The organism is Streptomyces sp. NPDC015139, assembly GCF_043079785.1.
Classification (GTDB): domain Bacteria; phylum Actinomycetota; class Actinomycetes; order Streptomycetales; family Streptomycetaceae; genus Streptomyces; species Streptomyces albidocamelliae.
In genome coordinates this window covers 57,672-167,351 of sequence record NZ_JBIBUW010000014.1, presented here as the reverse complement: position 1 = coordinate 167,351, position 109,680 = coordinate 57,672, and the positions used below count along the sequence as shown (strand labels likewise).

Annotated in this window: 123 protein-coding genes and 4 tRNA genes (2 of these 127 running past the window's edge); 77 read left to right on the top strand and 50 right to left on the bottom strand. The window is 69.8% G+C overall.

Annotated features, from left to right (window positions below; all coding sequences use genetic code 11):
• The 3 genes from ACF08B_RS31855 to ACF08B_RS31845 all read left to right on the top strand — a co-directional run.
• Positions 1–905, top strand: the 3' portion of a protein-coding gene (locus ACF08B_RS31855; protein ID WP_392320567.1) for an NADH-quinone oxidoreductase subunit N. The gene continues 613 nt to the left of window position 1, outside the view; the window shows 905 of its 1,518 coding nt (coding positions 614–1,518); its start codon lies beyond the left edge, outside the window; it ends in the stop codon at positions 903–905.
• Positions 906–1,097: 192 nt separating this feature from the next.
• The gene (htpX, locus tag ACF08B_RS31850) at positions 1,098–1,958 is read left to right on the top strand and encodes a zinc metalloprotease HtpX (RefSeq protein WP_392320566.1); all 861 of its coding nucleotides are present in this window, start codon (positions 1,098–1,100) and stop codon (positions 1,956–1,958) included.
• Positions 1,955–2,347: a YccF domain-containing protein gene (locus ACF08B_RS31845; RefSeq protein ID WP_093476965.1), complete on the top strand. Its 393-nt coding sequence runs from the start codon at positions 1,955–1,957 to the stop codon at positions 2,345–2,347. The genes htpX and ACF08B_RS31845 overlap by 4 nt, the downstream gene beginning before the upstream one ends.
• Before the next feature lie 37 nt (positions 2,348–2,384).
• Here the strand turns inward: ACF08B_RS31845 and ACF08B_RS31840 are convergent, their stop codons facing one another.
• On the bottom strand, positions 2,385–3,638 hold the full coding sequence (locus tag ACF08B_RS31840) for an APC family permease (RefSeq protein ID WP_392320565.1): 1,254 nt from the start codon (positions 3,636–3,638) through the stop codon (positions 2,385–2,387).
• 155 nt (positions 3,639–3,793) lie between these two features.
• On the opposite strand from ACF08B_RS31840, the gene ACF08B_RS31835 reads away from it, so the two are divergent.
• A complete protein-coding gene (locus ACF08B_RS31835; RefSeq protein ID WP_392320564.1) occupies positions 3,794–4,060 on the top strand; it encodes a GlsB/YeaQ/YmgE family stress response membrane protein in 267 nt (88 codons plus the stop codon).
• 91 nt (positions 4,061–4,151) lie between these two features.
• On the opposite strand, the gene ACF08B_RS31830 is transcribed toward ACF08B_RS31835, so the two are convergent.
• Complete coding sequence (locus ACF08B_RS31830) at positions 4,152–4,640, bottom strand: YajQ family cyclic di-GMP-binding protein (RefSeq protein WP_392320563.1); 489 nt, start codon at positions 4,638–4,640, stop codon at positions 4,152–4,154.
• Positions 4,641–4,865: 225 nt separating this feature from the next.
• On the opposite strand from ACF08B_RS31830, the gene ACF08B_RS31825 reads away from it, so the two are divergent.
• Positions 4,866–4,947: transfer RNA gene (locus tag ACF08B_RS31825), tRNA-Tyr, on the top strand.
• Between the two features lie 133 nt (positions 4,948–5,080).
• Here ACF08B_RS31825 and ACF08B_RS31820 read toward each other — a convergent pair.
• From ACF08B_RS31820 to ACF08B_RS31730, 19 genes are all read right to left on the bottom strand, one after another.
• Positions 5,081–6,493 carry a tyrosine-type recombinase/integrase gene (locus ACF08B_RS31820; protein ID WP_392320562.1) on the bottom strand — a complete coding sequence of 471 codons (1,413 nt, stop codon included), beginning with the start codon at positions 6,491–6,493 and terminating at the stop codon, positions 5,081–5,083.
• A gap of 61 nt (positions 6,494–6,554) precedes the next feature.
• Complete coding sequence (locus ACF08B_RS31815) at positions 6,555–6,746, bottom strand: AlpA family transcriptional regulator (RefSeq protein ID WP_093696619.1); 192 nt, start codon at positions 6,744–6,746, stop codon at positions 6,555–6,557.
• Between the two features lie 307 nt (positions 6,747–7,053).
• Positions 7,054–8,595 (bottom strand): YfjI family protein, encoded by a 1,542-nt coding sequence (locus ACF08B_RS31810; RefSeq protein WP_392320561.1) that lies wholly within the window; start codon positions 8,593–8,595, stop codon positions 7,054–7,056.
• The gene (locus ACF08B_RS31805) at positions 8,592–8,846 is read right to left on the bottom strand and encodes a hypothetical protein (RefSeq protein WP_392320560.1); all 255 of its coding nucleotides are present in this window, start codon (positions 8,844–8,846) and stop codon (positions 8,592–8,594) included. The genes ACF08B_RS31810 and ACF08B_RS31805 overlap by 4 nt, the downstream gene beginning before the upstream one ends.
• Before the next feature lie 152 nt (positions 8,847–8,998).
• Entirely contained in the window at positions 8,999–9,904 is a 906-nt protein-coding gene (locus ACF08B_RS31800; protein WP_392320559.1) for a bifunctional DNA primase/polymerase, read from the bottom strand.
• 88 nt (positions 9,905–9,992) lie between these two features.
• Positions 9,993–10,220: a hypothetical protein gene (locus ACF08B_RS31795; RefSeq protein WP_392320558.1), complete on the bottom strand. Its 228-nt coding sequence runs from the start codon at positions 10,218–10,220 to the stop codon at positions 9,993–9,995.
• Between the two features lie 19 nt (positions 10,221–10,239).
• Positions 10,240–10,752, bottom strand: a complete 513-nt coding sequence (locus ACF08B_RS31790; RefSeq protein ID WP_392320557.1) for a hypothetical protein — start codon at positions 10,750–10,752, stop codon at positions 10,240–10,242.
• A 279-nt stretch (positions 10,753–11,031) separates the two neighbouring features.
• A complete protein-coding gene (locus ACF08B_RS31785) occupies positions 11,032–11,187 on the bottom strand; it encodes a hypothetical protein (RefSeq protein WP_392320556.1) in 156 nt (51 codons plus the stop codon).
• A 17-nt stretch (positions 11,188–11,204) separates the two neighbouring features.
• Positions 11,205–11,666: a hypothetical protein gene (locus ACF08B_RS31780; protein WP_392320555.1), complete on the bottom strand. Its 462-nt coding sequence runs from the start codon at positions 11,664–11,666 to the stop codon at positions 11,205–11,207.
• A complete protein-coding gene (locus tag ACF08B_RS31775; RefSeq protein ID WP_392320554.1) occupies positions 11,663–13,825 on the bottom strand; it encodes a hypothetical protein in 2,163 nt (720 codons plus the stop codon). Before ACF08B_RS31775 ends, ACF08B_RS31780 begins: the two co-directional genes overlap by 4 nt.
• A 13-nt stretch (positions 13,826–13,838) precedes the next feature.
• Positions 13,839–14,231 carry a hypothetical protein gene (locus ACF08B_RS31770; RefSeq protein WP_392320553.1) on the bottom strand — a complete coding sequence of 131 codons (393 nt, stop codon included), beginning with the start codon at positions 14,229–14,231 and terminating at the stop codon, positions 13,839–13,841.
• A gap of 17 nt (positions 14,232–14,248) precedes the next feature.
• Positions 14,249–14,719 carry a hypothetical protein gene (locus ACF08B_RS31765; protein WP_392320552.1) on the bottom strand — a complete coding sequence of 157 codons (471 nt, stop codon included), beginning with the start codon at positions 14,717–14,719 and terminating at the stop codon, positions 14,249–14,251.
• Between the two features lie 628 nt (positions 14,720–15,347).
• Entirely contained in the window at positions 15,348–15,563 is a 216-nt protein-coding gene (locus ACF08B_RS31760) for a hypothetical protein (protein ID WP_392320551.1), read from the bottom strand.
• Between the two features lies 1 nt (position 15,564).
• The gene (locus tag ACF08B_RS31755) at positions 15,565–16,173 is read right to left on the bottom strand and encodes a hypothetical protein (RefSeq protein WP_392320550.1); all 609 of its coding nucleotides are present in this window, start codon (positions 16,171–16,173) and stop codon (positions 15,565–15,567) included.
• The gene (locus ACF08B_RS31750; RefSeq protein ID WP_392320549.1) at positions 16,134–16,532 is read right to left on the bottom strand and encodes an RRQRL motif-containing zinc-binding protein; all 399 of its coding nucleotides are present in this window, start codon (positions 16,530–16,532) and stop codon (positions 16,134–16,136) included. Before ACF08B_RS31750 ends, ACF08B_RS31755 begins: the two co-directional genes overlap by 40 nt.
• A complete protein-coding gene (locus tag ACF08B_RS31745) occupies positions 16,532–17,416 on the bottom strand; it encodes a DUF2637 domain-containing protein (RefSeq protein ID WP_392320548.1) in 885 nt (294 codons plus the stop codon). The genes ACF08B_RS31750 and ACF08B_RS31745 overlap by 1 nt, the downstream gene beginning before the upstream one ends.
• A complete protein-coding gene (locus ACF08B_RS31740) occupies positions 17,413–17,703 on the bottom strand; it encodes a hypothetical protein (RefSeq protein WP_392320547.1) in 291 nt (96 codons plus the stop codon). Before ACF08B_RS31740 ends, ACF08B_RS31745 begins: the two co-directional genes overlap by 4 nt.
• Positions 17,700–17,960 carry a DUF6284 family protein gene (locus ACF08B_RS31735; protein ID WP_392320546.1) on the bottom strand — a complete coding sequence of 87 codons (261 nt, stop codon included), beginning with the start codon at positions 17,958–17,960 and terminating at the stop codon, positions 17,700–17,702. The genes ACF08B_RS31740 and ACF08B_RS31735 overlap by 4 nt, the downstream gene beginning before the upstream one ends.
• Before the next feature lie 89 nt (positions 17,961–18,049).
• On the bottom strand, positions 18,050–18,205 hold the full coding sequence (locus ACF08B_RS31730) for a hypothetical protein (RefSeq protein ID WP_392320545.1): 156 nt from the start codon (positions 18,203–18,205) through the stop codon (positions 18,050–18,052).
• A 954-nt stretch (positions 18,206–19,159) separates the two neighbouring features.
• On the opposite strand from ACF08B_RS31730, the gene ACF08B_RS31725 reads away from it, so the two are divergent.
• Positions 19,160–20,509: a hypothetical protein gene (locus tag ACF08B_RS31725; protein ID WP_392320544.1), complete on the top strand. Its 1,350-nt coding sequence runs from the start codon at positions 19,160–19,162 to the stop codon at positions 20,507–20,509.
• Here ACF08B_RS31725 and ACF08B_RS31720 read toward each other — a convergent pair.
• From ACF08B_RS31720 to ACF08B_RS31700, 5 genes are all read right to left on the bottom strand, one after another.
• Positions 20,506–21,408, bottom strand: a complete 903-nt coding sequence (locus ACF08B_RS31720; protein WP_392320543.1) for a phosphotransferase enzyme family protein — start codon at positions 21,406–21,408, stop codon at positions 20,506–20,508. The genes ACF08B_RS31725 and ACF08B_RS31720 overlap by 4 nt on opposite strands.
• Positions 21,405–21,857: a GntR family transcriptional regulator gene (locus tag ACF08B_RS31715; RefSeq protein WP_093696605.1), complete on the bottom strand. Its 453-nt coding sequence runs from the start codon at positions 21,855–21,857 to the stop codon at positions 21,405–21,407. The genes ACF08B_RS31720 and ACF08B_RS31715 overlap by 4 nt, the downstream gene beginning before the upstream one ends.
• A 459-nt stretch (positions 21,858–22,316) precedes the next feature.
• Positions 22,317–23,639, bottom strand: a complete 1,323-nt coding sequence (locus ACF08B_RS31710) for a helicase-associated domain-containing protein (protein WP_392320542.1) — start codon at positions 23,637–23,639, stop codon at positions 22,317–22,319.
• Positions 23,636–24,364 carry a hypothetical protein gene (locus ACF08B_RS31705; RefSeq protein WP_392320541.1) on the bottom strand — a complete coding sequence of 243 codons (729 nt, stop codon included), beginning with the start codon at positions 24,362–24,364 and terminating at the stop codon, positions 23,636–23,638. Before ACF08B_RS31705 ends, ACF08B_RS31710 begins: the two co-directional genes overlap by 4 nt.
• Positions 24,365–24,459: 95 nt before the next feature.
• Entirely contained in the window at positions 24,460–24,768 is a 309-nt protein-coding gene (locus ACF08B_RS31700; RefSeq protein ID WP_093696599.1) for a hypothetical protein, read from the bottom strand.
• A gap of 106 nt (positions 24,769–24,874) precedes the next feature.
• Here ACF08B_RS31700 and ssb point away from each other — a divergent pair, with 106 nt between their 5' ends.
• Complete coding sequence (ssb, locus tag ACF08B_RS31695; RefSeq protein ID WP_392320540.1) at positions 24,875–25,369, top strand: single-stranded DNA-binding protein; 495 nt, start codon at positions 24,875–24,877, stop codon at positions 25,367–25,369.
• Positions 25,370–26,094: 725 nt separating this feature from the next.
• Here the strand turns inward: ssb and ACF08B_RS31690 are convergent.
• Positions 26,095–26,301, bottom strand: a complete 207-nt coding sequence (locus ACF08B_RS31690; protein ID WP_392320583.1) for a hypothetical protein — start codon at positions 26,299–26,301, stop codon at positions 26,095–26,097.
• A 135-nt stretch (positions 26,302–26,436) separates the two neighbouring features.
• Positions 26,437–27,741, bottom strand: coding sequence for a glycoside hydrolase family 3 N-terminal domain-containing protein (locus ACF08B_RS31685; protein ID WP_392320539.1), 1,305 nt, complete (start codon positions 27,739–27,741; stop codon positions 26,437–26,439).
• Between the two features lie 388 nt (positions 27,742–28,129).
• Between ACF08B_RS31685 and ACF08B_RS31680 the strand changes: the two genes are divergently transcribed.
• Positions 28,130–28,354, top strand: a complete 225-nt coding sequence (locus tag ACF08B_RS31680; RefSeq protein ID WP_392320538.1) for a hypothetical protein — start codon at positions 28,130–28,132, stop codon at positions 28,352–28,354.
• 41 nt (positions 28,355–28,395) lie between these two features.
• Entirely contained in the window at positions 28,396–28,608 is a 213-nt protein-coding gene (locus tag ACF08B_RS31675) for a hypothetical protein (RefSeq protein ID WP_392320537.1), read from the top strand.
• 113 nt (positions 28,609–28,721) lie between these two features.
• Here the strand turns inward: ACF08B_RS31675 and ACF08B_RS31670 are convergent, their stop codons facing one another.
• Together ACF08B_RS31670 and ACF08B_RS31665 are read right to left on the bottom strand one after the other, a co-directional pair.
• Positions 28,722–29,378 carry an NAD(P)H-binding protein gene (locus ACF08B_RS31670; RefSeq protein ID WP_392320536.1) on the bottom strand — a complete coding sequence of 219 codons (657 nt, stop codon included), beginning with the start codon at positions 29,376–29,378 and terminating at the stop codon, positions 28,722–28,724.
• Between the two features lie 209 nt (positions 29,379–29,587).
• Positions 29,588–30,853: an amidohydrolase family protein gene (locus ACF08B_RS31665; protein WP_392320535.1), complete on the bottom strand. Its 1,266-nt coding sequence runs from the start codon at positions 30,851–30,853 to the stop codon at positions 29,588–29,590.
• Positions 30,854–31,312: 459 nt separating this feature from the next.
• On the opposite strand from ACF08B_RS31665, the gene ACF08B_RS31660 reads away from it, so the two are divergent.
• The 9 genes from ACF08B_RS31660 to ACF08B_RS31620 all read left to right on the top strand — a co-directional run bounded on the left by ACF08B_RS31660 (position 31,313) and on the right by ACF08B_RS31620 (position 36,750).
• Positions 31,313–31,385 (top strand) — tRNA-Thr (locus ACF08B_RS31660).
• Positions 31,386–31,431: 46 nt separating this feature from the next.
• Positions 31,432–31,504: transfer RNA gene (locus ACF08B_RS31655), tRNA-Met, on the top strand.
• Between the two features lie 90 nt (positions 31,505–31,594).
• Positions 31,595–31,759, top strand: coding sequence for a 50S ribosomal protein L33 (gene rpmG, locus ACF08B_RS31650; RefSeq protein WP_003948671.1), 165 nt, complete (start codon positions 31,595–31,597; stop codon positions 31,757–31,759).
• Positions 31,760–31,986: 227 nt separating this feature from the next.
• Positions 31,987–32,439 (top strand): MaoC family dehydratase N-terminal domain-containing protein, encoded by a 453-nt coding sequence (locus ACF08B_RS31645; protein WP_392320534.1) that lies wholly within the window; start codon positions 31,987–31,989, stop codon positions 32,437–32,439.
• A 7-nt stretch (positions 32,440–32,446) separates the two neighbouring features.
• Entirely contained in the window at positions 32,447–32,875 is a 429-nt protein-coding gene (locus tag ACF08B_RS31640; protein WP_392320533.1) for a MaoC family dehydratase, read from the top strand.
• A gap of 118 nt (positions 32,876–32,993) precedes the next feature.
• The gene (locus ACF08B_RS31635) at positions 32,994–33,563 is read left to right on the top strand and encodes a TetR/AcrR family transcriptional regulator (RefSeq protein ID WP_392320532.1); all 570 of its coding nucleotides are present in this window, start codon (positions 32,994–32,996) and stop codon (positions 33,561–33,563) included.
• An 87-nt stretch (positions 33,564–33,650) separates the two neighbouring features.
• Positions 33,651–35,096: an MFS transporter gene (locus tag ACF08B_RS31630; protein WP_392320531.1), complete on the top strand. Its 1,446-nt coding sequence runs from the start codon at positions 33,651–33,653 to the stop codon at positions 35,094–35,096.
• 29 nt (positions 35,097–35,125) lie between these two features.
• Positions 35,126–35,509 carry a DUF3291 domain-containing protein gene (locus tag ACF08B_RS31625; protein WP_392320530.1) on the top strand — a complete coding sequence of 128 codons (384 nt, stop codon included), beginning with the start codon at positions 35,126–35,128 and terminating at the stop codon, positions 35,507–35,509.
• Positions 35,510–35,694: 185 nt separating this feature from the next.
• A complete protein-coding gene (locus ACF08B_RS31620) occupies positions 35,695–36,750 on the top strand; it encodes a UDP-N-acetylmuramate dehydrogenase (protein WP_392320529.1) in 1,056 nt (351 codons plus the stop codon).
• A gap of 99 nt (positions 36,751–36,849) precedes the next feature.
• Here ACF08B_RS31620 and ACF08B_RS31615 read toward each other — a convergent pair whose 3' ends face one another.
• Together ACF08B_RS31615 and ACF08B_RS31610 are read right to left on the bottom strand one after the other, a co-directional pair.
• On the bottom strand, positions 36,850–37,890 hold the full coding sequence (locus ACF08B_RS31615) for an adenosine deaminase (RefSeq protein ID WP_392320528.1): 1,041 nt from the start codon (positions 37,888–37,890) through the stop codon (positions 36,850–36,852).
• 125 nt (positions 37,891–38,015) lie between these two features.
• The gene (locus tag ACF08B_RS31610) at positions 38,016–39,242 is read right to left on the bottom strand and encodes a pyridoxal phosphate-dependent aminotransferase (RefSeq protein ID WP_392320527.1); all 1,227 of its coding nucleotides are present in this window, start codon (positions 39,240–39,242) and stop codon (positions 38,016–38,018) included.
• Between the two features lie 262 nt (positions 39,243–39,504).
• On the opposite strand from ACF08B_RS31610, the gene ACF08B_RS31605 reads away from it, so the two are divergent.
• The 10 genes from ACF08B_RS31605 to ACF08B_RS31560 all read left to right on the top strand — a co-directional run bounded on the left by ACF08B_RS31605 (position 39,505) and on the right by ACF08B_RS31560 (position 52,841).
• A tRNA-Trp gene (locus tag ACF08B_RS31605) sits at positions 39,505–39,577 on the top strand.
• A 106-nt stretch (positions 39,578–39,683) separates the two neighbouring features.
• Positions 39,684–39,971 (top strand): preprotein translocase subunit SecE, encoded by a 288-nt coding sequence (gene secE, locus ACF08B_RS31600; protein ID WP_073901474.1) that lies wholly within the window; start codon positions 39,684–39,686, stop codon positions 39,969–39,971.
• An 80-nt stretch (positions 39,972–40,051) separates the two neighbouring features.
• Positions 40,052–40,924, top strand: coding sequence for a transcription termination/antitermination protein NusG (nusG, locus tag ACF08B_RS31595; protein ID WP_392320526.1), 873 nt, complete (start codon positions 40,052–40,054; stop codon positions 40,922–40,924).
• Between the two features lie 168 nt (positions 40,925–41,092).
• Positions 41,093–41,527, top strand: coding sequence for a 50S ribosomal protein L11 (rplK, locus tag ACF08B_RS31590; protein ID WP_018543896.1), 435 nt, complete (start codon positions 41,093–41,095; stop codon positions 41,525–41,527).
• A gap of 96 nt (positions 41,528–41,623) precedes the next feature.
• Complete coding sequence (gene rplA / locus ACF08B_RS31585) at positions 41,624–42,349, top strand: 50S ribosomal protein L1 (RefSeq protein WP_392320525.1); 726 nt, start codon at positions 41,624–41,626, stop codon at positions 42,347–42,349.
• A 170-nt stretch (positions 42,350–42,519) separates the two neighbouring features.
• A complete protein-coding gene (locus ACF08B_RS31580) occupies positions 42,520–43,431 on the top strand; it encodes a hypothetical protein (protein WP_392320524.1) in 912 nt (303 codons plus the stop codon).
• Positions 43,432–43,756: 325 nt separating this feature from the next.
• Positions 43,757–44,287: a 50S ribosomal protein L10 gene (gene rplJ / locus ACF08B_RS31575; RefSeq protein WP_093477007.1), complete on the top strand. Its 531-nt coding sequence runs from the start codon at positions 43,757–43,759 to the stop codon at positions 44,285–44,287.
• A 116-nt stretch (positions 44,288–44,403) separates the two neighbouring features.
• The gene (gene rplL, locus ACF08B_RS31570) at positions 44,404–44,787 is read left to right on the top strand and encodes a 50S ribosomal protein L7/L12 (RefSeq protein WP_073901465.1); all 384 of its coding nucleotides are present in this window, start codon (positions 44,404–44,406) and stop codon (positions 44,785–44,787) included.
• Between the two features lie 568 nt (positions 44,788–45,355).
• The gene (gene rpoB / locus ACF08B_RS31565) at positions 45,356–48,841 is read left to right on the top strand and encodes a DNA-directed RNA polymerase subunit beta (protein WP_093477008.1); all 3,486 of its coding nucleotides are present in this window, start codon (positions 45,356–45,358) and stop codon (positions 48,839–48,841) included.
• Between the two features lie 100 nt (positions 48,842–48,941).
• The gene (locus ACF08B_RS31560) at positions 48,942–52,841 is read left to right on the top strand and encodes a DNA-directed RNA polymerase subunit beta' (protein ID WP_073901461.1); all 3,900 of its coding nucleotides are present in this window, start codon (positions 48,942–48,944) and stop codon (positions 52,839–52,841) included.
• A gap of 67 nt (positions 52,842–52,908) precedes the next feature.
• On the opposite strand, the gene ACF08B_RS31555 is transcribed toward ACF08B_RS31560, so the two are convergent.
• The 6 genes from ACF08B_RS31555 to ACF08B_RS31530 form a co-directional block, all read right to left on the bottom strand.
• Positions 52,909–54,402 carry a M48 family metalloprotease gene (locus ACF08B_RS31555; protein WP_392320523.1) on the bottom strand — a complete coding sequence of 498 codons (1,494 nt, stop codon included), beginning with the start codon at positions 54,400–54,402 and terminating at the stop codon, positions 52,909–52,911.
• A gap of 28 nt (positions 54,403–54,430) precedes the next feature.
• A complete protein-coding gene (locus ACF08B_RS31550) occupies positions 54,431–54,964 on the bottom strand; it encodes a Pycsar system effector family protein (protein ID WP_392320522.1) in 534 nt (177 codons plus the stop codon).
• Positions 54,961–56,352: a PE-PGRS family protein gene (locus tag ACF08B_RS31545; RefSeq protein WP_392320521.1), complete on the bottom strand. Its 1,392-nt coding sequence runs from the start codon at positions 56,350–56,352 to the stop codon at positions 54,961–54,963. The genes ACF08B_RS31550 and ACF08B_RS31545 overlap by 4 nt, the downstream gene beginning before the upstream one ends.
• A 30-nt stretch (positions 56,353–56,382) precedes the next feature.
• Positions 56,383–58,512, bottom strand: a complete 2,130-nt coding sequence (locus ACF08B_RS31540) for a hypothetical protein (protein ID WP_392320520.1) — start codon at positions 58,510–58,512, stop codon at positions 56,383–56,385.
• Positions 58,509–59,381, bottom strand: coding sequence for a hypothetical protein (locus tag ACF08B_RS31535; RefSeq protein WP_392320519.1), 873 nt, complete (start codon positions 59,379–59,381; stop codon positions 58,509–58,511). The genes ACF08B_RS31540 and ACF08B_RS31535 overlap by 4 nt, the downstream gene beginning before the upstream one ends.
• 154 nt (positions 59,382–59,535) lie before the next feature.
• On the bottom strand, positions 59,536–60,294 hold the full coding sequence (locus ACF08B_RS31530; RefSeq protein ID WP_392320518.1) for a Crp/Fnr family transcriptional regulator: 759 nt from the start codon (positions 60,292–60,294) through the stop codon (positions 59,536–59,538).
• A gap of 382 nt (positions 60,295–60,676) precedes the next feature.
• On the opposite strand from ACF08B_RS31530, the gene rpsL reads away from it, so the two are divergent.
• The 38 genes from rpsL (at position 60,677) to truA (ending at position 85,966) form a co-directional block, all read left to right on the top strand.
• Positions 60,677–61,048 carry a 30S ribosomal protein S12 gene (rpsL, locus tag ACF08B_RS31525; protein WP_003948652.1) on the top strand — a complete coding sequence of 124 codons (372 nt, stop codon included), beginning with the start codon at positions 60,677–60,679 and terminating at the stop codon, positions 61,046–61,048.
• 2 nt (positions 61,049–61,050) lie between these two features.
• On the top strand, positions 61,051–61,521 hold the full coding sequence (gene rpsG / locus ACF08B_RS31520) for a 30S ribosomal protein S7 (protein ID WP_003992340.1): 471 nt from the start codon (positions 61,051–61,053) through the stop codon (positions 61,519–61,521).
• Between the two features lie 39 nt (positions 61,522–61,560).
• Positions 61,561–63,687: an elongation factor G gene (gene fusA, locus ACF08B_RS31515; protein ID WP_093477026.1), complete on the top strand. Its 2,127-nt coding sequence runs from the start codon at positions 61,561–61,563 to the stop codon at positions 63,685–63,687.
• 156 nt (positions 63,688–63,843) lie between these two features.
• Entirely contained in the window at positions 63,844–65,037 is a 1,194-nt protein-coding gene (gene tuf, locus ACF08B_RS31510; protein WP_073901448.1) for an elongation factor Tu, read from the top strand.
• A gap of 240 nt (positions 65,038–65,277) precedes the next feature.
• Positions 65,278–65,637 carry a hypothetical protein gene (locus tag ACF08B_RS31505; RefSeq protein ID WP_392320517.1) on the top strand — a complete coding sequence of 120 codons (360 nt, stop codon included), beginning with the start codon at positions 65,278–65,280 and terminating at the stop codon, positions 65,635–65,637.
• Positions 65,638–65,673: 36 nt separating this feature from the next.
• Positions 65,674–67,713: a hypothetical protein gene (locus ACF08B_RS31500; protein ID WP_392320516.1), complete on the top strand. Its 2,040-nt coding sequence runs from the start codon at positions 65,674–65,676 to the stop codon at positions 67,711–67,713.
• Positions 67,710–68,240 carry a hypothetical protein gene (locus ACF08B_RS31495; protein WP_392320515.1) on the top strand — a complete coding sequence of 177 codons (531 nt, stop codon included), beginning with the start codon at positions 67,710–67,712 and terminating at the stop codon, positions 68,238–68,240. The genes ACF08B_RS31500 and ACF08B_RS31495 overlap by 4 nt, the downstream gene beginning before the upstream one ends.
• Positions 68,241–68,673: 433 nt before the next feature.
• Positions 68,674–68,982 (top strand): 30S ribosomal protein S10, encoded by a 309-nt coding sequence (gene rpsJ / locus ACF08B_RS31490; RefSeq protein WP_003948644.1) that lies wholly within the window; start codon positions 68,674–68,676, stop codon positions 68,980–68,982.
• Between the two features lie 17 nt (positions 68,983–68,999).
• Positions 69,000–69,644 carry a 50S ribosomal protein L3 gene (gene rplC, locus ACF08B_RS31485; protein WP_020135811.1) on the top strand — a complete coding sequence of 215 codons (645 nt, stop codon included), beginning with the start codon at positions 69,000–69,002 and terminating at the stop codon, positions 69,642–69,644.
• Between the two features lie 8 nt (positions 69,645–69,652).
• Complete coding sequence (gene rplD, locus ACF08B_RS31480) at positions 69,653–70,309, top strand: 50S ribosomal protein L4 (protein ID WP_031167072.1); 657 nt, start codon at positions 69,653–69,655, stop codon at positions 70,307–70,309.
• A complete protein-coding gene (gene rplW / locus ACF08B_RS31475) occupies positions 70,309–70,728 on the top strand; it encodes a 50S ribosomal protein L23 (protein WP_073901440.1) in 420 nt (139 codons plus the stop codon). The genes rplD and rplW overlap by 1 nt, the downstream gene beginning before the upstream one ends.
• A gap of 38 nt (positions 70,729–70,766) precedes the next feature.
• The gene (rplB, locus tag ACF08B_RS31470) at positions 70,767–71,603 is read left to right on the top strand and encodes a 50S ribosomal protein L2 (RefSeq protein ID WP_031167077.1); all 837 of its coding nucleotides are present in this window, start codon (positions 70,767–70,769) and stop codon (positions 71,601–71,603) included.
• A gap of 12 nt (positions 71,604–71,615) precedes the next feature.
• On the top strand, positions 71,616–71,897 hold the full coding sequence (gene rpsS / locus ACF08B_RS31465; protein ID WP_003992359.1) for a 30S ribosomal protein S19: 282 nt from the start codon (positions 71,616–71,618) through the stop codon (positions 71,895–71,897).
• Between the two features lie 44 nt (positions 71,898–71,941).
• On the top strand, positions 71,942–72,289 hold the full coding sequence (gene rplV / locus ACF08B_RS31460) for a 50S ribosomal protein L22 (RefSeq protein ID WP_003974262.1): 348 nt from the start codon (positions 71,942–71,944) through the stop codon (positions 72,287–72,289).
• On the top strand, positions 72,289–73,110 hold the full coding sequence (gene rpsC / locus ACF08B_RS31455; RefSeq protein WP_003998826.1) for a 30S ribosomal protein S3: 822 nt from the start codon (positions 72,289–72,291) through the stop codon (positions 73,108–73,110). The genes rplV and rpsC overlap by 1 nt, the downstream gene beginning before the upstream one ends.
• 5 nt (positions 73,111–73,115) lie before the next feature.
• Positions 73,116–73,535 carry a 50S ribosomal protein L16 gene (gene rplP / locus ACF08B_RS31450; RefSeq protein ID WP_073901439.1) on the top strand — a complete coding sequence of 140 codons (420 nt, stop codon included), beginning with the start codon at positions 73,116–73,118 and terminating at the stop codon, positions 73,533–73,535.
• Positions 73,535–73,759, top strand: coding sequence for a 50S ribosomal protein L29 (rpmC, locus tag ACF08B_RS31445; protein ID WP_030174543.1), 225 nt, complete (start codon positions 73,535–73,537; stop codon positions 73,757–73,759). Before rplP ends, rpmC begins: the two co-directional genes overlap by 1 nt.
• On the top strand, positions 73,759–74,043 hold the full coding sequence (gene rpsQ, locus ACF08B_RS31440) for a 30S ribosomal protein S17 (protein ID WP_014674375.1): 285 nt from the start codon (positions 73,759–73,761) through the stop codon (positions 74,041–74,043). Before rpmC ends, rpsQ begins: the two co-directional genes overlap by 1 nt.
• A gap of 98 nt (positions 74,044–74,141) precedes the next feature.
• Entirely contained in the window at positions 74,142–74,510 is a 369-nt protein-coding gene (gene rplN / locus ACF08B_RS31435; protein WP_003998823.1) for a 50S ribosomal protein L14, read from the top strand.
• 2 nt (positions 74,511–74,512) lie between these two features.
• Positions 74,513–74,836 carry a 50S ribosomal protein L24 gene (rplX, locus tag ACF08B_RS31430; RefSeq protein WP_030671805.1) on the top strand — a complete coding sequence of 108 codons (324 nt, stop codon included), beginning with the start codon at positions 74,513–74,515 and terminating at the stop codon, positions 74,834–74,836.
• The gene (gene rplE / locus ACF08B_RS31425; RefSeq protein WP_066995712.1) at positions 74,836–75,393 is read left to right on the top strand and encodes a 50S ribosomal protein L5; all 558 of its coding nucleotides are present in this window, start codon (positions 74,836–74,838) and stop codon (positions 75,391–75,393) included. Before rplX ends, rplE begins: the two co-directional genes overlap by 1 nt.
• Before the next feature lie 5 nt (positions 75,394–75,398).
• A complete protein-coding gene (locus ACF08B_RS31420) occupies positions 75,399–75,584 on the top strand; it encodes a type Z 30S ribosomal protein S14 (protein ID WP_003948630.1) in 186 nt (61 codons plus the stop codon).
• Positions 75,585–75,796: 212 nt separating this feature from the next.
• Positions 75,797–76,195, top strand: a complete 399-nt coding sequence (rpsH, locus tag ACF08B_RS31415) for a 30S ribosomal protein S8 (RefSeq protein WP_007384075.1) — start codon at positions 75,797–75,799, stop codon at positions 76,193–76,195.
• A 24-nt stretch (positions 76,196–76,219) separates the two neighbouring features.
• On the top strand, positions 76,220–76,759 hold the full coding sequence (gene rplF / locus ACF08B_RS31410; protein ID WP_071373346.1) for a 50S ribosomal protein L6: 540 nt from the start codon (positions 76,220–76,222) through the stop codon (positions 76,757–76,759).
• Between the two features lie 3 nt (positions 76,760–76,762).
• The gene (gene rplR, locus ACF08B_RS31405; protein ID WP_073901437.1) at positions 76,763–77,146 is read left to right on the top strand and encodes a 50S ribosomal protein L18; all 384 of its coding nucleotides are present in this window, start codon (positions 76,763–76,765) and stop codon (positions 77,144–77,146) included.
• A gap of 39 nt (positions 77,147–77,185) precedes the next feature.
• Entirely contained in the window at positions 77,186–77,794 is a 609-nt protein-coding gene (rpsE, locus tag ACF08B_RS31400; protein WP_030671799.1) for a 30S ribosomal protein S5, read from the top strand.
• Entirely contained in the window at positions 77,794–77,976 is a 183-nt protein-coding gene (gene rpmD / locus ACF08B_RS31395) for a 50S ribosomal protein L30 (RefSeq protein WP_055418359.1), read from the top strand. Before rpsE ends, rpmD begins: the two co-directional genes overlap by 1 nt.
• A 2-nt stretch (positions 77,977–77,978) precedes the next feature.
• On the top strand, positions 77,979–78,434 hold the full coding sequence (gene rplO, locus ACF08B_RS31390) for a 50S ribosomal protein L15 (protein ID WP_023547373.1): 456 nt from the start codon (positions 77,979–77,981) through the stop codon (positions 78,432–78,434).
• A 234-nt stretch (positions 78,435–78,668) separates the two neighbouring features.
• Positions 78,669–79,982, top strand: a complete 1,314-nt coding sequence (gene secY, locus ACF08B_RS31385) for a preprotein translocase subunit SecY (protein WP_093477037.1) — start codon at positions 78,669–78,671, stop codon at positions 79,980–79,982.
• The gene (locus ACF08B_RS31380) at positions 79,982–80,647 is read left to right on the top strand and encodes an adenylate kinase (protein WP_392320514.1); all 666 of its coding nucleotides are present in this window, start codon (positions 79,982–79,984) and stop codon (positions 80,645–80,647) included. The genes secY and ACF08B_RS31380 overlap by 1 nt, the downstream gene beginning before the upstream one ends.
• A gap of 99 nt (positions 80,648–80,746) precedes the next feature.
• Positions 80,747–81,583: a type I methionyl aminopeptidase gene (gene map, locus ACF08B_RS31375; RefSeq protein WP_392320513.1), complete on the top strand. Its 837-nt coding sequence runs from the start codon at positions 80,747–80,749 to the stop codon at positions 81,581–81,583.
• Positions 81,584–81,781: 198 nt separating this feature from the next.
• The gene (gene infA / locus ACF08B_RS31370; protein WP_003948620.1) at positions 81,782–82,003 is read left to right on the top strand and encodes a translation initiation factor IF-1; all 222 of its coding nucleotides are present in this window, start codon (positions 81,782–81,784) and stop codon (positions 82,001–82,003) included.
• A gap of 59 nt (positions 82,004–82,062) precedes the next feature.
• Entirely contained in the window at positions 82,063–82,176 is a 114-nt protein-coding gene (rpmJ, locus tag ACF08B_RS31365; RefSeq protein WP_003998809.1) for a 50S ribosomal protein L36, read from the top strand.
• Between the two features lie 188 nt (positions 82,177–82,364).
• Entirely contained in the window at positions 82,365–82,745 is a 381-nt protein-coding gene (rpsM, locus tag ACF08B_RS31360; protein ID WP_020135802.1) for a 30S ribosomal protein S13, read from the top strand.
• Between the two features lie 65 nt (positions 82,746–82,810).
• Entirely contained in the window at positions 82,811–83,215 is a 405-nt protein-coding gene (gene rpsK, locus ACF08B_RS31355; protein WP_003956432.1) for a 30S ribosomal protein S11, read from the top strand.
• 146 nt (positions 83,216–83,361) lie between these two features.
• Complete coding sequence (locus ACF08B_RS31350) at positions 83,362–84,384, top strand: DNA-directed RNA polymerase subunit alpha (RefSeq protein ID WP_024755423.1); 1,023 nt, start codon at positions 83,362–83,364, stop codon at positions 84,382–84,384.
• Positions 84,385–84,509: 125 nt separating this feature from the next.
• Entirely contained in the window at positions 84,510–85,004 is a 495-nt protein-coding gene (rplQ, locus tag ACF08B_RS31345; protein ID WP_392320512.1) for a 50S ribosomal protein L17, read from the top strand.
• A gap of 107 nt (positions 85,005–85,111) precedes the next feature.
• Positions 85,112–85,966: a tRNA pseudouridine(38-40) synthase TruA gene (truA, locus tag ACF08B_RS31340; RefSeq protein WP_392320511.1), complete on the top strand. Its 855-nt coding sequence runs from the start codon at positions 85,112–85,114 to the stop codon at positions 85,964–85,966.
• A gap of 1 nt (position 85,967) precedes the next feature.
• Here truA and ACF08B_RS31335 read toward each other — a convergent pair whose 3' ends face one another.
• The gene (locus tag ACF08B_RS31335; RefSeq protein WP_392320510.1) at positions 85,968–86,849 is read right to left on the bottom strand and encodes a hypothetical protein; all 882 of its coding nucleotides are present in this window, start codon (positions 86,847–86,849) and stop codon (positions 85,968–85,970) included.
• A 297-nt stretch (positions 86,850–87,146) separates the two neighbouring features.
• Between ACF08B_RS31335 and rplM the strand changes: the two genes are divergently transcribed.
• The 3 genes from rplM to glmM all read left to right on the top strand — a co-directional run bounded on the left by rplM (position 87,147) and on the right by glmM (position 89,693).
• Complete coding sequence (rplM, locus tag ACF08B_RS31330; protein WP_033308956.1) at positions 87,147–87,590, top strand: 50S ribosomal protein L13; 444 nt, start codon at positions 87,147–87,149, stop codon at positions 87,588–87,590.
• A 44-nt stretch (positions 87,591–87,634) separates the two neighbouring features.
• The gene (rpsI, locus tag ACF08B_RS31325) at positions 87,635–88,156 is read left to right on the top strand and encodes a 30S ribosomal protein S9 (protein WP_123437604.1); all 522 of its coding nucleotides are present in this window, start codon (positions 87,635–87,637) and stop codon (positions 88,154–88,156) included.
• Positions 88,157–88,334: 178 nt separating this feature from the next.
• Positions 88,335–89,693, top strand: a complete 1,359-nt coding sequence (glmM, locus tag ACF08B_RS31320) for a phosphoglucosamine mutase (protein WP_392320509.1) — start codon at positions 88,335–88,337, stop codon at positions 89,691–89,693.
• A gap of 16 nt (positions 89,694–89,709) precedes the next feature.
• Here glmM and ACF08B_RS31315 read toward each other — a convergent pair whose 3' ends face one another.
• Both ACF08B_RS31315 and coaA read right to left on the bottom strand, forming a co-directional pair.
• The gene (locus ACF08B_RS31315) at positions 89,710–90,645 is read right to left on the bottom strand and encodes a DUF389 domain-containing protein (protein ID WP_392320508.1); all 936 of its coding nucleotides are present in this window, start codon (positions 90,643–90,645) and stop codon (positions 89,710–89,712) included.
• A gap of 31 nt (positions 90,646–90,676) precedes the next feature.
• Complete coding sequence (gene coaA / locus ACF08B_RS31310; RefSeq protein ID WP_073901420.1) at positions 90,677–91,645, bottom strand: type I pantothenate kinase; 969 nt, start codon at positions 91,643–91,645, stop codon at positions 90,677–90,679.
• Between the two features lie 173 nt (positions 91,646–91,818).
• On the opposite strand from coaA, the gene glmS reads away from it, so the two are divergent.
• Positions 91,819–93,666: a glutamine--fructose-6-phosphate transaminase (isomerizing) gene (gene glmS, locus ACF08B_RS31305; protein ID WP_392320507.1), complete on the top strand. Its 1,848-nt coding sequence runs from the start codon at positions 91,819–91,821 to the stop codon at positions 93,664–93,666.
• A gap of 25 nt (positions 93,667–93,691) precedes the next feature.
• On the opposite strand, the gene ACF08B_RS31300 is transcribed toward glmS, so the two are convergent.
• Positions 93,692–94,540 carry a helix-turn-helix transcriptional regulator gene (locus tag ACF08B_RS31300; RefSeq protein WP_392320506.1) on the bottom strand — a complete coding sequence of 283 codons (849 nt, stop codon included), beginning with the start codon at positions 94,538–94,540 and terminating at the stop codon, positions 93,692–93,694.
• 148 nt (positions 94,541–94,688) lie between these two features.
• Here ACF08B_RS31300 and ACF08B_RS31295 point away from each other — a divergent pair, with 148 nt between their 5' ends.
• Complete coding sequence (locus tag ACF08B_RS31295; protein ID WP_392320505.1) at positions 94,689–95,450, top strand: SDR family oxidoreductase; 762 nt, start codon at positions 94,689–94,691, stop codon at positions 95,448–95,450.
• A 23-nt stretch (positions 95,451–95,473) separates the two neighbouring features.
• Here the strand turns inward: ACF08B_RS31295 and ACF08B_RS31290 are convergent, their stop codons facing one another.
• On the bottom strand, positions 95,474–95,920 hold the full coding sequence (locus ACF08B_RS31290) for a hypothetical protein (protein WP_392320504.1): 447 nt from the start codon (positions 95,918–95,920) through the stop codon (positions 95,474–95,476).
• A gap of 343 nt (positions 95,921–96,263) precedes the next feature.
• On the opposite strand from ACF08B_RS31290, the gene ACF08B_RS31285 reads away from it, so the two are divergent.
• Both ACF08B_RS31285 and ACF08B_RS31280 read left to right on the top strand, forming a co-directional pair.
• Positions 96,264–97,148, top strand: coding sequence for a MurR/RpiR family transcriptional regulator (locus tag ACF08B_RS31285; RefSeq protein ID WP_382987486.1), 885 nt, complete (start codon positions 96,264–96,266; stop codon positions 97,146–97,148).
• A gap of 124 nt (positions 97,149–97,272) precedes the next feature.
• Positions 97,273–97,827, top strand: coding sequence for a hypothetical protein (locus ACF08B_RS31280; protein ID WP_392320582.1), 555 nt, complete (start codon positions 97,273–97,275; stop codon positions 97,825–97,827).
• A gap of 70 nt (positions 97,828–97,897) precedes the next feature.
• Here the strand turns inward: ACF08B_RS31280 and ACF08B_RS31275 are convergent, their stop codons facing one another.
• The 5 genes from ACF08B_RS31275 to ACF08B_RS31255 all read right to left on the bottom strand — a co-directional run bounded on the left by ACF08B_RS31275 (position 97,898) and on the right by ACF08B_RS31255 (position 101,575).
• Positions 97,898–98,272 (bottom strand): hypothetical protein, encoded by a 375-nt coding sequence (locus ACF08B_RS31275; protein ID WP_073901413.1) that lies wholly within the window; start codon positions 98,270–98,272, stop codon positions 97,898–97,900.
• A gap of 20 nt (positions 98,273–98,292) precedes the next feature.
• Positions 98,293–98,805, bottom strand: coding sequence for a roadblock/LC7 domain-containing protein (locus ACF08B_RS31270; protein WP_093477069.1), 513 nt, complete (start codon positions 98,803–98,805; stop codon positions 98,293–98,295).
• A 31-nt stretch (positions 98,806–98,836) separates the two neighbouring features.
• Complete coding sequence (locus ACF08B_RS31265) at positions 98,837–99,637, bottom strand: transcriptional regulator (protein ID WP_392320503.1); 801 nt, start codon at positions 99,635–99,637, stop codon at positions 98,837–98,839.
• A complete protein-coding gene (locus tag ACF08B_RS31260; RefSeq protein ID WP_073901407.1) occupies positions 99,634–100,023 on the bottom strand; it encodes a hypothetical protein in 390 nt (129 codons plus the stop codon). Before ACF08B_RS31260 ends, ACF08B_RS31265 begins: the two co-directional genes overlap by 4 nt.
• Before the next feature lie 178 nt (positions 100,024–100,201).
• The gene (locus ACF08B_RS31255) at positions 100,202–101,575 is read right to left on the bottom strand and encodes a diaminopimelate decarboxylase (protein ID WP_392320502.1); all 1,374 of its coding nucleotides are present in this window, start codon (positions 101,573–101,575) and stop codon (positions 100,202–100,204) included.
• A gap of 138 nt (positions 101,576–101,713) precedes the next feature.
• On the opposite strand from ACF08B_RS31255, the gene hutU reads away from it, so the two are divergent.
• The 4 genes from hutU to hutI are packed head-to-tail and all read left to right on the top strand — an operon-like array spanning position 101,714 to position 107,140.
• Positions 101,714–103,378: a urocanate hydratase gene (hutU, locus tag ACF08B_RS31250; protein ID WP_392320501.1), complete on the top strand. Its 1,665-nt coding sequence runs from the start codon at positions 101,714–101,716 to the stop codon at positions 103,376–103,378.
• A complete protein-coding gene (locus ACF08B_RS31245) occupies positions 103,375–104,592 on the top strand; it encodes an allantoate amidohydrolase (protein WP_392320500.1) in 1,218 nt (405 codons plus the stop codon). Before hutU ends, ACF08B_RS31245 begins: the two co-directional genes overlap by 4 nt.
• Entirely contained in the window at positions 104,589–105,926 is a 1,338-nt protein-coding gene (locus tag ACF08B_RS31240; protein ID WP_392320499.1) for a formimidoylglutamate deiminase, read from the top strand. The genes ACF08B_RS31245 and ACF08B_RS31240 overlap by 4 nt, the downstream gene beginning before the upstream one ends.
• A 38-nt stretch (positions 105,927–105,964) precedes the next feature.
• Positions 105,965–107,140 (top strand): imidazolonepropionase, encoded by a 1,176-nt coding sequence (gene hutI / locus ACF08B_RS31235; protein WP_392320498.1) that lies wholly within the window; start codon positions 105,965–105,967, stop codon positions 107,138–107,140.
• A gap of 52 nt (positions 107,141–107,192) precedes the next feature.
• On the opposite strand, the gene ACF08B_RS31230 is transcribed toward hutI, so the two are convergent.
• Complete coding sequence (locus ACF08B_RS31230) at positions 107,193–108,752, bottom strand: ricin-type beta-trefoil lectin domain protein (protein ID WP_392320497.1); 1,560 nt, start codon at positions 108,750–108,752, stop codon at positions 107,193–107,195.
• Between the two features lie 249 nt (positions 108,753–109,001).
• Positions 109,002–109,680: the 3' portion of an RNA polymerase sigma factor SigF gene (locus ACF08B_RS31225; RefSeq protein WP_093477088.1), read on the bottom strand. 218 nt of this gene lie beyond the right edge of the window; 679 of the gene's 897 nt are visible here — the last part of the coding sequence; its start codon lies off the right edge, out of view; its stop codon occupies positions 109,002–109,004.

The following is a 109,680-nucleotide window of genomic DNA, read 5'->3' as shown; positions in this document are numbered from 1 at the left end:
TCACCCAGGTCGCCGAGCGCCTGCCGCACGTCGACGGGCAGCTGCACGTCCTCACCCAGACCGGTGTCGTCCTCACCCTCATCGGCTTCGCCTTCAAGACGGCCGCCGTCCCCTTCCACTTCTGGGTGCCCGACACCTACGTCGGCGCCCCGCTGCCCGTGGCCGCCTACCTGTCGGTCGTCGGCAAGGCCGTCGGCTTCTCCGGCCTGATCCTGGTCACCGTGATCGCGTTCCCGTCGTACGCCGACGTCTGGGGGCCCGCGCTCGCCGTCCTGGCCGCCCTCACCATGACCGTCGGCAACGTCGGCGCCCTGCGGCAGCAGGCCACGCGCGCGTACAGCGCCGTACGGCTGCTCGCCTGGTCCTCCGTCGGCCAGGCCGGCTACCTGCTGGTGCCGATCGCCGCCGCCGGGTACGCCAAGGACCCCCAGCGGGCGATCGGCTCGACGGTGGCGTACGCCCTGATGTACGCGGCCGTGAACCTCGGCGCCTTCGCGGTCGCCGCGCTGGTGGGCCGCAGCCGCGCCCTGAACCGGATCGCGGACTACCGCGGCCTGTACACCGCCAACCCGCTCACCGCGCTGCTGCTGGCCTTCTTCCTGCTGTGCCTGGCCGGGCTGCCGCCGGGTGTCATCGGCCTGTTCGCCAAGGTCACGGTGTTCTCGTCGGTCGTCGACGCGGGCCTCGGCTGGCTCGCCGTCGTCATGGCCGTCAACGTGGTCATCGCGCTCTTCTACTACCTCCAGTGGACCGCCCTGCTGTTCCGGGCCCCCGAGGGGGAGACCGCCCGGCACCGCGTCCCCGCCCCCCTGACGGCCGCTCTCGCCCTCACCGGAGTGCTCGGCGTCGCCCTGTCCGGAGCGCCCCAGCTGGTCCTCCGGTTCGCGGCCACCGGCCTGTTCTGAGGAGTCGCCACGCGCGCGTGGGGCACCCGTGCCACCACGCGCGCGTGAGGCCGAACCCGCACGTCACCCGTACGGCCGAGCCGTGCCGCCGCACACCCCGGGGAACTCGTGCCCGTCGCCTGGCGTTGTCACAGACGGGAGGGTCCACTGGACCCAAAGTGTTCCCCAGCTGCACGACTTGGAGGGCGCACCGTGCACCGCCGGCACAACGGGCTCAGGACCGCCGTACTCCTCGGGGGACTGTCCGCACTCATCATCGTCATCGGCAGCTTCTTCGGCCGTGCCGGACTGATCGTCGCGGTCCTGGTCGCCATCGGTACGAACGCGTACGCGTACTGGAACAGCGACAAGCTGGCGCTGCGCGCCATGCGCGCCCGCCCGGTCAGCGAGTTCGAGGCCCCGGCGCTGTACCGCATGGTGCGCGAGCTCTCCACCCAGGCCCGCCAGCCCATGCCGCGCCTCTACATCTCCCCGACCGAGGCCCCCAACGCCTTCGCGACCGGCCGCAACCCGCGCAACGCGGCCGTGTGCTGCACGGAGGGCATCCTGCGCCTCCTGGACGAGCGTGAGCTGCGCGGGGTCATCGGCCACGAGCTGAGCCACGTCTACAACCGCGACATCCTCATCTCCTCGGTCGCCGGCGCCCTGGCCTCGGTGATCATGTTCCTGGTGAACTTCGCCTGGCTCATCCCGGTGGGCCGCTCGGACGACGACGACGGCCCCGGCCTGCTCGGCACGCTGCTGATCATGATCCTGGGTCCGCTCGCCGCCAGCCTCATCCAGCTGGCCATCAGCCGCTCCCGGGAGTACGAGGCGGACGCCTCGGGCGCCCAGCTCACCGGCGACCCGCTCGCCCTCGCCGGCGCGCTGCGCAAGCTGGAGGTCGGCACCCGGCAGCTCCCGCTGCCGCCCGAGCCCAAGATCGAGACCGCGAGCCACATGATGATCGCGAACCCCTTCCGTCCCGGTCAGGGACTGTCCAAGATGTTCTCCACCCACCCGCCGATGGCGGAGCGCATCGCCCGACTCGAGAAGATGGCAGGTCGCTCGTGAAGATCATCCTGAACGTCATCTGGCTCGTCCTGAGCGGCTTCTGGCTGTTCCTCGGGTACCTGCTGGCCGGCTTGCTGCTGTGCATCACGATCATCGGTATCCCGTTCGGGATCGCCGCCTTCCGCATCGGCGTCTACGCCCTGTGGCCCTTCGGGTACACCACGGTGGAGCGCCACGACGCGGGTGCCCCGTCGTGCGTCGGCAACGTCCTGTGGCTGATCCTGGCCGGCTGGTGGCTGGCGCTCGCCCACATCGTCACCGGCATCGCCCTGTGCGTCACGATCATCGGCATCCCGTTCGGCATCGCCAACTTCAAGCTGATCCCCGTGTCCCTGCTGCCGCTCGGCCGCGAGATCGTCCCCACGGACCAGCCGTTCGCGGCCCGCTGAGACGGGCGGGCGGCGCCCCCGGCACTCTGACGGCGCGTCACGCGGCGGTCCGGCCCGCCCACCACCGCCGTACGCCGTAGGCCGCCGCGCCCACAGCGAGCACACCCGCCCCCACGGCCACCGAGACGAAGGGCAGCGCGAGCGCCAGAGTGGCGCAGCCCAGCAGGCCGACCACCGGCACCGCGCGGGACAGCGGCGCCGGACTCAGCGTCCAGGCGGAGGCGTTGGCGACGGCGTAGTAGGCCAGCACGCCGAAGGAGGAGAAGCCGATCGCGCCGCGCACGTCCACCGTGGCGGCCAGCACGGCGACCACCGCGCCCACGGCGAGTTCCGCCCGGTGGGGCACCCCGAACCGCGGGTGCACGGTGGCCAGCGCGCCCGGCAGATGCCCGTCCCGGGCCATGGCGAGCGTCGTCCGGGACACCCCGAGGATCAGCGCGAGCAGTGAGCCCAGCGCGGCCACCGCCGCCCCCGCCCGCACCACGGGCACGAGGCCGGGCACCCCGGCCGCCCGCACCGCCTCGGCCAGCGGCGCCTCCGCCTGCCCGAGCCGGCCGGCGTCGAGGACCCCGAGCACCGCGACGGCCACGCACGCGTACACGGCGAGGGCGATCCCCAGGGCCAGCGGGATCGCGCGCGGAATGGTGCGCGCCGGATCGCGGACCTCCTCGCCGAGGGTCGCGATCCGCGCGTACCCGGCGAACGCGAAGAACAGCAGCCCGGCCGCCTGGAGGACCCCGCCGACCCCGGACGACAGGCCGACGCCGAGGCGCCCGGCCCCGACCCGCCCGGAGGCCAGACAGGCGACGACCACGGCCGCGAGTACGGCCAGGATGACAGCCACGATCACCCGCGTGAGCCATGCCGACTTCTGGATCCCGCCGTAGTTCACGGCGGTCAGGGCCACCACGGCGGCGACCGCCACCGCGTGCGCCTGCCCCGGCCAGACGTACGCGCCCACCGTGAGCGCCATGGCCGCGCAGGACGCCGTCTTGCCGACCACGAACGCCCAGCCGGCGAGATACCCCCAGAAGGCCCCCAGCCGCTCCCGCCCGTAGACGTAGGTGCCGCCGGAGGCCGGATACAAGGCCGCGAGACGCGCCGAGGACATGGCGTTGCAGTAGGCCACCATCGCGGCCAGGGCCAGTCCCGCGAGCAGTCCGGAACCGGCCGCGCGCGCGGCCGGCCCGAGAGCCGAGAAGACACCGGCCCCGATCATCGAGCCGAGGCCGACGACCACGGCGTCCCGCAGCCCCAGGGTGCGCCGCAGAGCAGTGCCGGAGGGTGTCATGCGCCGCACCCTACTGAGCGGCGCAACCGGTCGGTGACCTCGTGACGTCCTCTACACCGACGCGGCACGAACACACGCGCGACGGACAGCGGGTCCTCATCGGAACTTCAGGCCCCGCACAGTGCGGACACAGCGCGGAAGGGCAGGTTCACGGCATGAGCATCATCGGTTGGATCATTCTGGGACTGCTGGCCGGAGCCATCGCCAAGCTCCTGCTGCCGGGCCGCGACCCCGGCGGCTTCATCGGTACGACCCTCATCGGCGTCGCGGGCGCGTTCACAGGCGGCTGGATCTCGGCCCGCTGGCTGGACCACCCGGTCACGAAGAACTTCTACGACGGCGCCACCTGGGCGGCGGCCATCGGCGGCTCCCTGGTGCTGCTGATCGTCTACCGCATCCTGTTCGGCAACTCACGCGACTGAGCGCACCGCGCAGGCGGCGCTCACAGGGCGCGGCGAGCAGAAGGGTGGGCACCGCCGGGTGCCCACCCTTTCCTGTGCTGTCCGCCGTGGCCTAGCGGTAGTTCACGAACTGCAGCGCGAAGTCGAAGTCCTTGCCCTTGAGGAGGGAGATCACGGTCTGGAGGTCGTCGCGGCTCTTGGAGCTCACCCGCAGCTCCTCGCCCTGGACCTGGGCCTTCACGCCCTTGGGGCCCTCGTCGCGAATGATCTTCGCCACCTTCTTCGCGTTGTCCTGGGAGATGCCCTCCTCGATCGACGCGAAGATCTTGTACTCCTTGCCGGAGAGCTGCGGCTCGCCCGCGTCCAGCGCCTTCAGCGAGATACCGCGCTTGATCAGCTTGGACTGGAAGACGTCGAGGACAGCGTTCACCCGGTCCTCGGAGTTCGCCTCCATGAGGATCTTGTCACCGGACCACGAGATCGAGGCACCCACGCCCTTGAAGTCGTAGCGCTGCGAGATCTCCTTGGCGGCCTGGTTGAGGGCGTTGTCGACCTCCTGCCGCTCGACCTTCGAGACGATGTCGAAACTGGAGTCGGCCATGTCCTGTGGCTCCTTGTATCGGGGTGCTGATGGGTGCGTGCCGGCGTGCGCGGCGGCGACCGCCGGGCCCGGCTCCGTGCCGGGCCGCGTCCGCACCAGCCTAGCCACCCCGCGACCCCGGGGGTGGAGATCAATGGGGTGGCGGAGCACCCCTGGGCATCGGGTATTGTTTACGTCGTTGCCACGGAGCACCGCCGAAAGCGGGTTCGGTCGGCAGCACAACCCGGCGGTGTGCCCGAGCGGCCAAAGGGAGCAGACTGTAAATCTGCCGGCTCAGCCTTCCCAGGTTCGAATCCTGGCGCCGCCACACTGGGGAAGACCCCCTCTCATCTGCGGAGACGCAGTGCAGAGGGGGTCTTTTTTATTCGAACATACCGATTCGAACGGTGATCGAAAAGCGAAGGTTGTCTCATCTGCTCTCGGGGGTGGCCCGGCCCTGATCAGCGTGTGTCCCCCAGGCGTCCCCCGGGGGATGCGCCGTCTCCGTCCCATTCCCGCAGGCCAGCCTCGATCTGGCGGTTCGCTCGGTCCTGAGCCTGCGCCAGAACCTTCGCGTAGACCCGTAGGAGCACGGCCACGGAGTGGCCCGCCCGACGCGCCACCTCCATGGGGTCGACACCGGAGAAGAGCCAGAACGAGACGCCAGCGCATCGGAGGTCGTACGGGCGACGGGCGAGCGGTGACGCCACGTCGGTGGGGGGCAGGGCGGCGCCCCGGGCTTCGGCCCAGACTTCGCCATAGCCCGTGTCCTGAATCACACCGCCGCGGCTCGTACGAAAGAGACGGCCATCCGGGGCCGCGCCGTAGCGCTCGATGTGCCCCCGGAGCATCGCGACGAAGTGCGGCGGGACGGGCACGACCCGCGAGTCCCGGGTCGCTCGCGCCTTCAAGTGGCGGTCCTGGTGGGCCCGGCTGTCGTCCGTCCAGCCGTGGCCGGCATGGACGATGCCGCCGCGAAGTGTGAGGTGGCCCCACCCGAGCTTGGGTAGATGGCACTGCGACGCCTTCAGGCCTACGGCTTCGGCGGGGCGCATGGCGGCGTAGTAGAGGCACCCGAAGAAGGCTTCGAGGTGGGCGCCGCGCTCGCCCTGAGTGCGCACCCCTTCGAGTAGGTCCCGGACTTGGCGAGGGTTGGCGACGCTCGCCGGGTCAACTTCCTCGGTGGACTTCGGGGCTGTCCACTTCACCGTGGACAGCGGGTTCACCGGGATCGTGAAGTACCGCCGCTCGACCGCGAGTCCGAGAACGTCGCTCAGACAGGCTCGTTTGCGGCGGGCAGTGCGTCCTGCGGCGGGGGAGCCGTTGAGCAGCGTCGACAAGGCGTCCAGTGCCATGCGCAGTGTCGCGGGGTCTTCGAGGGCTGATATGGCCAAGGAGTTCTTCTCGACCCAGTGAAGGGCGTCGGCCACTTCTGCGGGAGGCTCCTGGCCCCAACGGCTCTTGTTGTACGCCCATCCGTACAGAGCATTGCGCAGCACACGGGACGCCGGGCGGCCAGCGGTGGTCTTCACGAGCGCGGCCGTGATGGTGGCGAGGGCATCGGCGTCGTTGCGGCGGGACTTGGCTGGGAGGCGGTCCCATCTGCGATCGATGTACGCGCGGGTGTGCTCATACCAGGTCACGGAGCCGTTCAAGGCACGGAGTTCGGAAGCGGGCAGGCCCGTATCCACGTCGAATTGCTCACCCTTACGGAGCGCGGTCATCAGTTCCGAACGGCGGCCATCTGCTTGGGCTTTGACCGTGTAGCTCTTCGAGTGCTTCTGTGTGCCGACGAGCCAGCGGACGCGGTAGGGCTTCGGGCGATCGCGGCGGGTTTCGATGCTGTAGACGCGGACGTCGTACGTGAGGGGCATGGCTCTCCGAGCGGTGAGAGAGCCCGCCCCGAAGGCAGGGCGGGCTCTGTGGAAGTAGGCGTTACGAGGCGGCGCGTTCCTCGCAGCTCTCCCACCAGGCGTCCAGGTCGGAGCGGCTGACGCGGACCTGGCCGTTGGGGAGCTTGCGGAGTCGGGGTGCTTGGCCGCGGGCGCGCATGCGGTAGAAGGCGGCTCGGCTCATGCCGATTTCTTCGAGGACTTCGGGGAGCTTGAGCATCTTGGGGCGGGCCATCGGGCTCCTTCAGCTCGGTCCGGGGCGCGAAAACCCCGGAAAGTACTGACAGAACTGACAGAACCTCGCCATCCGGCCCCTGACCTGTGGTTTTGGCCGGTTCGGCCCGCGTGACAGAACCTCAAAAAACTCTGACAGAACCTCGGAAACCTCGGTTCTGTCAGACCGGCTGGCTCGCCCGCGGCGAGGTTTTTTGAGTTCTGTCAGAGTTTTCGGAGGTTTTGTCAGAGCTCCGAAAGTGCTCGTTTCCGCAGGTCACAGGGCTGCTCGGGAGGTTCTGTCAGTTCTGTCAGTGGGTTGGGGGGTTTCAGGCGGCGGGGGTAATGCGGGGGTGGGTCTCGTAGCGGGGGGAGGGTGGCCGGCCGCCGCGTGTGGTGCGGGGCGGTGGGGGCTGCTGGCGTACCCAGCCGTGTTCCTCCAGGAGGTTCAGGGCGGGGTCGAGGTCGCCCATGGCGGGGAACTCGCTGCGGGGCATCGCACGGAAGAGGTCGCGTTTGGTGAAGGTGGCAGTACGGGTTTCGCTGAGGTGGGTCAGGACCGTGTGGGCGGCTTCCTGGGCGGGGTCGGCTTTCATGGCGTTGAAGACGTCGAGGGCGTGGGCGGTGAAGTAGTCCCCGAGGCGGGTGGCGTCGGCCATGGTCTCGGCGGCGATTGGCCGGGTCCAGGCGTCCTCGGGATGGGTGGCGAGGTGGAGGAGCCCTGCGATGCGGGCGACGGCGCCGTCGCGCTTGCTGGCCCAGTTCACGATGGGCGCGAGGGGCCCGTCCTTGCAGAGGCGGGATTCGGTGACGCGCTGGTAGGCGAGGAGGACGGCGTCCGCCTCGGGGGTGAGGGTGAGCGCGGCGCTCTCGGTCCAGCCCGCCAGGGTCAGGGCCAGGTGCCCGAGCCTCTGTGCGTAGGTGCCGGCTGTGTCGGGGCTGAGGAGTTCGGGGGTGAGGTTGCGGTAGCCGACGAGGGATTCGGGCTTGGAGTAGAGGAAGCGGGCGAGCAGGCCGCGCCCGTCGGCGCCCTTGATCTGGCCGATGGAGTCCAAGACATCGGGCTGGACGGCCAGGCCCATGGTGATGGCGGGGTTCTCGATGTACTGGGCGTCGCGGGCCTGGCGGTTGACGCGGGCCATGTCGCCTGCGTGGCCCTTGAGGAAGATTCCCATGTTCGGGACGCCGGAGTACCGTCCGGCGATGATCTCGAAGATCTCGCCCTCGGGGGACAGGATCGAGATCCGTCCGTCCTGCTGGGCGAGGAGGCTGGTCAGGCTTTCGGCCGTGACGTCGTCGGCGACGAGTTGCGGCTCGGCCGGGACGACGGCCCGCTCGGCGGCCTCGGACAGAGAGATCGCCTGAGCGGTGAGATCGGCCAGCTTGTCGGCCTCCGCGTTGGCCGCGAGCTTCTCGGCCTTCTCGGCCGCGGCCTTCGCGATCCGTGCTGAGGCCGCGGCCTCGGCACGCTGGGGCGCCGTGAGCTCGATGAGGGCCTTCTCAGTAGCGAGGAGGGGCTTTGTCATGAGCCCGAACACGGCACTCTTGCGGTTGCCGGGCGGGAGCGCGACGGCGGTGTAGAGGTTGACCGGCTCGTTCCACTGCCCGCGCACGGTCACGGTGAGACGCCCCCCGGCAGCGGTGCCGATGACGGCGAGAGCGAGACACCCCGCGAGGTCGATGGGCGTCTGCGTCTCCTCCGCGACTCCGGCCGTCATCGCACCGAGCCAGTCAGGCAGGGCGTCCACAGGGAATGCAGGGAGCTGTCCGCGCGGGTTGAGCGGTACCGGCTCGTCCCACACCGGCCCGGCGACGTCCTCGGCGGTCATCTCCTCGAACCCGGCCCACAGCTCGGGGTCGTGCGGACTCATGCGGCGGTCCTCCCTTCGGCGATCGGCGCGGGTGTTCCGGTGCAGCGGGATGTGTGGTCGTCGTACTCGGCGGCGAGCTTGGCCACGGCCCGGGCGCCGGTGGCCTTGCCTGTCTGCCCGCAGGGGCAGGAGTAGGCGGCGGTGGGGGTGTCGCCGTGGCGTGTGGAGTAGCGGGCCCCGTCGGTGGGGTGGCGGTAGACCGGTGGGGCGTAGATGCGGATGCCGGGCCGGGCCGGTGTCGGGTCATCCATGCCGTGGCGGTCTGTGTTGGTCAGGAAACAGTCAGGACGAAGGGCAGATACGACGCCCTGACGGGCGGCGACCTTCGGCGCGCCTACGGCCGGTGTATCCACAGGCTGTGGAGCGACTTGCGGCCCGTCCTGTGCGGTGAGGGGCTGTCGCGTCATACGGCGGCCCCGTGGCGGGTGTTGAGTCCGTTGGTGACGGCGCGGCGCGCGTACGGCTCGGGCACGCCGACGGATACCGCGGCGGCGACGATGTCCTCGGCGAGCACGTCCAGCCCGCACGGGCCGGGGCACTGCGCGTGCTGGCCTGCCAGGAAGCGGGCCACTCCGAATGCCTGGGAGCTGGCGCCGGATTCGGTGTGACTGCGGACCATGCTCAAGCCGCGCTCAAGTCCGGTGCGGACGTAGCGCTCGGTGTGGCGGCATCCGGTGGCCACACTGACCGACCACTTGCCGCGGGCCGGGACGGAAGAGACCACCCCTCCACCGGCCGGGGTGGTCTCTTCCCTGTCCACCAAGGCGCGCACGGCCGCCGGAAGGTCCGTGAGAAGCCCGCTGCCGGGCCCCAGCCAGCGGGTGTAGGCCATACGGGACTTGATGTCCACGCCGGGCCGCACGGCGTTCGCCGACTGCATGACGCCCCGGTAGATCCAGTGCTGCCCGCGCGTGGTCACCAGGATCCGGGTCGCGGGCAGGCTCCCTCGTGCCCAGGCGACGGCAGCCGGAGTGTCGAGGTCCACCACAGTGAGCCCGGCGCCGCCGGGGTGATAGGCCACGGCGACGGCCTGGTGCCAGGCCGTCGCCCACAGCGCCGATGCGAGGACGGTGGGGTGGGTGGTGGCGGCGGCCCAGGCGTGGCAGACGCCGGGGCACTGGCAGGGTCCGGGGGTTTTCATGTTCGGGCGTCCGCCGCAGGCGTTGCCGGTGCAGGCGGGGCAGTTCCCGAAGGGCACCTTGCCCGCCCGCAGGGGCAGGGCCGGGATGCTGTGATCGGCGAGCATGAGTGCAGTGCGCAGGAGATCCGGCGTGGGCCGGGCTCGCCCGATGACGGTGGGTTGAGTCATGCTTGGAGACCTCCAACAGGTCTGTCAGTGGACTGGGAGACAAGGGCGGCCCCGGTTCTTGGCGGAGTGGGGGCCGCCCTTGGCGTAGCTAGTGGGTGGGGTGCAGCTCGTAGCGGCGCTGGTGGCGCGGTCCGTGCTCGGTGAGGAGCCCGAGCCGGGCGAGGGCTTTCAGGTCGCCGCGGGCGGTGGCGCGCTTGGGTGCGATGCCGAGCCGGTGGTAGAGGCCCATCACGTGGCCCGTGGTGAGCTGCGTGGACGGGTGGCTGTGCGCGTCGATCAGCAGGGCGCTCAGACGCCGGGCCTGGTTGGCTGTCACCGTTCGTTCTCCCTTCTGATCAGTCGTCGCAGTCGCAGTCGCAGTGGAGCTGCTGGCAGTAGGGGCAGCGCGGGCAGTCGCAGCCGCAGGGGTGCCCGGTGCCGATGCAGGAGCACTGGCACATGCCTTCACCGCAGGGTTCGTCGTCCGGCCCGTCCTCTGGGCCGGCGTAGGTGAGCGGGCTGACCGCGCTGTGGGAGAGCTCCAAGGTTTCGGTGAGGTGGCGGGCCTGCTCCATGGCCACGATCAGAAACTCCTGAACGTGGGCGACGTGCCTGCTGGGTTCCTGACGGTCGACGGATCCGAGGTGCCCGGACGCAGAGAGCCTGTCCAGTGCGGTGCCGATCTGCTCGATGGCCTGCGGGAGCCTCTGGGCGAGCGTCTTCAGTCCGCTGATCGCGTCATACGCGCTGCTCGGGTACGGCAGGGCGGGGGTCTGGTCGGGGCGGGGGAAGGTGAGGTGGTTGAACTCGCGGACGGCTTGCGCAGCGTCCCGGGCGAGCTGCGTCGGGTCGGTAACGGTGATGGACATGCGGTCCTCTCACGGGCGAAGTTCGTTGCGGTTGCGGGCGATCAGCCCGTATGCGGGCGCGGTGATCGTGTTGGTCTCCTGCCGGACCGGGCGCGCGTAGTGGTGGTGGGTCTCGGTGCGCGTGCCCTGGCCGGTGCGGACGGCGGAGCCGATCGTGACGGCGACGGCCGCGATGGCACCGGACGCCGACGCAGGTGGCGCGGACGCCGGTGCTTGAGGAAGGCGGCCCGGACTAGGGCGGGGCGGGGCCGCCTTCGTGGTGTCTGCGGGTCGGGGCGCTCAGTTGCTGATCTGCCTGCGTACATCGGCGACGAGGCGGAGGATTTCGTGTGCCATATCGGCGATCGCCTGCAGCTGCTCTTCCACGTCTTCGGGTCCGGTGAAGGAGAAGGACGGTTCGTGGTCCGGTCTGGGGTCGGTGAAGTGGAACGACACGGGTGGCTCCGGCCGGGTCAGATGTTCTGGTGGTGTGCGCGCTGGATGGCCGCTTCCCACACGCTGCGGACTTGGGCGCCGGTGTGGGAGTCGTTCCAGGCGGGGATCGACTCCCACTGGTTGCCGTGCTGGTGGCGTGCCTCGTTCAGCAGGAGGTTTCCGGCGTCCCGGTAGGCGGCGTTGCGGGCTCCGGCGGCTGCTCGTAGGGCTCCGATGGAGCAGCGGGCGCCCTCGGGGTGGATGAGGGTGTGCTTGGCCCAGCCGTGAGTGTCGAGGAAGGTCAGGGCGTCGGTGAGGGTCTTCTCGACTGGGCCGGCCCGGTGCACGGGCGGTGCGGCGGCGAGGGTGAAGAGGACCGGTGTGGGAGCGGCGTCGGCCGCGGGGGTGGCGGGTCCCGGGGTGGGGTCGAGGAGCTGGAACGCCTTTGCGTAGAGGTCCTGGTCGATGGGGGTGAAGCGGGTTGGGGTGTGCGTGGTCATGCTGCCCTCCACAGGCCGTTTTCGTTGGTGACCTCGTCCCGCTTCTTCAGCTCGGACAGGCGCGGTTTGATGTTTTTCGCAGAAGTGCCGAGCTTGCGGGCGATGGTCTCGGCGGTCATGGGGATGGACTGGTCCCGTAGGAGTTCGAGGATTCGCGGCTTGATCAGCTCCTGTCCGTCCGAAGGGGTCGCGGGGCCGGCGGGCTCCGCCTGGGCCTTCTGCTGTGCCAGTGCCGACGGTCCCCGCTGTGCGGCGGTGAGGAGGTCGGCGAGGCTGCCGATCAGGTTCTTGCCGCGCTGGTCGACCACCGGCGTCCGCGCGATCGCCTCCCGGTGGTGCCACGCGTCGCAGTCCTCAACGGCCACGGGCGGCAGGTCTCCAGCGAGGGAAGCGGGCGGGACGTCCAGGTGCAGGGAGCGGAACTGGACGGCCTGCGATCCGGGGGTGAGGAGGTAGCCGAGACCGAAGGTGCCGTCCTCCGGGCGGGCAGCGGCCTCGGTGGCCAGACCGGTCATGTCCCGTTCGGCGACCTTGGCGTACTGGCCGGGCCACGAGGAGGGGATCCGCGACAGGTCGATGCCCTCAGCCCCTTCAACGGCGTTCGCTCCGACCAGAGAGCCCTGACCCTTGGCACAGCGCAGGAACACCGCGCCACCGCCGATCAGGAGTTGGGAGCGGATGACCGTGGAGTTGCCGAGGTCTTCGGCCAATGGGGTCTGGGTGGCCAGGACCACGCCGATACCTCGCTTGAGGGACCGGCGGGTCAGCTGCTCCACGATCGCTTTGGCCTCCAGGTGGTAAGGCGAGGAGACCGCCAGCAGCATGTGCGCTTCGTCCAGGACGATCAGGGTCAACGGGTCGGTGAAGGGGAAGGCCGGGGAGCGGTAGCGGGCTTCGCGGTCGAGCATCAGCGCGTAGGCCAGGCGCAGCGCGCCCATTGCTTCGTCCAGGCCGTCTCCGCAGTGGGCGGCCAGGCGGGCTCCGGCGATGGTGCCGGCCTGCGGGGAAGCAAGGATCACCGCGATCCGGGAGCGGTGGGCGGAGAGCAGGACCTGTTCCAGGCATCCGGACTTCCCGGAGCGTGAGCCGCCCACGAGGTACAGGTGGCGGGCGCCGGAACCGGGCTGGGCGAGGGGGACCAGGGCGGCGCGGTTGTCGATGTAGGTGCCCAGGCGGATGTATCCGCGGGAGTCCATGGATAGCTCGTCCGCGACCGAGGAGAGCATCGTGCCGTGCATCAGCGCGTGTTCCTTCATCACGCGCACCCCCATCTGTGAGGGCTTGTCGGTGGGGGCGAGAGCGATCTGGATGGTCTCCAGGTCGAGGTTGCCCGCGAGGTCCTGAATGTTGACGGTCCCGATCGCCTTGCGGTCGCGGGTGGCGATCCCTTCCCAGTCCAGTGGCCCGTCGTAGCGGGTCAGGGCCAGGGTGGTGCCGGGCATCGCTCCCTCCGCAACGCCCACGTAGGCGGCCCACAACTGCTCGGGAGTCGTAGGAGCGCCGGTGGCCGCGATCTCGGGTGCCGCCGACGGCGTCTTGAGGTGGACGGTGACGGGCAGCGCGTTGGGCGCGTAGTGCTTGGGGTCGCCCAGCTCGACCTGGGAGACGGGGATCTGGTAGACGGCGGCGATGTCGGCGGCCTTCACCCTCACCTGCTGGCCCTGGGGCAGCGTGATGATCCCGGTGAACGACACGTGGTCGTCCCCCGCCTCCAGGACCAGGTGGGCGAGGACGGCCCCGGCCTGGATCAGCTTGCGGCCCTCGGTCTGGGTGGGCCCGGAGATGAACTCCTTCCACCACGCGGTGATGAGCTGCTCTTGAGAGCTCTGTCCCCCGGTGGTCGTGGTGGCGAGCGCCGGGAGGTCGCTGGCGGTGTTGCGGTGGTGGGCGAGGGCTGCCGCTCCGGCCGGGACGGCGAGCCCGAGGGCGAACAGCGGGTTCATGCCACTCGCCAAGACCTGGTGAGCGGCGATGCCGCACCCGGTGGCCGTGCTTCCGCAGGCGATCAGGGAGCGCAGAGCGGGGCGGGAGGCGTTGATGGCCCACGCGCCCGCTCCGGCGACTCCGGCGGCGAGAGCGGACCAGGGGCCGACGGTGGCGGATGCCACGGCGAGAGCGGCGGGCGCGTACTGGATGAACTGTGCTCGGGTCGGCCCCATGGCCCTGTCCTCCTTACTGCTGGGTGTAGAAGGCGGCTTCGGCCATCTCGACCGGGGAGGAGTCCACGGCGTCGGCGATGCCTCCGTGGTCGGACTCGACGGTGCTCTTCGCGTCGTCGGCGGCCGCGTGCGCGCTGTCCGCCGCTGTGCCGTAGGCGCTGGCCGCTTCCCTAGCGCCGGTCATGGTCAGCGCGGCGTCCGCGAACTCGGCGGTGGTGGCGTCATCCACCGACAGGGCCTTCATCGTTTCGGAGGCGTCCTGCATCTGTTCGGCCGTCTCCTCCACCGAAGCGGCGAGGGTGGTGACGGTCTCGGCGTGGGCGTGGACCTGGTGGGTGAGCCAGGCGAGCTTGGCGCGCAGAGCCGCATACGTGGCGGCGTCCTTGAGGGATTCGGTGACAGACATGCGGGCCTCTCCTGTTCCTATCGGGCGTTGTAGAAGTCGCGTTCGGCGGGCTTGGTCAGCGGAGAGTCGGCGACCGCCCGGAAGATCGCGCCGTGGCGGACTTCGGCGTTCGCGGATGCGGTGCGGCAGGCTTCCTCGCCGCCCTGGATCTGCTCGTGCAGCTTGGTGGCGGCGGCGGCCTGGAGGTCGAGCTGTTCCTTGAGGTGTTCGCACTTGCCGATGAGGTTCGTACCGACGCCCTTCTCGGTGATCTCGGCGATCAGCACGTCGCAGTCCGCGGCAAGCTGTGCGGACTCGTCCACGAGCTCCAGGCAGGTTTCCGAGCTGGACTGGCACAGGCTGGCTGCGCCTTCGGCGAGGTCGATGACCTGGGTGAGGGTGATGACCTCACCGCCGCTGTAGGTACGGGACTTCCCACTGGCGGTGGTGACGTGGACACCCTGGGCGTCGACGGTCGCGGTGTGCGGGACGGGCGGGTTGGACTGCATTGCAGGGTCCCTCCTGATCTGCTCGGGGAGCGTGACGGTCGGGGGCGCAGGGACGGTGCCGGGCGGCGGGATCGTCGGACCCGGTGCAGGCGCATGAGGCGCGGCGGCAGACGGCTGAGGTGCAGCGGCCGGCGGGGTGGTGGGTTTCGGTGGCACGGTGGCCCCCGGGGCAGGCCCAGACGGCCCCGACGCAGGCTTGCCAGAAGACGAACCGGAAGGCTTCACACCCGGCTTCTTCATGTAGGCAGAACGCCACCCGTCACGCAGTCCCCCGACAAAGTGGGCACCCGCGAGCAGCCCGTAATGCGCTTTCGCGGCCGCGTTGTAAGGAGCGTTCCGGAAGGTGTCCGGCGCCCTGGTCGGCTCCCACGTTGATTTCACTTTCGGCGGGGGTTTGCTGATGCCCGCCTTCTCGTATCTGCCGTGCGTGTTATCGACGCCGACGAGGTAGGTGATGGCGAGGAGAACGAGGAGTTCCACGAGCCTCCTTCGGTGACACTGTGTAGTTGTGAGGTGTTACCGGTTACCGGTTACAGGCCCTGCGGACGCCGGTTCTGGCCGCTCAGGGCGGCGTTGGGGGGCGTCTGGAGCCGGTAACCGGTAACTCGTAACCGGGGTGGATGCTGGCCTAGCGTGACGTTCCGATGCCGTCGACCGTGGCGTTCGCCGTGTGGAAGACCGATTCGAGGGTGCCTCGGATCTGGTCGCTGAACGGCGTGTACGGCAGGAAGACCCCCGAGATGATCAGCATCAGGCAGATCGCCATCTGCTTTCCCTTGGTCTTCTTGAAGGTGAAGAACATCGCCCAGCAAAACAGGGCCAGGGCGAAAAACTGCAGCGACATCTCACGCACCCTTCTCGAAGGTGAAACCCTTGTTGTTCGCCGAGACGACCGCACCAGAAGCGGAGGGTGCGGAGAGCTTCTTGTAGGCGACGAGGCCGCCGCCTCCCACGAGCGCCACCCACAGCCAGGGACTGGACGTGATGGAACCACCGGCCCCGGTGGACTCCGTCTCCCCGCTGGCCCCGTCGCCGAGGGCCGGGGTGTCGCAGGAGGGGACCTTCGCGACGTCATAGGAGGCCGCCTTGGCCACCGCCGCCGCCCGCACCTTCATGCACTCCCGGTAGACGGCCATCTCCCGCTCGTACAGGGCCTTGGCCGCGGCTTGTTCGGTCCGCGCGCGCTGCTTGCCGGCCTCTACCTCGACCATGGCGTTCGCGGCCTTCTCCCTAGCCCGGACACGGTCCTGGGCGGCCTGCTCGCCCTGCATGCTGGTTACGGCCACGACCGTTCCGCACACCGCGAGGACAGCGATGGTGCCGCACACGGCGAGCGCGGCCGTGTTGCGGCGGACTCCACCGAACTTGGCGGCAAACTTGGACGACGTGCTGGGCTTCTCCGGGGCCCCGGAGTTCATGCGGGTGAACTCCTGATCCCAGTCGATTCCGGACATGACGGTTCCTTCTTCCAGTGCTTGGACCTTGCAGGTTCGGGGCGGTCGTGACACGCGTTGCACATGCCGAGCGAGGACGGGATGACGTATCCGGCATCCCGCCGGCAGTCGGGGCAGATGCGCCGGGCGGCGTTCGCCTTCGCCAGGGACGCCCACTTCGCAGGCGTCATCGGGCGCACGGGCTTGGCCAGGTCGATCGCGTACAGGTAGGCGATGAGCGGGCCGCGGCGGCGCCGGGGCCGCTCGACTTGGGCGGCCACGTCCTGACCACCGGGCCGAAGGCCGATCGCGCGGAGTTGTCGGCGGGTGGCCAAGCCGTCAGGTGCCAGCCGCCACCGGTAGACCGGGACGGCGGCCATCACACGGCCGTGGCGTCGACTGCCCGCAGAACCGGGCGAGGGGCTTCGTCGTCATCGCGGGCGGCGAGGATCTGCTTACGGCCCCAGGACTCACTCATGCTGAACGCTTCACCCAGTGCACGCGCGCTGAGCGGGCGGCCCGCCTGTGCGGACTCGGCGTACGCACGGCGTGCGTCCTGCCGCATCCGTTCCAGCTCCGCCTCCTCGAACTGGGCCTGCCGCAACGCCTCACTGCCACTTTCGATGTCGGGTGTGCGGGTGGTGTGCGGGGCGTGCGGATCGGACGCCGGTAGGGCGTCCGCACGGCTCGTGACCAGCGCAGAGGGCCCCGGCACGGACAGGTGCTCTGTGGTGTCGGCCGCCGTTTTGGTGGCGGCCGGCGCAGGGTGTGCGGGGGTGTACGGGGTGCCTGCGGATTCCTGCCCGCCCGGTCCGCACACCAGGTCATCGGCGGGGGCGGGGCGGTGGTGCAGCACCTTGGCCACCAGGTCGGAACCGAAGTAGATGGAGCCGACCGGCAGGGAGGAGGCGAGCAGGACCAGGACCCAGTTCCCTGCGTCCCACTGCGCGAGGCGCACCCGGCCGGCAGCGGCGGCGTGTAGTGCCGGGACCAGACCGTGCACGTAGTTCAGGACCAGCGAGGCCAGCGTGTAGGCAGCCAGCACCCGCAGCGCGAAGCGCCGGTCGTCTCCTCCCAGAACGAGCGTGGCCACCAGTGCCAGCGCCATGAGCCCGTCCACAACGAACGGGTACAGCAGTGCGGCGGTGGCGTCGGCACCGATCGCCTCAGCGACATCCCGCAGGGCGTTCCAGGAGACACGGAAGGCCATCGCGACGACCGCGACCAGCGCAGCAACGAGCAGGACCCTTGCCTTGCGGTTCACCGCTCACCCCCGGCAGCAATCCACGGGGTGTAGGTCACCGGCTCACGGCTCGTCAGGTCACGCAGGACCGCAGCGGAGCGGCCCACCCCGTGTCCGTCCTGCAGGATGCAGGCGAGCGTGACCCGGGCGTGCATCGCCCGGCGGTCCAGCAACCTCGCGTAGGCCCGCTCGTCCGCGTCCGTCACGCCAGGTAGCGGGATGTCGAGCGCGTCATGGATCGCGCGCAGCAACGCCACCACCGGTTCGGGGAGGGTAGCGACCTGCTCAGGGTTGGTTCGCTCGGTCATGCGCTGACCCCCGCGACCGCGGCCTGGTTGGTCAAGGCGCGGCGGGCGGTGAGGACCTTCCGGCGGGCCCGACGCAGGCGCCGGGCGTCCACCTCCGTCACCGGCCGGTCCAGGACGGAGATCTGCGCGTCCAGCAGCTCGACCTCCGCCGTGATCAGCGGGAGCTCCCGCTCGATGGCGTCCAGCTCCGCGGCCGTCGGCCCGCGGTCGTACTCAGCGGCGGTAACAACCGCCTGAACAGCAACGATGTGCCTCATGGGTCGTAGCTCCTTCTGCTCTGGTACGGCCCGACAGCACCCCCGGAGTTGCCGCTCCGGGGGTGCGCCGTTTCTGGGATGCGGTCGGGTCAGTCCTGCTCGGGGCCGAAGCCGTAGGCGGCGTCCAGCTCCGCCCTCACGTCCGTGCACTGGCCGGACTCGATCCGGTCGTAGACCCGCTCGCCCTTCTCGAAGTTCTCCGGGCTGGTCAGGTCGATCGGCTCCTGCGTGCTCTCACTGGGCATGCGGACTCCTGACGTGTCGTAGATGGTGGACCCGGCCGGCCGATGCCGACATCGCGGCTCCCCCCGCCACCGCCCGCACGACCGAAGTGGTCGGGCGGGCGGCGAGAGGCAACCGGCCGCAGCGCTGGCCGCTGCGATGGCAGGTAGGAGGCGGACCGGATTGGTCGCGAGCGCGCTTTCCGCTCACGGACAGGGATGACGCAGTGGCGCCCGCCGGCCGATCCATCACGGCGGCGCCCACAGTCTTCGTCGGTGCACTGGACCTCCCATCAGCCAAGGTCAACAGGGTTGAAGCAGTGCAATACAGCCCTGTGAGCGCTCGAAGCGCAGCGGCCGTGGTCTTCCAATCACATCGCCCGTTTCGGCTCTCACGCGCAACGTGAATGAGTGCCTAGTCCGTTCGTGGCGACACTCGGAAGCTGTGTCGCCGCGGTCCTATCCACCGACCGGTCGTCGCGGGGAGTCGCCCTCGCTCGGGATTCGGTGTCTCAGTGCCAAAGCACCCACGAGCCAGCAGAGTTCGGTTCTGCGCTCGTGGACCGCTGTCCAGGTTGTTCGCACCGGGTCTGACAGCCGACGGGCTGTGTCTGCCGCTCCCCTCCGGCCGGACAGCCAGAGGGTGGTGCTGCCTGCCTGCGGCAGGCGTGTCTCGGTACAGACCTCATACAGCGTGGTGTGTATTACCTACCACTCACGTTGCCAGAAGGATTCCGCGCCGTCAACCCGTGGCTTTCGACTCGGACCCGCCGGCCTGTCCCGTGCGGTGGTGATTCAACTGTCGCCATCCGAAGCCCGGTTCGGGAGCGAGTACTTGGGGGTGCACTCGTGCACTCCTAGGTGCGAACCCTCTACTCCCCAGGCCTGACCTGCGTAGAGTGACGATGAGTCAAGCTGGTACTACGGCCGAACTCTGGGGGCCCCATGGCAGATCGGAACGCCAGACTGCCCGCGCTCATGCAGGAAGGCGACTTCTCGCACAAGTCCCTTGCTCGCGCGGTGGTCGCCGCTGCCGCTCGGTCGGGTGAAGACATCACCTGCGATCACACGTACGTCTCCCGGTGGCTCAAGGGGTCGATCCCGCGCGGCAACATTCCGCAGTTCATCGCGGATGCCGTCGGGCAGAAGGTTGGGCGCCGGCTCACCCTGGACGACATCGGTATGGGCGACGCGGCAGTGTCCTCCATTCAGCCTGACCTCGGACTTGAGTTCGCGGACAGGCCCGAGGCGACGGCCAAGACCGTCGCAGACCTCTGGCGTGCCGACCTTGCTGAGGCTGAGGCACTGGTCAGGGCGCAGCCGGACTCGACCGCCTGGAACACGGCTTCCCTGCGCTGGATCGTCGCCCCACCAGACGCGGCGCTGACGCGTGCGGGTAACCGCGCGATCGGCACGGTGGACGTAGAGATGATCCGCTCCACTGCCGACGCGTTCAGCATGCTCGATGGCAGGTTCGGCGGTGGCCACGCCCGACGCGCGCTGATCCAGTACCTGCACACGGACGTCAGGCCGATGCTGGACGGGAAGTACTCCGACGACATGGGCAAACAGCTCTACTCGGCCGTGGCGGAAGCGCTCTTGCTCGCCGGGTGGATGTCGTACGACAGCGGCCTTCACGGCATCGCTCAGCGGTACTTCATTCAGGCCCTGCGCATGACGCAAGCGGCCGGAGACCGGCTTCTCGGTGGCAGCATCCTGTCGGCGATGAGCCACCAAGCCACATTCCTGGGGCGCTACCGGGACGCTGCGACCCTTGCTCGGGCGGCCTACACGGGACCGGCCGGCGCCTTGGGTCCCACGATGGCCGCGCAGTTCCGTGCCATGGAAGCGCGGGCCTTGGCCCGTCTCGGCGACGAACGAGGATGCGACCTCGCCTTGGTAGAGGCAGAGCGGAAACTCAGTCAGCGGACCCCGGATAGTGATCCGCCGTACATCGCTTATTTCGACGAAGTGGAACTTGCAGCCGAGATCGGCCATTGTTTCCGCGATTTGGGGCGGTCCGCGGAAGCGGCAGAACGGGGCGCCGGTTCAATCTTCGGCGACGGTGTGAACAATCGAAGCGACTTCTTCGCGACGATGGTGCAGGCTGAAGCCTATATCAACCAAGGTGAAATTGCGCGCGGCTGTGAAATCGCCAAGACTGCGCTACAACTCGGCGAGGGGTTGAAGTCGGCGCGTTGCCTTCAGTACGTTCGAGAATTCCGCGAACGCGTTTCACCCATGATGCGAGGTGCTGTGGAATTCCGTACCTTCACTGAAGAGGCGCGCACCTTCCGTCTGTGGCAGCAATGCGGCTTGACGCCCTAGAAGGGCGCCCAGTCTCGACGTGATCCGCCTGACCGAAGAGCCGCTACCCGCTTCTCAACCTCGTCAGCGGCCCGAGGGTTCGACCTCGCGTTCTGTGAGAGCCACGTAACCATTAGAAGTTCTCGGACGCTCCGCAGTACGGCGTATCCGGCCCATTCGCGCACGTCGAAACCGTAGCCAGTCACGAAATCTGCATACTCCGCTTCCGTATGCCATCCAAAGCTGTCATAGTACATGGCTGTTTGCATCAGATCCCACTCGCGAGGGCCTGCGGCGAACCCGTCCAGGTCAATTACGCGCGGATGACCTGTCGCGTCACGCAGGACATTACCCACGTTGAAGTCACCGTGCAGATGGCCCGATGGAAGCGAGAATTCGAGGCGTCCATACTCGACCTCCAAATCCCTCGCCATCGAGCGAAGAAATGCACGGGAACTCTCTGGGATAGCAGCGCACTCCAGGCGGCTCGCGACCCTGTCGAACGGCTGGAGCTGCGGCAGCGAAAAAGGCGGCGGCTCCAGTTCGTGGAGCCGCCGCAGTAGCACGCCCATTTCCGCCGTATTCGCGTACGCGTCCCCGTCTCCGAGCCCTTCCCAGAAGGTGACGGGGTGACCTTCGATTACGATCGGTTGTTCGGCGTCCGTGACGAGACGAGCGGTCGGGTACCCCTGGTCCGCGAGCCATCGAGCCACGGCCACTTCTCGCCGCACCGAGGCAAGCCGGTCGGCTCCCCTCCCCACCCGCGAGATGATCCGGCCGCCGTCGACACGGAACACTGCATGGTCGCCTATCCGAAGGACCTCGACGCCGCCCGGGTCCAGGTTGGCGACCGCGCATGCCCGGCGCAGGATGGCCTCTGCCGCTTCCGCGTCGAACTCCGTGCGTTCCGTCGTCGTCATGCCGTCTGCGTCTCCCGTCCGGTCGGTAGGGTGAGGACTTCTCGCCCTCGCCCTGCCCCCTTGCCGATCAACCCTCGTCCTTCCATCTGAGCGATGGCGGAGCGCACTGCGGTCCGGGACGCGCCGAACTGCTCGCAGAGCTCCCTTTCGGTGGGGAAGCGGTCGCCCACCTTCACCTCCCCGCCGCGCAACAGGTCGGTTATCCGCTCGACCAACGGCCGGCGGTCACCGGTCCCCGCCACGAACCAACCGGCGCCCTGTACCGACTCGATCACACCATCGGCCTTGAGCGCGGCAAGCGCCCGCTCGATGGTGCTGCGGCTCACGCCGTACTCGGTCACGAGTGCCGACTGAGATGGCAGCGCCTCAGCGATCTCCCCGTTTCTGATCTTTTCGCGGAGGGATTCCGAGACCTCCAGGTAAGTACCTCGCGGACTGCCCTGCGGCACGTGGGCTCCCCTTCCTCGACCTCCACTCAATGGCAACAAGTGTTGCACTTCCCGTGCTACCGGCCGTTGGCCTCGCCGGCACTCCGGCACTCGACGGTGCGCCGACGGCCGCCACAGTTCACGGCTGTCCGCCCCCTCCCTACCTGCCCTGGACGAGATGTGGACGGCGAGGGCGTGCGTGCCGGACGTTGCCGCACCTTCACAGGTCACAGCGGCATCAGGGGTGCGAACGTGCGAGGACTGTAGATCTGCCGGCAGTGCCGGGTGGGGCCGTCTCCGGGCCGTCTGAGGGTGGCCAATGACGGCCTTGGGCAGCCAACAACGACCAGGAGGGCCCGGCGTCCTGCCGGGCCGTCCTGGCGTGTCTGCCCAGCTAGACCCAGGTGTCCAGCCACATCCGCGATTTCCACGAGTCGATCGGGATGGCCGTACCGGTGTACAGCGGCCAGAAGTCGGTGATCAGGTGACGGGGTGTCCCAGGGCGAGGGCGGCTTTGCGGAAGCGGTCGAGTTTGTCGGCCGGGACGCCGAGGTGGCGGTCGCTGAGGCGGGTGGCGAGCGCCCGGATGCGCCGGTCGCTGGCCAGTAGCACGCAGGTGGCAGTGTCCGCGCACTCGATCAAGTGGACGGGTCCGAGATCGCGAGCCGCGCCGACGCGCCGCTCGGCGTCGGCCAGGAGCGTGGCGACCGTGTCCGGCAGGGCCGTGGCGGCCTGGTCGAGGTAGGTGCGCAGTTCGGCGAGGTCGCGTCCGGCGTGCACGGCGGCAAGCAGTGAGGCCGGGCTCAGGGCCCAGGTTCGGTCGCCGGTGCGGGTGGCGAAGGCGTCCAGGAGCAGGGCCTGGGCCGGGGGCAGGCCATCGAGGGCGACCAGGTCGTGGTTGGCCAGGACCTTCAGCGCCGCGGCGCCCCCGGCGGTGGCTGGTTCGGGGGGCGGCCCGGTGAGGTAGGCAGATGTCTGGCCGGTGGCGTAGGCGCCGAGCGGGGTCAGGCGGATCGCGTGCAGGCCGTCGTAGCGGCTGAGCCGCTCCAGATAGTCGCCGCCCCAATTGTGCTGGTAATCGTCGCGCGCCCCGACAGGGTCCACGTACTCGATGTCGATGAGCCCCAGCGGTGCGGCGTACTCGAACAGCACGGCCAGGGTGTAGCGGCCCTGGAGCAGCGCCCAGGGGTGGTGGCCGTCGTAGCCGAGGCTGCCGTACTCGGGGTCTTCCAGGTAGAGCTTCCACAGGGCGCGTTCGGAGCGTGCGACCGAGGGGTTGTGCCCCGCTTTGCGCATGGTGGTGAAGAGCTGGTCGACGGTGATCCACTCGCCAGCGGCCAGGGCAGCCAGCGCGGCGCCGACATGACCGCGTCGTGGCTTGAGTGCGCTGAGCACGTTCGCGACGCGCTGGCCTTTGACCGCTTCGATGCGGGAGAACTCGTCCAGGATCGTGCTGGAAAGCCAGCGTTGCCACAGGCCGGCCAACACCCGGTGCGCGGGCTGGGTGAGGGCCTGCCGGCCGCGCGTGGTCAGCGCGAGCTTGCCTGCGGCCAGCTGAGCCAGGCCGCCGGCCTGCAGGAGCAGGGGCCAGGCGAAGGCGGCTATCGGCTCATCGGGGTAGAAGTCGCCTGCGTCCAGTACCTCGGCCACTTGGGCGATGGTCGCGGCGGACGGGCGCAGCGTCTTGGCACTGCACTTCACCCGGCCCGTGGCGCACAGTTGCAGCAGTGTCCGCAGATCGGCCTGGGCGTGGTGTTCGGTGAGGCGGATCTGCCAGGTCTCGGTGTTATGCGGGTGGGTCACATCGGCCCCGAGGCAAGGATGTAGTGGTAGTTGCCCGAGCCGCGGGTGCGCTCCAAGGTGGCCAGAATCGTGCGGGGATCATCACGGGGACCGTTGAGATAGAAAGGCATGCCCTGGTTCCCGAAGCCGATCTGCGGGAGCGCGCCGACTGGTTCCCCCAGCAGGTCGGCGGCTTGTGTGAAGCCGGGGGCCGGCTCGAATCCGAGCTCGCGGGCGTAGGCGACGGCCCCGTAGACGATGGCCTGCGCCTGCTCGATACCGATCGGCAGGGAGGGTTCCTCGAACGCGCTGTAGTAGGAGCGTCGGTGAGCCTCCAGCGAACCCATACCCATGGTGTGGGGTTCGATCACATTCTTGACGCCCAGGCAGTACACGTCCACCAGCACACCGGTCACCGTCACCCGGCTTGCCCGCTCCCGGCGTGCCACCAGCAGTTGTGCGAACCCCGCCCCGATTGCCTCTTCACTCGCCGTAGAGTCCTGCGCCGCCCACTCAGGGCAGGCCGACAGGTCCAGCCCGCTGCTCCAGCCCGGGCTCACCCAGCAGCCCACCACCGGCCGGTCGCCAGGGGCCACCGCCTGGTCGGCCGCAGCGGCCCGCCGCACCAGCACCCCCGCCTGCCCGGGGCGAAGCCCCAACGCCCTCGCCACCTGCTTAGGGCCGCTGCCGGCTGCACGCAACGCCCGTACCTGTTCCAGCAGTTCCGTGTCATCGTCTTCACGCACCGCGCCATTGTGCCCGACCAGCCTGAGCCTCTTCGTCTCAGACTGCGGGCCCCGGCGGCACCTGGTATCTTGCCCGGGCACAATCTGTCAGGGTGTCAGCCTGCCCAGTGGCGGTAGGCCTCGATCCATTGCGCGCCACTCGGTTGGGGAGTGGGCAGGGGCAGATCGAGAAGCCCGATGGCCTGCCGCTGTTTGCCGCGGGCGCAGATGGCCACGATTCCACTCGAGGTGAGGTCGACGCCGATGACGTTCACTTCCACGCCCAGGACCGTCGTGGCGAACGGCGTGGCCAGATGCTCCTCGACCATCGTGAACAGGCCCGTGACTTCCTCGTCCTCGCCGTAGGCGTCGATGGTGGCCTCCTCGACCAGCCTGTCCAGTTGGGCCCGGCTCCATGTTCCCATCCCGGCACGATACCGGCCGTGCCCCGCCCCTTCGAGGGCGCGGGGCCAAGGCGGCACAGGGATGAGTCGTGGACGGGTTGTCATAGGTCCATGCAAGGCTGTGGGGATGCGTAACGACACACCGCTGACGGTGATCGGGAACCTCGTCGACGACCCTGAGCTGCGGTTCACCCCGGCCGGGGTCCCCGTCGCCAGGTTCACCGTGGCCTCCACCCCGCGCAGCTTCGACCGCGAGACGAACACCTGGCGTGACGGGGAGCCGACGTTCCTGGACTGCAGTGCCTGGCGGCAGCTCGCGGAGAACCTCGCCGGGTCACTGTCGAAAGGTGCGCGGGTGGTGGTGGCGGGACGGCTGCGGACCGACCGGTGGGAGACCCCGGAAGGGGAGAAACGCTCCCGGATGGTGATGGATGTCGACGACGTCGGTGCGTCCATGACCTTCGCGACCGTCGCCATCACCCGCACCGTCCGCCCCGCACCGCCCGCGCGGGAGACCGCGCCCGACGACCCGTGGGCCACCGCCAGCCCCGTCCGGCCTCCCGTACCAGCAGGGAGCGACCCGAGCGACCCGAGCGATCCAGCTCCCGAACCGCCTTTCTGACAGCCGTGCTCAGGGCGGCTCTGGGAGAGCAGGGGACCTCTCTCGTCGGCAGGGGGATACGCGGTCGCAGACGGGACCGTCAACGCTGACCGGTTTGGAGAGGCGACCGGGGTCGATTCCCCCATGTGTCCCCCGGTGGCAGCGGGAACAGGTGGATCCGCAGCTCACAGGCGCTGGACGGAGCCCGCTGTAAATCTGCCGGCTCAGCATTCCCAGGTTCGAATCCTGGCGCCGCCACATTGGGTGAGACCCCTTCCAATCTGCGGAAACGCGCATGGAAGGGGTCTTCTCGTTGGTCGACAGTGGTGTTCGAGCAGGCTCGCGAAACGCCTGGTTGTCTCACCCCGTCACGCCGGAATGCCAGTGCTGGTCAGCGCGTGCGAGCCGGGAGCGAACCTGCCTTGGTCGGATCCAGTACCTGCTGCCGAGCCCCGCGCCCACACCTCGCCGTAGCCGGCGCGCAGCACTCTCCGACGCAGGGTCGATGTTCCCCAGCCGGTCGAACTCGCGTCCCGGGCCGTCCCGTAGACGACTTGACCAGAGCTTGTGGCACGAAGCCCGGTCCCCTCGTCGAACCGCTCGGAGCGGCGAACCGTTGCCGTCAACTCGGGCCGCCGTCCGTCAATTTGGGCTTTACGACGGTTCGGCACGGTACTTGCGCCTCTCCCGGTCACGCTCGCGCGGGAGCGCCCCGTAGCGCGTAGCCGCGGGGCGCCTAGCGGGGTTCAGTCGACCATCTGCCCGTCGTACATACCGCCCTTGCAGGTGTTGTTCGCCCAGTTGACCGTTCCGCCTCCCTGCTCGCACTCACCCGGGGTGAGGCTCGCGGCGGTGGCAGCGGCGGCGCTTGTGAGGCCAAGTCCGGCGAAGGCTGCCGTTGCGATGACGGCAGCGAGGATTCGTCGAATGCGACGACGGCCGTGCCGGCGCAGATCGACGGGTCTCCCAGTAGCGGGCCGTCACTGGAAATCCGCAGGTCAAGCGGTACGGGGGCGAGCCCGCTGTAAATCTGCCGACTCAGCCTTCCCGGGTTCGCATCTCATCCGGGCTGGGGCGCAACCTCGTGCCTACGGGCAGAGGTTCACGTGCCGGACGGCCAGGACGTGTCCCGCCGCGTCGATGAGGCGGCTGCGGGAGAGGCGTCCGCCGGTCACCGCGTCGGTGACCGCCTTGGCGATCGAGGACGTCTGGGAGCCGACGTTGCCGCCCAGGTCGAACAAGACCATGTCGGCGCCGGACCGCAGGGCCTGAACAGCCGCGCTGGGAACGCTGAATCCGGCGGCGGAGATCGCCTTGGCGCTGAGCGAGTCGGTGACCACCAGCCCCTTGAAGCCCAGCTTGCCGCGCAGCTCGGTACCGATGACGGTGGGGGACAGGCTTGCCGGATCGGTGCTCAGGCCCGGAACGACGTTGTTGGAGACCATGATGGCCGGGGCGCCGGCCTTGATGGCCGCTGTGAACGGCGGGATGGCCACCTTCTGCAGGGTGGACCAGGGCAGGGTGCGGGCAGGGCCGAAGTCGGAGTTGTAGGTGGAGCCGCCCAGGCCCGGGAAGTGCTTGACGACGGGTATCACGCCTCCGGCGCGCAGCCCGTTCATGTACGCCACGCCGTCCTTGGAGACCACCGCGGTGTTCCCGCTGAAGGACCGCCAGCCGTCGGGGTTGGTCTTGCTGGGCGCCTCGTTCCTGCCGTCCACGTCGACCACCGGCGCGAGGTCCATGTTGACCTGGGCGGCCGCCATCTTCTTCGCGACCGTCGTGACGTTCTGCTGGATCTGCGCCGGGGTCCAGTGCGAGCCCATGTACGCGGCCCAGGGCAGGGATCCGACGAGGTTCGCCATGCGCTGGATGCCGCCGCCCTCCTCGTCGGTCATCACCAACAGGCCGAGGCGACCAGGCACATGGGATTTCAGGGTGGTCAGCCGGGAGCCGAGGTCGGCCGGCGCCTTGCTGCCGAACAGCAGCACACCGCCCGCGCCCGCGCTCACCTCCGAGGTGGCGTCGGACACCGACGTCTCCGGCACGGGGACGGCGATGGTCAGCATGGCCAGCCGGCGGTTCGACCACCCGGCCAGCTTCGTGCTGTTGGTGCACGCCGCGGCGGCGGACGTCGTGGCGGGGGCGGGAGCGGTGGCGGAGGTGGAGAGGTCCGGGGCGAGGGACGAACGCGGGTGGGAAGTCGTGGCGGGCGGGGTGTGGGAGAGGCCGGGGCCGCTGGAGCGCGGGGCGGCATCGGGAGTGCCCGCGGCACAGCCCGCGAGGAGCATCGCCGCGACGGCGGCGGTGCTCAGTCTCCGTACGTTCCCGGCGCGGCCGGTGAGCCGCGGCAGTGAGGTCGCGCCTGTGCGGTCACGGTACGACGGACGGTTCATCGCTCGGCCTCCTTTGCGAGACGCGACGGCGGCCGGCGCGTCTCGAGGCCGCAGCCCAGGTGGTGTGCCTTACGGGGAGTGGGAGCCGGCCCGGCTTCGTTCGCTCGCCCATGGTCGGAGTTCCAGGATCTCGCGCATCGGAGCTGGACGACAGTCCAGCCCGGGGAACTCACTGCCGGAACATTGTTGTGCTGCACGGAAGTCCCCTTAGAATCGAACATGTGAACGATGACGGCTCTTCCCCATGTCCCGCTGTGCCGCGCTCCACGCGCCGCGTCCCGGCCCGGCGCGGCCCGCACGACCGGTCGCCCCGCCCAAACGTGCTGCCGGGGGCTGCCCGATGACCGGCCCGGGTGCGGGTCCTGCTGGTCCGGACGATGCTGGAGCCATGGCCGGGAAGCGCCCCATCATCGTGCACCTGCCGTCCCCGACCGGCGGCCGCCGGGTCCGGGTCGACGGCGAGATCCTGGGCCTCGCGCACAACGTGGGGGACCTGGTGGAGTTCCTGCGCCGGGCCGGGCTGGAGATCGAGGCGGAAGAGGTGGCCGAGTCGCCGCTGATCGACTGGCGCGGTGTGGGCCCCGACCGGTGGGAGGCAGAGACCCGGACCTGACGGCGGTGTCACTCCGGCCCCGCCCCGGGCACACTGACGGCATGTCCTCCCGCCGCAGAACCTGTCCCGTGTGCCGCCGTGAAATCGCTGTCGTCGCGGGCCGCTTCGCGCGCCACGACCCGCCCGGAGCGCGTGGCGGCGGAGACCTCATCTCCTGCACAGGGTCCCGACGGCAGGCGCAACTCGAAGGCGTCCAGCCGTCGTTGGACGGATACGTCGTGCCGGACTTCCCCGGGCAGCTGCCGCTGTTCTGACGCCCCGATGGCGTCCTGCTGGTCCGAAGTCCTGCTGGTCCGAAGTCCGGTCGGCCGCCCTCGTTCCGCTCGGCGGACGGCGGTTCGTGACGGCGTGTGAACCGCGCTGGGGGTCAGTTTCCGGCCACCGACTTCACCGCGACCGACACCGGTGTCGAGCCGCCGATCAGCTCCAGCGTCAGACCGGCCGTCGCCGACGTGTCCACCAGCTCCGCGAGAACGGCCGCCACGTCGTCCCGCGGAATCGGGCCGCGTCCGGTGTGCGCCTCCAGCCGGACCAGCCCGGTGCCCGCGTCGTTCGTCAGCGCGCCGGGACGCAGGATCGTCCAGTCCAGCGCCTCCTGCCGGCGGACGTACGCGTCGGCCTCGCCCTTGGCACGCAGGTACACGTCGAAGACCTCGTCGCCCCGGTGTGCCGGATCGGCACCCATCGACGACACCACCACGAAGCGGCGTACGCGCGCGCGGACGGCCGCGTCCGCGAACAGCGTCGCCGCGCCCTTGTCCACCGTCTCCTTGCGCTCCGTGCCGCTGCCCGGGCCCGCGCCGGCCGCGAACACCGCCGCGTCCGCACCCTGGAGGTGCGCCGCGACCTGCTCCACCGAGGCGGACTCCAGGTCGAGCAGCACCGGTTCGGCACCGGCCTCCCGCAGGGCGTCGCCCTGCTCGGCCCTGCGGATGATGCCCGCCACCTCGTCCCCGCGCGCGGAGAGCACACGCTCCAGCCGCAGCGCGATCTGACCATGACCACCAGCGATGACAATGCGCATGAATCCGACCGTACGCCCGAAGGGCCGCATCCGCCGCACGGGTTGACCGCCGTCCGCCGGAGACCGCCCAGCTCACGGGTGCTTCCCGGACCCCGCCGGGCGCGACCGCGGACGCGTGTCCCGCACCGCCCGCCGCATCGCGTCCCCCGCGCAGGGCCGCGTCACCGGGCGCGGCGACCGCTCCGCTCCCCTGCGACCTCCGAGCGCCCCTACGACAGCTCTCCGCGCCCCTGGCGGGGCAGCCCCAGCTCCGCTGCCGCCGCCGAGTTGCAGTACTCCCGGACCGCGCTGGTGCGTGCCACCACGCGGCCCCGGTGCACCACGATCCGGCTGTACGCCAGGGAGAGCGCCCCGGCCAGGTGATCGCCGCGCACGGCCAGGAGCTCCGCCGGGAAGCCCGCCTCCACGCGTACGTCCGGCAGGCCCATGGCGGCGCGGGCGCGGGCGCTCACGGCGTCGTAGGCGTCCTCCGGGCGCAGATCGTGGGCGGAGGCGAGGAGGTAGGCCGCCTCCAGCGGGTCACCGCGGCCGACGGGGTTGGAGACGTCGCGCAGGGCGCCGCTCCCGGCCGCCACGCGCACTCCGGCCGCGCGCAGCAGCCGTACCGGGGCCGTGCCCTCCCGCCCGGCGCCGCCGCAGCCGCCCTGCGGCAGGCACACCACCGTCACCCCGGCCGCGGCGAGCTGGTCCGCGACACGGGACGCCATGTCGGCCGGCAGGCGCGCAAGGCCGGCGCACGGCCCGATCGTCACGCCGGGGCGCAGGCCGCCCGCCATGACCGCGAGCCGGGACAGCCGGGCGGCGTCGGTGGCGTCCGTGTGCAGGTCGACCGGGCAGCCGTGTTCGGACGCCACCTCCAGGACGGTCTCCACGTAGCCCGTGGGATCCGGGTCCAGGTCCGGGCAGCCGCCCACCACGGAGGCGCCCATCTTCACCGCGTCCCGCAGCATCGCGAGCCCGTCGGCCCCGGCCACCCCGGTCAGCAGCCGGGGCATCGCCACCGTGGTCAGCTCGCCCAGACCCCGCAGCGACCGCCGGGCCTGCAGGACGGCCCCGAGCGCGCCGAGCCCCTGGACGTCGCCCACGCGCACGTGCGCGCGTACCGCCGTCGCGCCGTGCCCGAGCTGGAGCAGGGCCGACTCCGTGGCCCGGCGCTGGACGTCCTCCGGGGCGTACGACACCGGTCCCGGGTGCTCGGCGGTCAGGGCGGTGTCGCTGTGGGCGTGCGGTTCGGCCGGTGCCGGCAGGAGCAGGTAACCGCTCAGGTCCACGCGTGTGGCGAGCTTCCGGGCCGGTCCCGGCGCCAGACTGCCGGCCGTGCCCACCGCCTCGATGCGCCCGCCGCACAGCCGTACGTCCACGGTCCTGCCGTCGGTGAGCCGCGCCCCGCACAGCAGCAGGACGGCCGGGTCGGACGGCCCCGAGGACCCCGACGGGTTCGGCGGCTGGTGGGGCTGCGGCTGGCTGTCGGGCATCGCGCTCCAGGGGCGGGGCCGGGGGCTCGGGGCGGGCCGGCGTGACGGACGGCGAAGCAGGGACGCGCGGGGACGGCCCAAGATCACGCAGAGTGAGTCGAGCCTAGGGTGGCGAGCCGCGCGGGTCGCGCAGGAGCGCAATAGTCGTACCGGCGTGGTCCACCCATGGCAGTACACGTGTCGCCCACGCGCGTGGCACGCACCGTCCGCGGCTGCGGGCGACCGCGTCGGCGTACGGGACGACCGCCCGGCTGCCCGGCTCCGTGACCCTCACGCGCGGGTGCGGGGCACGGTCGCGTCCACGCGCGCGGGTGCGCCTGTCCGACCGTCAGCAGTCCCGCGTCGGTGCCGTTCCTGGGGCTCAGGAGCCTGCGGAGGGGGCCGGGGAGGGCGTTGCGGAGTGCGGCCGGATACGGATTTGGGTGAACGGCGGCGGACCGTGTAATGTCTTCATCGCTCGCCCCAATAGCTCAGTCGGCAGAGCGTCTCCATGGTAAGGAGAAGGTCAACGGTTCGATTCCGTTTTGGGGCTCTGGTGCGAGAGGTTCCCGTCGAAAGGCGGGGCCCGATCGCATCGTAGCGGTGTAGCTCAGTCGGTAGAGCAAGCGGCTCATAATCGCTGTGTCACCGGTTCAAGTCCGGTCACCGCTACTGACAGTAGCCGATTGCGGGGTCGGTCCTTCGATCGGCTACTCTTTCTTGCGTTGAATTAGTCCATCCGTTCGTCTTAGGAGCACTCACGTGGCTGCCACCGACGTCCGCCCGAAGATCACGCTGGCCTGCGTGGAGTGCAAGGAGCGGAACTACATCACCAAGAAGAACCGGCGTAACAACCCGGATCGTCTTGAGATGAAGAAGCACTGCCCGCGTTGCAATGCGCACACCGCGCATCGCGAAACGCGATAAATAGGCTCGTCCGTGAGGCCGTCCCCTTCCGAGGGGGCGGCCTCACGGCGTTTTCGCGTGGCCGACACGCTCCCGCTCGGCCGGTCACCGGTCACGCGTCCACCGCACCGCCGGGCCACGCGCCCGTCGGTCCGGTGATCATCCGCCCCAGTCGCCCCGCCTACGTTCCGTAACAAATTTCCGGCTAATTCGGGGCCACCACAGCAGACATCAGGAGGTGCCGGGCCATGGCGCTCGACCAGTCCTTCGTGGGACGGACCTACCCGCCCACCGCGCCCTACGAGGTGGGCCGGGAGAAGATCCGCGAGTTCGCCGAGGCGGTCGCGGAGACCAACCCGGTGTACACGGACCCGGAGGCCGCCAAGGCGTTCGGCCATCCCGATGTGATCGCCCCGCCGACCTTCGTGTTCTCCATCACCTTCCGCGCCGCCGGACAGGTCGTCGAGGACCCGCAGCTCGGGCTCGACTACAGCCGCGTGGTGCACGGGGACCAGAAGTTCGCCTACAGCCGCCCGGTCCGGGCCGGCGACCGGCTCACGGTCACCTCCACCATCGAGGCGATCAAGTCCCTCGCGGGCAACGACATCCTGGACATCCGTGGCGAGGTGCACGACGAGGCGGGCGAGCACGTCGTGACCGCCTGGACCAAGCTCGTGGCCCGCGCGGCCGAGGAGGCGTGAGGACCTGATGACGGCGAAGATCGCTTACGGCGACGTCGAGGTCGGCACCGAGCTGCCGGCGCGGACCTTCCCCGTGACCCGTGCCGCCCTCGTGCAGTACGCGGGCGCATCCGGGGACTTCAACCCCATCCACTGGAACGAGAAGTTCGCCAAGGAGGTCGGCCTCCCGGACGTCATCGCGCACGGCATGTTCACCATGGCCGAGGCGATCCGGGTGGTCACCGACTGGATCGGCGACCCCGGTGCGGTCGTGGAGTACGGCGTCCGCTTCACCAAGCCCGTCGTCGTGCCGAACGACGACCAGGGCGCGCTGATCGAGGTCAGCGGCAAGGTGGCGGCCAAGCTGGACGACAACACCGTGCGGGTGGACCTGACGGCCATGAGCGCCGGCCAGAAGGTCCTGGGCATGTCGCGGGCGGTCGTACGACTGGGCTGACGGCCCGGCCCAGCGGCACAGGCGGTGAGTGAGGGGCGTCCTCCCTGGTAGGGCGCCCCTCGCGCGCATCCGCGGACATCCGCTTGCCAAGTTAGTGATTGAGTACTAACTTAGCGGCATGCCCAGGATGAGCGCAGAGGAGCGACGCGAGAGCGTCATCAGTGCCGCGACCGCCGAGTTCGCGCGCGGTGGCTACCACGGCACCTCCACCGAGGCGATCGCCCGGCGGGTGGGAGTCTCGCAGCCGTATCTCTTCCGGCTCTTCTCCGGCAAGAAGGCGATCTTCCTCGCGGCGGCGGAACGCTGCGTGGAGGACACCATCCGGACCTTCGAGGAGGCCTCGGAGGGGTTGGAGGGCGAGGACGCCCTGCATGCCATGGCGAACGCGTACACCGAGGTCATCGCGGAGCGGCCCGAGCGGCTGATGATGCAGATGCAGATGTACGTCGCCGTGGCGGCCGCGGAGCAGGAGGGCGACCGCGAGTTCGGCGAGAGCGTGCGGAACGGCTGGATGCGGCTGTGGGACACCGTGCATCTGGCGCTCGGCGCGGACGTCGACGAGACGACCGACTTCCTCGCGTACGGCATGCTCATCAACTGCCTGGTGGGCATGGGCTTCCCGCCCGAGCACCGGGTGTGGGAGGGGCTCTATCCGTCGGCCCGGGACAAGGGCCGTCTGGAGGCGTGAAAGGCGGGCGGAGGGGGCGGTGGCGCCTTTTCATGACCGCGAAAGTTAGTCATCAATAACTAACTAGGGATCACTCCTGGGGGAGAGATGTCACAGCACACCGCACGTCGTGGGGGCGCCGCATGGGCCCTCGTCATCACCAGCGTCGCCGGATTCATGGCAGCCCTCGACAACCTCGTCGTCACCACCGCCCTCCCCTCCATCCGCGAGGACCTGGGTGGCGCGCTGGACGATCTCGAGTGGACCGTGAGCGCCTACACGCTCACCTTCGCCGTGCTGCTGATGTTCGGCGCCGCGCTCGGCGACCGTTTCGGGCGCCGGCGCATGTTCACCGTGGGGCTCACCGTCTTCACCGGGGCCTCCGCCGCCGCGGCCATGGCCCCGGGCATCGGCTCCCTGATCGCCGCACGCGCGGTCCAGGGCGCCGGCGCGGCCGTCATGATGCCGCTCACCCTGACCCTGCTGACCGCGGCCGTACCCGCCGCCAGGCGCGGAACCGTCTACGGCATCTGGGGAGCCGTCAACGGACTCGCCATCGCCTCGGGGCCGCTCATCGGCGGCACTCTCACCGAACACGCCTCCTGGCACTGGATCTTCTGGCTGAACGTCCCGCTCGGCCTCGTCGCGCTCCCGCTCGCCAGGCTGCGGCTGGCCGAGTCGCACGGCACCGGCGCCCGGCTCGACGTCCCCGGCACACTGCTCGCCAGCGGCGCGCTCTTCGGGATCGTGTACGGCCTGGTCCGCGGGCCCGCAGACGGCTGGACCGACCCCGTGGTGCTGACCGCGCTGTCCGCGGGCGGGGCGCTGCTGGCGGGCTTCGTCCTCTACAGCTCGCGCGCGGCCCACCCGATGCTGCCGATGCGGCTGTTCCGGTCCCGCGCCTTCGCCGGCATCAACGCGGCCAGTCTGCTGATGTTCGTCGGGATGTTCGGGTCGGTCTTCCTGCTCAGCCAGTACATGCAGGGCGTCCTCGGCAACTCGCCCACCGAGGCCGGCCTCAGGATGCTGCCGTGGACGGGCATGCCGATGCTCGTCGCGCCGATCGCCGGCTTCCTGTCCGACCGCGTCGGCGGCCGGCCCGTCGTCGCCGCGGGACTGCTCCTCCAGGCCGTCGGCCTCGGCTGGATGGCCCGTGTGGCGACGGCCGACGCCTCCTACGCCGTCCAGCTGCCCGGGCTGGTCATCAGCGGCGTCGGCATGGCCCTGTACTTCGCGCCGGCCGCCAACCTGGTGATGTCCAGCGTCCGGCCGGAGGAGCAGGGCATCGCCTCCGGCGCGAACAACGCGCTGCGCGAGGTGGGCGGCGCGCTCGGCATCGCGGTCATGTCGTCGATCTTCTCGGCGCAGGGCGGATACGAGTCCGCGCAGAGCTTCGTGGACGGCATGCGGCCCGCCCTGGTCACCGGCGCCGCCGTGGTCGCGCTCGCCGCGGTCGCCGTGCTGCTGGTCCCGGCCCGCCGGAAGACCGGACCGGCGGCCGAACCCCCGGCCGGGCAGGCGTCCGCACCGGTCCTCGAGTCCACCACCCGCTGAACCGGAACCCTCCCCGCAAGGAGCCCGCGATGCCCACGCTTCCCTGGACCGTGCCGAACACCCCGCCGCGCGACGCCGAGGTCCACGTCTTCGCCTCCCGCTTCGAGACCCACACCCTGCGGGGCGCCCTCCGCTTCCTCGCCGGCACCCCGGCCGTGTGGCGGCAGATCTCCCGCGCACCCGGCGCCCACGGTGCCTCCCTCAGGGCGCAGCCCCTGCGGAAGGTCTTCTGGACGGTGTCGGCCTGGGAGTCGGCGGACGCGCTGAAGGCCTTCGCCCACTCCGGCGCCCACCGCCCCATCTCCCGAGGCCTGTCCTCGCAGATGCGGGACGTCGCCTTCGCCACCTGGCAGACCTCCGCCGACCGGCTGCCGATCGGCTGGGAAGAGGTGGCCCGGCGGCTGGAGAGGTGACACCGGCCCGCCCCGGCCCCTGGGCGGAAAACATCCCGCACGCGCGCGTGGCCCCGGAAAGCGGCCACGCGCGCGTGCGGCTGCGCGGAGCCTGGGGGAGGAGCCGCCGCCGAGCCGCGCGCGTGCCCCGGCACAGGCGCCCCGGGACGCCGGTGCCGGACGAGGCGTCTCGTAGTCTTGGGGCCGTGCAGGTACTCCACGACGCCCCCCTTGCCCCGCTGACCACCTTCCGGCTGGGCGGCCCCGCGACCCGGCTGGTCACCGCCGAGACCGACGCCGAGGTGATCGCCGCCGTCCGCGAGGCCGACGACAGCGGCACCCCGCTGCTGGTCGTCGGCGGCGGATCGAACCTGGTCATCGGCGACAAGGGCTTCGACGGCACCGCCCTGCGCATCGCCACGCGCGGTGTCGAACTGCGCGGCACCACGCTGGAACTCGCGGCGGGCGAGGTGTGGACCGACGCCGTCGCCCGCACGGTCGAGGCCGGCCTCGCCGGCATCGAGTGCCTGGCCGGCATCCCCGGCTCGGCGGGCGCCACGCCGATCCAGAACGTCGGCGCGTACGGCCAGGAGGTCTCCGCCACCATCACCGAGGTGATCGCCTACGACCGGCGGGCCGGCGAGACCGTGACGCTGACGAACGAGGAGTGCGTCTTCTCGTACCGGCACAGCCGTTTCAAGGCAGACCCCGAGCGTTACGTCGTCCTGCGCGTCCGCTTCGAGCTGGAGCACGCCGGCGGTCTCTCGGCACCCGTCAAGTACGCGGAGGCGGCCCGTGCGCTCGGTGTGGAGCCCGGTGACCGGGTGCCGCTCGCCGACGCCCGGGAGACCGTCCTGAAGCTGCGCGCCGGCAAGGGGATGGTCCTCGACCCCGAGGACCACGACACCTGGTCGGCCGGGTCCTTCTTCACCAACCCGATCCTCACCGACGAGCAGTTCGCCGCGTTCCACGCGCGCGTGCGCGAGCGCATGGGGGACGGCGTCGAACCGCCCGCCTACCCCGCGGGGGAGGGCCGCACCAAGACCTCCGCGGCCTGGCTGATCGACAAGGCGGGCTTCACCAAGGGATACGGCACCGGCCGCGCCCGCATCTCCACCAAGCACACCCTCGCCCTCACCAACCGGGGCGGCGCCACCACCGAGGACCTGCTGGCCCTGGCTCGCGAGGTGGTCGCCGGGGTCCGCGAGGCCTTCGGCGTCACCCTCGTCAACGAGCCGGTGACCGTGGGCGTGAGCCTGTAGCCGTACCGGCCGGAGCTCACTGGGCCACGCCCACGCCCTGCCCGACGGTCCCCTCGTCGTCGATCATCGACGACGAGCCGTACCCGCCCTACGCCCGCTTCAGACGGCCGGGCGGGTCAGCCAGTCGTCCACGCCGGCCAGCAGCCGCGCCCTGACGTCCTCCGGGGCGGCCGAACCCCGCACCGACTGCCGTGCCAGCTCCGCGAGCTCGGCGTCCGAGAAACCGTGGGAGTGGCGGGCGATCTCGTACTGGGCGGCCAGCCGGGAGCCGAACAGCAGCGGATCGTCGGCGCCGAGGGCCATCGGCACGCCCGCCTCGAAGAGGGTGCGCAGCGGGACGTCCTCCGGCTTCTCGTACACCCCGAGCGCCACGTTCGAGGCCGGGCACACCTCGCAGGTCACGCCCCGGTCGGCCAGCCGCTTCAGCAGCCGCGGGTCCTCCGCCGCGCGCACGCCGTGCCCGATCCGGGAGGCGTTCAGGTCGTCCAGGCAGTCCCGGACCGAGGCCGGGCCGGTCAGCTCGCCGCCGTGCGGGGCCGACAGCAGACCGCCCTCGCGCGCGATGTGGAAGGCCCGGTCGAAGTCCCGGGCCATGCCCCGCCGCTCGTCGTTGGAGAGCCCGAAGCCGACCACACCGCGGTCCGCGTAGCGCACCGCAAGCCGGGCCAGGGTGCGCGCGTCCAGCGGGTGCTTCATACGGTTCGCGGCCACCAGGACGCGCATCCCGAGGCCGGTCTCCCGGGACGTCGTCTCCACCGCGTCCAGGATGATCTCCATGGCCGGGATCAGCCCGCCCAGCCGCGGCGCGTACGACGTCGGGTCCACCTGGATCTCCAGCCAGCCCGAGCCGTCCCGCACGTCCTCCTCGGCGGCCTCCCGCACCAGCCGCCGGATGTCCTCCGGCTCGCGCAGGCAGGAGCGTGCCGCGTCGTACAGCCGCTGGAAGCGGAACCAGCCCCGCTCGTCCGTGGCCCGCAGCTTCGGCGGTTCCCCGCTGGTCAGTGCTTCCGTCAGGGCGTCGGGCAGGCGTACGCCGTACTTGTCGGCCAGTTCCAGGACGGTCGCCGGCCGCATCGAGCCGGTGAAGTGCAGGTGCAGATGGGCTTTCGGCAGCTCAGAGAGATCACGTACACGCTCCATCCCAGGATCCTGCCGTACACACCCGCCACACCGGTAGCCGTTTCCCCGTACGTGGTCTTGCTCGCACACAGGAGCGGGCCGCTCCCCGGAGGGAACGGCCCGCACGCGCGCGTGGCGGCGAGGAACTAGTCCCGCGCCTCCGCCAGCAGCTTCTGCATCCGGCTCACGCCCTCGACGAGGTCCTCGTCACCGAGCGCGTACGACAGCCGCAGGTAGCCAGGCGTGCCGAAGGCCTCGCCCGGGACGACCGCGACCTCGGCCTCCTCCAGGATCAGCGCGGCCAGCTCGACCGTGTCCTGCGGGCGCTTGCCGCGGATCTCCTTGCCGAGCAGGCCCTTCACCGACGGGTAGGCGTAGAACGCGCCCTCGGGCTCCGGGCAGAGCACGCCGTCGATCTCGTTGAGCATGCGGACGACGGTCTTGCGACGCCGGTCGAAGGCCTCGCGCATCTCGGCCACGGCCGTCAGGTCGCCGGAGACGGCGGCCACGGCTGCCACCTGGGCCACGTTGGAGACGTTCGAGGTGGCGTGCGACTGGAGGTTGGTCGCGGCCTTGACCACGTCCTTGGGGCCGATGACCCAGCCCACGCGCCAGCCGGTCATGGCGTACGTCTTCGCCACACCGTTGACCACGATGCACTTGTCGCGCAGCTCGGGCAGCAGCGCCGGCAGGGACACGGAGACCGCGTCGCCGTAGACCAGGTGCTCGTAGATCTCGTCGGTCAGCACCCACAGGCCGTGCTCGAGGGCCCAGCGGCCGATCGCCTCGGTCTCGGCCTCGGAGTACACCGCGCCGGTCGGATTGGACGGGGAGACGAAGAGCACGACCTTCGTCTTCTCCGTGCGCGCCGCCTCCAGCTGCTCGACGGAGACGCGGTAGCCGGTCGTCTCGTCGGCGACGACCTCCACCGGGACACCGCCGGCGAGACGGATCGACTCCGGGTACGTCGTCCAGTACGGCGCCGGGACGATGACCTCGTCACCCGGGTCGAGGATCGCGGCGAACGCCTCGTAGATGGCCTGCTTGCCGCCGTTGGTGACCAGGATCTGGGAGACGTCGGGCTCCCAGCCCGAGTCGCGCAGCGTCTTGGCGGCGATCGCGGACTTCAGCTCGGGCAGACCGCCGGCCGGGGTGTAGTGGTGGTACTTGGGGTTCTTGCAGGCCTCGACGGCCGCCTCGACGATGTAGTCCGGGGTCGGGAAGTCGGGTTCGCCGGCGCCGAAGCCGATCACCGGACGCCCGGCGGCCTTGAGGGCCTTGGCCTTGGCGTCCACGGCGAGGGTGGCGGACTCGGAGATCGCGCCGACTCGGGCGGAGACCCGGCGCTCGGTGGGAGGGGTTGCAGCGCTCATGGGGCCCATCGTTCCAGACCGGAAATGCCCCCGGCACACTGGTTTCACAGACTGAACAGCAAGGGGTCGAGGCGTGAACAGGGATCCGAATCCGGCCCCGGGCCTGGACGATCTTCGGCCAGGGGCCCCCGGACGGGCACTTTCTGTTCGACGCCGGGCCGCGGACCACGTACACTCACACCTCGTTGGCCTTCAGCAGCCACCGCCGAAATCGGTGCACACCGAGCACCCGGTCGGATGCGGTACGTTGGGGGACACACAAAGGGTCGTAGCTCAATTGGTAGAGCACCGGTCTCCAAAACCGGCGGTTGGGGGTTCAAGTCCCTCCGGCCCTGCTACACACACCGCCAGGATGTGTGCGCATGTACGTACAGCAATGCACCGCCGTGCGGCTCAGAAACCGGGCGCGGCACGGCCACGACCCGGGATCAGGTGAGGATTATGACGGACGCCGTGGGCTCCATCGACACGCCTGATGCCCAGGACGAATTGCCCGAGGCCAAGAAGAAGGCCCGCAAGGGCGGCAAGCGCGCCAAGAAGGGCCCGCTGAAGCGTCTGGCCACCTTCTACCGCCAGGTCATCGCGGAACTCCGCAAGGTCGTCTGGCCGACGCGCAACCAGCTGACGTCGTACACCACCGTGGTGATCTTCTTCGTCGCCATCATGATCGCCCTGGTGACCGTGATTGACTATGGGCTCAACCACGCGGCCAAGTACGTCTTCGGCTGAGCCAAGAGCGAAGGGCGCCGTGGTACCGGCGCCCGTTTTCGCATGTTCCACCCCTATGTATCCAGGAAGAAGCAGCCATCGTGTCTGACCCGAACCTGAACGACGACGCCACCGAGCCCGGCGGGCCGGCTGCCGAGACGGTCGACGACGAGCTCGACATCGTCGAGGGCGCGGACGAGCAGGACGAGTTCGAGGCTGCCGAGGCCGAATCGGGCGAGCCGGCCGAAGAGGCCGCCGTGCACGTCGAGGACGAGGACGGCGAAGCCGCCGAGGACGACGAGGAAGCCCTCGTCGCCGAGGCCGCCGAGGAGGAGCCGGCCGAGCCGGCCGAGCCGGTCGACCCCATCGCGGCCCTGCGCGAGGAACTGCGCACCCTGCCCGGCGAGTGGTACGTCATCCACACCTACGCGGGCTACGAGAACCGCGTGAAGACCAACCTCGAGCAGCGCGCCGTCTCGCTGAACGTCGAGGACTACATCTTCCAGGCCGAGGTGCCGCAGGAAGAGGTCGTCCAGATCAAGAACGGCGACCGCAAGACGATCAAGCAGAACAAGCTGCCGGGTTACGTCCTGGTCCGCATGGACCTGACCAACGAGTCCTGGGGCGTCGTCCGCAACACCCCGGGTGTCACCGGCTTCGTCGGCAACGCCTACGACCCGTACCCGCTGACCCTGGACGAGATCGTCAAGATGCTCGCCCCGGAGGCCGAGGAGAAGGCCGCCCGCGAGGCCGCCGAGGCCGAGGGCAAGCCCGCTCCGCAGCGCAAGGTCGAGGTCCAGGTGCTGGACTTCGAGGTCGGCGACTCGGTCACCGTCACCGACGGCCCGTTCGCCACGCTGCAGGCGACCATCAACGAGATCAACCCCGACTCGAAGAAGGTCAAGGGCCTGGTGGAGATCTTCGGCCGCGAGACGCCGGTCGAGCTCTCCTTCGACCAGATCCAGAAGAACTAGTTCTTTCTGGACCTCTTGCTTCCGTGCAGGTCAGGCGGGCTGCTTCAGCCTGTCTGACCTGCACGGTTTTTGGCCGCGCATCTATACCCGTTATCGTTGTGCGGTATGCCTGCGTCCGGGTGGTCCCCGGATGCCGGCAGGACCCGAATCGAAAGGACCCGGAGAGCTATGCCTCCCAAGAAGAAGAAGGTCACGGGGCTCATCAAGCTCCAGATCAACGCCGGTGCGGCGAACCCCGCCCCGCCGGTCGGCCCCGCGCTGGGTCAGCACGGCGTCAACATCATGGAGTTCTGCAAGGCCTACAACGCCGCGACCGAGTCGCAGCGTGGCTGGGTCATCCCGGTGGAGATCACGGTCTACGAGGACCGCTCCTTCACCTTCGTCACCAAGACGCCGCCGGCCGCGAAGATGATCCTCAAGGCCGCGGGTGTCGAGAAGGGCTCCGGCGAGCCGCACAAGACCAAGGTCGCCAAGATCACCGAGGCGCAGGTCCGCGAGATCGCCACGACCAAGATGCCCGACCTCAACGCGAACGACCTGGACGCCGCGTCGAAGATCATCGCCGGCACCGCCCGTTCCATGGGCATCACGGTCGAGGGCTGATCCCACCCCCAGTAGTCATGCGGCCATGACCGGCCGCACGTGGCAGGGCCTGCTCGGCCCGTACCACGACTCCTTTCAGAACACACAGGAGCAGTTGTGAGCAAGCGCAGCAAGGCTCTCCGCGCTGCGGACGCCAAGATCGACCGGGAGAAGCTGTACGCCCCGCTCGAGGCCGTCCGTCTCGCCAAGGAGACCTCCACGACCAAGTTCGACGGCACCGTCGAGGTCGCCTTCCGCCTGGGTGTCGACCCGCGCAAGGCCGACCAGATGGTCCGTGGCACCGTGAACCTGCCGCACGGCACCGGCAAGACTGCCCGGGTCCTGGTCTTCGCGACCGGTGACCGTGCTGCGGCCGCGGAGGCCGCGGGCGCCGACATCGTCGGCTCCGACGAACTCATCGACGAGGTGGCGAAGGGTCGTCTGGACTTCGACGCCGTCGTCGCCACCCCGGACCTCATGGGCAAGGTCGGCCGCCTCGGCCGCGTCCTCGGCCCGCGTGGTCTGATGCCGAACCCGAAGACCGGCACCGTCACCCCCGACGTGACCAAGGCCGTCACGGACATCAAGGGCGGCAAGATCGAGTTCCGCGTCGACAAGCACTCGAACCTGCACTTCATCATCGGCAAGGTGTCGTTCGACGACAGCAAGCTGGTGGAGAACTACGGCGCCGCGCTGGAGGAGATCCTCCGTCTGAAGCCGTCCGCCGCCAAGGGTCGCTACATCAAGAAGGCCGCGATCAGCAGCACGATCGGTCCCGGCATCCCGGTCGACCCGAACCGCACCCGCAACCTCCTCGTCGAGGAGGACCCGGCCGCCGTCTGAGCCCTCGGCTCACACCGGTAGCCGCGTCGGGTACGCGAGCTCAAGTACGGGCCCCGCCCCTGGAACCTTCCAGGGGCGGGGCCCGTCCCTTCTTTGTGCGACCTTTCGCACGACTGTCAGTGGCCTGGGTTACGGTGCAGGCACGGGACTCGCATTAGGGGTGGGAGCAGATGAAGAGCACGACCGCGCGCCGGATGGGCCTCTCGATCGCGGTGGTCGCCGCGCTGACGGGCGTGGCCGCCTGCGGCTCCTCGAGCGCAGACAAGGCGGCCGGCGGGGGCGCGATACACGTCAGCCCCATCGCCGCGCTGCGCTCCGTCGAGAAGTCCACCGACAAGGCCGACTCGGCCAAGGTGCGCTCGACCACGTCCATGGGCGACATCATGTCGATGACGGCGAACGGCGCCCTCACCTGGGGCGACGGCCTCAAGGGCAACCTCACCATCACCTACACCGGCGGTCAGCTGGCCGAGATGATGAAGAAGGCCGGCTCCACGTCGATGGAGGCCCGGTACCTGCCGGACGCCTACTACGCGCACATGAGCGACGCCTACGCCCAGCAGGCGGGCGGCGGCAAGCACTGGCTGAAGTACTCCTACGACGACCTCGCCAAGCTCGGCGGCGCCTCCGGGTCGTATATGAAGGACCAGATCCAGACCGCCACGCCGAACCAGTCGGTGAAGATGCTGCTGGCCTCCGGTGACGTGAAGAAGGTCGGCGAGGAGAAGGTCGACGGCGCGCACACCGTGCACTACTCGGGCACGGTCGACGTCGCCGACCTCGCGGACCGCACCAGCAACCTCGACAAGGACCAGCTGGCGGCCCTGAAGAAGCAGCTCAGCCAGGCCGGCGTCACCACCGACACCGTCGACATCTGGATCAACGACCAGAACCTGCTGGTCAAGAAGACCGAGAAGGCCGCCATGGCCAACGGCACCATGACCAACACCACCTTCTACACCGACTACGGCGTGAAGGTCACCGCGGAGGCGCCCCCGGCCGGCGACACCCGGGACTTCAAGGACATGCTCAAGTCCGGCGGCGCCGTCGCGGGCAGCACCGGCAGCGGCACCAGCTCCTGATCCAGGCGCCGGAGACGGCGCAGCCGAGGGACCGGGGTGGCCCGTAGGGCCCGATTTGCTCGACAGCGCCCCGGTCCTTTACTCTCTTCCAGAAGCCAAAGACCGCTGGTCGTTGCCGCGCTTTCGAATGAAGGTGCGGTGGCCGAAGGATCCGCTGAAAAGTGGGCGACCCGCGCAGGTGATTGTGGAAGTACTCCCGGGGCACGCGTTCTCACGTGTGCGGCCGGTCGAGTCCGCCCCGAGCGCCTGCGCCGGGGCGTTTGTTTTGCCCAGTCCTCCTTCGGGTCCGCGCGGTCCGAATCACCCGGAAGGAGGCCGAGGCTCTATGGCGAGGCCCGACAAGGCTGCCGCGGTTGCGGAGCTGACGGACAAGTTCCGCAGCTCCAACGCCGCCGTGCTGACCGAGTACCGCGGTCTCACCGTGGCGCAGCTCAAGACGCTGCGCCGGTCGCTCGGTGAGAACGCCCAGTACGCCGTGGTGAAGAACACGCTGACCAAGATTGCGGCCAACGAGGCCGGGATCACGCTGGACGACCAGCTCTTCGCTGGTCCGACGGCTGTCGCCTTCGTCACCGGGGACCCGGTGGAGTCGGCGAAGGGTCTTCGTGACTTCGCCAAGGACAACCCGAATCTCATCATCAAGGGCGGTGTCCTTGACGGCAAGGCGCTGTCCGCCGATGAGATCAAGAAGCTTGCGGACCTCGAGTCCCGCGAGGTTCTGCTCTCCAAGCTGGCTGGTGCCTTCAAGGGCAAGCAGACTCAGGCTGCTCAGGTCTTCCAGGCGCTCCCGTCGAAGCTCGTCCGCACCGTGGACGCGCTTCGTGCCAAGCAGGACGAGCAGGGCGGTGCCGAGTAATTCGGCTCGCTTTCTGATCCTCGCCGCCTGACGCGGCGAGGGTCTCAGCGGGCCGACGTACGCCCGCCACACCCAGTACATCCGGCACCCGCCGATTTAGTGGAAGGACCGCCATCATGGCGAAGCTCAGCCAGGAAGACCTGCTCGCTCAGTTCGAGGAGATGACCCTCATCGAGCTCTCCGAGTTCGTGAAGGCCTTCGAGGAGAAGTTCGACGTCACCGCCGCCGCCGCGGTCGCCGTTGCCGGTCCCGCCGTTCCGGGCGCCCCGGCCGAGGCCGCTGAGGAGAAGGACGAGTTCGACGTCATCCTCACCGGCGCCGGCGACAAGAAGATCCAGGTCATCAAGGTCGTGCGTGAGCTGACCTCCCTGGGTCTGAAGGAGGCCAAGGACCTCGTCGACGGCACCCCGAAGCCGGTTCTCGAGAAGGTCAACAAGGAGGCCGCGGAGAAGGCCGCCGAGTCCCTCAAGGGCGCCGGTGCCTCCGTCGAGGTCAAGTAAGACCTTCCGGGTCCTCCAGGACTCGAACGCGCGCTGAAATCGGTCCCCTGGGGCTGTAACGCGAACGCACCGAAGAGCGATCATCCATCCGGGTGGTCGCTCTTCGGCGTATCCGAGGGCCGGCCGCGGTTGCCTTGCGCTCGTGACGGCGAGGGGTATGGTGATCTTCGTCGTGTCTCCGGACGGCGCGGTTCCGGCTGGGGGCTCTTGACGAACCGCACGCAGCGCGCAATTCTCAGGACGCGTCGTCACAAGGATCCGAATCCGAGGCATGGATCGACGGCGAAGAGGGCAGTATCAACGTGCGTTGAGGGCAGCATGCCGAGGGCGTTGACAAGAGCGGTGAGCACAACGAGGGTCTCGAAAAACCCGCGCTGGACATCAGTGTGCCAAGTGGCTACACTGACCCTTTGCGCTGCCTGTTAGCTGTCCCCTGCCCGTCACCAGGGGTCTGCCCTCACTCGAGCACAGTCGACCGAAGCACCCTTGACCTGGGGCTTCCATCGCTGTGTGTGGGAGAGGGACCGGTACGCGCGTAGTGAGTCCGAGCCCTCGGAAGGACCCCCTCTTGGCCGCCTCGCGCACTGCCTCGACCGCGAATACGAACAACGGCGCCAGCACCGCCCCGCTGCGCATCTCCTTTGCAAAGATCAAGGAGCCTCTCGAGGTTCCGAACCTGCTCGCGCTGCAGACCGAGAGCTTCGACTGGCTGCTCGGCAACACCGCTTGGCAGAGTCGGGTCGAGGAGGCTCTGGAGAACGGTCAGGACGTCCCCACCAAGTCCGGTCTGGAGGAGATCTTCGAAGAGATCTCCCCGATCGAGGACTTCTCCGGGTCGATGTCGCTGACGTTCCGGGACCACCGCTTCGAGCCGCCGAAGAACTCGATCGACGAGTGCAAGGAGCGCGACTTCACGTACGCCGCCCCGCTCTTCGTCACCGCCGAGTTCACCAACAACGAGACCGGTGAGATCAAGTCCCAGACGGTCTTCATGGGCGACTTCCCGCTCATGACGAACAAGGGCACTTTCGTCATCAACGGCACCGAGCGTGTCGTGGTGTCCCAGCTGGTCCGTTCCCCCGGTGTCTACTTCGATTCCTCGATCGACAAGACGTCCGACAAGGACATCTTCTCCGCCAAGATCATCCCGTCCCGGGGTGCCTGGCTGGAGATGGAGATCGACAAGCGCGACATGGTCGGTGTGCGTATCGACCGCAAGCGCAAGCAGTCGGTCACCGTCCTCCTGAAGGCGCTCGGCTGGACGACCGAGCAGATCCTCGAGGAGTTCGGCGAGTACGAGTCCATGCGCGCCACCCTGGAGAAGGACCACACCCAGGGCCAGGACGACGCGCTGCTCGACATCTACCGCAAGCTGCGTCCGGGCGAGCCCCCCACGCGTGAGGCCGCGCAGACGCTGCTCGAGAACCTCTACTTCAACCCCAAGCGCTACGACCTCGCCAAGGTCGGCCGCTACAAGGTCAACAAGAAGCTGGGTGCGGACGCTCCGCTCGACGCGGGCATCCTGACCGTCGAGGACGTCATCTCGACGATCAAGTACCTGGTGAAGCTGCACGCCGGCGAGACCGAGACGACGGGCGACAGCGGCGAGTCGATCGTCGTCGAGACCGACGACATCGACCACTTCGGCAACCGCCGCCTGCGCAGCGTCGGCGAGCTCATCCAGAACCAGGTCCGCACGGGTCTGGCGCGTATGGAGCGCGTCGTGCGCGAGCGCATGACCACGCAGGACGTCGAGGCGATCACGCCGCAGACCCTGATCAACATCCGGCCGGTCGTCGCCTCCATCAAGGAGTTCTTCGGCACCAGCCAGCTGTCGCAGTTCATGGACCAGAACAACCCGCTGTCGGGTCTCACCCACAAGCGCCGTCTGTCGGCTCTTGGCCCGGGTGGTCTCTCCCGTGAGCGGGCCGGCTTCGAGGTCCGTGACGTGCACCCCTCGCACTACGGCCGCATGTGCCCGATCGAGACGCCCGAAGGCCCGAACATCGGTCTGATCGGCTCGCTCGCCTCCTACGGCCGGGTCAACGCGTTCGGTTTCGTCGAGACCCCCTACCGCAAGGTCATCGACGGCCAGGTCACCGACGAGGTCGACTACCTGACCGCCGACGAGGAGGACCGCTTCGTCATCGCCCAGGCCAACGCCGGCCTGAACGACGACATGCGCTTCGCCGAGAACCGCGTCCTGGTCCGCCGCCGTGGCGGCGAGGTCGACTACGTCCCCGGTGACGACGTGGACTACATGGACGTCTCGCCGCGCCAGATGGTGTCGGTCGCGACCGCCATGATCCCCTTCCTCGAGCACGACGACGCCAACCGTGCCCTCATGGGCGCGAACATGATGCGTCAGGCCGTGCCGCTGATTAAGTCCGAGTCCCCGCTCGTCGGCACCGGCATGGAGTACCGCTCCGCCGTCGACGCCGGCGACGTGGTCAAGGCCGAGAAGGCGGGTGTGGTCCAGGAGGTCTCCGCGGACTACATCACCACCGCCAACGACGACGGCACGTACATCACGTACCGCCTGGCCAAGTTCGCCCGCTCCAACCAGGGCACCTCGGTCAACCAGAAGGTCATCGTCAACGAGGGCGACCGGATCATCGAGGGCCAGGTCCTGGCCGACGGTCCGGCCACCCAGAACGGCGAGATGGCCCTGGGCAAGAACCTGCTCGTGGCGTTCATGCCGTGGGAGGGTCACAACTACGAGGACGCGATCATCCTGTCGCAGCGCCTCGTGCAGGACGACGTCCTCTCCTCGATCCACATCGAGGAGCACGAGGTCGACGCCCGTGACACCAAGCTCGGCCCCGAGGAGATCACCCGGGACATCCCGAACGTCTCCGAGGAGGTCCTCGCCGACCTCGACGAGCGCGGCATCATCCGTATCGGTGCCGAGGTCATCGCCGGCGACATCCTCGTCGGCAAGGTGACCCCGAAGGGTGAGACCGAGCTGACCCCCGAGGAGCGCCTGCTGCGCGCGATCTTCGGCGAGAAGGCCCGTGAGGTCCGTGACACCTCGCTGAAGGTGCCGCACGGCGAGACCGGCAAGGTCATCGGTGTGCGCGTCTTCGACCGCGAGGAGGGCGACGAGCTTCCCCCCGGTGTGAACCAGCTGGTGCGCGTCTACGTCGCGCAGAAGCGCAAGATCACCGACGGTGACAAGCTCGCCGGCCGTCACGGCAACAAGGGTGTCATCTCGAAGATCCTGCCGATCGAGGACATGCCGTTCCTGGAGGACGGCACCCCGGTCGACATCATCCTCAACCCGCTGGGTGTGCCGTCCCGAATGAACCCGGGACAGGTCCTGGAGATCCACCTCGGCTGGCTCGCCAGCCGCGGCTGGGACGTCTCCGGCCTCGCGGACGAGTGGGCCCAGCGCCTGCAGGTCATCGGCGCCGACAACGTCCAGCCCGGCACCAACGTCGCCACCCCGGTGTTCGACGGTGCGCGTGAGGACGAGCTGGCGGGTCTGCTGCAGCACACCATCCCGAACCGCGACGGCGAGCGCATGGTGCTCCCGTCCGGCAAGGCGCGGCTGTTCGACGGCCGCAGCGGTGAGCCGTTCCCGGACCCGATCTCGGTCGGCTACATGTACATCCTGAAGCTGCACCACCTGGTCGACGACAAGCTGCACGCCCGTTCGACCGGTCCGTACTCCATGATCACCCAGCAGCCGCTGGGTGGTAAGGCCCAGTTCGGTGGCCAGCGGTTCGGCGAGATGGAGGTGTGGGCCCTCGAGGCCTACGGTGCCGCCTACGCCCTCCAGGAGCTGCTGACCATCAAGTCCGACGACGTCACCGGCCGCGTGAAGGTCTACGAGGCCATCGTCAAGGGCGAGAACATCCCCGAGCCCGGCATCCCCGAGTCCTTCAAGGTGCTCATCAAGGAGATGCAGTCGCTCTGCCTGAACGTGGAGGTGCTGTCCAGCGACGGTATGTCCATCGAGATGCGTGACACCGACGAGGACGTCTTCCGCGCTGCGGAGGAGCTCGGCATCGACCTGTCCCGGCGCGAGCCGAGCAGCGTCGAAGAGGTCTGACGGGAGTCCGGCGGGGGCCCTCACCCTTGAGGGCCCCCGCCGACCCCCAGGCCCCCGTTTCAGACCAAAGACTTTCGACCCTGAGAGGGATTGACGCATAGTGCTCGACGTCAACTTCTTCGACGAGCTCCGGATCGGCCTGGCCACCGCTGACGACATCCGTCAGTGGAGCCACGGTGAGGTCAAGAAGCCCGAGACCATCAACTACCGCACCCTCAAGCCCGAGAAGGACGGACTCTTCTGCGAGAAGATCTTCGGTCCGACCCGGGACTGGGAGTGCTACTGCGGCAAGTACAAGCGCGTCCGCTTCAAGGGCATCATCTGTGAGCGCTGTGGCGTCGAGGTCACGCGCGCCAAGGTGCGCCGTGAGCGGATGGGCCACATCGAGCTCGCCGCGCCCGTCACGCACATCTGGTACTTCAAGGGTGTCCCGAGCCGGCTGGGCTACCTGCTCGACCTGGCTCCCAAGGACCTCGAGAAGGTCATCTACTTCGCGGCGTACATGATCACGTACGTCGACGAGGAGCGCCGTACGCGCGACCTGCCCTCCCTGGAGGCGCACGTCTCCGTGGAGCGCCAGCAGATCGAGAACCGCCGCGACTCCGACCTCGAGGCCCGCGCCAAGAAGCTCGAGACCGACCTGGCCGAGCTGGAGGCCGAGGGCGCCAAGGCCGACGTGCGCCGCAAGGTGCGCGAGGGTGCCGAGCGCGAGATGAAGCAGCTGCGCGACCGTGCGCAGCGCGAGATCGACCGCCTCGACGAGGTGTGGAACCGCTTCAAGAACCTCAAGGTCCAGGACCTCGAGGGCGACGAGCTGCTCTACCGCGAGCTGCGGGACCGCTTCGGCACGTACTTCGACGGCTCGATGGGTGCCGCGGCGCTGCAGAAGCGCCTGGAGTCCTTCGACCTCGACGAGGAGGCCGAGCGCCTCCGCGAGATCATCCGCACCGGCAAGGGCCAGAAGAAGACCCGCGCCCTGAAGCGGCTGAAGGTCGTCTCCGCGTTCCTGCAGACGTCCAACAGCCCCAAGGGCATGGTCCTGGACTGCGTCCCGGTCATCCCGCCGGACCTGCGTCCGATGGTGCAGCTGGACGGTGGCCGCTTCGCGACCTCCGACCTGAACGACCTGTACCGCCGTGTGATCAACCGCAACAACCGTCTGAAGCGTCTGCTCGACCTCGGTGCCCCCGAGATCATCGTGAACAACGAGAAGCGGATGCTCCAGGAGGCGGTCGACGCCCTCTTCGACAACGGCCGTCGCGGTCGCCCGGTGACGGGCCCCGGCAACCGTCCGCTGAAGTCCCTCAGCGACATGCTGAAGGGCAAGCAGGGTCGTTTCCGTCAGAACCTGCTCGGCAAGCGAGTCGACTACTCGGCGCGTTCCGTCATCGTCGTCGGCCCGCAGCTGAAGCTGCACCAGTGCGGTCTGCCCAAGGCCATGGCGCTGGAGCTCTTCAAGCCGTTCGTGATGAAGCGCCTGGTCGACCTGAACCACGCGCAGAACATCAAGAGCGCCAAGCGCATGGTGGAGCGCGGCCGCACGGTCGTGTACGACGTCCTCGAAGAGGTCATCGCCGAGCACCCGGTTCTGCTGAACCGTGCTCCCACCCTGCACCGCCTCGGCATCCAGGCCTTCGAGCCGCAGCTGGTCGAGGGCAAGGCCATCCAGATCCACCCGCTCGTCTGCACCGCGTTCAACGCGGACTTCGACGGTGACCAGATGGCCGTGCACCTGCCGCTGTCCGCGGAGGCGCAGGCCGAGGCCCGCATCCTGATGCTGTCCTCGAACAACATCCTCAAGCCGGCCGACGGCCGTCCGGTGACGATGCCGACCCAGGACATGGTCCTCGGTCTGTTCTTCCTCACCACCGACGGCGAGCTGCGTGACACCAAGGGCGAGGGCCGTGCGTTCGGCTCCACGGCCGAGGCGATCATGGCGTTCGACGCCGGCGAGCTCGCGCTGCAGTCGCAGATCGACATCCGCTTCCCGGTGGGCACCATCCCGCCGCGCGGCTGGATGCCGCCGGCGCGCGAGGAGGGCGAGCCCGAGTGGCAGCAGGGTGACTCGTTCCGCCTGCGCACCACGCTGGGCCGCGCGCTCTTCAACGAGCTGCTGCCCGAGGACTACCCGTTCGTCGACTACTCGGTGGGCAAGAAGCAGCTCTCCGAGATCGTCAACGACCTCGCCGAGCGCTACCCCAAGGTCATCGTGGCGGCGACGCTCGACAACCTGAAGGCGGCCGGCTTCTACTGGGCGACCCGTTCCGGTGTCACCGTCGCCATCTCCGACGTCGTCGTTCCCGAGGCGAAGAAGGAGATCGTCCGCGGCTACGAGGCGCAGGACGAGAAGGTCCAGAAGCAGTACGAGCGCGGTCTGATCACCAAGGAAGAGCGCACTCAGGAGCTCATCGCGATCTGGACCAAGGCGACCAACGAGGTCGCCGAGGCGATGAACGAGAACTTCCCCAAGACGAACCCCATCTTCATGATGGTTGACTCGGGTGCCCGAGGAAACATGATGCAGATGCGGCAGATCGCCGGTATGCGTGGTCTGGTGTCGAACGCGAAGAACGAGACCATCCCGCGTCCGATCAAGGCGTCCTTCCGTGAGGGCCTGTCCGTGCTGGAGTACTTCATCTCCACGCACGGTGCCCGTAAGGGTCTGGCGGACACCGCCCTGCGTACCGCCGACTCGGGTTACCTGACCCGTCGTCTGGTGGACGTCTCGCAGGACGTCATCATCCGCGAGGAGGACTGCGGCACCGAGCGCGGTCTGAAGCTGCGGATCGCCAACCGCGGTGCCGACGGTGTGCTGCGCAAGGCGGACGACGTCGAGACCAGCGTCTACGCCCGCATGCTCGCCGAGGACGTCGTCATCGACGGCAAGGTGATCGCGCCGGCCAACGTGGACCTGGGCGACGTGCTCATCGACCAGCTGGTGCACCACGGCATCGAGGAGGTCAAGACCCGCTCGATCCTGACCTGCGAGTCGCACGTCGGCACCTGCGCGATGTGCTACGGCCGTTCGCTCGCCACCGGCAAGCTGGTCGACATCGGTGAGGCGGTCGGCATCATCGCCGCCCAGTCCATCGGTGAGCCCGGTACCCAGCTGACGATGCGTACCTTCCACACCGGTGGTGTGGCCGGTGACGACATCACCCAGGGTCTGCCCCGTGTCGTCGAGCTCTTCGAGGCCCGTACCCCGAAGGGTGTCGCCCCGATCTCCGAGGCCAACGGCCGCGTGCGGATCGAGGAGACCGAGAAGACCAAGAAGATCGTCGTCACCCCGGACGACGGCAGCGACGAGACGGCGTTCCCGATCTCGAAGCGTGCCAAGGTCCTGGTCCGCGAGGGCGACCACGTCGAGGTGGGCCAGCAGCTCACCGTGGGTGCCACCAACCCGCACGACGTGCTGCGCATCCTGGGTCAGCGTGCCGTCCAGGTCCACCTGGTCGGCGAGGTCCAGAAGGTCTACAACTCGCAGGGTGTGTCGATCCACGACAAGCACATCGAGATCATCATCCGGCAGATGCTCCGCCGCGTGACGATCATCGAGTCCGGCGACGCCGAGCTGCTGCCCGGTGAGCTGGTCGAGCGCTCGAAGTTCGAGACCGAGAACCGTCGTGTGGTCCAGGAGGGCGGTCACCCGGCCTCCGGTCGTCCGCAGCTGATGGGTATCACCAAGGCCTCGCTGGCGACGGAGTCCTGGCTGTCGGCCGCCTCCTTCCAGGAGACGACCCGAGTCCTGACGGATGCGGCGATCAACGCCAAGTCCGACAGCCTCATCGGCCTCAAGGAGAACGTCATCATCGGTAAGCTCATCCCGGCCGGTACGGGTCTGTCCCGCTACCGCAACATCCGGGTCGAGCCGACCGAGGAGGCCAAGGCCGCGATGTACTCGGCCGTCGGCTACGACGACATCGACTACTCGCCGTTCGGCACGGGCTCCGGCCAGGCCGTTCCGCTGGAGGACTACGACTACGGTCCGTACAACCAGTAAGCGAGTCGCTCGAACCGAAGGGCGGTCACCCCGTGGGGTGGCCGCCCTTCGGCGTGCGGGGGCAGGGTCAGCGGTGCAGCCCCAGGTAGGGCTGGAGGGCGTCCAGCCGGGTGTGGTGATCCGGGTGGGAGGACAGGAGCCGGTCCAGGGTGCCGGGCTCCTTCAGCTGCTCGCCCCGCGCCGTGAGGGCCGCCTTGGCGGTGTCCTCCTCGGTCTGGAAGTGGTACAGGACCTCGGCCAGCTGCCGGGCGAAGCCCAGCTCGGCGGCCTGCTGGTCGGCGCGCAGCTCGCCGCGCCGGCCCGCGTAGGCCAGCAGGTACGGGGCGAGCACGAGCGGGACGGCGATGTACCAGGCGGCGAGGAACGCGGCGGCCGCCGCCAGCGCCATGAACAGGATCAGGAAGCCGGTCGCCGCCATGGAGAAGACGCCGGCGACCGCGATCGCGAACCGGGCCAGTCCGCGGGTCACCGCCCAGGCGATCCGGCCGGGCAGCGAATACCAGTAGCCGAGCAGACCGGCCCAGGTGTGGCCGCCGGTGTGGTGGCCGAGTTCGTGCGCGAGCACGGCGGCCAGGTTGCTGCTGGGGATCCGGTTCAGGCTGTACGTGGTGACGCCGACGACATGCCCGGCCACCGCGACGGCGTTCAGCTCGTCGCTGTTCTCCACCATCAGCTCGTACGTGCCCGGCTCGATGCCCGCGCGCGCGGTCACCTCGTGCCAGATCGGTTCCAGCCGGGCCCGCTCCTGCTGACTGGGCAGCCGGAGCTTGAGCACGTACCGGGCGAAGACGAGTTCGGTCGGCCGGTGGAAGACGAGCAGTCCGGAGGCGACCCACGCCAGCACCACCAGCGTTCCGACGACGTTCCCGAACATGCCGAGCGCGATGGAGCCGACCAGAGCGAGGCTCACCAGGGCTCCCGGCAGCTGCACCGCCAGCCGCCCGACGGCCGTCGCGTCGGCCCCGCGCTGGTGCTCGGACACGTGCAGACGGGCACCGCGGTGGCGGTAGTCGAGGTCGTCCGGCGCGGGCTCGGGAACCGGTACGGCGGTCTCGGGGACGTGTGCCTGGGGCGGCACCGCGGTCCCTGGCTGCCGGCCGTCGTGTTCCGAGCCGGGATACGGGGGCGGGGCCGTCTGGGTCTGCGGGCCCGGCTGGGCATGCGCTCCGCCCGGGTACGGAGGAGCGGTGGCGGCGGTGTAGGCGGGGCCGGGATGGGCGGCGGCGGTCGGGTAGGCGGGGCCGGGGTCCGGGTGCGTGGAGGCCGCGGTCGGGTAGGCCGGGCCCGGCTGCGGGGATGCGGTGGGGGCGGGGTAGGCGGGGCCGGGGCTCGTGGCGGCGCTCGGGTAGGCGGGGCCGGGGCTCGTGGCGGCACTCGGGTAGGACGGGCCCGGTGATGTGGGGTACTGCGGGGCCGGGCCGGGGGAGGCGGGGGCGCCCGGGTACGGCGGTGGGGCGGCGGCCGTGGGGCCCGGGTAGGCAGGGGGCGCCGGGGCCACGGCGTCGGGGTGGGACGGCTCGGGGTACCGGGGCGGGACCGACGGGTCCGGCGGCTGGGACATGAGCGGGGCTCCTTCGAGTACGGGGACGTCAGCCGACGAGCGCGGCGGAGGGCAGCAGCAGGGCACCGGCGCAGAAGGCGATCAGGCCGGTGCGGATCCACCGGTGCTTGGAGGCGGCGATGCGGCTGTTCTCGGCGAGTGCCGCCAGCAGCCCGGCGGCGGGGTCCCGCTCGGTGTCGGCGAGCGCCTGGGCCAGCCGGCCCTCCCGGACCGCCTGGTGGATGTCGCCGAAGTAGCACAGCGGGCGTCCCTCGGCCCAGGACCCGCTGCGGTAGCGGGGCAGTACGGCGAGCAGCAGCGCGAGCAGCGACAGGGCCAGCCCTGCCGCACCGGCCCACCACAGGCCGGTCCCGGAGGCGGACAGCCGGCTCGGCGACCAGTTCCGCCCGGCGACCAGACCGGAGAACAGCCCGGCCGTCATGCCCAGCGCCGCCACCAGCACGGAGGCCTTGGCGTCGGCCCGCGCGATCTCGTCGCGCAGCTCGCCGAGCAGCCGCTCCGCGGTGCGCCGGCCCTCGGCGGTGGGAGCGCCCGGCGGCGCTGTCGTGCCGGGGGCGGTCACGCCGACCCCGCCTCGGGATGCTCCCTCGGCGTGGTGCCGGGCGCGGGCGGCACGACCGGTGCGGGCCCGTCGGACACGAGCGTCAGCGGAGGTGCGGGCGCCGTCGCCGGCGGGGCGGGCGGCGGGGGAGCGGCCGGGGCGGTCTGCGACGCCGCCGGATCGTACGGCGGCTGCCCGTAGGAAGCCTGGCCGGGTGCCGGCGGGGCGTGGCCGGGCTGTCCCTGCGCGGTCCCGCCGTACGGGTCCTGCCCGTACGTGGGTTGCCCATAGGTGGGTTGCCCGTACGGGGGCTGCTCGTACGGGGATGGGCCGTACGGCCCGGCGGTCCCCTGCGCCGCCGGGTCGTACGGTGTCGGGGCGCCGGGCACCGGGTACGGCGCCGACGGCGGGGCGTACGGCGCCTGCGGGGGCACGCCCGGCGGCAGGGCCTGTGGCGGCGCAGCCTGCTCGCTCATGAGGTCGTCGACGGAGCGCAGCACCGACCGGGCCGACTCCGCCTTCTGGTAGTCCTCCAGGCTGTCCCCGGCGATGACCGCCAGCTCCTTGCGGATCGCCCCGAGCTGGTCCCGCTGCAGGGTGCCGATGACCATCTTGGTGTCGCCGGGGTGGGCCGCGAGATGCAGGGCCCACGCGGCCACGCCGCCGTGCTGGAGCCAGTACTGGTAGAAGGCGATCTTCTGGGCGACCAGTTCCTGCGACTGGTGTTCGCGCAGGACCTCCAGCTGGTGCTCCAGCTGTGCCTGCCGCATCCGGTACTCGTGCTCGGGGTCGAGCATCTCCGACTCGTAGCGCAGGGTCCGCTTGCGCCGGCGATGGACGATCGCGTCCTCGTCGAGGCGCAGCCGCACCACGCAGGTCACCTGCAGGCCGGTCCCGGCGGCGAAGGTGCCGTCCTCCTCGACCGCCCGCTGCACCGCCCGTTCCGCGGCCGGGCTGTCCTCGATGGCGAAGCGCCGGGTCACCGGCCGTGCCACCTGCTGGAGTTCGCGGGTGAGCCGGGTCGGCACGTCCCGTTCGCCACTCGCCACGAACGCCTTCGGGTCGGCAACCCGCCAGGTGAGGTCGGCGGTGGCGCCGAAGGAGAACGCGTCGTCGTCGCTGGGCAGTTCGAGTTCCAGCTGGACCGGGTGGCTGCCCATGTCCACCTCGTAGACGGAGGTGTAGCGACGGGTCGCGGCCTCCGTACGGCTCGGACGGTGCGGCGGCATGAAGACGTCGTACGAGCCGCCCACGGTGACGAACACCAGGGCGTGGTCGATCGCGCCGATCGTGCGGCGTGCGGTGTAGTCGAACCGCGAGATCGGACGGACGGTCAGCACGGGGTCGACCAGTGCGGTGTGCCGGTCGGCGTGCTGGGTCCACTCCGGCGGGCGGCGGAAGTCCGCCATGGGGCAACTCCTCGTTCTACCTGGGGTGGTTCAGGTGTTCGTGGCTGAATGCAGCAGGGTGAGGAAATGGTCGGCCGTACGCGGGCCGTCGTTCTCGGCGCGCAGCACGCGCAGTTCGTGTGCGAGGCGTTTGCGGTCGTCCGCGGTGACGACCAGCGCGGGGAGCAGGAACTCCAGCGCCCGGGCGGCGTCCGCCCGGCGCTCGGCGACGTGCAACCAGGTGCGCAGGGCGTTCAGCGCGGGCCGGGTGTGCGTGCGGTCGTTGAGCGCGGTGCGCCACAGGGTGGCCATGTCGCGGGCGGTGTCCGCCTCGTACATGCCGGTTTCCGCGTACCAGCCGACCAGCGCTCCCTCCTCGTCGTTGGAGCAGGCGCGGACGAAAGCGGCCAGGGCGAGGTCGCGGACGGCCGGTGAGTCCTGGTACAGCAGCCGTACGAACTCGGCGAGCACCTCTCCGCCACTGTGCCCGGCGGACAGCAGCAGGGCGGCGGACTCGGTGAGGTTGTCGCGCTCCACTTCACTGCTGGCGTCCACCCCTGCTCGGGTGGCCAGTGCGCCGAGTGCCGGTCCGGCCAGGTCGGGGCGGAGCGGAGCGAGCTGGCCGAGGGCGCGGATGGCCGTCCAGCGACGGGCGGCACGCGGGTCGGAACACCACTGGGTGAGCAACCGCATCAGGCCGGGTGCGCCGAGGACCTGAGCGAGTGTGAGGGTGTTCGCCGCGATGATGCGCGGACCGAACGAACGGGAGGTCGCCCAGCTGTCGACCAGGAGGGCCATGGTCGAAGGCAGGTCGGCGTCGGCGAGCAGCGCCGTCGCCGCGGCGGCGCGTGTGCGCACCAGCGGGCGCCCGTCGCGGGCGAGCTGTTTCAGCCATTCGACCAGCGCCGGACGCGCCGACGGATGGCCGGTCCACACTTCGGTCAGCAGGACCCGAGGGGTTCTTTCGTCGAGGAAGCCGGCCACGAACTGCGGGATCGGCCCCCAGTCGGTCGACTCCTGCCGTACCTCTCCGTCGGCCCGTGCGAGCGTCAGTCGGTCTTCGGCGGCCGGTCCGAACACCGGAATCTCCGGCGGACGTTCGGGGTGCTGGAGTCGCTGGAAGTGCACGAACAGCTTGTCGGCCAGCTCGGCGGCGAGGACATAGGGGGCCTGGTCGAAGACGGCGAGCGAGATGAGGAACGCCTTGTCCCGCAGTCCTGTCGCCGGGTCGCCGAGCCAGTCGCGGCACTGCTTCTCGACGGCCGCCTGCCCGAAGTCCGCGAGCCCTGCCAACGCCTCCCGGCTGCCGTCGTAAGCGGCCAGCGTCTCGGCGAACGCGGCGGCCTCGGCCGGCCGGCGGTCGGTGGCCGCGAGGAAGCCGCCGACCGGATCCAGGGCGAGCAGGGCGTCGACGTCGTCCGGTCTGCGCCGGCCGAGGAGTGCCCGCACGATCTCCGGCGCGGTCGGCGGTGTCCAGCGGCAGGGCGTGACACCGGGCAGGTGCGGCGAGCTCTCGACGGTGACGACGAGGTAGCCGTCCACCTTGACGAGCCGGTCGCGGGCGGCGAACAGGTGCGTGTCGCGTAACGGCCGGTTGCGGCTGAGGGGCAGATCGCGGAGGACGTGCCCGCCGGGGCGGGTGAGCTGCGTGCTCAGGGCCGCGGGGGCCGTCTCCGGGCTCAGGGCGTGGATGCCCGATGTACCGCCCAGGCGGTGCAGCAGCATCAGGGCGGCGGCGTAACGGCCGGTGGCGTGTGCGCCGGACAGGATCAGCACTCGCTCCTCGCGCAGCCGCTCGAGGGCGGATGTGAAGGCGGGGCCGTCGGCGAAGACCTCGGCGAGTTCCTTCAGCCTGTCGGGCGGTATCTCACCGGAAGCGTTCGGGGTGGCTCCCGGTGCGCCGTGGTAGTGGTGTTCGGTACGGCCCCCCAGGTAGACGTCGCCGCCGACCTGCCCGCCGGACACACCGTGCTGCGCACCGCCGACCAGGCTGCCGCCGAAGCGGGTGTCGTCACCGAGGAAGAACCCGGGTGTGTGCGCGAACAGTTCACGCTGCGCGGCCCGGGCCTCCTGGGAGTGATCCGCTTCCGGTTCCAGGTCCGCGTCGGTGGGCAGCCCCTCCGGAGAGTCGGGAGCCTCCGGGGACGCCTGGTCGGGTTCCGCGTTCGGGGACGCCGTCACGACTCCCCGCCCGTCGTTCCGCCGAGGTGCACGTCCCCGGTGACCCGGCCGCCTGAGACGCCGTGCTGGTCCCCGCCGACGAGGCTGCCGCCGAAGCGGGGCGAGCCGCTGCCGAAGTGGAAGACGGCACCTCCGGTGGGCGCGGGGGGCTGCGGCTCAGGTGCGTCCGGTGCCGGTGTGCCGGGCGCGGGCGCCTCTCGTGCCGGCGGCCGGGCGGCCGGTGCCCCCGGTGCCGGGACGTCCCCCGGCGTGCCCGGCACCGGGGCTCGGCCCGTGCCACCGCGGTCCTCGCCGGTGTGCGGCACCGGCCCGTGGAGCCAGGCGCGCAGCGGCCCGTTCTTGCTGGTCAGGGTCACCGGGTGGAAGTCGGCGGCGCGGACGCCGTGGTGGTCGTGGCGCACGATTCCCGCGTGCACGCCCTCCGACACGCACAGCGCGAAGCCGTTGTCCCGGTCCCGCAGGGCGGCGCGCAGCAGCGGGGCGTCGAGCAGCCGGCAGGCGTGGTTGAGGTCGGAGCCGACCCACCCCCCGTGCTCGTCGACGGCCACGTACCCGTAGGCGACCACGCCCCGCAGCCGGATCTGCGCCGAGCTCGACGCGCGCCGGTTGTAACCGTGCAGCTGGGCGGGCACCTCGGTGAGCAGCGTCCGCAGCAGCGCCGGTACGGACGCGCCCGCGTCGATCAGCTCCATGACGGAGTCGCCGCGGTCGGCGCGCCGCCGCAGGGTCTCGTCGACACCGGCGCTCTCCAGGGCACGGTCGGCGATGTCGTAGAGCACCCGCCGCAGATACGCCTGCTCCACGTCGTCCCGGTCGCTGTACTTCTCGATGTCGAGCAGGAGCATCGTCCGGCTCACGGGATCGTTCATGGTCGCCTCTCGGGTCGTGCCGTGGTGGTCGGGCCGCGCCGTCAGCAGCGTGGCGCGCGGGGCTGCGGGGGCGTGAGGACGGATGACCCACTTGGACTGTGACCGTGTGCACAGACGGCGCCCGGGCCCGTGGCCGGCGCCGTGCGCGGGCCGCTCACTCCGGCGCCTCCGCCCGCGCGATCCGGCGCAGCACGTCCGGTCGTACGATCACCAGCGCCCGGCGGCCGGTGCGGACCACATCGCGTTCCCGCAGGTCCTTCAGGAGCCGCTGCACCGCCTCGCGCGACGCGCCCACCGAGCCGGCCAGCTCCTGCTTGCTCAGCGGTACGGCCAGCTCGACACCGTCACCGGTGCGGCGGCCGTGGGTGCGGGCGAGGTCGAGCAGCAGGGTCGCGAACCGTTCGCGGACGGACAGGGAGGCGAACTCCAGCCGGCGCCGGTCGGCGGCGCGGGTGCGGTCCGAGGTGAGCCCGAGCAGGGCGAACGAGACGGCGGGGGAGTCCGCCAGGAACTGCGTGAAACGCTCGCGCTGGACGGCCACGGCCCGTACCCGCTCCAGCGCCGTCACGGTGGCCGAGCGGGTCCGGCCGGTCAGCGCGGCCGACTCGCCGATGACGTCACCCGGCCCGCGCAGCGCGAGCAGGGCTTCGTAGCCGTTCGCGGCCGCCGCGGTGACCTTCGTCCAGCCGTCCACGACGAACAGCACGTGCGCGGACGGCTCCCGCTGGCGCAGGAGCACGGCCCGGGGCGCGAAGTCCAGGCCGTGGCCGAGCGCGAGCAGCGCGGCCCGGTCCGCCCGTTCCAGCCGGGCCAGGAACGGCACCCGGTCGTCGAGTCCGTCGTCCCCCGGTGTGTCCTCCGGTGCCCCGGCCGGCGTCTGCCGCGGTAACGCGTGCGGTATCTCCCCCGTCATCCAACCTCGCCCCCAAGCGGAACAGCGACCGCTCAACGTACAGAGGCGGCGGGCCGCGCGGGACGGGAACGGGCGGGATTCACGCGGACGGGCCACGGGCCCTCCACGAGGAAGCGGGACATGTCCGGCGTGTCGGGGCGCACTCCATTTGTTTTGACCGAAGTCCGTGAGGTAGGTACGCTCAGACCTTGTGCCTGGGGTGTGCCCTGGCTCTCGTGCGTGCCTTCAAACCGCATGGCGAGCTGTGAACGGCCACCGTAATCCGCGCCCCTTTCGCCTCACGGCGGGAGCGGGAGTCTGCGGGATTCGACACACCCGACCGCGTGGGTCGGAGAAGTTCCAGGTTAGCTGTACCTATCGGCACACAGAAACCGGAGAAGTAGTGCCTACGATCCAGCAGCTGGTCCGTAAGGGCCGGCAGGACAAGGTCGAGAAGAACAAGACGCCCGCACTCGAGGGTTCCCCTCAGCGTCGTGGCGTCTGCACGCGTGTGTTCACGACCACCCCGAAGAAGCCGAACTCGGCCCTCCGTAAGGTCGCGCGTGTGCGTCTGACCAGCGGCATCGAGGTCACGGCCTACATTCCGGGTGAGGGACACAACCTGCAGGAGCACTCCATCGTGCTCGTGCGCGGCGGCCGTGTGAAGGACCTGCCGGGTGTTCGCTACAAGATCATCCGTGGCTCCCTCGACACCCAGGGTGTCAAGAACCGCAAGCAGGCCCGTTCCCGCTACGGCGCCAAGAAGGAGAAGTAGAAATGCCTCGTAAGGGCCCCGCCCCGAAGCGCCCGGTCATCATCGACCCGGTCTACGGTTCTCCTCTGGTGACGTCGCTCATCAACAAGGTGCTGCTGAACGGCAAGCGCTCCACCGCCGAGCGCATCGTCTACGGCGCCATGGAGGGTCTGCGTGAGAAGACGGGCAACGACCCGATCATCACGCTGAAGCGCGCGCTGGAGAACATCAAGCCGACCCTCGAGGTCAAGTCCCGCCGTGTCGGTGGTGCGACGTACCAGGTTCCGATCGAGGTCAAGCCCGGTCGCGCCAACACGCTCGCGCTGCGCTGGCTGGTCGGTTACTCCCGCGCCCGTCGCGAGAAGACCATGACCGAGCGTCTGCTCAACGAGCTTCTCGACGCCTCCAACGGCCTGGGTGCCGCTGTGAAGAAGCGCGAGGACACGCACAAGATGGCCGAGTCCAACAAGGCCTTCGCGCACTACCGCTGGTAGTCGCTACCCACATCGAGACCGAGAGAAGACTGAAGCCTTATGGCTACCACTTCACTTGACCTGGCCAAGGTCCGCAACATCGGGATCATGGCCCACATCGACGCGGGCAAGACGACCACCACCGAGCGGATCCTGTTCTACACCGGTGTGTCCTACAAGATCGGTGAGGTCCACGACGGCGCTGCCACCATGGACTGGATGGAGCAGGAGCAGGAGCGTGGCATCACGATCACCTCTGCTGCCACCACCTGTCACTGGCCGCTCGAAGACGTCGATCACACCATCAACATCATCGACACCCCGGGTCACGTCGACTTCACCGTCGAGGTGGAGCGCTCCCTGCGCGTGCTCGACGGTGCCGTGACGGTGTTCGACGGCGTCGCCGGTGTCGAGCCCCAGTCCGAGACGGTGTGGCGTCAGGCGGACCGCTACGGCGTCCCGCGTATCTGCTTCGTCAACAAGCTCGACCGGACCGGTGCCGAGTTCCACCGCTGCGTCGACATGATCACTGACCGCCTGGGCGCTCAGCCGATCGTGATGCAGCTGCCGATCGGTGCCGAGGCCGACTTCAAGGGCGTCATCGACCTCGTGACGATGAAGGCCCTGGTCTGGTCCGCCGAGGCCACCAAGGGCGAGATGTACGACACCGTCGACATCCCGGACACGCACACCGAGGCTGCCGAGGAGTACCGCGGCAAGCTGCTCGAGGCCGTGGCCGAGAACGACGAAGAGATCATGGAGCTGTACCTGGAGGGCGAGGAGCCTTCCGTGGAGCAGCTGTACGCCGCGATCCGTCGTATCACCATCGCGTCCGGCAAGGGCACCGGCACCACCGTGACCCCGGTGTTCTGCGGCACCGCGTTCAAGAACAAGGGCGTCCAGCCCCTGCTCGACGCGGTCGTGCGCTACCTGCCGTCCCCGGTCGACATCGAGGCCATCGAGGGCCACGACGTCAAGGACCCCGAGGTCGTCGTCAAGCGCAAGCCGTCCGACGAGGAGCCCCTCTCGGCGCTGGCGTTCAAGATCATGAGCGACCCGCACCTCGGCAAGCTCACCTTCGTCCGGGTCTACTCGGGCCGCCTGGAGTCCGGCACCTCGGTGCTGAACTCCGTCAAGGGCAAGAAGGAGCGCATCGGCAAGATCTACCGCATGCACGCCAACAAGCGTGAGGAGATCGAGTCGGTGGGCGCCGGCGACATCGTCGCCGTCATGGGCCTGAAGCAGACCACCACCGGTGAGACGCTGTCCGACGACAAGAACCCGGTGATCCTGGAGTCCATGGACTTCCCGGCCCCGGTCATCCAGGTCGCCATCGAGCCCAAGTCGAAGGGCGACCAGGAGAAGCTCGGCGTCGCGATCCAGCGCCTGGCCGAGGAGGACCCGTCGTTCCAGGTCCACTCGGACGAGGAGACCGGCCAGACCATCATCGGTGGTATGGGCGAGCTGCACCTCGAGGTGCTGGTCGACCGTATGCGCCGTGAGTTCAAGGTCGAGGCCAACGTCGGCAAGCCGCAGGTGGCGTACCGCGAGACGATCCGCAAGGCCGTCGAGCGCGTCGACTACACCCACAAGAAGCAGACCGGTGGTACCGGTCAGTTCGCGAAGGTGCAGATCGGCATCGAGCCGCTCGAGGGTGGCGACACCTCGTACGAGTTCGTGAACAAGGTGACCGGTGGTCGTATCCCGAAGGAGTACATCCCTTCGGTCGACGCCGGTGCACAGGAGGCCATGCAGTTCGGCATCCTCGCCGGCTACGAGATGACCGGTGTCCGTGTCATCCTCCACGACGGCGCCTACCACGAGGTCGACTCCTCCGAGCTCGCCTTCAAGATCGCCGGTTCGCAGGCCTTCAAGGAGGCCGCGCGCAAGGCCAGCCCCGTGCTGCTCGAGCCGATGATGGCCGTCGAGGTCACCACGCCCGAGGACTACATGGGCGAGGTCATCGGTGACATCAACTCCCGCCGTGGTCAGATCCAGGCCATGGAGGAGCGGGCTGGTGCCCGCGTCGTGAAGGGCCTCGTGCCCCTGTCGGAGATGTTCGGCTACGTCGGCGACCTCCGCAGCAAGACGTCGGGTCGCGCAAGCTACTCGATGCAGTTCGACTCCTACGCCGAGGTTCCGCGGAACGTCGCCGAGGAGATCATCGCGAAGGCCAAGGGCGAGTAACGCACCGCGTTAACACGCCGTAGGCTTGACTCCGGAGCCTCAAGGGGCATTCCACCGTGAACATGGAGGAATGCCCCGGGTTCCGGGCCTTTACAGCAAAGATCACCTGGCGCCGATGAAGTAAGGCGTACAGAACCACTCCACAGGAGGACCCCAGTGGCGAAGGCGAAGTTCGAGCGGACTAAGCCGCACGTCAACATCGGCACCATCGGTCACATCGACCACGGTAAGACGACCCTCACGGCCGCCATTACCAAGGTGCTGCACGACGCGTACCCGGACCTGAACGAGGCCACCCCGTTCGACAACATCGACAAGGCGCCCGAGGAGCGCCAGCGCGGTATCACCATCTCCATCGCGCACGTCGAGTACCAGACCGAGGCGCGTCACTACGCCCACGTCGACTGCCCGGGTCACGCGGACTACATCAAGAACATGATCACCGGTGCCGCGCAGATGGACGGCGCGATCCTGGTGGTCGCCGCCACCGACGGCCCGATGCCGCAGACCAAGGAGCACGTGCTCCTGGCCCGCCAGGTCGGCGTTCCGTACATCGTCGTCGCCCTGAACAAGGCCGACATGGTGGACGACGAGGAGATCCTGGAGCTCGTCGAGCTCGAGGTCCGTGAGCTCCTCACCGAGTACGAGTTCCCCGGCGACGACGTTCCGGTCGTCCAGGTCTCCGCGCTCAAGGCCCTCGAGGGCGAGCAGCAGTGGGTGGACTCGGTCCTCAACCTGATGAAGGCCGTCGACGAGTCGATCCCGCAGCCGGAGCGCGACGTCGACAAGCCGTTCCTCATGCCGATCGAGGACGTCTTCACGATCACCGGTCGTGGCACCGTCGTCACCGGTCGTATCGAGCGCGGTATCCTCAAGGTCAACGAGACCGTCGACATCATCGGCATCAAGACCGAGAAGACCACCACCACGGTCACCGGCATCGAGATGTTCCGGAAGCTGCTCGACGAGGGCCAGGCCGGTGAGAACGTCGGTCTGCTCCTCCGTGGCATCAAGCGCGAGGACGTCGAGCGCGGCCAGGTCATCATCAAGCCGGGCTCGGTCACCCCGCACACCGAGTTCGAGGCGCAGGCCTACATCCTGTCCAAGGACGAGGGTGGCCGCCACACGCCGTTCTTCAACAACTACCGTCCGCAGTTCTACTTCCGTACGACGGACGTGACCGGCGTCGTGACCCTCCCCGAGGGCACCGAGATGGTCATGCCGGGTGACAACACCGAGATGACGGTGTCGCTCATCCAGCCCGTCGCCATGGAAGAGGGCCTCAAGTTCGCCATCCGTGAGGGTGGCCGCACCGTGGGCGCCGGCCAGGTCACCAAGATCGTCAAGTAAGTTCGCTTGCTTGCGGGTCACCAGCTGACCTGAAGGTCTCCGACCTGGGAGAGGCCCGTACGACTTCGGTCGTACGGGCCTCTTCGTGTTCTCCCCGGGCCCGGTCCCGCGCCGCGTCAACGTGCGTCGGTGAAAACCCACCGTGACGAAGATCCACGCAAGCGGGTTGAACCCGCCGGATGGTGAATCCGACGGCGGGCCGCCCGGAGCGGGTGGCCGCAGTACCGCGAGGGGTGAGCGATGGGCGGACCGTCCGCCGGCCACGGGCCGCAGAACCTGGTCTCCACGCCGGCCGAGAAGCGTGCGGCGGCGAAGGCCGTGGAGGACCGCATCGAGCCGGACACCGGCCGGGCCGGGCGGTGGGCGGACGACGAGACCGGGGCCGCCGTGAAGGCGTTCGGCGCACGCGACGGAGACGGCTGGCTGACGGCCGGAGCACTGCGCGCCGCCCACGAGACCTGGTCCGGGCAGGTGAAGAACCTGCTGGACCGGCTGGGCGCGGAGAAGGACGCGCTGCGGGCCACGAACACCGTGCTGACGAGCGCGGACATCGGCACCGGCGGCGCGCTGCGGCAGCTGTCCGCGCTGGACCGGTACTGACGGGGGCGGCCGCGGATGCCGACGTACCACGAGATCATGACCGCCGACCTCGGCACCCTGACCGCCGCGGCCGAACGCTGGGACGGCATGGCGGGGGAGTTCGCCAAGCAGGAGCGCGCCTACCGGACCGGCGTGTACGGCGTCTCCGCCGGCCCCGCGGCCTGGGCCGGCATGAGCGCGGAGGCGGCGCACGGGCGCTTCGCCGTCACGCTGAAGGAGTTCGCCTACGCCCAGACGGAGGCGAAGGCCGTCGCCTCCCTCCTGCGGGACGCGCACGCCCAGTTCGTGGATCTGAGGAGCCGGCTGACGGCCGTGCGGAGAGAGGCGACCGCGGCGGGCCTGCGGGTCTCGGACCGCGGCCTGGTGTCCGCCGACCCGGGGGGCGGACACGCGTCCGGCTCCGGGGGAGGGCACGAGCCGGACGTCCACTCCTGGCAGGCCCGCATCGACAAGGCGGTCCGTGACGTCACCGACGCGGACACGGGTGTGCGGACCGCGCTGAAGGCGGTGGTCGTCGACTCCGACCCGCCGGCCGGGGGCCGGGGCTTCAACGGCAGGGCGATGGGGGACGTCGAGAAGTACGAGGCGGTGGAGGCCGACCGGCTCCTCGCCCGCCTGAGCCGGGGCGCACACCTCTCGGACCGCGAACTCGCCGAACTGGAGCGGGCGTTCCGTGACAACGCCGACGACGTGGAGTTCTCCCGCACGCTCCTGGACGGCCTGGGAGCCGACGGCACGATCCGGCTGACGAACCAGCTGAACGACCTCCTCCAGGTACGGGGCGGGCTGAGCGGCGCGTCCCTGCGGGCCTGCTCCGCGATCGAGACCGGTCTGGCGGACTCACTGGCCACGGCGGCGCGGGACACGCACTCGGAGTGGTACCGGCGGTGGCGGGCGGAGATGCGGGAGGCGGGGGTCGAGCGGGCCGCCACGGACGCGCAGGGCGCCCGCCTGGACCAGGCGGTGGGCTACCAGTCCCTGGTGACGCTGATGCGGCACGGGCACGGCTACGCGCCGGGCATGCTGGAGGACCTCACCGACGACATGATCGCCGCGGAACGCCGGGAGCCCGGCATCTGGCGGCTGAAGGGCACCTACGCCGGCCGGCACGACGGCTGGTTCGCCAACGACCCGGTGGACGGCGCGCTCGGGCTCATGAGCCGGGATCCGGGTACGGCGGCGCACTACCTGTCCGACGAGGCCCGCATGACGTACCTGCTGAAGGACCGGGACTGGGACGTCACGCTGCACGTGCGGGAGGGCCCGACGGCCACCCGGTACGTGGCCGGGCCCGACGCGGACGACCGGGCGGGCCTCGGGGCGGCGCTCCAGGCCGCGGCCACGGGGATCGACCCGTCGGACAGGCACGCGCACTACGTCTCCCACGGCGCGCCGAACGAGACGGTCCTCCGGTCCGCGCTGCACCAACTCGCCGACCGCGGCGACGAGTTCCCTCCGTCCCTACGGCGCCCGATGGCGGCCGTCCTGGTCAACCACGGCGCGACGGTCCACGCGTCCATGAGCGAGATCGACATCGCCCATTCCCCACTGGACCAGGGCGAACTCTTCGAGGTGACGAAACAGGTGTCCAAGGACGAGGGGGCGTACGGGGCGCTGAACGGGGGGCTGAACCAGGCGATGGTCTCCACCATCCACGCGGACCACGGCCACTCCGCGGACTCGCTGACGCGGGCCGGCCGCACGGTGGGTTTCCTGGAGGAGGCCCGCCTCCAGGCCCAGGGCGACCCCAAGACGGCCGAGTTCGAGGCGAAGCCGCTCTTCGACAAGGCGATCAGCTACATCCCGGTCGCGAGCGACGATGTGCAGGCGGGGTTCGATTACGTCACCGACAAGTGGCTGGAGGACGAGCAGGAGAGGCTGGATGAGAAGCAGGCGGACGCCAACTTCCAGGCCTACTCCGCGAGGAACGGCCAGCTCATGGCTCTCGCGGCGGAATGGCGGAAGACGCACCACGTGGCCGATGCCACGTACTTCAACCCCAGACAGGAGATCAGCGACTCGGCTGATGCCGGGATCGGTCACGCGCGTGGTGTATCCGGGGAGCGGCCGCGATGAAGAAGAGCCTCCGTGCGTTCCTCGGCTGGTCAGCGCTGGCGCAATGTGTCGTCAGCTCTTGTGCCGGTCCTGCTGACCACGCCGTTCCGGGGCAGATCTGTGGTACTTCCGTTTCCAGTCGGCTCACCCGCCCCCTGCTGACGTCCACGGACGATCTGCGGGAGTTCAGCCGAGTCGACCGGACCGAGGCGGTCACCGCGCCGTGCATGCTGCAATCCGGCGAGCACGCTGTTCTCGGTCTGCGCTTCGCCTGGGACGATGCCCCCACGGACCTCGCGTACCTGGCCGGGAGCCGTGTGTCACGCATCGCCGAACCGCGTACTGTCCCGTTCCCGTTCAAAACGATCGTCGGCAACGACGGTGCCATCTCGCAGACCCCCTGCAAAACCAACGGCGGCCGTTACTTCACTCTCACCCTGCAGCTGCCGCAGGTCCGGCTCGGGGATCGTAGTCGGCGGGAGGACATCGAGGCGTTCATGCGGGCCTACTTCCCCGCCACCGTCGCCACGCTCGGTTGCGGGACGTAGCCGTGTGCCGGGGTTTGACGTGCGTCACGCTCGGGGTAATCTCTTCGGCTCGATTGGCCAGCGACCCGCCCCATATGGCAGACTGTCCGAGTTGCTCGGTCGAGTGTTGATGCTGCGCGCCTCCCGCCGGGAGGACCGGAAGCGAGTCCCACAGTACTCGTCGCCCTAACTGCCACCACGGCAGCACTGGGGCGGACGTACGGGAATCTTCCGGGAAGTGTGGGCGCATCACCGGCCAGGCGCCCGGTGGGCCCGAGGCCCCCGGTCCGCGGTTCCGGAAGGGCCGTCGCATTCCCCGCAGGGATGTTCGAACAAGGGACATCTGTGTCAGCGGGAGCGCGACACACCCGACCGCGTGGGTCGGAGGAACGACGGCAGCAGAAGGAATCCACCGGGTTCCGGAGCGTTAAAGAGACAGGACTACTGAGTAGCCATGGCGGGACAGAAGATCCGCATCCGGCTCAAGGCCTACGACCACGAGGTCATCGACTCCTCGGCGAAGAAGATCGTCGAGACGGTGACCCGAACTGGTGCGTCGGTCGCGGGCCCGGTGCCGCTGCCCACTGAGAAGAACGTGTACTGCGTCATCAAGTCGCCGCACAAGTACAAGGACTCGCGCGAGCACTTCGAGATGCGCACGCACAAGCGCCTGATCGACATCCTCGACCCCACCCCCAAGACCGTTGACTCTCTGATGCGACTCGACCTCCCGGCCGGTGTCGACATCGAGATCAAGCTCTGAGGGTCGGTGAGCTGAGAATGGCTAAGCAGATCAAGGGCATCCTGGGCGAGAAGCTCGGTATGACGCAGGTGTGGGACGAGAACAACCGTGTTGTTCCGGTCACCGTCGTCAAGGCCGGCCCCAACGTCGTCACCCAGGTCCGTACGAACGATGTCGACGGCTACGAGTCCGTCCAGATCGCTTTCGGCGAGATCGACCCGCGCAAGGTGAACAAGCCCCTCAAGGGCCACTTCGCCAAGGCCGACGTCACTCCCCGCCGCCACCTCGTCGAGATCCGTACCGCTGACGCCAGCGAGTACACCCTCGGCCAGGAGATCACCGCCGAGGTGTTCGAGGCCGGCATCAAGGTCGACGTGACCGGCAAGAGCAAGGGCAAGGGCTTCGCCGGTGTCATGAAGCGTCACAACTTCAAGGGCCTCGGCGCCGGACACGGCACCCAGCGCAAGCACCGCTCGCCCGGTTCCATCGGTGGCTGCGCCACCCCGGGCCGCGTGTTCAAGGGCCTCCGCATGGCGGGTCGCATGGGCAACGAGCGGGTCACCACCCAGAACCTGACCGTCCACGCCGTTGACGCGGAGAAGGGTCTGCTGCTCATCAAGGGCGCGGTTCCCGGTCCGAACGGCGGCCTCGTCCTGGTCCGCACCGCGGCCAAGGGGGCCTGAGGTAACCGATGAGCACTGTTGACATCCTTTCGCCGGCTGGCGAGAAGGCCGGTTCCGTCGAGCTCCCCGCGGAGATCTTCGACGTGGAGAAGATCAGCATCCCGCTGATCCACCAGGTCGTCGTCGCGCAGCTGGCCGCTGCCCGTCAGGGCACGCACAAGACCAAGACCCGTGGCGAAGTCCGTGGTGGTGGCAAGAAGCCGTACCGCCAGAAGGGCACCGGCCGCGCCCGTCAGGGCTCGACCCGTGCGCCGCAGTTCGCCGGTGGTGGCGTCGTGCACGGTCCCGTGCCGCGTGACTACTCGCAGCGCACCCCGAAGAAGATGAAGGCCGCGGCCCTGCGCCACGCCCTCACCGACCGGGCGCGTCACAACCGCATCCACGTCGTCTCCGGCGTGGTCGAGGGCGCGAACCCCAGCACCAAGGCCGCCAAGAGCCTGTTCGGCAAGATCAGCGAGCGCAAGAACCTGCTCCTGGTCGTCGACCGTGCCGACGAGGCCGCGTGGCTGTCCGCCCGCAACCTGCCCCAGGTCCACATCCTGGAGCCGGGCCAGCTGAACACGTACGACGTTCTCGTCTCGGACGACGTGGTCTTCACCCAGGCCGCTTTCGAGTCCTTCGTGTCTGGCCCCAAGGCCGCTGACACCGAAGGGAGCGAGGCCTGATGGCTACGCGTCACCCGAGCATTGCCTCGAAGGCGGCCAAGGCCGCCAAGGCCGCGCGCGTCGCCAAGGCGCGTCGCCACGCCACCGAGGGCAAGAACACCGTCGAGACCCCGCTGAGCAAGTCGTACACGGACCCCCGTGACGTCCTGCTGAAGCCGGTCGTCTCCGAGAAGAGCTACGCGCTCATCGACGAGAACAAGTACACGTTCATTGTCGACCCGAACGCGAACAAGACCCAGATCAAGCAGGCCGTCCAGGCGGTCTTCGACGTCAAGGTCACCGGGGTCAACACGATCAACCGCCAGGGCAAGCGCAAGCGCACGAAGACCGGTTTCGGTCAGCGTGCCGCCACCAAGCGCGCGATCGTGACCCTCGCCGAGGGCGACCGTATCGACATCTTCGGCGGTCCGACCGCGTAAGCGGGTCGGATCGTCCGATATCGGACGAGGACTGAGAAATGGGAATCCGCAAGTACAAGCCGACTACGCCGGGCCGTCGTGGCGCCAGCGTCGCCGACTTCGTCGAGGTCACGCGGTCCACGCCGGAGAAGTCGCTGGTCCGCCCCCTGCACAGCAAGGGCGGCCGTAACAACGCCGGTCGTGTGACCGTTCGCCACCAGGGTGGCGGACACAAGCGCGCCTACCGCGTGATCGACTTCCGTCGTCACGACAAGGACGGCGTGCCGGCGAAGGTCGCGCACATCGAGTACGACCCCAACCGCACCGCGCGCATCGCGCTGCTGCACTACGCCGACGGCGAGAAGCGCTACATCCTCGCCCCGCGCAACCTGCAGCAGGGTGACCGCGTCGAGAACGGTCCCGGGGCCGACATCAAGCCGGGCAACAACCTGGCCCTCCGCAACATCCCGGTCGGTACCACGATCCACGCGATCGAGCTCCGTCCCGGTGGCGGTGCCAAGTTCGCCCGCTCCGCGGGTGCCTCCGTGCAGCTGCTCGCGAAGGAGGGCTCGATGGCCCACCTCCGCATGCCGTCCGGTGAGATCCGCCTGGTCGACGTCCGCTGCCGCGCCACCATCGGCGAGGTCGGCAACGCCGAGCAGAGCAACATCAACTGGGGTAAGGCCGGCCGTAAGCGGTGGCTGGGCGTTCGCCCGACCGTCCGTGGTGTCGTGATGAACCCGGTTGACCACCCGCACGGTGGTGGTGAGGGCCGGACCTCCGGTGGTCGCCACCCTGTGTCCCCGTGGGGCAAGAAGGAAGGCCGTACTCGTTCGCCCAAGAAGGCGTCGAACAAGTACATCGTCCGCCGCCGCAAGACGAACAAGAAGCGCTAAGGACGGGTTGAGATGCCTCGTAGCCTGAAGAAGGGGCCCTTCGTCGACGACCACCTGATCAAGAAGGTGGACGCCCAGAACGAAGCCGGCACCAAGAACGTCATCAAGACCTGGTCCCGCCGCTCCATGATCGTCCCGGCCATGCTGGGCCACACGCTCGCGGTGCACAACGGCAAGACCCACATCCCGGTGTTCGTCACCGAGTCGATGGTCGGTCACAAGCTCGGCGAGTTCTCGCCGACGCGCACCTTCCGGGGTCACGTCAAGGACGACCGGAAGTCGAAGCGCCGCTAACCGCGGATCGCATTCAGACACGTAAGTAACTGAGAGGGACAACCATGGAAGCCAGGGCCCAGGCGCGGTACATCCGCGTTACGCCCATGAAGGCCCGCCGCGTGGTGGACCTTATCCGTGGCATGGATGCCACGGAGGCTCAGGCGGTCCTGCGATTCGCTCCGCAGGCCGCCTCCGTGCCCGTCGGCAAGGTGCTCGACAGCGCCATCGCCAACGCCGCGCACAACTACGACCACACCGACGCCGACAGCCTCTTCATCTCCGAGGCGTACGTCGACGAGGGCCCGACCCTGAAGCGGTTCCGACCGCGTGCCCAGGGCCGTGCCTACCGGATCCGCAAGCGGACCAGCCACATCACCGTGGTCGTCAGCAGCAAGGAAGGAACCCGGTAATGGGCCAGAAGGTTAACCCGCATGGGTTCCGGCTCGGTGTCACGACCGACTTCAAGTCGCGTTGGTACGCCGACAAGCTGTACAAGGACTACGTCAAGGAAGACGTCGCCATCCGTCGGATGATGACGTCCGGCATGGAGCGCGCCGGTATCTCGAAGGTTGAGATCGAGCGCACCCGTGACCGCGTGCGGGTGGACATCCACACCGCTCGTCCGGGCATCGTCATCGGCCGCCGTGGCGCCGAGGCCGACCGCATCCGCGGTGACCTCGAGAAGCTCACGGGCAAGCAGGTCCAGCTGAACATCCTCGAGGTCAAGAACCCCGAGACCGACGCTCAGCTGGTTGCTCAGGCCGTTGCCGAGCAGCTCTCCTCCCGCGTCTCCTTCCGCCGCGCCATGCGTAAGAGCATGCAGTCGGCGATGAAGGCCGGCGCCAAGGGCATCAAGATCCAGTGCGGTGGCCGCCTCGGTGGCGCCGAGATGTCCCGCTCGGAGTTCTACCGCGAGGGCCGTGTGCCCCTGCACACGCTCCGCGCGAACGTGGACTACGGCTTCTTCGAGGCCAAGACGACCTTCGGCCGCATCGGTGTGAAGGTCTGGATCTACAAGGGCGACGTCAAGAACATCGCCGAGGTCCGCGCCGAGAACGCTGCGGCCCGTGCGGGTAACCGCCCGGCCCGTGGCGGTGCAGACCGCCCGGCCCGTGGTGGCCGTGGTGGCGAGCGGCGCGGTCGCAAGCCGCAGCAGGCTGCCGGCGCCGAGGCCCCCAAGGCCGAGGCTCCCGCGTCGGCTCCGGCTGAGAGCACCGGAACGGAGGCCTGACCGAAATGCTGATCCCCCGTAGGGTCAAGCACCGCAAGCAGCACCACCCGAAGCGCAGCGGTATGTCCAAGGGTGGAACGCAGGTTGCGTTCGGCGAGTACGGCATCCAGGCGCTGACCCCGGCGTATGTGACGAACCGTCAGATCGAGGCCGCTCGTATCGCCATGACGCGTCACATCAAGCGTGGTGGCAAGGTCTGGATCAACATCTACCCGGACCGTCCCCTCACCAAGAAGCCTGCCGAGACCCGCATGGGTTCCGGTAAGGGTTCGCCGGAGTGGTGGATCGCCAACGTCAAGCCCGGACGCGTGATGTTCGAGCTGTCGTACCCCAACGAGAAGATCGCCCGTGAGGCGCTCCTTCGCGCGGCCCACAAGCTGCCGATGAAGTGCCGGATCGTCAAGCGCGAGGCAGGTGAAGCGTGATGTCGGCCGGTACCAAGGCGTCCGAGCTGCGCGAGCTGGGCAACGAGGAGCTTCTGGGCAAGCTCCGCGAGGCCAAGGAAGAGCTGTTCAACCTCCGCTTCCAGGCGGCGACCGGTCAGCTCGAGAACCACGGTCGGCTGAAGGCCGTCCGTAAGGACATCGCGCGGATCTACACCCTGATGCGTGAGCGCGAGCTGGGCATCGAGACGGTGGAGAGCGCCTGATGAGCGAGAGCAACGTGACTGAGAACACTGAGGCCCGTGGCTTCCGTAAGACCCGTGAGGGTCTCGTCGTCAGCGACAAGATGGACAAGACCGTCGTCGTCGCCGTCGAGGACCGTGTGAAGCACGCGCTGTACGGCAAGGTCATCCGTCGTACGAACAAGCTCAAGGCGCACGACGAGCAGAACGCCGCGGGTGTCGGCGACCGTGTCCTCCTCATGGAGACCCGGCCGCTGTCCGCGACGAAGCGCTGGCGCGTCGTCGAGATCCTCGAGAAGGCCAAGTAATTCCTGCGGGCAAACCCGCAGGTCAGTTCCGCCAGGCTCGGCAGGGGTCCTCGATCTGAGGCCCCTGCCGGGAACCGGCAGACGATCAGGAGATAGACGTGATCCAGCAGGAGTCGCGACTGCGCGTCGCCGACAACACTGGTGCGAAGGAGATCCTTTGCATCCGTGTGCTCGGTGGCTCCGGTCGCCGCTACGCGGGCATCGGTGACGTCATCGTCGCCACCGTCAAGGACGCGATCCCCGGCGGCAACGTGAAGAAGGGTGACGTCGTCAAGGCGGTCATCGTTCGCACCGTCAAGGAGCGCCGCCGTCCGGACGGCTCGTACATCCGCTTCGACGAGAACGCCGCCGTCATTCTGAAGAACGACGGCGACCCTCGCGGCACCCGTATCTTCGGCCCGGTCGGCCGTGAGCTGCGCGAGAAGAAGTTCATGAAGATCATCTCGCTCGCGCCGGAGGTGCTGTAAGCATGAAGATCAAGAAGGGCGACCTGGTCCAGGTCATCACCGGTAAGGACAAGGGCAAGCAGGGCAAGGTCATCGCGGCCTACCCCCGCGAGGACCGCGTCCTGGTCGAGGGTGTCAACCGGGTCAAGAAGCACACCAAGGCCGGTCCGACCGCTCGCGGTTCGCAGGCCGGCGGCATCGTCACGACCGAGGCGCCGATCCACGTCTCCAACGTCCAGCTGGTCGTTGAGAAGGATGGCAACAAGGTCGTCACGCGTGTCGGTTACCGCTTCGACGACGAAGGCAACAAGATCCGCGTTGCCAAGCGGACGGGTGAGGACATCTGATGGCTACCACCACCACTCCGCGTCTGAAGCAGAAGTACCGCGAGGAGATCGCGGGCAAGCTGCGTGACGAGTTCAAGTACGAGAACGTCATGCAGATCCCCGGCCTCGTCAAGATCGTGGTCAACATGGGTGTGGGCGACGCCGCCCGCGACTCCAAGCTGATCGAGGGTGCCATCCGCGACCTCTCCACGATCACCGGCCAAAAGCCGCAGGTCACCAAGGCCCGCAAGTCCATCGCGCAGTTCAAGCTGCGTGAGGGCCAGCCGATCGGTGCCCACGTCACGCTCCGTGGCGACCGCATGTGGGAGTTCCTGGACCGCACCCTGTCGCTCGCGCTCCCGCGCATCCGCGACTTCCGCGGCCTGTCCCCCAAGCAGTTCGACGGCCGTGGCAACTACACCTTCGGTCTCACGGAGCAGGTCATGTTCCACGAGATCGACCAGGACAAGATCGACCGTACCCGGGGCATGGACATCACCGTGGTCACCACGGCGACCAACGACGCTGAGGGCCGCGCGCTCCTTCGTCACCTCGGCTTCCCGTTCAAGGAGGCGTGAGCGAGATGGCGAAGAAGGCTCTGATTGCCAAGGCTGCTCGCAAGCCCAAGTTCGGTGTGCGTGGCTACACGCGCTGCCAGCGCTGCGGCCGTCCGCACTCCGTGTACCGCAAGTTCGGCCTCTGCCGCGTGTGCCTTCGTGAGATGGCTCACCGTGGCGAGCTGCCGGGCGTGACCAAGAGCTCCTGGTAATCCCCGTAATCAGGGATTTCCGGAGCTCTCGGTAAGCATCTGGGTCGGCAGGGGCCCTTCTCCACATGCCGTAGGCTTGTGGGGTTGGGCGTCTGCCGCGCCCTTACGACTTACTACGCCGTAGGTCCACCGCGCCGCACCCGCCCCGTCTCGGATCGGGGAGAGGGATGGCGCACCAGGAAACCCCGGCGAGAGAGGCCGAAGGCCAATTCATGACCATGACTGATCCGATCGCAGACATGCTTACGCGTCTGCGGAACGCGAACTCGGCATACCACGACTCCGTGACGATGCCGGCATCGAAGATCAAGTCGCACATCGCGGAGATCCTCCAGCAGGAGGGCTTCATCACGGGCTGGAAGGTCGAGGACGCCGAGGTCGGCAAGAACCTCGTTCTCGAGCTGAAGTTCGGCCCGAACCGTGAGCGCTCCATCGCGGGCATCAAGCGGATCTCCAAGCCCGGTCTCCGGGTGTACGCGAAGTCCACCAACCTGCCGAAGGTGCTGGGCGGCCTCGGCGTGGCGATCATCTCCACGTCGCACGGGCTCCTCACCGACAAGCAGGCCGGCAAGAAGGGCGTGGGTGGGGAAGTCCTCGCCTACGTCTGGTAGCGGAAGGGAACGGAGGAAACAGCTATGTCGCGTATTGGCAAGCTCCCCATCACGGTTCCCGCCGGCGTGGACGTCACCATCGACGGCCGTACGGTCTCGGTCAAGGGCCCCAAGGGTTCGCTGACCCACACCGTCGTCGCGCCGATCGACATCGTCAAGGGTGAGGACGGCGTGCTCAACGTCACCCGTCCGAACGACGAGCGTCAGAACAAGGCCCTCCACGGCCTGTCCCGCACGCTGGTGGCGAACATGATCACCGGCGTGACCCAGGGTTACGTGAAGAAGCTCGAGATCAGCGGTGTCGGTTACCGCGTGACGGCCAAGGGCTCGAACCTCGAGTTCGCGCTCGGCTACAGCCACCCGATCGTCGTCGAGGCGCCCGAGGGCATCACCTTCAAGGTGGAGACCCCGACCCGCTTCCAGGTCGAGGGCATCGACAAGCAGAAGGTCGGCGAGGTTGCGGCCAACATCCGCAAGCTGCGCAAGCCCGACCCGTACAAGGCCAAGGGCGTCAAGTACGAGGGCGAAGTCATCCGCCGCAAGGTCGGAAAGGCGGGTAAGTAAGCCATGGCATACGGGCAGAAGATCCTCAAGGGCGACGCCTACAAGCGCGCCGCGATCAAGCGCCGTCACATCCGGATCCGCAAGAACCTTTCCGGTACGGCGGAGCGTCCCCGTCTGGTCGTTACCCGCTCCAACCGCCACATCGTGGCGCAGGTGATCGACGACCTCAAGGGCCACACCCTGGCGTCCGCGTCCACTCTGGACGCGTCCGTCCGCGGTGGCGAGGGCGACAAGTCCTCGCAGGCCAAGCAGGTCGGCGCCCTGGTCGCCGAGCGTGCCAAGGCCGCCGGTGTCGAGGCTGTCGTGTTCGACCGTGGTGGCAACCAGTACGCCGGGCGCATCGCCGCCCTGGCGGACGCCGCCCGCGAAGCCGGGCTCAAGTTCTGAGCCTGCCGTAGCTAGCGGAAACAGAGAGAGGTAATTCCAATGGCTGGACCCCAGCGCCGCGGTGGCGGTGCCGGTGGCGGCGAGCGGCGGGACCGGAAGGGCCGTGACGGCGGCGCTGCTGCCGCCGAGAAGACCGCGTACGTTGAGCGCGTCGTCGCGATCAACCGCGTCGCCAAGGTTGTGAAGGGTGGTCGTCGCTTCAGCTTCACCGCGCTGGTCGTGGTGGGCGACGGTGACGGCACCGTGGGTGTCGGTTACGGCAAGGCCAAGGAGGTGCCGGCCGCCATCGCCAAGGGTGTTGAGGAGGCCAAGAAGCACTTCTTCAAGGTCCCCCGTATCCAGGGCACCATCCCGCACCCGATCACGGGTGAGAAGGCTGCCGGCGTCGTGCTGCTCAAGCCCGCGTCCCCCGGTACCGGTGTTATCGCCGGTGGTCCGGTGCGCGCCGTGCTCGAGTGCGCCGGTATCCACGACGTCCTGTCGAAGTCGCTCGGCTCGTCGAACGCGATCAACATCGTGCACGCGACCGTGGAGGCCCTGAAGGGCCTGCAGCGTCCCGAGGAGATCGCGGCCCGCCGTGGTCTGCCGCTCGAGGACGTCGCCCCCGCGGCTCTGCTGCGTGCGCGTGCCGGGGCTGGTGCTGCGTAATGGCTCAGCTCAAGATCACGCAGGTCAAGTCCTACATCGGCAGCAAGCAGAACCACCGTGACACCCTGCGCTCCCTTGGTCTCAAGGGCATCAACACGCAGGTCGTCAAGGAGGACCGCCCCGAGTTCCGCGGCATGGTGCAGACCGTCCGCCACCTCGTGACGGTCGAGGAGGTCGACTGATCATGGCGGAGCAGAACCCGCTGAAGATCCACAACCTCCGTCCCGCCCCGGGCGCCAAGACCGCCAAGACCCGTGTGGGTCGTGGTGAGGCGTCGAAGGGTAAGACGGCCGGTCGTGGTACGAAGGGTACGAAGGCCCGTTACCAGGTTCCGGAGCGCTTCGAGGGTGGCCAGATGCCGCTCCACATGCGCCTTCCGAAGCTGAAGGGCTTCAAGAACCCGTTCAAGACCGAGTTCCAGGTCGTGAACCTCGACAAGCTGGCCGCGCTCTACCCCGAGGGTGGCGAAGTCACCGTCGAGGGTCTGGTGGCCAAGGGCGCCGTTCGCAAGAACAGCCTCGTCAAGGTGCTCGGCCAGGGCGAGATCTCCGTGGCGCTGCAGGTGACGGTCGACGCCGTCTCCGGCTCCGCCAAGGAGAAGATCACCGCCGCCGGCGGTACGGTCACCGAGCTGGTCTGAGTCCCTCGGACTTCTCGATGACGTGAGCGATCCCGACCGGGGATACCCCACAAATGGGGTATCCCCGGTCGGTCGTTCCTAGGGCGGTGCTCTCGCCGGTAAGGTGGCCTGCACTGCCCACTTTCGATGGGTGCCTCCGATGGGGCACCCTGAGCGGCAGTTGACCGTTATCTATTCGTCGAACTTCAAGACCGTCACCCTTGACGCAGTTGCGCGGGGGTCGCAGGAGGCACCGTGCTCACCGCGTTCGCCCGGGCGTTCAAGACGCCCGACCTGCGCAAGAAGCTGCTCTTCACGCTGGCCATCATCGTGGTATACCGGGTCGGTACCCACATTCCGATCCCCGGCGTCAACTACAAGGCCGTCCAGCAGTGTGTGACCGAGGCGTCGGGCAACCAGGGCCTGTTCGGCCTCGTGAACATGTTCAGCGGCGGTGCGCTGCTGCAGATCACGGTCTTCGCGCTCGGCATCATGCCGTACATCACGGCCAGCATCATCCTTCAGCTGCTGACCGTGGTCATCCCGCGTCTGGAAGCCCTGAAGAAGGAGGGTCAGGCGGGTACGGCGAAGATCACGCAGTACACCCGCTACCTGACCGTGGCGCTCGCCATCCTGCAGGGCACCGGCCTGGTGGCCACCGCCCGCAGCGGCGCGCTCTTCAACGGCTGCTCGGTCGCCACGAGCATCGTGCCGGACCAGGCGATCTTCTCGACGATCACCATGGTGATCTGCATGACCGCCGGTACGGCCGTCGTGATGTGGCTCGGTGAGCTGATCACCGACCGCGGTATCGGCAACGGCATGTCGATCCTGATGTTCATCTCGATCGCCGCGACGTTCCCCTCCGCCCTGTGGGCCATCAAGAAGCAGGGCACCCTGGCCGGCGGCTGGATCGAGTTCAGCACCGTGATCCTGGTCGGCCTGGTCATGGTCGCGCTCGTCGTCTTCGTCGAGCAGGCCCAGCGCCGCATCCCGGTGCAGTACGCGAAGCGCATGATCGGCCGCCGTTCCTACGGCGGAACCTCCACGTACATCCCGCTCAAGGTGAACCAGGCGGGTGTGATTCCCGTCATCTTCGCCTCCTCGCTGCTCTACATTCCGGCACTCGTGGCGCAGTTCGCAGGGGGCAAGTCGGGCTGGAAGACCTGGGTCGAGCAGAACCTGACCAAGGGCGACCACCCGATTTACATCACTTCGTACTTCTTGCTCATCGTTTTCTTCGCGTTCTTCTATGTGGCGATCTCCTTCAACCCCGAGGAAGTCGCCGACAACATGAAGAAGTATGGTGGCTTCATCCCGGGCATCCGGGCTGGCCGACCGACCGCTGAGTACCTCAGCTACGTGCTCAACCGGATCACCTGGCCGGGTTCGCTGTATCTGGGTCTGATCGCTCTCGTACCGACAATGGCGTTGGTGGGCTTCGGGGCAAGCCAGAACTTCCCCTTCGGCGGGACCAGCATCCTGATCATCGTGGGTGTCGGCCTCGAGACGGTGAAGCAGATCGAGAGCCAGCTCCAGCAGCGCAATTACGAAGGGTTCCTCCGCTGATGCGTATCGTCCTCGTCGGGCCGCCGGGTGCCGGTAAGGGAACGCAAGCCGTCAGGCTCGCAGAGAAGCTGGCCGTCCCGCACATCTCCACCGGCGACCTTTTCCGGGCCAACATCAGCCGCCAGACCGAGCTGGGCAAGCTCGCGAAGTCCTACATGGACGCCGGCAACCTGGTGCCCGACGAGGTCACCATCGCGATGGCCAAGGACCGCATGGAGCAGCCGGACGCGGAGAACGGCTTCCTGCTGGACGGCTTCCCGCGGAACGTGTCGCAGGCCGAGGCCCTGGACCAGCTGCTGGAGTCCGAGGGCATCACGCTGGACGCGGTCCTGGACCTGGAGGTCCCCGAGGACGAGGTCGTCAAGCGGATCGCCGGCCGGCGCATCTGCCGCAACGACTCCTCGCACGTCTTCCACGTGACGTACAGCCCGCCGAAGCAGAAGGGCGTCTGCGACGTCTGCGGCGGCGAGCTGTACCAGCGCGACGACGACTCCGAGGAGACGGTCCGCAAGCGGCTGGAGGTCTACCACACGCAGACCGAGCCGATCATCGACTACTACAAGGCGCAGGGCCTGGTCGTGACGATCTCCTCCCTGGGTCCCGTGGACGAGATCACGCAGCGGGCGCTGGAGGCACTCAAGCGCGAGAAGGCCGAGAACAAGTAGATCGCGGTCCTTCCGGCCGCGGTGCCCTTCCCGGGCGCCGCGGCCGTAGTGTTGTACAGGTATCCCAGTCGACCCAGGTGACGGAGAGCGCAGGCCCCCATGGTGCAGATCAAGACCCCCGAGCAGATCGCCAAGATGCGTGCGGCGGGCCTGGTCGTCGCTGCCATCCACGCGGCCACGCGTGAGGCCGCGGTCCCGGGCGCCAGCACCAAGGACCTGGACGAGGTCGCCCGCAAGGTGCTGGCCGAGCACGGCGCGAAGTCGAACTTCCTGGGCTACGGCGGCTTCCCGGCGACGATCTGCACCTCGGTCAACGACGTGGTCGTGCACGGCATCCCCTCCGACGACGTCGTCCTCAAGGACGGCGACATCATCTCCATCGACTGCGGCGCGATCGTCGACGGCTGGCACGGCGACGCGGCGTACACCGCGTTCGTGGGCTCCGGTCACGCCCCGGAGCTGGTCGAGCTCTCCCGGGTGACCGAGGAGTCGATGTGGGCCGGCATCGCGGCCATGAAGCAGGGCAACCGCCTGGTCGACATCTCCCGGGCGGTCGAGACGTACATCCGCCGCCAGCCGAAGGCCGGCGGCGGCCGCTACGGCATCATCGAGGACTACGGCGGCCACGGCATCGGCACCGAGATGCACATGGACCCGCACCTGCTGAACTACGTCGACCGCCGCCGGGGCAAGGGTCCCAAGCTGGTCCCCGGCTTCTGCCTGGCGATCGAGCCGATGGTGTCCCTCGGCACCCCGCGCACCGAGGTCCTCGAGGACGACTGGACCGTCATCACGACGGACGGCACCTGGTCCTCGCACTGGGAGCACTCGGTCGCCCTCACCGACGAGGGCCCGCTGGTCCTGACCGCCCCCGACGGCGGCAAGGCCAAGCTCGCGGAGTACGGCGTGACGGCCGCCCCCGACCCGCTGGCCTAGTCCGGACGCCTCCGGGGAGCGGTGTCCCGCATAGGGATCACCCCGATGGGGCAGACTTCCTCGATTCGCCTTTCCGGGTGCGCCGACGTAGACTGACTCGTCGGCTCTCGTGCACCCGCATGTCCGCATGCGCCCGTAAGGGAAATCCCAGGGAAATGCCCGAGAGTCGATCAAGGTAGTCGATTCGAAGGGCGAAGCGTGGCCAAGAAGCAAGGTGCCATCGAGATCGAGGGCACTGTCGTCGAGTCTCTGCCGAACGCCATGTTCAAGGTCGAGCTCCAGAACGGCCACCAGGTCCTGGCACACATCAGCGGCAAGATGCGTATGCACTACATCCGCATCCTCCCTGACGACCGGGTCGTGGTGGAGTTGTCTCCTTACGACCTGACGCGTGGCCGGATCGTCTACCGGTACAAGTAGATCTTGCCCGCGCCCCGGAATCTTCCGGTGCGGTGGCACTGACCCGGAGAACCTCACCAATGAAGGTCAAGCCGAGCGTCAAGAAGATCTGCGACAAGTGCAGGGTGATCCGCCGTCACGGTCGGGTCATGGTCATCTGCGAGAACCCGCGCCACAAGCAGCGCCAGGGCTGACGCACGACCGATCCCTCTGCATCCATCGCAGAGATTCGCGCGACGCAAGCTGAATATGTTCATACGCAGAGCCCGAGCCATTGGCTCGACACCCTCGGTTCGGAGGCCGAGGACCCGGTTCGTACCTGGTACGGCGGCCGGGAGCCGGCTCTGTGGAAGACCTCCGAAGATTCACCAGGAGCCATTGAATGGCACGCGTTTCCGGTGTTGACATCCCGCGCGAAAAGCGCGTGGAGGTCGCCCTCACCTACGTGTTCGGCATCGGCCGGACCCTCTCCCAGCAGACGCTGGCCGAGACCGGTATCGACCCGAACACTCGCGTCCGTGACCTCAGCGAAGAGCAGCTGGTCGCGATCCGCGAGTACGTCGACAACAACATCAAGACCGAGGGTGACCTCCGTCGCGAGATCCAGGCCGACATCCGCCGCAAGGTCGAGATCGGTTGCTACCAGGGTCTCCGTCACCGTCGCGGTCTGCCCGTCCGCGGTCAGCGCACCAGCACCAACGCTCGTACCCGCAAGGGCCCGCGTCGCGCCATCGCCGGCAAGAAGAAGCCGGGCAAGAAGTAGTCCGCAGCGGACACCTGTCCACGGTCTTCGCTGTAGGACCGACCACCTCCCGTAGGAGTTAGTAGATGCCCCCCAAGGGACGTCAGGGCGCTGCCAAGAAGGTGCGCCGCAAGGAAAAGAAGAACGTCGCTCACGGCCACGCGCACATCAAGAGCACGTTCAACAACACGATCGTGTCGATCACGGACCCGTCCGGCAACGTGATCTCCTGGGCCTCCGCCGGCCACGTCGGCTTCAAGGGCTCCCGGAAGTCCACGCCGTTCGCCGCGCAGATGGCCGCCGAGTCGGCTGCCCGCCGCGCCCAGGAGCACGGCATGCGCAAGGTCGACGTGTTCGTCAAGGGCCCGGGCTCCGGTCGTGAGACCGCGATCCGCTCCCTGCAGGCCACGGGCCTCGAGGTCGGCTCCATCCAGGACGTCACCCCTACCCCGCACAACGGCTGCCGTCCGCCGAAGCGTCGTCGCGTCTGACGCACGGCAGGCACGGGATTCCGGGCGGTACCACCTCGTAAGAGGTCGTACCGCCCGTACCCTTGCAGTACCCGCACCTGTCATGGGTGCGGTCACCGTCGGACGTCAAATAGCGGTCGTCCACGAATGAAGGATCTGATTCACACATGCTGATCGCTCAGCGCCCCTCGTTGACCGAAGAGGTCGTCGACGAGTTCCGCTCCCGGTTCGTGATCGAGCCGCTGGAGCCGGGCTTCGGCTACACCCTCGGCAACTCGCTCCGCCGTACCCTCCTGTCCTCGATCCCGGGTGCCGCCGTCACCTCGATCCGGATCGACGGCGTGCTGCACGAGTTCACCACCGTGCCGGGCGTCAAGGAGGACGTCACCGACCTGATCCTCAACATCAAGCAGCTGGTCGTCTCCTCGGAGCACGACGAGCCGGTCGTGATGTACCTGCGCAAGCAGGGCCCGGGTCTGGTCACCGCCGCCGACATCGCGCCCCCGGCCGGTGTCGAGGTGCACAACCCCGACCTCGTCCTCGCCACGCTCAACGGCAAGGGCAAGCTGGAGATGGAGCTGACCGTCGAGCGCGGTCGCGGCTACGTCTCCGCCGTGCAGAACAAGCAGGCGGGCCAGGAGATCGGCCGTATCCCGGTCGACTCCATCTACTCGCCGGTCCTGAAGGTCACGTACAAGGTCGAGGCCACGCGTGTCGAGCAGCGGACCGACTTCGACAAGCTGATCGTCGACGTCGAGACAAAGCAGGCCATGCGTCCGCGTGACGCCATGGCGTCGGCGGGCAAGACCCTGGTCGAGCTGTTCGGTCTCGCCCGCGAGCTGAACATCGACGCCGAGGGCATCGACATGGGCCCGTCCCCCACGGACGCCGCCCTGGCCGCCGACCTGGCGCTGCCGATCGAGGAGCTGGAGCTCACCGTTCGGTCGTACAACTGCCTCAAGCGCGAGGGCATCCACTCCGTGGGTGAGCTCGTGGCTCGTTCCGAGGCCGACCTCCTGGACATCCGCAACTTCGGTGCGAAGTCCATCGACGAGGTCAAGGCGAAGCTGGCCGGCATGGGCCTGGCCCTGAAGGACAGCCCGCCCGGATTCGACCCCACGGCCGCCGCCGACGCCTTCGGCGCCGACGACGACGCGGACGCGGGTTTCGTGGAGACCGAGCAGTACTGATCCGGTACTGAGCGTGTCTCAGCTCCGGGGCTCGTAGGAGCCCCGGATCTCCGACAGACAACCGTCTGCTCGGATACTGACTCCGGTACCTGACACGGCCGGGGCAGACACACAGGAGAAGAACCATGCCGAAGCCCACCAAGGGTGCCCGTCTGGGCGGCAGCGCCGCGCACGAGAAGCTGCTCCTCGCGAACCTGGCGAAGAGCCTCTTCGAGCACGGCCGCATCACCACCACCGAGGCGAAGGCCCGCCGCCTGCGCCCGTACGCCGAGCGTCTGGTCACCAAGGCGAAGAAGGGCGACCTTCACAACCGCCGTCAGGTGCTCCAGGTCATCACGGACAAGAGCATCGTCCACACGCTCTTCGCCGAGATCGGTCCGCGCTACGAGAACCGTCCCGGTGGCTACACCCGCATCACCAAGATCGGTAACCGCCGTGGCGACAACGCGCCCATGGCCGTCATCGAGCTGGTCGAGGCGCTGACGGTGCAGCAGAAGGCCGTCGGTGAGGCCGAGGCCGCCACCAAGCGTGCGGTCAAGGAGGCCGACGAGGCCCAGGTCGAGGAGACCAAGGCCGAGGACGCCGCCGAGGCTCCGGCCGAGGAGTCCAAGGACGCCTGAGGCTCTGCCTGACACGGGAAGCGGGTCCGCCCTTCGGGGCGGGCCCGCTTTCCCGTTCTCCGAAGGGCACGGCTTTCCGAGGGGCACGGCCCTGAGAGGATTCCCACGTGAGTGACGAAGTACAGCCCGGTCATGTCCGCGTCCGCCTCGACCTGTCCTACGACGGCGGCGACTTCCACGGCTGGGCCAAGCAGGCCGGCGGCCGGCGGACCGTGCAGGGCGAGATCGAGGACGCCCTGCGCACGGTGACCCGGTCGAAGCGGACGTACGAGCTGACCGTCGCCGGGCGGACCGACGCGGGCGTCCACGCGCGCGGGCAGGTGGCGCACGTCGACCTGCCGGCCGAGCTGTGGGCGGAGCACCGGGAGAAGCTGCTGAAGCGGCTCGCCGGGCGGCTGTCGAAGGATGTGCGCGTCTGGCGGCTCTCCGAGGCGCCGGCGGGCTTCAACGCCCGGTTCTCGGCGATCTGGCGCCGGTACGCGTACCGGGTGACGGACAACCCCGGTGGCGTCGACCCGCTGCTGCGCGGTCATGTGCTCTGGCACGACTGGCCGCTCGACGTGGCCGCCATGAACGAGGCGGCCCGGGCGCTCGTCGGCGAGCACGACTTCGCCGCCTACTGCAAGAGGCGGGAGGGGGCGACCACCATCCGCACCCTTCAGGAGCTGAGCCTGGTGCGCGGGGCGGACGGCGTGGTCACGGCGACGGTCCGGGCGGACGCGTTCTGTCACAACATGGTGCGCTCGCTGATCGGCGCCCTGCTGTTCGTCGGGGACGGGCACCGCGGGCCCGAGTGGCCCGGGAAGGTGCTGGCCGCCGGTGTCCGGGACTCCGCCGTGCACGTCGTACGACCGCACGGGCTGACCCTGGAGGAGGTCGGCTACCCCGCCGACGAACTGCTCGCCGCGCGCAACAAGGAGGCGCGGAACAAGCGCTCGCTTCCGTCGGCGGGGTGCTGCTGAGCTACCGGTTCGCCGCCGCGGAGGCCTGGGCCTGACCGCGGCGGTGGATCTGGTTCACGGTGAACTGCGCCAGGTCGTTGCCGGTGCGGAAGACCTTGGTGTCCTTCGTGGTGACGTTCTTGCCGTCGGTGAAACCGCTGATCGTGAAGTAGGCGTAGCGGCCGTAGGCGTTCGTGGTGGTGCGGCAGATCGCGGCGTCGCAGAAGTTCTTGACGCCCTTGCCGGACAGGGCGTTCACCAGGCTCTTCTTGCCGCTCGCCTGGGCCTTGACCTTCGTGGCCCGCGCCGAGTCGTCGAAGACGGCGACGCCGACGGTGACCGCGATGCCGTCGGTGCTGTAGGTCACACGCATCAGACGGGTGCAGCCGTTGGCCGTCAGGACCTTCGGCAGATTGCCGCCGGCCGCCGAGGCGCAGTTCTTGGTGTCGGCCGTGGCGCCCTTCTTGTAGACGACGTCGCCCATGGTCAGCCGTGTGCCCGGGAAGAGGGTGTCGGGGCCGAGCGGGGCGGTGTCCTTCTTGGCGCTGGATATGAAGTCCTTCGGGTCCAGCGGCGGCGGGGCGCTGGTGGGTTCGAAGGACGGCGCGGCGCTGCCCGAGGCGGGCAGGGAGGCGCTGGCGGGCAGGTTGCTGGGGCCCGCCGTCGGGTTGTCGTCGTTCGCGGACACGACGGCCATCGCGACGGCGGTGCCGATCGCGATCGTGGCGAGCGCGCCACCGCCGATGAACAGCACCCGGCGGCGCTTGTTGCGCGTCTCCGAGGCCTCCGCGAGAGCGGCCCAGTCAGGAGTCCCGTCGTCGCTTGCGCTGTTCCACGGCTGCTGCTGGGAATTAGGTTTCCAGGGATCCCACTGAGACTGGGGACCCCCCTGCCCGTAACTCATGGGGCGCATCTTAGACGGGCGGCGCGGGATGCAGGCGCGCGTCCGCCGGAGTGCCACCTTTGTCCCCGGACGCGGTGTCGCGAGGACTCGTTTTGACCCTTCCGGGCCTGCCCAGGTAACCTGCTTCTTCGTTGTGTATTGGCTTGCTCATTCTCACGGGACGGGCCCTTACACCGGTCCACCGGGCCGATGACCAGCGATCAGCACGCGGTTGCGTCACCGCAGTGCGGTCGAGGCTGTCGTGATCGTTTCGGTGACCTGTTCAGGACCATTCACTCGAAGCGAAGGCTACGAACCGTGCGTACGTACAGCCCCAAGCCCGGCGATGTGACGCGCCAGTGGCACGTCATCGACGCTCAGGACGTCGTCCTGGGTCGTCTCGCCACCACCGCAGCGACCCTTCTCCGGGGCAAGCACAAGCCGATCTACGCCCCCCACGTCGACGCTGGTGACTTCGTCATCATCATCAACGCGGACAAGGTGCACCTGTCCGGCAACAAGCGGACCCAGAAGATGGCGTACCGCCACTCCGGCTACCCGGGTGGTCTGCGCTCCGTCCGTTACGACGAGCTCCTCGACAAGAACCCCGAGAAGGCCATCGAGAAGGCCGTCAAGGGCATGCTCCCCAAGAACACGCTGGGCCGTCAGATGCTCTCGAAGCTGAAGGTCTACAAGGGTGACCAGCACCCGCACGGCGCGCAGCAGCCGCAGCCGTTCGAGATCACCCAGGTCGCGCAGTAACACCGGCCAGACCAAACCAAGCCAAGAGAATCTGAGGAATAACCGTGGCCGAGACCACTGCCGAGCAGCCGCTCGAAGAGACCGAGCTCGTCGACATCGACAGCTACACCACTGAGTCCGAGGTGCCCGTCGAGGGCGAGTACACCTCGGAGTCCATGGCCTCCCGCTTCGGCGAGCCCCAGCCGGCCGCCGGCCTGGGTCGCCGCAAGAACGCCATCGCCCGCGTCCGGATCGTCCCGGGCACCGGCAAGTGGAAGATCAACGGTCGCACCCTCGAGGACTACTTCCCGAACAAGGTGCACCAGCAGGAAGTCAACGAGCCCTTCAAGGTGCTCGAGCTCGAGGGTCGTTACGACGTCGTCGCCCGCATCGCCGGTGGCGGTGTCTCCGGTCAGGCCGGTGCGCTCCGTCTCGGTGTCGCCCGCGCCCTGAACGAGGCCGACGTCGACAACAACCGCGGCCCGCTGAAGAAGGCCGGCTTCCTCAAGCGCGACGACCGTGCGGTCGAGCGCAAGAAGGCCGGTCTGAAGAAGGCCCGCAAGGCCCCGCAGTACAGCAAGCGCTAAACAGCAGCTGCCTGCTCGTACTCCGAACGCCCCGGCGGCACGCCACTTGTGCCGCCGGGGCGTTCGTTTATCCCCGTCAAGGGCGTATAACGACACAAGACGCTCAAAGGCTTGTGTGATCGGATCTCGTGGCGTCTGCCATCATTCCGGCAGCAAGGACGCTTCCTCAGGAGGACAAGTGGGACGACTCTTCGGCACGGACGGCGTGCGCGGTGTCGCCAACGCGGATCTGACGGCCGAGATGGCGCTCGGCCTGTCCGTCGCGGCGGCTCACGTGCTGGCCGAGGCGGGTACCTTCGAGGGCCACAAGCCGACGGCGGTGGTCGGACGGGACCCGCGTGCGTCCGGGGAGTTCCTGGAGGCGGCCGTGGTGGCGGGCCTCGCCAGTGCGGGCGTGGACGTCCTCCTGGTCGGTGTGCTGCCGACGCCGGCCGTCGCCCACCTCACCGGCGCGCTCGGTGCCGACCTCGGTGTGATGCTCTCCGCCAGCCACAACGCCATGCCGGACAACGGCGTCAAGTTCTTCGCCCGCGGCGGGCACAAACTCGCCGACGATCTGGAGGACCGGATCGAGGCGGTGTACGAGTCCCACCGGCACGGCGAGCCCTGGCAGCGGCCGACGGGCGCCGGGGTCGGCCGGGTGCGGACCTACGGCGAGGGCTTCGAGCAGTACGTCACGCACCTCCTGTCGGTGCTGCCCAACCGGCTCGACGGACTGAAGATCGTCCTGGACGAAGCGCACGGCGCGGCCTCGGGGGTCTCGCCGGAGGCGTTCTCCCGGGCGGGCGCCGAGGTCGTCACGATCGGTGCGGAGCCGGACGGGCTCAACATCAACGCCGGGTGCGGGTCGACCCACCTGGACAAGCTGAAGGCCGCCGTCATCGAGCACGGTGCGCACTTCGGCGTCGCGCACGACGGTGACGCGGACCGCTGCCTGGCCGTGGACCACACCGGTGCGGAGGTCGACGGCGACCAGATCCTCGCCGTGCTTGCGCTGTCGATGCGGGAGCGTTCCGCCCTGCGGGCCGACACGGTCGTCGCCACGGTGATGTCCAACCTGGGCTTCAAGCTGGCGATGGAGCGCGAGGGCGTCCGGTTCGTGCAGACCGGCGTCGGCGACCGGTACGTGCTGGAGGAGATGAAGGAGCACGGCTACGCCCTGGGCGGCGAGCAGTCCGGGCACGTCATCATCCTCGACCACGCGACGACCGGTGACGGCACGCTGACCGGCCTGCTGCTGGCGGCGCGGGTCGCCGAGACCGGCCGTAGCCTGCGGGACCTGGCCTCCGTGATGGAGCGGCTGCCGCAGGTGCTGATCAACGTCCCCGACGTGGACAAGTCCCGCGTGCGGACCTCCGCCGACCTCGCCGCCGCCGTCACCGAGGCGGAGCGGGAGCTGGGCGAGACCGGGCGGGTGCTGCTGCGGCCGTCGGGCACCGAGCCGCTGGTGCGGGTCATGGTCGAGGCCGCCGACATCGAGCAGGCCCGGTCGGTGGCCGGGCGGCTCGCCGACGCCGTGAAGTCGGCCCTCGGCTAGTGCGGTCCCCGCGCGCCTAGTCGGTGTTCACTTGACGCTGCTGTTTCCAGAAGTGCTTCTGGGCCAGCAGCGTCAGTGTTCCCGCGACGACGATGCCCAGCAGGTTCAGCAGGAGCTGGTTGGTGGAGCCCAGGGTCTGGCTCGTGTCGCCGTAGGCCAGGGCGACCGCCGCGTTCGCGGCGGCCGGAACCGTCGTCACCGAGATGGCCACGCCGACCAGCGCGCCCGACTTGGCAGAGGTCAGGGAGAGGGTGCCGGCGATGCCGGCCAGTACCGCCACGATGAACGAGAAGGCGTCGGGGGCGTACACGAAGCCGGTGTTCGGCCGTTCGCCTTCCAGTCCGGACTTGTGGAACAGCCCGACGGCGTCCATGAACAGGCTGAAGCCGACCGTCAGTGCCATGGCCGCCGCGAAGCCCACCAGCAAGGCGATCACGGAGCGCCAGGCCAGGCGGGGGTGACGTTGGACCAGCGCCGTGGAGATGCCCGCCAGGGGGCCGAACTCCGGCCCCACCGCCATCGCGCCCACGATGAGGACGGCGTTGTCCAGCACCACACCGCAGGCCGCGATCATCGTGGCCAGGGTGATGAAGGCGACGTAGGTCACCGACAGGGTCGACTCCTCGTGGGTCGCGTCGGTCAGACCCTCCCACAGCACCGCGTCCGCGCCCTCGCCCGGGGCCTCCGCCTCGGCCTTGTCCGCGCGCCTGGACAGGGAGAGGTCGACGTTCTCCACGGCGATCGACCCGGTCCTGTCCAGCTCCAGCTCGCGCAGTGAGGTGAGGAGTCCGTCGCCCGCCTCTCGCGCGACGTCGCACAGTACGACGTCTCCGGCGGGATTGCGGGCGGCTCCCGGCAGGACCACGAGGTGGGCGGTGCCGACGGTGTTCTCGATCTTCCGCACCACCTCGTCCGTCGTGTCGGCAGGGGTGATCAGGCGCAGATGCAGCATGACGTCTTTCTAACAGGCGGCCAGGTACACGTCACAGCTTGCGCAGCCTCAGCCGCTGGACCTTGTGGTCCGCGCCCTTGCGGACGATCAGGGTGGCCCGGCCGCGGGTGGGGGCGATGTTCTCCACCAGGTTGGGCTTGTTGATCGTCCGCCAGAGCGTGCGGGCGTAGTCGAGGGCCTCCTCCTCCGAGACCTGGGTGTACTTGCGAAAGTACGAGTTGGGGTTCTGGAAGGCGGTCCGGCGCAGCTTCTTGAAGCGGCTGAGGTACCAGCTCTCGATGTCCTCGCCGCTGGCGTCGACGTACACGCTGAAGTCGAAGTAGTCGGCGAGGCCGACCCGGGTGCGGCCGTCCTTGCCGGGCAGGGCGGGCTGGAGGACGTTCAGCCCCTCGACGATCAGGATGTCCGGGCGGCGCACGGTGAGCTTCTCGCCCGGCACGATGTCGTAGATCAGGTGGGAGTAGACGGGCGCGGACACCTCGCCCTTGCCGGCCTTGATGTCGGCGACGAAGCGGGTGAGGGCCCGGCGGTCGTAGGACTCGGGGAATCCCTTCCGCGACATCAGGCCGCGGGCCTCCAGCTCCTTGGTGGGCAGCAGGAAGCCGTCCGTCGTGACCAGCTCCACGCGCGGGTGCTCGGGCCAGCGGGAGAGCAGGGCCTGGAGCAGACGGGCCACGGTGGACTTCCCCACGGCCACGGAGCCGGCGACCCCTATGACGAACGGGGTGCCGGACTGGGTGCCCTGCTCGCCGAGGAAGGTGTTGAGCGCGCCCCGCAGGCCGTCGGTGGCGCCGACGTAGAGGTTGAGGAGCCGGGAGAGCGGGAGGTAGATGTCCCGCACCTCGTCGAGGTCGATGACGTCGCCCAGACCGCGGAGCTTCTCCACCTCCTCGGCGGTGAGCGGCAGCGGTGTCTTGTCGCGCAGCGCGCTCCACTCGGCACGGGTGAGGTCGACGTAGGGAGTCGCCTCCGGCCTTTGCCGGTGGGCGCTCCGGGGCATCGAGGAGACCGGTGAGATCACAGTCCATTGTTAACGGAGTTTGAACAGGACGGCGGGTGGGGTCCGTCACGCCGCGCGACCTCGCCGCGGGCCCTTCGTACGACGGTGGGAATTTCCGATTTCGGGCAGGGAGAGGCCTGTTCGGGACGATCGTGGGTCGTAGGCTGCGGCACATGTGCGGAATCGTGGGATACGTAGGGTCGCAGTCGGCGCTCGATGTCGTGATGGCCGGGCTGAAGCGGCTGGAGTACCGGGGGTACGACTCGGCGGGTGTCGCCGTGCTCGCGGACGGCGGTCTGGCCGCGGCGAAGAAGGCCGGGAAGCTGGTCAACCTGGAGAAGGAACTGGTCGAACGGCCGCTGCCGACCGGCTCCACGGGCCTCGGCCACACGCGCTGGGCCACGCACGGCGGCCCGACGGACGCGAACGCGCATCCGCACCTGGACAACGCGGGCCGGGTCGCCGTGGTGCACAACGGCATCATCGAGAACTTCGCGGTGCTGCGGGCGGAACTGGCCGAGCGGGGCCACGAGCTGACCTCGGAGACGGACACCGAGGTGGTCGCCCACCTGCTGGCCGAGGAGTTCTCCGGGGCCGCCGACCTGGCGGAGGCGATGCGGCTGGTGTGCCGCCGGCTGGAGGGCGCGTTCACCCTGGTCGCGGTGCACGCCGACGAGCCGGACGTGGTCGTCGGCGCGCGGCGGAACTCCCCGCTCGTGGTGGGCGTCGGCGAGGGCGAGGCGTTCCTGGCCTCCGACGTCGCCGCGTTCATCGCGCACACGCGCTCCGCGATCGAGCTGGGCCAGGACCAGGTGGTGGAGCTGCGCCGCGACGGCGTGACGGTGACGGGTTTCGACGGCCGTCCGGCCGAGACCCGCTCGTACCACGTGGACTGGGACGCCTCCGCCGCGGAGAAGGGCGGCTACGACTACTTCATGCTGAAGGAGATCGCCGAGCAGCCCAAGGCGGTCGCCGACACCCTGCTCGGGCGGATCGACCCGTCCGGCTCGCTGACCCTGGACGAGGTGCGGATCAGCCCCTCCGAGCTGCGTGAGCTCGACAAGGTCGTGATCGTCGCCTGCGGTACGGCCTTCCACGCCGGCCTGATCGCCAAGTACGCCATCGAGCACTGGACGCGCATCCCGTGCGAGGTGGAGCTGGCCAGCGAGTTCCGGTACCGGGACCCGATCCTGGACGGGCAGTCGCTGGTGATCGCCATCTCCCAGTCCGGCGAGACCATGGACACCCTGATGGCACTGCGGCACGCCCGCGAGCAGGGCTCCAAGGTGCTGGCGATCTGCAACACCAACGGCTCGACGATTCCGCGCGAGTCGGACGCGGTGCTGTACACGCACGCCGGCCCGGAGGTCGCCGTCGCCTCCACCAAGGCGTTCATGACCCAGCTGGTGGCCTGCTACCTGGTCGCCCTGTACCTCGGCCAGGTGCGCGGCACCAAGTGGGGCGACGAGATCCAGGCCGTCATCAGGGACCTGTCGCGGATCTCCGAGGACGTCGAGCGGGTCCTGGAGACGATGGAGCCGGTACGGGCCCTCGCCCGCACGCTGTCCACGAAGAACACGGTGCTGTTCCTGGGCCGGCACGTGGGCTACCCGGTCGCCCTGGAAGGCGCCCTGAAGCTCAAGGAACTGGCCTACATGCACGCCGAGGGCTTCGCGGCGGGCGAGCTGAAGCACGGGCCGATCGCGCTGATCGAGGAGGACCTGCCGGTGGTGGTGGTCGTGCCCTCGCCCCGCGGCCGGTCCGTCCTGCACGACAAGATCGTCTCCAACATCCAGGAGATCCGGGCGCGGGGAGCGCGCACGATCGTGATCGCGGAGGAGGGCGACGAGGCGGTGGTCCCGTACGCCGACCATCTGATCCGCATCCCGGCCACGCCGACCCTGCTCCAGCCGCTGGTGGCCACGGTGCCGCTGCAGGTCTTCGCGTGCGAACTGGCCACGGCCCGCGGCAACGAGGTGGACCAGCCGCGCAACCTGGCGAAGTCCGTGACGGTGGAGTGAGCCGGGACCGGGCGCCGGGCACCGCTCAGCGGGCGGTGCTCGACTCCCAGCTGGCCAGCAGGGCGAGGCGCTCGGCGGTCTCCGAGCCCGGCTCCGGCGTGTAGACGACGATCGTCTGCTCCGGTTCCGCGGGGACCGTCAGCGTCTCGTACGGCAGGGTCAGCAGGCCCGCCACGGGGTGCCGTACCTTCTTCACGCCGTACGCGCACTCCGCGACCTCGTGGTCCGCCCACAGCCGGCGGAAGTCCTCGCTCTTCAGCGACAGTTCGCCGACCAGCGCGCACAGCTCGGTGTCGTCGGCGTACCGGCCCGCGTTCAGCCGCAGATGGGCGACGGTCTGGGCGGCCACCGCGGCCCACTCGGGGTAGAGGTCCCGGCCCGCGGGGTCGAGGAAGACCTGCCGGGGGACGTTCGGCACGGCGGGCGCCGCACGGCTGAAGCCGCTCACCGCGTCGGCGAGCGCGTTCCACGCCAGGACGTCCATGCGGCGGCCCAGGACGAACGCCGGGCTGCGCTCCATGCCGTCCAGCAGTCTGCGGATGCCGGGGCGGACCCGGGGCACGGGTGCCTGCCGCTCGCGGGGGCGACGGGGCGGCCGGGCGACCGTCCGCAGGTAGGCGTGCTCGGTCTCGTCCAGCCGCAGGACCCGCGCGATCGCGTCCAGGACGGCGTCGCTGACGCTCTGCCCCCGGCCCTGCTCCAGCCGGATGTAGTAGTCCACGCTCACCCCGGCGAGCTGGGCCACCTCCTCGCGGCGCAGGCCCGGCACCCGGCGCCGCCCGTGGGCGGGCAGCCCCACCTCCTCGGGCTGGATGCGGGCGCGGCGCGAGCGCAGGAAGTCGCCGACCTCCCCTTCTCGCCATTCCCCGTTCATGCCCTCGATCGTAGGGCAGCGGCGGCCCGCGAACCTGGTACTGCCAGACCCAGGAAAAGCGCATCCCTGGGTACGGCCGCCGGACGCGGCGAGGGTGGTGTCAGCCGCCGGGGAGACGCCCCGGCGAGGTGATCCAGGGGGAGCACCCATGTCGTACGAGAACCTGTCCGGCCGTACCGCCGTCGTCACCGGGGCCGCCAGCGGCATCGGCGAGGCCGTCGCGCTCCAGCTCGCCGCCCAGGGCGCCCGGGTGGCGCTGCTGGCCCGGCGCGCCGACCGGCTGGACGCCGTGGTGGAGAAGATCCGGGCGGACGGCGGCCGGGCGCTGGCCGTGACCGCCGACGTCACCGACGACGCGTCCGTCGAGGCCGCCCGGGAACTGGTGCACGAGACGTTCGGGGCCGCCGACCTCGTCGTCAACAACGCCGGGGTCATGCTGCCGAACCCGGTCGGCGCGGGCCGGCTCGACGAGTGGCAGCGGATGCTCGACACCAATGTCACCGGGGTGCTGCGGATCATCCGGGCCTTCACCGCCGACCTGGTGGCGGCCGCTGCCGAGGGCCGCACCGCCGACCTGGTGAACGTCTCGTCGATCGGCGCCCACGTGCCCTTCCCGGACTACGCGGTGTACGGGGCGACCAAGGCGGCCGTCACGTACCTGTCGCAGTCGCTGCGCACCGAGTTCGGACCGCGGGACGTCCGGGTCACCAACATCGAGCCGGGGCTGACGGACACCGAGCTGAAGACGCACGTCGACAGCGCGGAGCTGGCCGGGCAGCTGGACGGCATGTTCGACGCGATCGGCGGGCTGGCGGCGGCCGAGGTCGCGGACGTCGTCGCCTACGTCACCAGCCGGCCCCGGCACGTCAACCTCCGCCAGATCGTGGTGCTGCCGACCCGGCAGGCGTGAACGGCCCGGCGGAACGGGCCCGTTCAGCGGTCTTCGGTGGACCGGTCCCCGCGCCGGCCGGCGAACAGCTCCGGGTTGACGCGTACGGCCTGCACCGCGTTGACGCCGACGATGCCGATCCAGGCGACCACCATCCCGGACAGCCCGGCGAGGCCGCCGGCGATGGCGGACAGCGGGATCGCCAGCACCAGTGTGATGAGGGCGAAGCCGTACCGCTCGGCCCAGGAGTCGGCCGGCCGGGGCCGCCGGGTGCCGCGCGCGGCCGACATCTGCTGCTCGGCGAGGTGCCGCCGCGCCCGGCGGTCCACCACGTCGTCGATCCGCTGCTCGACCCGCTCCAGGAAGGAGTCCACGAGCGCGGAGTCGTAGTCGTCGCCCAGGTCCCTGCGTGCCCGCACGGTGGCGTCGAGGTCCTTCTTCAGGTCGGGGTCGTCCCTGAGGCCGACGTCCCGCGGGTCCGATGCGCTCATGGCGTCCACCCTAGGGAGCGGCCGGGGCGGCCGCACTGGGGCTAGCCCCCCGCTCCGGCCGGGGGCCGGCCTCCGCGCGGACGCGCACGGGACCGGTCCGGTCGGGGGATCCCCTTGTTCCGGTTGTATAGGGTCATGCAGAGTACTTGGTAGGTGAATAGGTAGTCGTGGTCGATCCCGGGTGCGAGGGGAGGACAAGGCCGATGCCGTCTCGCGTCGTCGTGGATGTGCCGCTCGGTGCTCCGGGGACTTCGTCCGCCCCCGCCGCGTACGGCCACGCTGTACTCTCCCGGGACGGCGAGAGGCGAAGCCGGTTCCGGGGCATCTGGAGGGGGAGCGCGGCATGAGTGTGGACAGCGGTACGACCGGGGCGTCCGGCATGACGTCCGGCGCGGCGGACAGCCCGGCCACCCGGCTCCAGGCGCTCTTCGAGGGGCACCGGCTCACCCCGACCCAGCGCCGCATCGCGCACAGCATGGTCCGGCGCGCCTCCGACGTGCCCTTCCTCTCCAGCGTGGAGCTGGCCGAGCTGGCGGGCGTCAGCCAGCCGTCGGTGACCCGGTTCGCGGTCGCGCTCGGCTTCGACGGCTACCCGGCGCTGCGCAAGCACCTGCGCGAGGTCGTGCCCGCCGAACCGGCCGCCGAGGCCGGCTCCTACAACGAGTACCAGCAGGCCGTCGAGGCCGAGATCGAGAACCTCAGGCACCTCGCCGACCTGCTCGCCGACCCCCGGCCGGTGCAGCGGGCCGGCCGGATCCTGGCCGCCTCCCGTCCGCTGCCGGTGCTCGGCCTGCGGGCCGCCGCCTCCCAGGCCTACGGCTTCGCCTACTTCGCCGCCAAGGTCCACCCGGACGTCCGGCTGCTCAACGAGGGCGGCACGATGATCCACGACCGGATCGACGCGGCCGTCCGCGCGGGTGCCTCGGCCCTGCTGTGCTTCGCGCTGCCCCGGCATCCGCGCGAGGTCGTCGACACCCTCGCCCACGCCAGGGACGCCGGCCTGACCGTCGTCACGGTCGCCGACTCGGCGTTCGCGCCGGTCGCCAGGCACTCCGACCTGCTGCTCCCCGCCGCCGTCGGCACCGGGCTCGCCTTCGACACGGCGTGCGCGCCGATGCTGCTCGGCCGGGTGCTGCTGGAGGCGCTCTGCGACGACCTGCCGGACGCGCAGGCACGCCTGGAGGAGTTCGACGCGAACGCGGCGGCGCGGGGCCTGTTCGTGGAGTGAACCGGCGCGCGCGTTCTCAGACTCGTCTCACGTTCTGCCACTACCTTCCCTGCCGGTAGGGGTGACCGACACGGACGTGACACGGGAGGCCGGCGTGGCGCGCGGAGGGCAGGATCTGGCGCGGGTGGCCGTCGTCGTACGGGCGGGGGCCGCGCCGCTGTGGTGGCTCGGGGTGTTCGCCGCGGGCGTCGGCGTGCTGGTGCCCGGGGTGACCGGGCGCCGGATCGGGGTGACGGCCGGTGCCGCGCTGTTCCTGATCGGCGCGGCCATGGTGCTGCTGGCGCGCCGGGGCCGGTACACCGCCCTCGCCCGCGGTGCGTCCCGCGCGGGCAGGCACGACGTGCTCCATGACCGTGCGGTGACCGTGCGCAACTGGCGCCGGGGACACCGCTGGCGGCTGCTGCTGGCCGGCGCCGTCGCGCTCGGCGGTTCCTTCGTGGTGCCCGCGGCCGGCGGCATGCTGCTGGCCGGGTTCGGCACCGGGCTGCGCCTGAAGGCGGCCTGGCTGGGCCGGCGGGAGCGGGCGGAACAGACGCTGCTGTGGGTGCGCGTCGACTGGCTGGACCGGCGGGGCGGCCGTCCGGCGGGCAGGTCCGTGAAGGGCCTGCGGGGTACCGGCATCGCGGCAGGCGACGCGGCCCCGGGTGGGGCCCGCCGCCGTACCGCGGCCCTCGTGTGAGGACCTGAACGCGATGTACCGGTGCGGGGTCCGGTCCCGAGGAGCTGCCCCGAGGACCTGACCCGGGGGCTCAGACCTCCAGTTCGGCCTCGATCTTCTTCAGCTGGTGCCGGGCCATCGCCAGGTTGGCCCGGTTCGCCTCCAGGACCAGGTAGAGGAACAGGCCGTTGCCGCCACGGCTCTTGAGCAGGCGGATCAGGTGGTACTGGTCCGAGAGGCTGATGAGGATGTCCTCGATGTCGCCCTTGAGGCCGAGCATCTCCATCGTGCGCATCTTGGCGCGGATCACGTCGGTGTTGCCGGCGGCGGCCACGTTCAGGTCGAAGGTCTTGCTGCCGCCCATGGTGCCCAGCGCCATGCCGCTGGTGTAGTCGACGAGTGCGACGCCGGTGGCGCCCTCGATGGTGGTGAGGGCTTCCTTCAGCGCGGTCTCGGTGTTGGCCATGGTGGTTCCTCTCGGAGTGTTCAACTGTCGGTTGCGGTGCGCGCGTCGGCGCTCGTGGTTCGGGGGGTTCGGTTCGGGCGGGGGCGGACCGGGGGTGCGCCGCTGACGGCGCCCAGCGGACGCCCGGTCGGGCGCGCGGCCCGGGCCGCGGCCTCGACGGCGTCGAGCAGCTCTCCGATGCGGGCGCCGGACCGGCGGCCCTCCAGGTGGAGCCGGCCGACGTTCACCCGGTCCTGGGCGAGCAGTGTCAGTACGGCGGTACGGCCGGCCGCGTAGGTCGCGACGTAGCCGCGTTCGCCACGGACCAGCAGCTCCCGGAAGCCGCCGTGGCCGGTGGCGTCGGCGACGCGTACGGCGACGCCCAGCGAGGCGGCGGTCAGCGCGGACAGCCCCTCCGGGTCGACCCCGGGGGTGTCGTGGGCGACGACGAGACCGTCGACGCCGGCCGCGAGCGCGCCGGTGAGCTGGGGCACCCGGTTGCGCAGCCGGTGCAGCTCGTCCAGGACCGTCTGACGGTCCTCGTCGGACACCATCAGCTCTCTCCTCTCGGCGGGGCGGTGCCGTTCAAAGCGCCTCCAGCGCATCCCTGAGCCTCTTCAGCAGCGCGATGTCGGGGTCGGTGACCGGGGGTGGGGGCGGCAGTACGGGTTGCGGGAACACGAGCGCCTCCGGGGCGACATGGCCGGCTGACGCGAGCCGGCGCACGTCGACGAGGGTGTGGAAGGCCTGCCGACCCAGGTTCCGGGCGATCACGACGGCCGTGCGGACGCCGTCCACGCGGTCCAGGACCGCCCGCTGCCGGGGGGTGACCGGTCTGCCGGTGGTCGGGTCCGCGCGGATCAGGGGGGCGGTGTCCGCGGCCGGGTCGGGCCACAGCCGGTGCAGCAGCAGCCGGCGGCGCAGCGTCTCGCGCTCCAGCGCGACGACCGGGACCGAGGGCAGCGGGCCGATCCGGGGCGTGTTGTCGTAGCGGAACTGGCCCGGGGTGCTGCTCGGCGCGAGGGCGAAGTACCCGGCGTCGTACACCGCGTCCAGATGGCACAGTTCCAGCGCGCCGGCGGGCAGCAGGCCCGACTCCAGGAGGAGTTCGGCGGCCTGGAGGGGGCCGGTGGAGCGCTGGGCGGCCCACTGCCAGGCGGTGGAGGCGAGGGTGCCGTGGGCCGTGAGGAGCACGTCGAGACCGGGAGCGAGGGGGCTCTCGGCGTGCACGACCCGCCCCTCGGCGAGGTACAGGGTGCCGTGCTCGCGGAACAGGACGCCGGTGGCCCGTTCCTCGGCGAGCCGGGTCAGCATGGGCGACAGGGCGCGGGTGCCCGCCTTGTCCCGTACCGGCAGGGGCGGCGGAGGTGTGCGGACCATGGTCATCCCAGCACCAGCCGGGAAGCCATCTCACCGAGGCGTATGCGGGCGAGCGCGAGATTGCCGTCCTCGCGTCCGAGCCACAGGTGGAGGAACACGCTGCTGTCGAAGGACGTGTCCACGAACCGCAGCAGGTGGTAGCTGTCGCGGTTGCTGACGATCACGTCCTCCACGGGAGGGCGGTCGCCGTCGGCCTCGCCGACGGTGAAGGCACCGTGCTCCGCGGCCATCCGGGCCAGTTCGGCGGCCTCGGCGGCGGTCGTCTCGTGGTCGCCGCCGGGGGCGTCCCCGACCGTGCCGAGAGCGAGGCCGCTCGTCCAGTCCACCAGCGCGGCTCCCCGGGCACCCGGCAACCGCATCGCTTCCAGCAGGCACTCGTCGATTCCGGGCACCGTGGCTCCCCTCCCGCCTGGGACTCCGGCTGAGTGACAGAGACACTACGCAACGTGTGTGCGGGAGGTGAGGCCTTTGGCATTTTCCAGTGGAACGTGCATCCGGCGTACTAGAGTGGTTCAACTGGCGTGTGTTTCACGCCACTTGGCCCATTTGTTCGAAGGCGGCCGGGACGTGTCAACGGCGCTCGGGTGACCCCAGGGTGGTGAGTGCCGCCGCGTGCGCCCCTCCGGACTCCGCCACGACCTCCGGCACCGTCTGCGGTTCCCGGACGGTCGCGAAGGCGACGCCGCCCGATCCGTCCGGCGCGAAACCGTAGATGCCCGGGCGGGCCAGGGAGTTGTAAGCGTAGTGGTGCGCGAAGTAGTACGCACCGGTATCGAGCGCCGCCGCGTAGTCGCCCTGCTCCAGGAGGGGCAGCGCCCGCCCCTCGGCCAGCAGGTCGCCCGAGAAGCAGGCGGGCCCGGCCACGTCCTGCACCACCTCCGGACCCGGCTTGGGGCGCCCCTTGGCGTCGTACGCGGCGATCCGCAGCGGCCAGGCCCCCGGCGCGTACACCGTCCGCGTCGCCACCTGCACGCCCGCGTGCGTCACGGCGATCCGCCGGCCGCCCGCGCTCTTGGCGTACTCGACCCGCGCCACCACCGTCCCGTGCTTGGCCAGCAGTGACCGCCCGAACTCGGTCACCAGCCCGTAGCGCCCGTCGAACAGCCCCGGCACCTCCTCCCTCAGCAGCCGCGCGAACCGCGCGTACGTCGGTGCCGCCGCCTCGGAGGCGAAGTTCACCGGCAGCCCGCCGCCGATGTCGAGGGTGTCGATCTGGTGCCGTCCCGCGCGGGCGTTGATCTCCTCCGCGAGCGCGAAGGTCTCCGCCGTGCCCCGCGCCATCAGGGACAGCGGGATGCCCTGCGAGCCCGTGTGCGCGTGCAGCCGGGTCAGCCAGGGCCGCTCCAGGTACGCCCGTACGACCCACTCGCGCGCGCCCTCGTCGCGCAGCGCCACCCCGAACTTGGACGTCTCCGTCGCCGTGGACGTCGCCCCGATCGTGCCGCCGCCGATCTGCGGGTTGACCCGGAGGCCGAGCGGGGACCGGCTCGGCGCCGACCCCGTCAGGGCGTCGATCCGCGCCAGCTCCTGCGGGTTGTCGGCGTTGACGGCGATGCCCAGCGCCAGTGCCTCGCGCAGCTCCGCCGGGGTCTTGGCGGGCGAGTCCAGCACCGTCCGCTCGGCGGGCACCCCGGCGGCCCTGGCCAGCGCCAGCTCACCGGGGCTCGCCACCTCGGCGCCGATGCCGGCCTCGTGCAGCAGCCGCAGTACCGGCACCAGGGGGGTGGCCTTCACCGCGAAGGCGTGCAGCACGCGCGTCCCGGGCGCCGACACCGCGTCGAACGCGGCGCGCAGCGCGGCCGCCGACTCCCGGATGCCGGTGACGTCCAGCAGTCCCACCACGGCCGCGTCCGGTCCGAGCAGACCCCGCTCGATCGCCGCCCGCACCGCTTCGTCCCGCCGGCCGGCACGCTCCTCGGCCTCGCTCTGGATCTCCCGCTCCACGGCTGCCCCGTCCTGTCTCGGATACCGGTGCTTCCAGCCAAACACTCCCCGCGCGCCGACGGGGCCGCCCCGATGTATTGACTAGTTCTATTCAGGACGTCAGGATGTGAATAGACGTAGGAACAGAGGAGGCAGACGATGTCGGGACCCCGCCCCGTTCGAGCACCGCGCGGCACGGAACTGAGCACCCTGGGATGGCAGCAGGAAGCCGCCCTGCGGATGCTGCAGAACAACCTCGACCCCGAGGTCGCCGAGCACCCCGACAAGCTCGTCGTCTACGGCGGCACCGGCAAGGCCGCCCGTGACTGGCGCTCCTTCGACGCGATGGTCCGCACCCTGCGCACCCTCAAGCAGGACGAGACCATGCTGGTCCAGTCCGGCCGCCCGGTCGGCGTGATGCAGACCCACGAGTGGGCCCCGCGCGTCCTCATCGCCAACTCCAACCTCGTCGGCGACTGGGCCAACTGGGAGGAGTTCCGCCGCCTGGAGGCCCTCGGTCTGACCATGTACGGCCAGATGACCGCCGGCTCCTGGATCTACATCGGCACCCAGGGCATCCTCCAGGGCACCTACGAGACCTTCGCCGCCGTCGCCGCGAAGAAGTTCGGCGGCACCCTGGCCGGCACCATCACCCTCACCGCCGGCCTCGGCGGCATGGGCGGCGCCCAGCCCCTCGCCGTGACGATGAACGACGGCGTCGCGATCTGCATCGACTGCGACCCTCGCGCCATCGAGCGCCGCATCGAGCACCGGTACCTCGACGTCAGGGCCGACAGCCTCGACCACGCGCTCCAGCTCGCCACCGAGGCCCGCGACCAGCGCAAGCCGCTGTCCATCGGCGTCCTCGGCAACGCGGCCGAGCTCGTCCCGCAGCTGCTCGCGATGAACGCCCCCATCGACATCGTCACCGACCAGACCTCCGCCCACGACCCGCTGGCCTACCTGCCCGTCGGCGTCGGCTTCGAGGACATGGCCGACGCCGCCGCCAAGGACCCGGCCGGCTTCACCACCCGGGCCCGGGAGTCCATGGCGAAGCACGTCGAGGCCATGGTCGGCTTCATGGACGCCGGCGCCGAGGTCTTCGACTACGGCAACTCCATCCGCGGCGAGGCCCAGCTGGCCGGATACGACCGCGCCTTCGCCTTCCCCGGCTTCGTGCCCGCGTACATCCGCCCCCTCTTCTGCGAGGGCAAGGGCCCCTTCCGCTGGGCCGCCCTGTCCGGCGACGCGGCCGACATCGCCAAGACCGACAAGGCGCTCCTGGAGCTGTTCCCCGAGAACGAGTCCCTCGCCCGCTGGATCAAGATGGCCGGCGAGCGCGTCCACTTCCAGGGCCTGCCCGCCCGCATCTGCTGGCTCGGCTACGGCGAGCGCGACAAGGCCGGCGAGCGCTTCAACGACATGGTCGCCTCCGGTGAGCTGGCCGCCCCGCTGGCCATCGGCCGCGACCACCTCGACTGCGGCTCCGTCGCCTCCCCGTACCGCGAGACCGAGGCCATGCTCGACGGCTCCGACGCGATCGCCGACTGGCCGCTGCTCAACGCCATGGTCAACGTGGCCTCCGGCGCCTCCTGGGTCTCCATCCACCACGGCGGCGGCGTCGGCATGGGCCGCTCCATCCACGCCGGCCAGGTGACGGTGGCCGACGGTACGAAGCTGGGCGGCGAGAAGATCCGGCGCGTCCTCACCAACGACCCCGGCATGGGCGTCATCCGGCACGTGGACGCCGGATACGACATCGCCGAGTCCGTCGCGGGCGAGCGGGGGGTCCGGGTGCCGATGCGTGAGGGTGACCAGGCGTGACCTTCCACAGCATGTGGGCGGAGCTGCTGCCGATCGGCCGCAGCCCCGCCTCCGGCGGCTACCGCCGCTACGCCTGGACCGGGGCCGACGCCGAGTGCCGGGTCTGGTTCAAGGAGCAGGCGGAGGCCCGCGGACTCGGCTACGAGGTCGACCGCAACGGCAACCAGTGGGCCTGGCTCGGGGACCCGTCGGCCGGGGACGCCGTCGTCACCGGATCGCACCTGGACTCGGTGCCCGACGGCGGTGCCTTCGACGGACCGCTCGGCGTGGTGTCGTCCTTCGCCGCCCTCGACGAACTGCGCGGCAGGAACGCGCGGTTCACCAAGCCCCTCGCCATCGTCAACTTCGGTGACGAGGAGGGGGCCCGCTTCGGACTCGCCTGCGTCGGCTCCCGGCTCACCGCCGGACAGCTGACGGTCGAGGCCGCGCACCGGCTCACCGACGGCGACGGCGTGACGCTGCCGCGGGCCATGGAGGCCGCCGGATACGACCCCGAGGCCATCGGGCCCGACCCCGAGCGGCTCGGCCGGATCGGCGCCTTCGTCGAGCTGCACGTCGAACAGGGCCGCGCACTCGACCTGTCCGGCGACCGGGTGGGCATCGCCAGCGCCATCTGGCCGCACGGCCGCTGGCGGTTCGACTTCCGGGGCGAGGCCAACCACGCCGGCACCACCCGGCTAGCCGACCGCCGCGACCCGATGCTGTCCTACGCCGAGACCGTCCTCGCCGCCCGCCGGGAGGCCGAACTCGCCGGTGCCGTCGCCACCTTCGGCAAGATCGCCGTCCAACCCAACGGCGTCAACGCGATCCCCTCGCTGGTGCGCGGCTGGCTCGACTCCCGCGCCGCCGACCAGGAGACCCTGGACACGGTCGTCGGCGGGATCGAGAAGGCGGCCCGCGCGTACGCCGACGCCCACGGCATCGACCTCGACGTCGTCCGGGAGTCCTTCACGCCGGTCGTCGAGTTCGACCACGCGCTGCGCGACGAACTCGGCCGCATCCTCGGCAAGGACAGCGGTCTGACCGTGCCCGTCCTCGGGACCGGCGCCGGACACGACGCGGGAATCCTCTCCGGGAGCATCCCGACCGCCATGCTGTTCGTACGCAACCCCACCGGTGTCTCGCACTCCCCGGCGGAGTCCGCGGCCGAGGACGACTGCGTGGCCGGGGTGCGCGCACTCGCCGACGTACTGGAAGGGCTGGCCTGCACGTGACGACACGGACGTACTGGCTGGAGCACGCCTGGCTCGACACCCACGTCGAGCCGGGCGTCGCGGTGGACGTCGCGGACGGCCGGATCACCGCCGTCCGGACCGGCACGCCCACTCCGCCGCCCGGCGCCGAGATCCTGCGCGGCCTGACCCTGCCCGGTCTGGCCAACGCCCACTCCCACGCCTTCCACCGGGCGCTGCGCGGCACCGTCCAGGTCGGCTCCGGGACCTTCTGGACCTGGCGCGAGGTGATGTACTCCGTCGCCGACCACCTGACCCCGGACACCTACCACGCCCTCGCCCGCGCGGTGTACGCCGAGATGGCGCTGGCCGGCATCACCTGCGTCGGCGAGTTCCACTACGTGCACCACGCGCCCGGCGGCACCCCCTACGCCGACCCCAACGCCATGGGCGAGGCGCTGATCGCGGGCGCCGCCGAGGCCGGCATCCGCATCACCCTCCTCGACACCTGCTACCTGTCCGCAGGCTTCGGCGAACCGCCCAACGGCCACCAGCTGCGCTTCTCCGACGGCAGCGCGGAGGCCTGGGCCGAACGCTGTGCGGGGCTCAAGGAACGGGACCACGCGCGGATCGGGGCGGCCGTCCACTCCGTACGGGCCGTGCCCGCCGGGCAGCTGGCGACCGTGGCCCGGTGGGCGGAGGACCGGCGGGCACCGCTGCACGTGCACCTGTCGGAGCAGACCGCCGAGAACGACGCCTGCCTCGCCGCGCACGGCCGCACCCCCACCCGGCTGCTCGCCGACCACGGCGTCCTCGGACCGCGTACCACCGGCGTGCACAACACCCACCTCACCGACGAGGACATCGCCCTCCTCGGCGACTCGGGCACCGGCACCTGCATGTGCCCGACGACCGAGCGCGACCTGGCCGACGGCATCGGACCGGCCGCCGCCCTGCAGCGCGCGGGTTCCCCGCTCTCCCTCGGCTCCGACAGCCACGCCGTCATCGACCTGCTCGAAGAGGCGCGCGCGATGGAGCTGAACGAGCGGCTGCGCACCCGCACCCGCGGCCACTGGACCGCCGCCGCCCTGCTCCGCGCGGCCTCGGCGGACGGTCACGCGGCCCTCGGCTGGACGGACGCGGGCACCCTGGCACCCGGGGCGCTCGCCGACTTCACGACCGTCGCCCTGGACTCCGTCCGGACGGCGGGACCGCTGCCGCGACTGGGCGCCGAGACGGCCGTGTTCGCGGCGACCGCGGCGGACGTCCGGCACACCGTCGTGGGCGGCCGCCATGTCGTACGGCACGGTGTCCACACCCTGGTGCGGGACGTACCGTCCGCACTGGCGGACGCCGTCGAAGCCCTGCGCGGCTGACCCCCGCCGACCCCCGACCGGCCACCCCCGAGGACACCATGAGCAGCAGCACCGTCATCACCAACATCGCCACGCTGGTCACCAACGATCCCTCCCTGGGGGACGGTTCCCCCCTGGGCCTGATCCAGGACGCGGCCGTCGTCGTCGACGGCGACCGTGTCGTGTGGACCGGTGAATCCGGCAAGGCGCCCGCCACCGACACCATGGTCGACGCGGCCGGCCGGGCGGTGCTGCCGGGATTCGTGGACTCCCACTCGCACCTGGTCTTCGCCGGCGACCGCACCCAGGAGTTCAACGCCCGCATGTCCGGCCGCTCCTACACCGCGGGCGGCATCCGCACCACGGTCGCGGCCACCCGCGCCGCGACCGACGCGGAACTGGAGGCGAACCTCACCCACTACCTGGCCGAGGCGCTCCGCCAGGGCACCACCACCTTCGAGACCAAGTCGGGCTACGGCCTCACCGTCGAGGACGAGGCCCGCGCCCTGCGCATCGCGGCCCGGCACACCGACGAGGTGACCTACCTCGGCGCCCACATCGTCTCCCCCGACTTCGCCGACGACCCGGCGGCCTACGTCGCCCTGGTCACCGGGGAGATGCTGGACGCCTGCGCGCCGCACGCCCGCTGGATCGACGTGTTCTGCGAGAAGGGCGCCTTCGACGGCGACCAGGCCCGCGCGATCCTCACCGCGGGCAAGGCGAAGGGCCTGCACCCGCGGGTCCACGCCAACCAGCTCTCCTACGGCCCCGGCGTGCAGCTGGCCGTCGAGCTGGACGCGGCCAGCGCCGACCACTGCACCCACCTGACGGACGCGGACGTCGACGCCCTCGCGAGCGGCCGTACGGTGGCGACCCTGCTGCCCGGCGCCGAGTTCTCCACCCGCGCCGAGTGGCCGGACGCGCGCCGCCTGCTGGACGCGGGGGTCACGGTCGCCCTGTCCACGGACTGCAACCCGGGATCGTCCTTCACGTCCTCCGTGCCCTTCTGCATCGCGCTGGCCGTGCGCGACATGCGGATGACCCCGGACGAGGCGGTCTGGTCGGCGACGGCGGGCGGCGCCGCCGCCCTGCGCCGCACGGACATCGGCCGCCTCACCCCCGGCGCGTACGCCGACCTGGCCTTCCTGGACGCCCCGAGCCATGTCCACCTGGCCTACCGGCCGGGCGTCCCGCTGGTCCGCGAGGTGTGGCGGCGCGGCGTCCGGGTGGCCTGAGCGCCCGGGCCGGGACCGGGTTCAGGCCGGCCCCGGCCCCCGGCGCGGGCGGTCAGGCGGCCCCGGCCCGCCACCGCTGTTCCCGGCTGCCGTCCAGAGTGCTCAGGGCGACCCCGTACCGGCCGTACGGGGTCACCGCCGTCTCGATGGCGATGGCCGGGCGGATCGTGCCGTCGCCGTCGACGGTGAAGCGCAGGTTGTCGCCGTTCCCGCCGTACACCGAGTCGCACTCCCAGATGCCGACGCCCCGCTCCACCGAGCCCCGGCTGTCCAGGCAGAAGTCGTCGTCGGCCGCCGAGCGGAGCACGCCCAGGTAGGGGTCGACGCGCCAGCGCTGGGTGCGGGAGCCGGAGCAGTCGGCGGTGATCACGTCGTTGCCCTTGTAGAAATCGCCGTCGCGGATGTCCAGGCAGCGGCCCGTGGCGAGGTCGACCACCTGGGCGGGGGAGGTGCCCGGCGGCGCGGGCGGGGGAGTCGGGCTGGGCTTCGGCCGGCGCGGCGGGGACGGCGTCGGCGTCGGGCGGTGGGTGGCCGGGCTCGGCGACGGTGACGCGGAGGTGGCCGACGGGGACGGTGGCGGGGAGGCCGCCGAGCGGCTCGGGGTCACCGAGACCGTCGCGGTCACCGTGACCGGGGGCGGCGCGGGCGTCGCCGCCGTCAGCTGCCGGCCGGAGCCGTCCGCCGGGGTGAGCAGGAACACGAGCAGCGGGGTGAGGGCCACACCGAGGGCCGCCGAGGCCAGCAGGACCCGGTTCCGGGGCGGCCAGGACGCCTTCGGACCGGCGGGGTCCGCGAGCGCCGCCGCCACCCCCGCCGGCTCCTCCGCGCGGACGTACGCCGTTCCGCGCCACGGCAGCAGGCCCTCCGCGAGTGTCTGCCGGGGGGCGTCCCGCAGGGCCCGCAGGTCCTCGTAGGCGCCCGTGCAGTGCGGGCAGTGCGCCATGTGGGCGGCCAGATCGGGGCTGCGGCGCGGACCGTCCGGCCGTACCGCCTCCTCGATGAGCCGGCGGAAGTCCGGGCAGCGCGAGTCGTCGGAGGCGGCCAGGCGATGGCGCAGACAGGCCTGGGCCAGGGCCTTGAGGGCCTGCGGGGCGCTGTGGGCCACGTCGGGGCGGCTCAGCCCGAGGAGGGCGGCGGTGCGCTCCTCGCTCTCCTCCTCCAGGACGCCGTACCAGAGCAGTCCCTGGGTGCGGGACGGCAGCGACTGGAAGGCGGGCAGCAGGGGCGGGACGGGGCCGTCGGGCAGCCCGGCCGCGTTCAGCACCAGCAGCAGGCCCGGATCGACGCCCGTGGAGCGCTCGTCGCGCGCCCAGCCGGCCGCGATCTGGGCGGTCAGCAGCAGCAGCCGGTGGCGCAGGGGGAGGGTCGGCTCGATGCCGCGGGCCACCTCGCGGGCGGCCGTGGTGAAGGCCTCCGACGCCAGCCTGCGGGCCGCCGACTCGCTCGCGGCGCACAGCCGGGCGTAGCCCAGCACCGCCGGGAGGTGCCGTCGCCGGAGCTCCTGCAGCGCGGGGTACGCCGTCGGCGTGGGGGAGCGCAGCAGCTCGGTCAACCGTGCGTCCGGCGCGTCCTCGTGTCCCCCGCCCGCCTCGGCCCGGTCCCCCTGAGCCATCGTTCCGCCTCCTCGCGTCACCGGGCGGCCGCGCCGTTGCGGCCCCGGCCCGGCGTACCAGCCGGTAGGGGGCCCCATAGTGGTGGAGGTGACGGACCGTGGAAAGAGGTTTCCGGCGGTAACCGCATAACGGTTGGGACGGTGGGTACCGGCCAGCCGGGGACGTGGGCCGCCGCGCACACCGAAGCGGCCCGGCACGGACGGCCGGACCGCTTCAGGGCTTCGGCGGCGGGGGGAGGTGCCCCGGGATCATTCCTCGACGGTCAGCGCCTTGCGCAGCCGCACGAGCGTGCGCGACAGCAGCCGGGAGACGTGCATCTGGGAGATGCCGAGTTCCTCGCCGATCTCGGACTGGGTCATGTTCGCCACGAACCGCAGGGAGAGGATCTTCCGGTCGCGCGACGGGAGTTCGGCGATCAGCGGCTTGAGGGACTCGATGTACTCGATGCCCTCGAGACCGTGGTCCTCGTAGCCGATGCGGTCCGCCAGGGCGCCCTCGGTCTCGTCCTCCTCGGGCTGGGCGTCCAGCGAGGAGGCGGTGTAGGCGTTCGAGGCGGCCATGCCCTCGACGACCTGGTCGTTGGTGATGCCGAGGCGCTCGGCGAGTTCCGCGACCGTGGGGGCGCGGTCCAGCTTCTGCGCCAGCTCGTCCCCGGCCTTGGCGAGGTCGAGCCGCAGCTCCTGGAGCCGGCGCGGGACGCGCACGGACCATGAGGTGTCCCGGAAGAAGCGCTTGATCTCGCCGATGATCGTCGGCATCGCGAAGGTGGGGAACTCCACACCGCGCGAGAGTTCGAAGCGGTCGATCGCCTTGATCAGGCCGATGGTGCCGACCTGGATGATGTCCTCCATCGGCTCGCTGCGGGAGCGGAACCGGGAGGCGGCGAACTTGACCAGCGCGAGGTTGAGCTCGACGAGGGTGTTGCGG

Bases quoted from the DNA above. Each gene is read 5' to 3' on its own strand.
- ACF08B_RS31840 (WP_392320565.1), bottom strand. From the start codon at position 3,638: ATGACACCCTCCGGCACTGCTCTGCGGCGCACCCTGGGGCTGCGGGAC.
- ACF08B_RS31835 (WP_392320564.1), top strand. From the start codon at position 3,794: ATGAGCATCATCGGTTGGATCATTCTGGGACTGCTGGCCGGAGCCATC.
- ACF08B_RS31830 (WP_392320563.1), bottom strand. From the start codon at position 4,640: ATGGCCGACTCCAGTTTCGACATCGTCTCGAAGGTCGAGCGGCAGGAG.
- ACF08B_RS31820 (WP_392320562.1), bottom strand. From the start codon at position 6,493: ATGCCCCTCACGTACGACGTCCGCGTCTACAGCATCGAAACCCGCCGC.
- ACF08B_RS31815 (WP_093696619.1), bottom strand. From the start codon at position 6,746: ATGGCCCGCCCCAAGATGCTCAAGCTCCCCGAAGTCCTCGAAGAAATC.
- ACF08B_RS31810 (WP_392320561.1), bottom strand. From the start codon at position 8,595: ATGAGTCCGCACGACCCCGAGCTGTGGGCCGGGTTCGAGGAGATGACC.
- ACF08B_RS31805 (WP_392320560.1), bottom strand. From the start codon at position 8,846: ATGGATGACCCGACACCGGCCCGGCCCGGCATCCGCATCTACGCCCCA.
- ACF08B_RS31800 (WP_392320559.1), bottom strand. From the start codon at position 9,904: ATGACTCAACCCACCGTCATCGGGCGAGCCCGGCCCACGCCGGATCTC.
- ACF08B_RS31790 (WP_392320557.1), bottom strand. From the start codon at position 10,752: ATGTCCATCACCGTTACCGACCCGACGCAGCTCGCCCGGGACGCTGCG.
- ACF08B_RS31780 (WP_392320555.1), bottom strand. From the start codon at position 11,666: ATGACCACGCACACCCCAACCCGCTTCACCCCCATCGACCAGGACCTC.
- ACF08B_RS31775 (WP_392320554.1), bottom strand. From the start codon at position 13,825: ATGGGGCCGACCCGAGCACAGTTCATCCAGTACGCGCCCGCCGCTCTC.
- ACF08B_RS31770 (WP_392320553.1), bottom strand. From the start codon at position 14,231: ATGTCTGTCACCGAATCCCTCAAGGACGCCGCCACGTATGCGGCTCTG.
- ACF08B_RS31765 (WP_392320552.1), bottom strand. From the start codon at position 14,719: ATGCAGTCCAACCCGCCCGTCCCGCACACCGCGACCGTCGACGCCCAG.
- ACF08B_RS31760 (WP_392320551.1), bottom strand. From the start codon at position 15,563: ATGTCGCTGCAGTTTTTCGCCCTGGCCCTGTTTTGCTGGGCGATGTTC.
- ACF08B_RS31755 (WP_392320550.1), bottom strand. From the start codon at position 16,173: ATGTCCGGAATCGACTGGGATCAGGAGTTCACCCGCATGAACTCCGGG.
- ACF08B_RS31750 (WP_392320549.1), bottom strand. From the start codon at position 16,532: ATGGCCGCCGTCCCGGTCTACCGGTGGCGGCTGGCACCTGACGGCTTG.
- ACF08B_RS31740 (WP_392320547.1), bottom strand. From the start codon at position 17,703: ATGACCGAGCGAACCAACCCTGAGCAGGTCGCTACCCTCCCCGAACCG.
- ACF08B_RS31735 (WP_392320546.1), bottom strand. From the start codon at position 17,960: ATGAGGCACATCGTTGCTGTTCAGGCGGTTGTTACCGCCGCTGAGTAC.
- ACF08B_RS31730 (WP_392320545.1), bottom strand. From the start codon at position 18,205: ATGCCCAGTGAGAGCACGCAGGAGCCGATCGACCTGACCAGCCCGGAG.
- ACF08B_RS31725 (WP_392320544.1), top strand. From the start codon at position 19,160: ATGCAGGAAGGCGACTTCTCGCACAAGTCCCTTGCTCGCGCGGTGGTC.
- ACF08B_RS31720 (WP_392320543.1), bottom strand. From the start codon at position 21,408: ATGACGACGACGGAACGCACGGAGTTCGACGCGGAAGCGGCAGAGGCC.
- ACF08B_RS31700 (WP_093696599.1), bottom strand. From the start codon at position 24,768: ATGGGAACATGGAGCCGGGCCCAACTGGACAGGCTGGTCGAGGAGGCC.
- ssb (WP_392320540.1), top strand. From the start codon at position 24,875: ATGCGTAACGACACACCGCTGACGGTGATCGGGAACCTCGTCGACGAC.
- ACF08B_RS31685 (WP_392320539.1), bottom strand. From the start codon at position 27,741: ATGAACCGTCCGTCGTACCGTGACCGCACAGGCGCGACCTCACTGCCG.
- ACF08B_RS31680 (WP_392320538.1), top strand. From the start codon at position 28,130: ATGGCCGGGAAGCGCCCCATCATCGTGCACCTGCCGTCCCCGACCGGC.
- ACF08B_RS31675 (WP_392320537.1), top strand. From the start codon at position 28,396: ATGTCCTCCCGCCGCAGAACCTGTCCCGTGTGCCGCCGTGAAATCGCT.
- ACF08B_RS31670 (WP_392320536.1), bottom strand. From the start codon at position 29,378: ATGCGCATTGTCATCGCTGGTGGTCATGGTCAGATCGCGCTGCGGCTG.
- ACF08B_RS31665 (WP_392320535.1), bottom strand. From the start codon at position 30,853: ATGCCCGACAGCCAGCCGCAGCCCCACCAGCCGCCGAACCCGTCGGGG.
- ACF08B_RS31645 (WP_392320534.1), top strand. From the start codon at position 31,987: ATGGCGCTCGACCAGTCCTTCGTGGGACGGACCTACCCGCCCACCGCG.
- ACF08B_RS31640 (WP_392320533.1), top strand. From the start codon at position 32,447: ATGACGGCGAAGATCGCTTACGGCGACGTCGAGGTCGGCACCGAGCTG.
- ACF08B_RS31635 (WP_392320532.1), top strand. From the start codon at position 32,994: ATGCCCAGGATGAGCGCAGAGGAGCGACGCGAGAGCGTCATCAGTGCC.
- ACF08B_RS31630 (WP_392320531.1), top strand. From the start codon at position 33,651: ATGTCACAGCACACCGCACGTCGTGGGGGCGCCGCATGGGCCCTCGTC.
- ACF08B_RS31625 (WP_392320530.1), top strand. From the start codon at position 35,126: ATGCCCACGCTTCCCTGGACCGTGCCGAACACCCCGCCGCGCGACGCC.
- ACF08B_RS31615 (WP_392320528.1), bottom strand. From the start codon at position 37,890: ATGGAGCGTGTACGTGATCTCTCTGAGCTGCCGAAAGCCCATCTGCAC.
- ACF08B_RS31610 (WP_392320527.1), bottom strand. From the start codon at position 39,242: ATGAGCGCTGCAACCCCTCCCACCGAGCGCCGGGTCTCCGCCCGAGTC.
- secE (WP_073901474.1), top strand. From the start codon at position 39,684: ATGACGGACGCCGTGGGCTCCATCGACACGCCTGATGCCCAGGACGAA.
- rplK (WP_018543896.1), top strand. From the start codon at position 41,093: ATGCCTCCCAAGAAGAAGAAGGTCACGGGGCTCATCAAGCTCCAGATC.
- ACF08B_RS31580 (WP_392320524.1), top strand. From the start codon at position 42,520: ATGAAGAGCACGACCGCGCGCCGGATGGGCCTCTCGATCGCGGTGGTC.
- rplJ (WP_093477007.1), top strand. From the start codon at position 43,757: ATGGCGAGGCCCGACAAGGCTGCCGCGGTTGCGGAGCTGACGGACAAG.
- rplL (WP_073901465.1), top strand. From the start codon at position 44,404: ATGGCGAAGCTCAGCCAGGAAGACCTGCTCGCTCAGTTCGAGGAGATG.
- ACF08B_RS31555 (WP_392320523.1), bottom strand. From the start codon at position 54,402: ATGTCCCAGCCGCCGGACCCGTCGGTCCCGCCCCGGTACCCCGAGCCG.
- ACF08B_RS31545 (WP_392320521.1), bottom strand. From the start codon at position 56,352: ATGGCGGACTTCCGCCGCCCGCCGGAGTGGACCCAGCACGCCGACCGG.
- ACF08B_RS31535 (WP_392320519.1), bottom strand. From the start codon at position 59,381: ATGAACGATCCCGTGAGCCGGACGATGCTCCTGCTCGACATCGAGAAG.
- ACF08B_RS31530 (WP_392320518.1), bottom strand. From the start codon at position 60,294: ATGACGGGGGAGATACCGCACGCGTTACCGCGGCAGACGCCGGCCGGG.
- rpsG (WP_003992340.1), top strand. From the start codon at position 61,051: ATGCCTCGTAAGGGCCCCGCCCCGAAGCGCCCGGTCATCATCGACCCG.
- fusA (WP_093477026.1), top strand. From the start codon at position 61,561: ATGGCTACCACTTCACTTGACCTGGCCAAGGTCCGCAACATCGGGATC.
- ACF08B_RS31505 (WP_392320517.1), top strand. From the start codon at position 65,278: ATGGGCGGACCGTCCGCCGGCCACGGGCCGCAGAACCTGGTCTCCACG.
- ACF08B_RS31500 (WP_392320516.1), top strand. From the start codon at position 65,674: ATGACCGCCGACCTCGGCACCCTGACCGCCGCGGCCGAACGCTGGGAC.
- ACF08B_RS31495 (WP_392320515.1), top strand. From the start codon at position 67,710: ATGAAGAAGAGCCTCCGTGCGTTCCTCGGCTGGTCAGCGCTGGCGCAA.
- rpsJ (WP_003948644.1), top strand. From the start codon at position 68,674: ATGGCGGGACAGAAGATCCGCATCCGGCTCAAGGCCTACGACCACGAG.
- rplC (WP_020135811.1), top strand. From the start codon at position 69,000: ATGGCTAAGCAGATCAAGGGCATCCTGGGCGAGAAGCTCGGTATGACG.
- rplD (WP_031167072.1), top strand. From the start codon at position 69,653: ATGAGCACTGTTGACATCCTTTCGCCGGCTGGCGAGAAGGCCGGTTCC.
- rplW (WP_073901440.1), top strand. From the start codon at position 70,309: ATGGCTACGCGTCACCCGAGCATTGCCTCGAAGGCGGCCAAGGCCGCC.
- rplB (WP_031167077.1), top strand. From the start codon at position 70,767: ATGGGAATCCGCAAGTACAAGCCGACTACGCCGGGCCGTCGTGGCGCC.
- rpsS (WP_003992359.1), top strand. From the start codon at position 71,616: ATGCCTCGTAGCCTGAAGAAGGGGCCCTTCGTCGACGACCACCTGATC.
- rplV (WP_003974262.1), top strand. From the start codon at position 71,942: ATGGAAGCCAGGGCCCAGGCGCGGTACATCCGCGTTACGCCCATGAAG.
- rpsC (WP_003998826.1), top strand. From the start codon at position 72,289: ATGGGCCAGAAGGTTAACCCGCATGGGTTCCGGCTCGGTGTCACGACC.
- rplP (WP_073901439.1), top strand. From the start codon at position 73,116: ATGCTGATCCCCCGTAGGGTCAAGCACCGCAAGCAGCACCACCCGAAG.
- rpmC (WP_030174543.1), top strand. From the start codon at position 73,535: ATGTCGGCCGGTACCAAGGCGTCCGAGCTGCGCGAGCTGGGCAACGAG.
- rpsQ (WP_014674375.1), top strand. From the start codon at position 73,759: ATGAGCGAGAGCAACGTGACTGAGAACACTGAGGCCCGTGGCTTCCGT.
- rplX (WP_030671805.1), top strand. From the start codon at position 74,513: ATGAAGATCAAGAAGGGCGACCTGGTCCAGGTCATCACCGGTAAGGAC.
- rplE (WP_066995712.1), top strand. From the start codon at position 74,836: ATGGCTACCACCACCACTCCGCGTCTGAAGCAGAAGTACCGCGAGGAG.
- ACF08B_RS31420 (WP_003948630.1), top strand. From the start codon at position 75,399: ATGGCGAAGAAGGCTCTGATTGCCAAGGCTGCTCGCAAGCCCAAGTTC.
- rpsH (WP_007384075.1), top strand. From the start codon at position 75,797: ATGACCATGACTGATCCGATCGCAGACATGCTTACGCGTCTGCGGAAC.
- rplF (WP_071373346.1), top strand. From the start codon at position 76,220: ATGTCGCGTATTGGCAAGCTCCCCATCACGGTTCCCGCCGGCGTGGAC.
- rplR (WP_073901437.1), top strand. From the start codon at position 76,763: ATGGCATACGGGCAGAAGATCCTCAAGGGCGACGCCTACAAGCGCGCC.
- rpsE (WP_030671799.1), top strand. From the start codon at position 77,186: ATGGCTGGACCCCAGCGCCGCGGTGGCGGTGCCGGTGGCGGCGAGCGG.
- rpmD (WP_055418359.1), top strand. From the start codon at position 77,794: ATGGCTCAGCTCAAGATCACGCAGGTCAAGTCCTACATCGGCAGCAAG.
- rplO (WP_023547373.1), top strand. From the start codon at position 77,979: ATGGCGGAGCAGAACCCGCTGAAGATCCACAACCTCCGTCCCGCCCCG.
- ACF08B_RS31380 (WP_392320514.1), top strand. From the start codon at position 79,982: ATGCGTATCGTCCTCGTCGGGCCGCCGGGTGCCGGTAAGGGAACGCAA.
- map (WP_392320513.1), top strand. From the start codon at position 80,747: ATGGTGCAGATCAAGACCCCCGAGCAGATCGCCAAGATGCGTGCGGCG.
- rpmJ (WP_003998809.1), top strand. From the start codon at position 82,063: ATGAAGGTCAAGCCGAGCGTCAAGAAGATCTGCGACAAGTGCAGGGTG.
- rpsM (WP_020135802.1), top strand. From the start codon at position 82,365: ATGGCACGCGTTTCCGGTGTTGACATCCCGCGCGAAAAGCGCGTGGAG.
- rpsK (WP_003956432.1), top strand. From the start codon at position 82,811: ATGCCCCCCAAGGGACGTCAGGGCGCTGCCAAGAAGGTGCGCCGCAAG.
- ACF08B_RS31350 (WP_024755423.1), top strand. From the start codon at position 83,362: ATGCTGATCGCTCAGCGCCCCTCGTTGACCGAAGAGGTCGTCGACGAG.
- rplQ (WP_392320512.1), top strand. From the start codon at position 84,510: ATGCCGAAGCCCACCAAGGGTGCCCGTCTGGGCGGCAGCGCCGCGCAC.
- ACF08B_RS31335 (WP_392320510.1), bottom strand. From the start codon at position 86,849: ATGAGTTACGGGCAGGGGGGTCCCCAGTCTCAGTGGGATCCCTGGAAA.
- ACF08B_RS31315 (WP_392320508.1), bottom strand. From the start codon at position 90,645: ATGCTGCATCTGCGCCTGATCACCCCTGCCGACACGACGGACGAGGTG.
- coaA (WP_073901420.1), bottom strand. From the start codon at position 91,645: ATGCCCCGGAGCGCCCACCGGCAAAGGCCGGAGGCGACTCCCTACGTC.
- glmS (WP_392320507.1), top strand. From the start codon at position 91,819: ATGTGCGGAATCGTGGGATACGTAGGGTCGCAGTCGGCGCTCGATGTC.
- ACF08B_RS31300 (WP_392320506.1), bottom strand. From the start codon at position 94,540: ATGAACGGGGAATGGCGAGAAGGGGAGGTCGGCGACTTCCTGCGCTCG.
- ACF08B_RS31295 (WP_392320505.1), top strand. From the start codon at position 94,689: ATGTCGTACGAGAACCTGTCCGGCCGTACCGCCGTCGTCACCGGGGCC.
- ACF08B_RS31290 (WP_392320504.1), bottom strand. From the start codon at position 95,920: ATGAGCGCATCGGACCCGCGGGACGTCGGCCTCAGGGACGACCCCGAC.
- ACF08B_RS31285 (WP_382987486.1), top strand. From the start codon at position 96,264: ATGAGTGTGGACAGCGGTACGACCGGGGCGTCCGGCATGACGTCCGGC.
- ACF08B_RS31275 (WP_073901413.1), bottom strand. From the start codon at position 98,272: ATGGCCAACACCGAGACCGCGCTGAAGGAAGCCCTCACCACCATCGAG.
- ACF08B_RS31270 (WP_093477069.1), bottom strand. From the start codon at position 98,805: ATGGTGTCCGACGAGGACCGTCAGACGGTCCTGGACGAGCTGCACCGG.
- ACF08B_RS31265 (WP_392320503.1), bottom strand. From the start codon at position 99,637: ATGACCATGGTCCGCACACCTCCGCCGCCCCTGCCGGTACGGGACAAG.
- hutU (WP_392320501.1), top strand. From the start codon at position 101,714: ATGTCGGGACCCCGCCCCGTTCGAGCACCGCGCGGCACGGAACTGAGC.
- hutI (WP_392320498.1), top strand. From the start codon at position 105,965: ATGAGCAGCAGCACCGTCATCACCAACATCGCCACGCTGGTCACCAAC.
- ACF08B_RS31230 (WP_392320497.1), bottom strand. From the start codon at position 108,752: ATGGCTCAGGGGGACCGGGCCGAGGCGGGCGGGGGACACGAGGACGCG.